The sequence below is a fragment of the Phocaeicola faecalis genome, assembly GCF_021730445.1.
Lineage (GTDB): Bacteria > Bacteroidota > Bacteroidia > Bacteroidales > Bacteroidaceae > Phocaeicola > Phocaeicola faecalis.
In genome coordinates, this window is the sequence record NZ_JADNRM010000001.1 from 1 (window position 1) to 115,343 (window position 115,343).

Below are 115,343 nucleotides of genomic sequence, written 5' to 3' on the forward strand. Positions count from 1 at the left end.
ATATGACGGAGCCTGACACAATGACATATATACGTGCAGGCTCATGCGTACGTACGTGTAGGCCGATGCGTACGTACGTGTGGGCTTATGCCACCGTATGTGTAGACCGATGCGTACGTACACACTTTACAAACAGGGGGCAAAATGTGGATAATGCTGTCGTTTCGTGTGTAGGGGCGAGGTTTGCTCGCCCGAAAATAGTTTGCTTTGTGTCTTCGGGCAGGCGAACCCTGCCCCTACAACTGACGATGGGATAGCCCGGTTTAGTTTTGACACACTACCATGCTGCAAAAAAGACTTTGAGGTTTTTTTAAAACATCAAGGTCTTTTTTAAAAAGCTCGGTATGTTTTCAGAAAACCTCGGCATCTTTTTAATAAAGCTCGGTATGTTTTTCGTGTAGGGGCAGATTGCATCATCCCCTCACTAAGCCGGTCATTCCTTCTTTTCCGGCCATCTTTTTTCCGTTCATCCTTACATTTTAATTAAAGCGCCCAGATAATCAATCGGTTAAGAATGACAGAACATCCCCTCATCCTCGTTTCAGCGGTGCTTACCAAGTTTTACCCAATCTACCTTCAGCATTTGCACTATCAAAAAAAAAGTCTTACAGATGAAAGGAGGCTGAAAAGACAATACGGGATGTCCATTCACTATCGGAATCCCCACCAACAAGATGTTTCAGCAGCTAATGAAAGGAAGAACGGAATTTTCGGACAGTCCCCTGATTGGGGGCTTATGGTCGGTGTTATAAAGAAAAAAAAGCGTCATATCTCAACGAATATGACGCTTTCCTTATTTTTTTGTACACCCTCAGGGATTCGAACCCTGGACCCACTGATTAAGAGTCAGTTGCTCTACCAACTGAGCTAAGAGTGCATTTGCAAACCATTTTTTATTTTGTACACCCTCAGGGATTCGAACCCTGGACCCACTGATTAAGAGTCAGTTGCTCTACCAACTGAGCTAAGAGTGCATTTGCAAACCATTTTTTATTTTGTACACCCTCAGGGATTCGAACCCTGGACCCACTGATTAAGAGTCAGTTGCTCTACCAACTGAGCTAAGAGTGCATTCATTTCTGATTTGCGGTTGCAAAGGTAGATGTTTTATTTTAAACTACCAAACATTTTGCTTCATTTTTTCACCTTTTCATCGAAAATTATTCAAACTCATAAAGCTCGGAAGGTGTATTTCGCTTTAAGGCAATGAGTTGCACATCTTTACCCACAAGCACTCCTTTGCTTCTCAACAGAAGTTCCACCGTTTTGTAAGCCAGTTCCGGATGATTGTTATCTTTACTCAGATGGCAAAGCCAGATATATTTTAGCCTTTCAGTGATATTCTCGGCCAAAAATTCTGCTGTCTCACGGTTGCTCATGTGACCGTTCGGACCGGCGATACGTTCCTTAAGATACTGAGGATATGGCCCCATCTTCAACATTTCTTCGTCGTAGTTAGCTTCCAAGATAAGATAATTGGCTCTGCAGATATATTCGGCTGCAGTAGATGTAATATGTCCTAAGTCGGTTAAAAAAGAAAAAGTTTTGCCGTCTGCTTCTATGCAATAGCCCACATTGTCTGTTCCGTCATGGGGTACTTCAAAAGCTGTTATGCTGAGATCTTCAATCTGAATTTGCGTTCCTTTATTCAGATAGCGGACAGAGGTCGAAAGTTTTTCTGTTACACAATAACTTTTGTTGATGCCTATATGAACTTCGGGAGTGGAATAAACAGGAATACCGAATTTTTCTCCCAGATGCCCTACCGCTTTAATGTGATCGGCATGGTCATGGGTAATAAGAACAGCCCGAATTGTATCGAGTCCGATACCTAAATCTTTTAAATGTTTCTTAATAGTGCGGATTCCAATGCCGGCATCCACTAATATGCCATATGCGTCTGTTCCGATGAAATAGCAGTTGCCACTGCTGCCACTGGCCAGACTTATAAATTTAATTTTCATTGTGTTTCGTTTTCTGGTTATAGTATTGTCGCAACCATTGCGCCAAAAGAGTCGCAAATATACATAAAAAAGGTGGAAGTGCATCCCACCTTTTTCAAAATAAGCCTGTCGGATTTTGAATTTTCTTTTATTTTTTATCCTTTTGAATGGGGACTAAAACGGTTTGGGCACCTTCCACTGCCGGAGTCAGAATATCAAATATCACCTGCTTATATTCAGACAGGGCAATACTCAGCAAGAGTTCCTCTTTTCTTATTTTATCGGCCATTGCATAATTGTCTTTCAGATAAGCCTTATCCTTCATATAAAGGCGGTAAGTTGCATAATTTTCGTAAAATGCAGATACAGAACGAAATAGCCTTGTGTAGTTCTCTTCAAGATTCTGGCGGTCTTCTTGACTCAGATAATCTCCGGGAGCGGCTACAAACATGGTATCGCGGGCAGAAACTACCGGTTGCGAAACAATAGGAAGCATATCTGTACCTTCTGTCTTATCGATATAACCCAATACGGCTTTTATCGAATCCTCATTAACCAAATTTTTCAGCACTTTCAGCGAGGTATCATAATACTTCATCACTTCGTTTGCACTTTCCACGCTCATGCTGTTGCCAGCCATTTCTCTATTCTTTGTATTGCCCGAACAGGAGGACAATGAAAGGGCACCCAAAAAAATACCATATAATAATAAATTCTTTTTCATACTGCCTGCATTAAAAACTTTTAATGCATTAAACAAATATGAAGAGTGTTTTGCTCACGCGTTTCCTTTGTTTTCCTCTAAATTTTTCTTAATATTTTCCAATAGCAGAAGGCAACCTTGCATCTTCGGGTTGTTATAACAGATATATGCCTGTTCAAACAGCATGGCTACTGTATCTTTCAAATCAGGTGAATAAGCGGATGAGTTTATTTGCATGGATTGCGGGAGTGTTTGAGCATCAAACCATTTCTTCAATTCATCCACGTCCTCTATTGTATATACCTTTTTCTCTGTTTTTTTCATAAGCTATAAAATTATATGTCTAATTAAAACGGATAACCTACTGCAAAGTGGAAAGCAAAATCTCGGCTGAATCGCGGACGGGTTATCGGATAGCGTCCTTTACCGGTTTCCATCGGGTTGACAGCCTTCATACCACCATCAAAACGCAGAATGAGATAGTCTAAATCAAAACGGATACCCAACCCATAGGCCACGGCAATCTGTTTATAGAATTTATTGAATTTGAACACACCGTCTTTCTGCTCTGAGTCTGAGCGTATCGTCCAAATATTACCGGCATCGATAAAAGCGGCTCCGTTTAACTTCCAAAACAGATGGGTGCGATATTCCACATTTAAGTCTAACTTGATATCTCCCGACTGTTTGATAAAGTCCATTTGTCCGTCCGAATTTCCTTTATATCCTCCGGGGCCCAGCGAACGTACCGACCAGCCGCGCACACTGTTGGCGCCGCCCGAAAAATAGCGCTTTTCAAAAGGAAGTGCCTGTGAGTTTCCATAAGGATAAGCCACTCCTACTCCCACATGGAATACGAAAGAGTTGCGTGGGTCAATCATGAAATTCTTGGCAAAGTCGAAATCTCCTTTTATATATTGGGCAAACGGAATATTGGCCAGTACGAATCCTTTGTCTCCTTTCGGGGTAGAGTGTGTCAGTTTGGATGCAGCATACATCAGATTACCGGCTTCCTCCACGTTTACCCGCAAGGAATATGAACTCTTTGTCGGCGTGCGCATCATGCTATTACCTGCACTGTTGTACGTGAAACTGTATCCCATGCGTACTATCAATACGTTTTCATAACTGGCGCGCAATAGTGAGTTGTTGGCTGTCATCTTATCCAGATACTCTTGAAAATCAGGTGATTTGCTCGGCATATATACATAGTTGATATCTGCCAGGTCAAGACGGTGCTGTATACGTTTTCTATCACTCCACCGATAACTCCATGAAGCCGATGCAAGCATACGGGAGAATTCCGGACGTACTTGCGAAGTAAATTTCAGCCCCACTTCAGAGGTAGCCCTAATTTTCCTTTTAAAATCCGAAGAAAGAAAGGGAAACATAAATTCCGGAAAGTTCAGGCTGCTTTCCACACCGTATTCCGTATAGTTATCATTGACATAATCTTGTCCCAATCCGGTGATTGCTTCATAAGCACCGCGCACTTTTATGGTGAATGCTTCCGATCCCTTGAACACGTTCTTATGCTGGAAAGAAATGGAAGCAGCCGCACCCAAGTCACCTGCAGAGTTCGTGCCTTCTATTTCAAAAGATACTGATTTATTCTGTCCTTTTGACATTACTATATATGCGTCCAACTTGGTGCTGTCATTTACATTCACTTCGTTAAAACGAATATTGGAGTATTTCAGCATGCGCAAACGCCCCAATGCACTATAAGTATTCTGTACATCACGCTCACTATAAAACTCTCCGGGACGGATACGGTTGAAATCTATCAACAGTTTCGGACGTAAGAACATTTTGTCCTTATAATACATATTGTATCCTTTATAGCTCAATGAATCGAAACCGACAAATGAGCCTTTACGGATGGGGGTCATTTCGCTGTCAGCTATAAAGTTGACACTGTTGACTAAATACTGCTTGTGCTTCTGTGGTGAATCTTCCTTTTTGCGTTGATAAGGAAGTAGTTTCAAGGTGAGGTCTACCAGATAAGTATTGCGGGTGGTATCTGCCTGATATACCAGAAAATCCTTATTGAATTTATAATATCCTTTATTCTGGAGCAGTCTGGTGATACGTTGGCGTTCGGAGTCAAGTACATTTACATCGAACGGCATTCCGGGAAAAAGCATACTTTGGGCAGAATCCTGCTGAAGATAATCACTAATGTTCAAATCGTCAATATTGTAAGCGATATGGCGTATCATATAGGGGCGCCCTGCTTCGATATGATAGAACAGTTTCAATTTGTTCTTCTTTACTTCGGTGTGCATGGCCACTTTAGCTCCCATATAGCCCATGTTGCGTACAGCCTTTTCTATCTCTTCCTGAGATTTTATGGCAATATCGGCATTGTAAATGACCGGGGCGTCTCCAATCTTTCTGAAGAAGCGGTTTACACGTTTAGTAGAATCCATACCTGATGCACCATAGATATACATGGGGATTTTAACCATGTTAAACCATTTGGCATTAGGGTTTTGGCGGAGATAAGAATTGAAAAGCGATGGCTTTACCTCTTTCGTGTCCGACACAATTTTTACCTCATCCAATAAATACTGGTTTTCAGGAATAAATTTATTGACCGAACACGAGGTGCATAGTGCTAAAATGAGTGTATATATATATGGGTGTGCGCTTTTCTTCATACAAATCCGTAACCTTCGCAAATTTACTCGCAAAGATAGATATTAATTGAAAATATCTTCTTAGCTTTGCCTCTAATATTTGTTATTTAATGGAAATAATCATGCTGAGCAAGAATAAAATTAAATATATCCGTTCGTTGGAGCTAAAAAAGAATCGTAAGGAAGAAAAAGTATTTGTTGCAGAAGGGCATAAATTAGTAGGTGATTTGATGGGGCATTTTCCCTGTCGACTGCTGGCGGGTACTGCCGGATGGTTTTCTTCTCACCCTGATTGTCATGCCGACGAGATGATAGAGGTCGAGCAAGAAGAACTCTCACGAGCCAGTTTGCAAAAGACGCCACAAGAAGTGCTGGCTATATTTGAGCAACCGGTGTATGAATCGGATAGCAAGGTTATTTCAGAATCATTGTGTCTGGCTTTGGACAATGTACAAGATCCGGGCAATTTGGGAACCATTGTCCGCTTGGCAGATTGGTTCGGCATAGAGGATATTTTTTGCTCTGCCGGAACGGTAGACATTTTTAATCCTAAAACGGTGCAGGCTACCATGGGGGCAATAGCACGGGTAAGGGTACATTATTGTGATTTGCCGGAATTGATTTCTTCACTTAAGGGAATTCCGGTGTATGGAACATTCCTGAATGGAAACGTAATCTATTCTGAAACTCTTTCAGCCAATGGATTGATTGTAATGGGAAATGAAGGAAATGGAGTAAGCACAGAGGTGGAAGCACTTATCAATAAGCGATTGTATATTCCCAATTATCCACACGAAAGAGAGACCTCAGAGTCTTTGAATGTAGCTATTGCCACAGCTGTGGTGTGTGCCGAGTTTAGAAGAAGACTGCTTTAAAGTCGGGTAATACGGCTTTGAGAGACAAATTCTTCTCGGACAATATCAAAATCGGTAATATGCCACGCATAGCATTCCTGAATTTTGGTGTTTGTCTGGGTAACTTGAGCAAGGAAAGTTTTGAAGCTTTCATTTGGCATAATCGGTTCGGGCTCTTCTTTTGCAGAAAGCACAATCACTCCGCCTATCCATTGGGTGGCGTATATTTCTTCTTCCAAAGGATAATAACGCTGCATCTTTCCGTCATCTCCTAATTCTACCACATAACGAACAAAACATGTATCGGGAGAAAGATACAGACGGTGACAGGCAAATCGTCTCATTTTCTTTGCGGGCGAATACGTTGTGGACGGACACTTTCCTTTTCCTTTTCTTTCATATCGCGCGGATTCAGGCGTACGGGAGTTGCAGCTTCTTTCATCTGAACAGAATCCGTTCTCAACGAATCCGTATCTTGGCCAATAACAGACATCGGCTTTTCGGGTACACTGTCTTTTGCCACAATAGATAGGGTGTCTGTCGGTTCATGGTAGCGAGTCAATGATATTTTATCTACTATGACACCCGGAGTTTTGACAGAATCTCCCGTGAGATAGATAAAACCGTTGATGCTTTTGATTTTATAAGCAGAATCCGGCTTGATATATAATGATTGTATGCCTGATGCTGTCACTTCGGTTACTTTACCCGACACAGAATCATTATCAAACAGAATATTGAAACCCATCGTCACCTGTTGCTGCCGGTTTGAGAGGAAAATATAATCTGCCGACCACAAGAAAGCATCCTTTACCTTGAAGTTGGAGTCGGTGGGAATTTCGAAAGTAATTTTATTGGAAAGCGGTGCATCCGTCAGCCAATATAGTGTTTTATTATACCACACGTCTACTGTATCTCCCGGTTGTGACATGGAAGGTTTGTTTTCGCGCATTGCCAACAAACGTTTTATATCCTTCTTTTCTTCACGGAAGCGTTTTCCCAAATTGGTATATATCTTGGCAAGATCTTCCGTGTGACGGGTGTACCATACCATAGATGAGTCAAACTCTGCTTTGGTAATGTGATGTTTTTCATACACATACTTGCGGAGGGCTTCTTTTTTGTAGTTCTCATTATAAGAGATATTGCCGGACATGGCCGTAGTCAAATGGTAGTCATACAGAATGTTCTCCATCTTATCCGGGCGGATGACATCTTTCGGAATTTGTTTTCCGCATCCTGCCAACAAAGCCGCACTAAGCAGCAACGTCCAACTAATCTTCTTATTACGCATCTTTTTCCTGAGCTTTTTCTTCCGGGTGAATACCTTTGTTCAGATATTTACCATAAAACAACAACAATGCAATGATACCGCAACTGATAGCAGCATCAGCAAAATTAAATATCGGACTGAAGAAAATAAAATGTTCTCCACCTATTCCCGGAATCCATTCCGGCCAGTTGGTTTCGATGATTGGAAAATAAAACATATCCACTACTTTGCCGTGAAACCATTCGGAATAACCTTCGCCTATGGGAACAAAATGTGCCACCTGACTATAAGTACTTTCATTAAAGATTACGCCATAAAGCACGCTGTCAATAATGTTACCTATAGCGCCTGCCAATATCAATGAAAGGCAGATTATAAATCCGGTTTGATAATTTCGTTTTATGAATTTCCTGAGATACCAGATTATCAGTCCCACAGCTGCGATGCGGAAAGTGGTAAGAAATAGCTTTCCGAACAATTCCATGCCGAAAGCCATACCATTATTTTCTGTAAAATAAATATAAAACCAATCTGTAATGCGGATACTTTCATGCCAGAACATATTGGTCTTTACCAATATCTTTATTATCTGGTCAATAATCAATACTCCAAAAACAATCAGAACAGAAAGTTGCCCTTTGGTGAGTAGTTTATTCATTATAATAGGTGATAATTAATAGTTGACAGGCAGCAGCCTTTTTGTCCTGCCTTCCTGTCAACTATAAAAATTCTATTTCTTTCCTTCGTTTTTAGCCTCGATGCTCAAAGTGGCATGAGGAACAGCGCGAAGTCTTTCTTTTGGAATCAGTTTACCTGTTTCACGACAAATGCCGTATGTTTTGTTTTCGATACGAATTAAGGCAGCTTGTAGCCCCTGAATGAATTTCAACTGACGTGCAGCCAGTCTTGTCGTTTCTTCCTTGGACAGTGTATTGGCTCCTTCTTCCAGCACTTTGTAGGTGGGAGAAGTATCATCCGTATCATTGCCGTCCTTGTTCATGATACTACTTTTCAAGCGGTCGTAATCACGCTCGGCCAATTCTAGTTTTTCCATGATAATGGCGCGGAACTCTTCGAGTTCGGCATCAGAGTATCTTGTCTTTTCAGCCATATTATTTAGTTTTAAAAGGTTAATGTTATTCTTTTATGACACTCACAAAGAGAGAGAAGTCATCAAAGCTTAATTCTATGCCATCCTTCACTTCGTCCACTAAATTGAGGGAGTTAGCGAGAACTTGGTTACAAATATAAGTATTATATTCTTTTACCGCACCATCGGTTTGCTCATTTTTAGATAAAGATACCTTTATTTTATCGGTTATTTCAAAACCGCTGCTCTTGCGAATATTCTGAATCTTACTCACAAGTTCGCGGGCAATACCTTCACGGCGCAATTCTTCGGTTACGACAGTGTCCAGAGCTACTGTCAGTACGCCTTCGTTGGCAACCACCCATCCGGGGATATCTTCGCTGAAGATTTCCACTTCAGAAGTTTCTATTTCGGCTGGAGTGCCATTTAAGTCGAGGACAATTTTTCCTTCGTTTTCGAGAATGCTGATTTGTTCCTGATTCATGGCAGTTACAGCAGCAGCCACTTGTTTCATCAATGGGCCGAACTTCTTTCCCAGAATCTTGAAGTTGCACTTCACCTTCTTTACAAGCAAATTGGATGTACCTTCTACGAAGTCTATTTCTTTGACGTTCACTTCGTTCATAATCAGTGATTTTACAGACTCCAAACGTTCTTTCATCAGTGTATCTACCGGAATCATCAACTTCTGTAACGGTTGCTTGACGATGATATTTATTTTCTTGCGCAGCGCCAATCCCATAGAAGATACTTTCTGAGCTAACTCCATGCGGGTTTCCAGTTCTTTGTCGATAATGGCCTCGTTGCAAACCGGGAAGTCGGCAAGGTGGACAGAAGCTACATGGTCGCGTCCGGTTGTCGCAATCAAGTCCATATACAACTTGTCTGCGTAGAAAGGAGCAATCGGTGCCATTAATTTAGCTACTGTTTCCAGGCACACATATAATGTTTGGTAAGCGGCCAACTTATCCTCTGTGTAGCCTGTACCCCAAAAACGTTTTCTGCACAGACGCACATACCAGTTGGACAGATTGTCATTTACGAAATCGTTAATCAGTCGTCCGGCTTTAGTCGGTTCATAGTCCGCATAGCACATATCCACATTCTTCACTAATGAGTTTAGTTCAGAAAGAATCCAACGGTCAATTTCCGGGCGTTTGCTTATAGGGACATCGGCTTCCTGATAGGTGAAACCGTCAAGGTTAGCGTATGGAGCAAAGAACTTATATGTGTTGTGCAACGTTCCGAAGAACTTGCGGGTTACTTCCATTACACCATCGGTATCAAATTTCAAGTTATCCCACGGAGAAGAATTGGTAATCATATACCAGCGCAAGGGGTCAGAGCCATATTGCTCAATGGCACCGAACGGGTCAACGGCATTACCCAAGCGCTTGGACATCTTATTTCCATTCTTGTCAAGCACCAGTCCGTTAGAGATAACATTTTTATAAGCCACGCTATCGAATACCATGGTTGCAATAGCGTGCAACGTAAAGAACCAGCCACGAGTTTGGTCTACTCCTTCTGCAATGAAGTCGGCCGGATAATAAGACCGGTTGTCTACAATATCCTTATTCTCAAACGGATAGTGCAACTGTGCGTATGGCATGGCGCCTGAGTCAAACCATACGTCAATCAGGTCGGCCTCACGTTTCATCGGTTTTCCGCTTTCAGATACGAGGATAATATCATCTACATAAGGACGGTGGAGGTCGATTTTATCATAATTGTCTCCGGTATATTCACCCGGAACAAACCCTTTTTCTTTATAAGGGTTGACAGTCATGAAACCGGCAGCAATAGATTTTTCTATCTCGTTATAGAGTTCTTCTACTGAACCGATACACAATTCCTCACCTTCTTCACTACGCCAGATAGGAAGTGGAGTACCCCAATAACGCGAACGGCTCAAGTTCCAGTCATTCAGATTTTCCAGCCATTTGCCGAAACGTCCGGTTCCGGTAGATTCCGGTTTCCAGTTAATGGTCTTGTTGAGTTCCATCATACGTTCTTTGGCAGCGGTGGATCGGATAAACCAACTGTCTAGCGGATAATAGAGTACCGGCTTGTCGGTACGCCAGCAATGTGGATAATTGTGTACGTGTTTTTCTATCTTGAATGCTTTGTTGGAAGCTTTCATTTTCATACAGATATAAATATCCAGAGTTTCGGCAGAGGCAGCAGCTTTCTCATCGTATTTACCATTGACAGTAAACTGAGGGTCGTATGCATTTTTCACCCAGCGTCCCTGATATTCTTGATATTGCTCTACGTTCACACATTCTTTTACGAATTCTTCATCCAGTTCGTCCAACAAGAAGAATTTACCTGTTAAGTCGACCATCGGGCGAGGTTCACCTTTTTTGTTAATCATAAACAATGAAGGTATGCCTGCCGCACGTGCTACAAAAGCATCGTCCGCACCGAATGTTGGAGCAATATGTACGATACCTGTACCGTCTTCCGTAGTCACATAGTCACCAAGGATTACGCGGAATGCTTGATTGGCAGCTTCTTTCCAGTTACCGTTTTCGTCTACGCTTACCGGTTTTACCCATGGGATAAGCTGTTCATATTCCATACCTACCAAATCCGGACCTTTGTACTCACCTACTACTTTAAAAGGAATCAGCTTGTCTCCCGGTTTGTAGTCTTCTAAAGGCAACCCTTCCGCTTTTTGGTTGAAATGGGTGTAAAGTAATGCTTTGGCCAGCACTACTGTCATTTTCTCACCGGTGTAACCGTTGTAGGTTTGCACAGCTACATACTCGATTTTGGGACCGACGCATAATGCAGTGTTTGAGGGCAGAGTCCATGGTGTGGTAGTCCATGCCAAGAAATAAGGAGTCCCCCATTCCGCCATTTCAGGTTTCGGGTTCTTCATCTTGAATTGTCCCACTACAGTAGTATCTTTTACATCTCGGTAACATCCCGGTTGGTTTAGTTCGTGAGAACTTAATCCTGTTCCGGCTGCCGGAGAATAAGGTTGAATGGTATATCCTTTGTATAGTAAATTCTTGCTGTAGAGTTGTTTCAGAAGCCACCATAAAGTTTCGATATAGCGGTTGTCGTAAGTGATGTATGGATTATCCAAGTCTACCCAATAACCCATTTTATGAGTAAGGTCTGTCCATTCTTTTGTAAATTTCATCACATCCTTACGACAAGCTGCGTTATATTCAGCCACAGAAATCGTTTTGCCGATGTCTTCCTTGGTAATTCCGAGTGCTTTTTCCACACCCAGTTCTACGGGCAGCCCGTGAGTATCCCATCCGGCCTTACGTTTAACAAGGAAACCTTTCATGGTTTTGTAGCGACAAAAAGTATCTTTTATAGTACGTGCCATTACGTGGTGAATACCCGGCATACCGTTGGCTGAGGGAGGTCCTTCATAAAAGACAAAAGAAGGACATCCTTCACGTTCTGTCATACTCTTGGCGAAAACATCGTTTTCATCCCACTTTTTCAGCACATCTTTATTGACCTGTGATAGGTTGAGTTGCGAGTGTTCAGCAAATTTCTTACTCATAATCTATATCGTTTTTCTTGTATTCTCTAAATCGCTAAGTTGGGTAAAGGCATAGCCTCCCGAAAATTAAGGTGCAAATTTACAAGAAAATTAATTAGATAGAAAGTTTTATAGTCTGTTTTTTTAAGAAAGTGATTCCATTCAGCTTCCTTAAATTGCAAAAACGTAATCTTCATGTAGCATTTGTTTGATTCGTTATGGCATATAGGCTGATTTGAAAGGGTTGAAAAAAAACGAAGAAAAAAGAAAATCGACCAATAACTATAACAATTAGAACTTGCATCCTCCGAAAGATTAAACCATCTTTGCACAGTTTTTGTTTTTCATATAAAAGAGCTTCTAAATGCAAAAAATAAACATCAAACGATTCAATCGTTTTTCACTGACTGCAATGGCAGTGTGTCTACTCCTTCTCCCTGCTCTTCTCAAAGCACAGTCTCGGCCTGTCCACCGTAAAAAAGTGGGTGTGGTGCTGAGTGGCGGTGGTGCTAAAGGCATGGCGCACATCGGTGCTCTGAAGGTAATAGAAAAAGCCGGTATCCCTATTGATTATGTAGTGGGTACCAGCATGGGGTCTATCATCGGTGGTCTTTACTCTATCGGTTATTCTCCTGAACAACTCGACAGCATGGTGCGCCGTCAGGATTGGACTTTCCTTTTGAGCGATAAGATACCGAGAAGTGAGCAAAACCTGTCTGAACGCGATGCCTCGCAAAAGTATGTATTTTCTATTCCGTTCGGTAAAGGGGTAAAAGCCGAGGTTTTCGGGGGACTGATAAAAGGGCAGAATCTTGCTAACTTGTTCAGTGAACTTACTATCGGTTATCACGATTCCATCAATTTTGATAAATTGCCTATTCCTTTTGCCTGTGTTTCCGAAAATATTGTCAATGGTAATGAGGTCAATTTCCATGGAGGTGTATTGGCTACTGCCATGCGTGCTAGTATGGCTATCCCCGGAGTATTCACTCCTGTCAGACTGGACAGCATGGTGTTGGTAGACGGGGGTGTGGTAAATAACTATCCCGTAAATGTGGCACGTGCTATGGGGGCAGACTTAATTATCGGCGTGGATGTTCAAAGTGAGCTTAAACCTGCCGGAGAATTAAATAGTGCCGGTGCCATATTGGGACAATTGGTGAATCTCATGGGACAGGATTTATATAAGAAGAATCTGAAAGAGACGACTGCTTATATTAAGGTAAACGTAGAAGGTTATTCTGCCGCCAGCTTCACTCCTTCTGCCATCGATACTCTGATAATGCGTGGAGAAGAAGCTGCCATGGCACAGGATAGCGCACTGATGGCTCTGAAAAGTCAACTGGGACTGGACAGTACTTATATGCCCCAACCGATTCCTTCTTATCCTTACTCGCCTGAACGAAAGGTATATGTGAAAGAAATCACTTTTGACGGCCTCGATGAGAAAGATAAAAAATGGTTGTTGAAACGATGCGACCTTAAAGAGGATTCCGAGATAAGTATCCGTCGGATAGAGGAAGCTACTGCTATCCTGTCGGCCAATCTGGGCTATTCGGGAGCGACTTATAATTTGCCTGAAGCTCCGGGAGGTGGTTATAACCTGAATTATACATTGAGCAAAAAGTATGAAAATAAGTTGAATGTCGGTATTCGTTTTGACTCGGAAGAAATAGCCAGTTTATTAATAAACGTAACTAGTAATTTCAAGGGAAAGCTGCCTAGTACTTTGTCACTCACGGGGCGTTTGGGTAAACGCTATGCAGCCGGAATCAATTATGCGTGGGAACCGGCTCCGCTGAAACGTGTCGGGCTCTCCTACCTGTTTCAATACAATGATGTCAATTTCTATCATTATGGCGACCGTACCCACAATTCTACTTTTCGTTATCATCAGGCAGAGTTTGCTTTCTCGGATGTGTGGTATAAGAACGTGCGTTTCGGGATTGGCCTTCGTTATGAATATTATGATTATGATAAATTTCTGTATCAGGAAGGAAGTACCACTCAGCAGTACTCGACGGATAATGAGCATTTCTTTGGTTATTTTGCCCAGATGGAATATGAAACATTTGACAAGGCTTATTTTCCTTCGCGGGGTATATCGGCACGCGCTTCCTATTCGCTCTATACGGACAATTTTACGCAATATAATGACCACGCTCCTTTCTCTGCCATCAAAGGTTATTGTGAAGGAGTGATGCGGCTGACCAACCGTTTCTCCATTCTTCCGTCTGTATATGGACGTTTTCTTATCGGTAGGGAAATTCCCTATTCTAAACTGAATGCCATGGGTGGAGATGTTCCGTCACGCTTCTTGCAACAGCAGTTGCCTTTCGTGGGAATAAACAATGTGGAACTGATGGATAATGCATTATTGATAGGTATGATGAAGTTCCGGCAACGAATGGGAAGTGTGCATTATGTTACCCTGACCGCCAATTATGCGCTGAGCAGTCATAAAGTGAGCGGGTTATTGAAAGAGAAAACCATGTTCGGCTGTGGAATCGGCTATGGTTTGGATAGTATGTTTGGCCCGTTGGAAGCGTCTATTAACTATGCAAACCATGCCGATAAAGTGAGCATGTATGTCAACTTAGGATTCAAGTTTTGATTCGTCGTTGACGACTGCCATCATCCCTTCTATCTGGGCCAATGCCATCATGCGGCCGTGGAATGAATATCCCGGGTTGTATCCCTTGTCGGCATCATCGAGCATCATGCGTCCATGGTCTACACGCATGGGAACGCCCGGACGTTCTTTCTCGAAGATACGAATAAGCTCGATGATATGGGCACGGCCTCCCAAATGGGATGCCTCGATGAAGTTTCCGTTGGGAAAGGCATTTGTACTGCGCAGGTGTACAAAGTGAGTGCGGCGGGCAAACATTCGTGCTAAAGCAGGTACATTGTTGTGTAGCCCTGCGCTGAGCGAACCGGCGCAAAAAGTGAGTCCGTTATGCGGATTGTCTACCACATGCAGTATCCAGGCAATATCCTCTTCACAAGTTACGATGCGTGGCAAACCGAGGACCGGGAAAGGAGGGTCGTCGGGATGGATGCACATATTGATGCCATATTCATCGCATACAGGCATAATGGCTTGAAGAAAGTAACGTAGGTTTTCACGAAGGGCGTTACGGTCCACTCCTTTATAGAGTGCCAGCAGACGACGGAATATGTCAATAGGATTCTTGTCTCCGTCCTTGATATTCCCATTTACAAAGCCTTGAGTCTTAACAATGATGGTATCTACAAGTTCGTCTTTTTCTGCTTCGGTGATGACTTTGTGCAGTTCGTACATTTGTTTTAACTCATTTGCAGTGTAGTCTTTTTCCGCTTCCGCGCGTTGTAAAATCAGGCAGTCGAAGTATGCGAAACGTATCTTGTCAAAATAGAGTGACGTCGTCCCGTCTTCCCAAAGATGTTCTAAGTCGGTACGAATCCAGTCGATGACGGGCATGAAGTTGTAACAAACCGTTTTTACTCCTGCTTTGCCCAAATTGGCAAGGCTTTTCTTGTAATTTTCTATCAGTTCGTCACGTTCATCACCACCATATTTTATGGCTTCACTCACCGGCAGACTTTCCACCACCGACCAGCGTAGGCCGTGAGCTTCAATATATGCCTTTTGGCTGAGGATGGCCTCCAAAGGCCAAACCTCACCGTTGGGGATTTCGTGAAGGGCAGTCACAATACCTTCTACTCCTATTTGTCTCAACATGGGAAGAGTAATTTTATCATTCTTTCCAAACCATCTCCATGTCTTTTCCATTTTTCTGTTGTCGCTTTGTTCTGATTCTGTCAATGAGTAAAGAATATGCTTTATTGATGAATAATCATTGCGGAGCGTGCCGGTACAATGATTTCATCACCTGAGACTTGTCCTATTCCCGACTGCTTGATTTTTCCATCTTTACAAACTATTGTGTAACGACCGGCCGGAATGGATAATTTGGCAGGTTCTTTACGGCTGTTGAACGCCACGATAATATTCTTCCACGAGTCGCCGTTGGCATTGTCTTTCAGGATAAAAGCCATCAAATTGCTGCCTTCTACAGGCAAGAACTCCATGTGTTGGCGTACTTTGTCAGCATCGCCCATTCGGAAGGCCGGATGGTCTTTTCGCAATGCTATCAATTCTTTCATATAATCAAAAACATCACGATATATGGTCTTGTTTTTCCAGTTAATTGTGTTGATGCTATCGGGACTATTGTAAGAATTATGTATTCCTTTCTTGTCTCGCATCATTTCGTCTCCGGCAAAGATAAAGGGTACACCTTGTGAAGTGAAGACAAAAGTCTCGGCCAGTTTGTGCAGGGAGGCACGTTCTTCGTCCGTTGCTTCTGGCATTGTAGCTTTTAATCTGTCGGCCAAACACATGTCGTCATGGCAACTTACATAACTTATCATTTGGGTAGGTTGTAGTGCCCACGGTTCTTTACTGTAATTCACCGAATCATTTATTACTTGTGGATGCTTGATTGCTCCTACCAAACCAAACTTGATGCTCATTTCGTGTCCCGGCAGGCCAATCAGGAAAGCACCTTTCCGGTCATCATCCCAGCCACCGCGCAGAGCGTCGCGCATTTCGTCGGAGAAGGCGGCAATGCGTGGCATCTTGTATATATTGGCTTTCATGGCAAGTTCTTCCTGATTAAGTTGGGGAGCACTGGCCGCCCATCCTTCACCATAAATAAAGATGGATGGATCTATCTTGTCTACGGCAGCACGGATTTCGTTCATCGTCTCGATGTCGTGGATGCCCATCAAGTCAAAGCGGAAGCCATCAATGTGATATTCGTTTATCCAGTAGAGTATGGACTCCACCATGTATTTACGCATCATGGCACGGTCGCTGGCTGTCTCGTTTCCGCAACCGGACCCGTTTGCCAGTTCGCCGTCCTTTGTCTGGCGGTAGAAGTAGCCGGGCACCGTACGCTCAAAGTTGCTTTCTTCGGTGTTGAAAGTATGATTATAAACCACATCGAGTACCACGCGGATACCTGCTTTGTGGAGAGCCTGTACCATCTGCTTGAATTCCTTGATTCTTACATCGGGCTTATAAGGATCGGTGGAATAAGAGCCGTCAGGCACATTGTAGTTCTGAGGATCATAGCCCCAGTTATATTGTGCCTTGTCGAGTTTGCTTTCGTCCACAGATGCATAATCGTATGAAGGCAGAATATGCACATGTGTGACACCCAGCTCTTTCAGGTGGTCGATACCGGTTTTTTCACCCAGCGAAGTAGTGGTTCCCAATTCGGTTAATGCAAGGAATTTTCCTTTATTATGAATACCCGAAACGGAGTCCAATGAGAAATCGCGGTGGTGCATTTCATATACTATGATGTCGGAATAGTCTTTTAAAGGCGGACGTGCATCATTCACCCAACCTTCAGGATCGGTAGAACGCAAGTCAATGACAGCGGCACGCTTTCCGTTTACTCCCACGGCTTTTGCCATAATGCCCGGTGTGTCTCCCAGCCATTTACCATTTACTTTTACATTAAAAGTATAGAACTTTCCTTTTAAATCTTCTTTGACGGAGATATTCCAAGTACCATCTTCTCCCATTTCGAGTGGCAGAGTGTGATAAGCAGAACCTTCGTTGCCCGAATCATATAATAATACGCGCACTTCTTCGGCTGTAGGTGCCCAAAGTGTGAACTTCGTTTCAATCGGCGAGTATTCCATTTCCGCTAATTTTCCTTCGGGAATGGGATATTCATCAAAAGATGTATACTCTTTCTTTACAGACTGACAACTGATGGTGGTTGACATTATCGATGCCCAAATAACATGTTTGACATTCATAAATTTATAGATTGTTACTTACAAATTCTTTTCTTGTTTATTTCCTTATTTTATCAGGATTCTTGCTGATAAAATCTTTCCATCCTGAATACTCTTTGGCAAGAGTAGGTCTTCCGGCTTGCAAATAATGACAATAGGCTGCGGCGAGCCCATCGGTAGCATCCATAAAAGGTAACATTTCGCTATCGGGAATATGGAGCATGCGTTTTAGCATATCTGCCACCTGTTCTTTACTGGCTTGTCCATTGCCGGTGATAGCCATTTTTATCTTTAATGGAGCATATTCAGTGATGGGAATGTCGCGGCTCAATGCGGCAGCCATTGCTACACCTTGTGCACGCCCTAATTTTAACATGGACTGTACATTTTTTCCGAAAAAGGGTGCTTCAATGGCCAGTTCATCGGGCAGGTATGCCTCAATAATGCCGATGACACGCTCAAAGATTCGACGAAGTTTAAGATAATGGTTGTCGTATTTGCGCAAATCTATCACTCCCATGGTAATGACTTGCGGTTTGGCGCCTGTTATTTTCAGCAATCCGTAGCCCATGATGGTAGTTCCGGGGTCAATACCCAGGATGATTTTTTCTTTAACCGGCTGAATCACTTGATAACCTCCATTAAGGTGGGAAATCCTATTACTTTGTCTTTGAATACTTTCATCATTTCTTCATTGAGTTTCATACCTTGCAGGGTATGCCAGTGGTGCAAAGCTGCACTGTCTTCTACTTCCCATTGCAGGGAAAAACATTCGCTGTCTTCTTCTTTATGACTGAGGATGTGAGTAAGACGTGGGGTTTGAAGCAATCCTTGCTTTTCTACTTCGGGAATATAGTATTCATTGAGCCAGATGACAAAATTGCGTGCGTCATCAATTGCTACTTGATAAGTGGTATTATATATCAGCATATTAATTTTCTATATTTACATTAATCTTTACCTCAAATAGATATGTTTTTGCAAATGTAATAAAAATACCCCGACTTCTCGCAAGCCAGGGCATCTATTATGAACAAAAAATTAAATTAATCAGATAAGTGCCACTTGTAAATAGCCCTATCTGATGAACTTCATAAACAGAATGGATGATTCTTTGTTCGTTTACGGAGAGAAAATAATATTATATGAAGGGAATCAGAAGAAAAAAAAGAGACTTTTATTTTGTATTTTGAATTTTCTATGTATCTTTGCACCACAAAACCGGGGCATTAGCTCATCTGGCTAGAGCGTTAGACTGGCAGTCTAAAGGTGGCGAGTTCGAGTCTCGCATGCTCCACAATACTCCCCCTCCCCTTGATTCATAGACTTCTTATAAGACAAGGGACTAAATCAGGAATTTGTGAAACTTTACCAAACGGCAATTAGGATGTATGTTGAGTGTGTCCTAATTTTCTTATATCCGTCAATACATATTCCACAAAATAATCCGGCATTTGTTATTCTTGGGGACTTAACATATCATATCACCAACAAAGGGAAGAGTAAGCCGTTTCATAGGGTCGGCTAAGGTCTTTTAAACGGAAGATTATTACAGACTCCGGCAGCGGACTGTACAGTCCACTGTAATAGACTATACAGTCTCCAGTAACGGACTATACAGTCCATTGCTGGAGTCTGTAGTAATCTGACTAATAGACAGGCATAATCGAAAGGACGAAAACACTTAGGCCGGCTAATGAAACGACTTGGGGAGTTCAAGACGTATGCAGAGGTTGAAAACCGGAGGAAACAACATCCGGTGACAGGTGTTAAATAATGAAGTTCAGCTTAAAGGGTGAAATTACGTGCTTTCCTTCCTATTTTATTAATGAGGGTGTGTCGAAACTCTCATAAACTAAAAATCACCCTCGCTACAACTACCTGTGGCGAGGGTGATTTCGATAAAAAGGGAGTTTTGACACCTCTCTATCTTATTTTTCAATTATTTGCTGTTCTCAACAGTTTTCCATACGCCTGCCGCCAAAGCAGCTCCTACAAATGGAGCTACGATAAATATCCATAGCTGAGATAGTGCTTCACCCCCTTGGAAGAGTGCCGGAGCAATACTGCGGGCAGGATTGACAGAGGTTCCTGTGATGGGGATACAAACAATATGGACTAAAATAAGTGATAATCCGATAGCTAGACCGGCAAAATTACCGGCCCCCTTCTTTGCATCTGTGGTTCCTAATACAACCAACACAAATACAAAAGAAAAGATGACTTCGGCAATCAAACCACCGGCGAGACTCACTCCCGGAGCACAAGCATTAGCTCCTGTGGTTGTAGCATAATTCATGTCAATGTTGGAAGTCAGTATCCAGATAATTGTAGAGCCTATTAATGCTCCTATCACCTGAAATACCATATACATGATGCCTTCTTTAGCTTTCATACGCCCGGACAACATACACCCCAACGTAATTGCGGGATTAATATGGCAACCCGAAATTCCACCGATAGTGTAAACCATCGCCACTACCGAAAGGCCAAATGCCATCGCTACCATTAATACTTGGGCGGGAGTTCCGCAACCGCCATTAAACACTGCACTTCCACATCCCATCAGTACAAGAATCATTGTACCAATTGTTTCTGCCATGTACTTCTTCATAATAAAAGATTTTAATTAGAAAATAAGGATTATGTTCTTATAAGCCTGAAAGCTACTTAATCATAAGTTAGCCCTACAAAGATAACTATTATTATTAAAAATTCCCATTATTTACTACTAATTTGTTACATATCCGACACATAATTTGGCAATCAGCTAATTTTGCTCTATCTTAGTCCGACAATTATGTTATAGGGCATGTTGCCCAAGATAAACCTTTAAACACATTTCACTTACATGAAAAAACTTTTTACTACGGTGTGTGTAGCCGCTACTCTCGGCTTACTTACATCATGCGGTACACAGACCGCACCGGAAAGAAGTTACAATGAAGGGATAAACATCATCCCAATGCCGGCTTCTTTGCAACAACAGGAAGGTCGCTTCCTGCTTTCTTCCAACACTTCTTTCTATGCTCCTACACCGGAGGCCAAAACTATTGCAGAGTTCTTCGCTGCCAAATTGAAAAATTCCACAGGATTTAATCTTGCAGTGGCTGATGCTGAAAAGGATGGCGGAATCTCTCTCCTCATCGATCCTGCTATGGAGAGAAATGAGGAAGGCTACCGACTGGATGTTACCCCAAAAGGTGTCAAAATCCAAGCTAAGACTCCAAAAGGTGTCTTTTATGGTATGCAAAGTCTTTTGCAATTGCTGCCTGCTGAGGTGGAAAGCCCTTCAGTTGTCAAGAACATCGAATGGAGTGCACCTTGTGTAAGTATCGATGATGCTCCACGTTTTGCTTATCGTGGTATGATGCTTGATCCGTGTCGTCATTTTATTCCGGTAGAAAATGTGAAAAAACAGCTTGATGTATTGTCTTTGTTCAAAATCAATACGTTCCATTGGCATCTTACTGATGACCAGGGATGGAGAATCGAAATCAAGAAATATCCAAAGTTGACCGAAATAGGCTCTAAGCGTATTGATGGAGAGGGCACTGAATATGGCGGTTTCTACACACAAGAGGAGATAAAGGATATAGTGGCTTACGCTGCCGAACGTTTTATTACAGTTATTCCTGAGTTGGAAACTCCGGGACATGAACTGGCTGCTATCTCGGCCTATCCCGAACTTTCTTGTAAAGGTCAGCCCACCACTCCACGTATTATTTGGGGTGTGGAAGATATTGTAATGTGTCCGGGAAAAGAAGACATGTTCAAATTCCTGGAAGATGTTGTTGAGGAAATGGTTCCATTGTTCCCCGGCACTTATTTCCATATTGGCGGTGATGAATGTCCTAAAAGCAGCTGGAAGCATTGTCCGGCTTGCCAGGCACGCATCAAGGCTGAAGGCTTGAAAGCTGATAAAAATCACACGGCCGAAGAGCGTTTGCAGAGCTACGTTATCCAGCGTATGGAGAAAATGCTTGCTAAACACGGCAAAAAGATTATCGGATGGGATGAGATTTTGGAAGGTGGTTTGAGTCCTGAGGCCACTGTAATGTCATGGCGCGGAGAGTCTGGAGGTATTGCTTCTGTTTTGCAGGATCATGATGCCATTATGACTCCGGGCGGAAACGGTATGTATCTTGATACATTCCAAGGAGATTCAAAGATTGAGCCGGTAAGTATCGGTGGTTATACCTTGTTGGAAAAGGTATACAGCTATAATCCGGTGCCCGATACATTGGTTACCTTGGGTAAGGAAAAATACATAAAAGGTGTACAAGCCAACCATTGGTCGGAATATATGTATAATACCGACATTATGGAATATCGTATGTATCCGCGTATGTTGGCAGTTTCTGAAATTGCATGGACTCCATTGGATAAAAAGGACTACAAGGACTTTGAACGTCGTATCAACAATGCTTACGTCCGTTTGGATGGTCATGATGTCAATTACCATATTCCACAGCCCGAACAACCGAACGGTTCTTGTAACTTTGTGGCCTTTGTTGATTCCACTTCATTGACATTCAAGACTACACGTCCCGAAACAATGGTTTATACGCTGGATGGTACTGACCCTACACCTTCGTCTACTCAATACACAGAACCGATTAAAGTGACAGAAACCACTACATTGAAGATTCGTACCGTTCTTCCTTCCGGAAAAATGAGTCCGGTTCGTAACATCACTGTAGAAAAACAGACATTGGCTCCTGCCAAAATGGTTGAAAAAACGACTCCGGGGCTGAAGATGAAGATGGCTGACGGCACATTCTTTAAAGCAAGTGAATTGGATAAGGCTACAGACTGGAAGGAAATGACTGTGAAGTCTCTTCGTGATATACGCAGTCAGGTGGAATCTACTGAAAGTATGCGTGGCGTAAAACAATACGGTGCTGTCGCGACCGGATATGTAGACATTCCCGAAGATGGTGTGTACTACTTCACCACAAACAATGACGAGGTATGGATTGACGGTAAACTTCTTATCAGCAATGAGGGTGAAGTGAAACGTTTCTCGCGCAATGACAAGTCAGTAGCATTAGCTAAAGGTTTACACGAATTGAAAGTAGTGTTCCTTGGACACATCATCGGTGGATGGCCTTCATTGTGGGATGATGCTTCCATCTCAATTCGCAAGGCGAATCAAGAGAGATTCACTCCTATCAAACCAGAACAATTATTCTATTAATATAGATAGCACAGTTTAGGCACGGATACCCACGGATTCTCTTTATTCTTTTCAATGAGATTCGTGTATTCCGTGCCTAAAATATATTCTCAATTCTTTGGAATCGGCTTAGACCACACTTCCTCTTTAGTCAATTTATCTATAACTGAAATAATTCCTCCCGGGAAGTCCTTCACATAGCCTTTTCTTTCTGCCAACATATCTTCCGCCATCCGAATGGCTTTCTCTTTGTTTTTCAAATTAAAGCCTTTATAGGCTGAGTCTTGTTCGTCTCTGAAATAAATATCGTATGTCTCCATTATTTGTTCATAGTTTTAAATTGGGGTGCAAAGATATAATTTCTAATGGATATAGAGCTGAATAAAATTATATTTTAGTTCCCCATAAACAAAAAAAGAATATCCGCTGTTCTATCCATTGTATTTGACAACTATCGTATTATGATAAAAATAAGATATTATATCCTGATAATCATTTGTTTGGCATCGCAAATAGGTGTTGCTGCGACACCTTCCGCCTTTTATTCAGCGTTAAAAAAGATATATCCTTTGGCTACTGATGTCGAGTGGTCACAACAGGGGAACTACCATACGGCTGAGTTTGTACAAAATGGGTTCGACACAAAAGTGTGGATGAATACCAATGCTCAATGGGTAATGACTAACACCGATTTGCAAACTGCCGATCAACTGCCCCCCGGTGCTTACAATGCTTTTACATTCAGTTCCTTTTCACAGTGGACGGTACAGAATGTCTTTTTTATCGAGTTTCCCAAACGCCCCGCTGTCTATGTCATACAGGTAAATATGGATAACTCTGATGCTACTTATCAGCTATTCCTAACGCCCGACGGACGAGTGTTGCAAACAAAGGACGCAAGCTATAACAATACTGCTATCACCCCTTCTGTTTTCGATTTTATATAGAGAAAGACGAAACATTGCACTTCGGTTGTTTGTTATTCTTTATATAAAGAATAACAAATATGACTGAACAGATAACTAATATCCCCGACCGGGGAAATAAAAAAAGGATTGTCATTGTAGGTGGTGGCTTCGGTGGACTTAAAATAGCTCGTAAACTAAAAAGACAACCGTTTCAAGTCGTGCTGTTGGACAAGAACAATTACCATCTATTCCAGCCTCTTCTCTACCAAGTGGCAACAGCCGGAATAGAACCCAGTGCTATCTCGTTTCCTTTTCGAAAAATATTCAAAGGATATCCTGATTTCCATATCCGCATCTGTGAAGTAAATGAAGTACTTCCTGAGGAAAAGAGAATACAAACATCTATTGGAACTTTGGACTATGACTATCTGATTATAGCTACCGGTTGCTATACTAACTACTTTGGCAATAACAATGTGGCACATAGTACCATGTCTCTCAAAACTACGGCTGAAGCACTTCACAATCGCAATCAGGTATTGGCAAGTTTTGAGAAAGCCCTTAATATCTCTGATCCCGAAAGGCGTAAGCAACTGATGACATTTTCGATTGTTGGTGGTGGTGCCACTGGTATTGAACTGGCAGGTGCTCTTGCCGAAATGCGTAAGTTTATACTGCCTCATGATTACCCTGATTTAGACCTCAGTCTGATGCGTATAATTCTTATCGACGGCGCATCCCGCTTGCTCTCTGCCTTTTCTCCCGAATCTTCCGAAGAAGTAAGGAAATACCTCGTTGATTTAGGAGTGGAAATATATTTGGGAGAACAAGTGAAAAGTTATGAGAACGGTGTTTTGGGACTGAGTAGCGGTACTTCATTAGCATCAGACAATGTATATTGGGTAGCCGGTGTAAAGGCTAATAGTCTTCCCGGCCTTCCGGCAGGCAGCTATGGACCGGGTAACCGCTTGAAAGTTAATGTTTATAATCAGGTGAATAGCTTTAAGGATATTTTTGCTATAGGTGATACGGCTCTGATGATTTCGGAAAAATACCCCAAAGGACACCCGCAGGTAGTGCAACCCGCCATCCAACAAGCAATGAACTTACTAAAGAATCTGAAGAATATGGAACAGTGTCGTCCACTGGTGCCTTTTGAATACAATGACAAAGGATCGATGGCAACTATCGGACGAAATAAAGCTGTAGTGGAATTGCCAAGAATTCGTTTTGGGGGATTTCCGGCATGGGCCGTGTGGCTCTTTATCCATTTGATGAGTATTGTAGGAGTGAAAAACAGACTTTTTATCTTTATAGATTGGATGTGGAGCTATTTCACTTATGATCCTTCATTGCGGCTTATTATTAAGCCCCACCCTTTGACAGAGGATGAAGAAAAGAGCGAAGTTGAGTGAATGACGTTAAATTAATGTAAAATGCTATTGTCTATTCCTATCTCATAGGCTCATTTTACTACTTTTGCGCACACTTGCCTCTAAATTGTGCAAAAGTTATCATGAAATTAGAACAAAGTTTTATCGCTCTTATAGAGCAAAGCATAAAGGCAAATTGGTATTTGAACGCTCTGACTGACTACAAAGGTGCTACGCTTCAATACCGGGATGTCGCCCGAAAGATAGAGAAGATTCACATTATGCTGGAGAATGCTGGCATCGTGCAAGGAGATAAAATAGCCATTTGCGGACGTAATAGTGCCCATTGGACTGTTACTTTTCTTGCTGTTATGACGTATGGTGGTGTGGTAGTACCCATTTTACATGAATTCAAGCCCGATCAAGTGCATAATATCGTCAACCATTCAGAAGCGCGGCTTCTTTTTGCTGGTGACCAAGTGTGGGAAAATCTGAATGAAATGGTAATGCCCCATTTAGAAGGTATCATTGAATTGAAGGATTTCGGTCTGGTAGTCTCTCGTTCGGAGAAGTTGACTTATGCCCGCGAACACCTTAACGAAATGTTCGGCCGCAAATTTCCATGCCGTTTCCGCCCCGAGAATGTGTCATACCGCAAAGAAACTTCGCCTGAAGAACTTTCAATAATCAATTATACATCTGGCACCACCGGATATTCCAAAGGAGTGATGCTCCCCTATCGCAGCATTCTTTCAAATGTATTGTATTGTACAGAAAAGATTGGAATCAAAGCAGGTGACAATGTCGTGTCCATGCTCCCATTGGGACACGTATTCGGCATGGTTTTTGATTTTCTTTACGGTTTCACTGTCGGTGCACATCTGTGGTTTCTTACTCGTATGCCGTCGCCCAAAATCATTGCAGAATCTTTTGCTGAAATTCGTCCAAGGGTCATTTCATGCGTACCGTTGATTGTAGAGAAGATATTCAAGAAAAACATTTTGCCCAAGGTGGATAATAAATTAGGCAAGCTCTTGCTTCATGTCCCCATTATCAGTGACAAAATAAAAGAGCTGATACGCCAAAAGGCAATGGAGGTATTCGGTGGAAACTTTATAGAGATAATCATTGGAGGAGCACCATTTAATGCAGAAGTCGAAGCATTTGTCCGCAGTATTAATTTTCCTTATACCATTGCATACGGCATGACAGAATGTGGCCCTATTATCTGTCATAATCATTGGACGGAATTAAAACAGGCTTCTTGTGGTACGGTGGCAGCACGTATGGAGGCTAAAGTTTTATCTCCCAACCCGACAGAGGTGCCGGGTGAACTGGTTTGCCGAGGGGCTAATGTGATGTTAGGTTATTATAAGAATGAAGAAGCCACCGGTCAGGTGATTGATAAAGACGGTTGGCTGCATACGGGAGACATGGCAGTGATTGATTCTGAAGGACACATTTATATCAAAGGTCGTTGTAAGAATCTGTTGCTCACAGCTTCCGGACAGAACATTTATCCTGAGGAGATAGAGTCAAGACTCAACAATATGCCATACGTATCGGAATCTTTGGTTATTTTACAGCAAGACAAATTAGTGGCATTGGTTTATCCTGATAATGATGATGCTTTTGCACATGGGCTTAAACATGCCGACATCGAAAGAGCCATGGAGGAGAACCGCATTGAATTAAACAAGCAACTGCCTGTTTACTCACAAATTGCGCGTTGTAAGCTCTATCCGGAGGAATTTGAAAAAACAGCGAAAAAAAGTATTAAAAGATTCTTGTATCAGGATATCAAAGAATAGTTTTTCTTTCATTTTCCTTATCCGATAGAATGGGGAATATTTTCATTAGGAAGTATACGGAATTAAATGGCGGAAGAAATTGCATACTTCACTGCTTTATATTTTCTTTGCAGCAACTAAAAAAAGCAATATGAAGAATTCCCCTGAATTATTGGTCTATAAAGCCTCTGCAGGTTCGGGTAAAACCTTTACACTGGCAGTGGAATATATAAAATTATTAATACTGAATCCTCGGGCTTACCGTAATATCTTGGCAGTAACCTTCACGAATAAAGCTACTACTGAGATGAAAGAACGCATTCTGAGTCAACTGTATGGAATCTGGATAAATGATAAAAACTCCAGAGCTTATTTGGAAAAGATAACGGAAGAACTCGGTATGCCTGAAGAGCAGATTTGCACAGCAGCTGCTAAAGCTCTTCATCTGATGATACACGATTATAGCCGCTTTAGGGTAGAGACCATCGATTCATTCTTTCAATCGGTAATGCGCAATCTGGCACGCGAATTGGAGCTGGGGGCCAACCTGACTATTGAATTGAACAATATGGAGATATTGAGTGATGCGGTGGACTCGATGATTGAAAAGCTCAACCGTCAATCTCCTGTCCTTTATTGGCTATTGGAGTATATCGAGGAGCGCATTGCTGACGATAAACGTTGGAATGTATCAGGAGAAATCAAGAACTTCGGACGGAATATCTTTGATGAAGGATATATAGAAAAAGGTGACGGACTGCGCCGGAAGTTGCAAGACAAGGACTGTATCAAAAACTATCGCCGTACGCTGCAGGCAATCGAAACGGAAGCACTGGAACAGATGAAAGGTTTTGCCGACCAGTTTTTTGGGATATTGGAAAGTAATGGTCTGACTATAGACAGTCTGGCCAATAAAAGTAAAGGAATATCCGGCTATTTTAGCAAATTGCAGATGGGAAAGTTGGACGATAGTCTTCGCAATGCGACGGTGGAGAAACATCTTGCCTCTCCTGAAAACTGGTCTTCAAAAAGCTCGCCTAGCCGTAATGCTATTACCGAGCTGGCAGCTGCGGAACTTATCCCCTTATTGCAGACGGCGGAAGAGTTCCGAAGTAAGAATAATATGTTGGTCAACTCCTGCCAGCTTTCTCTACGCTATGTGAACAATGTACGATTATTGACAAATATCGATGAGGAAGTGCGCCGTTTGAATTACGAGAACAATCGCTTTCTGCTTTCGGATACCAATGCGTTACTCCATAATCTGGTACACGACGGTGACTCTTCTTTTGTGTTCGAAAAGATAGGAACTACGATTCGTAATGTAATGATTGATGAGTTTCAGGATACATCCCGAATGCAATGGGATAATTTTCGTTTATTACTGTTGGAAGGACTTTCGCAAGGAGAAAACAGCTTGATTGTAGGAGATGTGAAGCAATCTATTTACCGTTGGCGTAATGGAGATTGGGGTATCTTGAAAGGACTAAAAGACCATATTGAGGCATTTCCCATCAATGTGAAGACATTGACTACCAATCACCGGAGTGCAGGAAACATTATTGAATTCAACAATAAGGTATTTACTGCTGCCTGCCACACTTTGAACGATATTTATAAATCTGAACAAGGAGAAGAGTGTGAAGATTTGAAAGAAGCATATATTGATGTGTGCCAGGAAAAAGATAAAGACCCGGAGGGGGGATATGTCAAAGTAACTTTCCTGACGGAAAAAGAAGATGTAACTTATGCTGAGGATACTTTACAGCAGTTAGCAAATGAGGCTCAACGATTGGTGGCAACAGGTGTACGACTGAAGGATATCGCCATTTTGGTGCGAAAGAATAAAACCATTCCGTTGGTGGCCGATTATTTTGATAAGAACACACCTTACAAGATTGTATCGGATGAAGCTTTCCAGTTGAATGCGTCATTAGCCATCTGCATGATAATAGATGGGTTACGTTATCTGTCCGACCCTGAAAACCGCATTGCAAAAGCACAACTTGCTGCAGCTTATCAAAATGAAATACTGAAGAACAACATAGATTTGAACACGCTGTTGCTAAATGATATAGATGAGTATTTACCGATTTCCTTCATCAAGCAGCAGGAGAAATTGAGATTAATGCCATTGTATGAACTGATGGAAAAGTTGTTCGGTCTGTTTGAAATGTCACGCATCAAGCAACAAGATGCCTATCTTTGTGCATTCTTTGATGCCGTTGTGGAATATTTACAGAATAATTCTTCGGAGATGTCCGCCTTTATCACTTTCTGGGAGGAGACACTCTTTCAAAAAACGATACCTTCAGGCGAAGTGGAAGGTATTCGGATTATTTCCATTCATAAGTCGAAGGGGTTGGAATATCACACAGTACTTCTCCCCTTCTGTGACTGGAACATGGAAAAGGAGCGCAGCTTGACGCACCTGATGTGGTGTGCACCCAAAGCGGTACCGTTTAACGAGCTCGATATCGTTCCTGTCAATTACTCCACAGCCATGCAGCAGTCTATTTACAGGGAAGAGTATTTGAATGAGCGATTGCAGTTGTGGGTGGATAATCTGAATTTGCTTTATGTAGCGTTTACCCGTGCCAAGAAGAATCTTATTGTTTGGGGTAGAGACGGATTGAAAGGTACTGTTTCGGAACTGCTGCAACAAGCTATGGAGCAGATGGATGTTCCGCAACAAGAACATGACAGTATCCATCAGGAAGAATCTGAAGGCGATGCCAACACTGATACTCCCGATAATGTTGTGTATGAAATGGGTGCGCTCTGTTTATCAGAAGCAAGGAGAGCGGATGACATCACCAAAAATAAGTTACTGGTAAACCCTGAGAAGATTTCCCTCCATTTGGAATCGTTGGAGAGTAACATTGAGTTTAAACAGTCCAATCGTTCTGCCGAGTTTATCCGCGGAGAAGAAGAAACCGGAGAGAAATATATTCGGCAGGGACAGTTACTGCATAATCTGTTTTCAGTGATTCGTACACAGGATGATATTCCCTCTGCCATCGAGCGGCTTCGTTTTGAAGGAATCATCGAGTCGGCTGAGCAAGAGAAGCAAATCAAGAAATTGACCGAATGGGCTTTGAATCATCCGCTAGTGAAAGAGTGGTATTCGGGCCATTGGGAACTTTATAATGAATGTGCTATTATATATAAGGAGAATGGCGAATTGCAGATGCGTCGTCCCGACCGTGTGATGATGAAAGACGGCAAGGTGGTAGTAGTGGATTTTAAGTTCGGAAAAAAGCGCACCGATTATCATAAGCAGGTACGCGACTATATGAGCTTGTTGTCTGATATGGGATATGAGAATATTCGTGGATATCTGTGGTATGTATTTGAAAATGAATTAGTGGAGGTAAAATAATCATGGAAAGCTTTTTAAAACTCGTAGCAACAGACTTATATAATCGTACTCAAGGTGACTTGGCGCATACTGCTGTGGTGTTCCCTAACAAACGTGCCGGCTTGTTTTTTAATGAACATTTGGCGGAACAGTCAGACGCACCAATTTGGTCACCGGCTTATGTGAGTATTAGTGAACTTTTCCGTAGCCTTTCTACATGGGAAGTGGGAGATCCGGTCAAGTTGGTGTGCGAACTCTATAAAGTATTCCTTCACGAAACTCAGAGCAAAGAAACTTTGGATGATTTCTATTTTTGGGGGGAGATGCTTATCAGTGATTTTGATGATGCTGATAAGAATATGGTGGACACTGATAATTTGTTCACTAACCTGCAAGACCTGAAAAACATCATGGATGATTATACCTTTCTCAACGATGAACAGGAAGAAGCTATCCAACAGTTTTTTCAGAATTTTTCTATTGAGCGCCGTACGGTATTGAAGGAACGGTTTATCTCCATGTGGGATGCTTTGGGGAATATTTACAAAGGATTTCGTGAAGTGCTTTCATCTCAGGGAGTTGCATACGAAGGGATGCTTTACCGCCATGTAATAGAGCATCTGGATGTAGAGGCATTGCCTTATGAAAGATATGTATTCATAGGCTTCAATGTACTGAATAAAGTAGAGCAGACCTTGTTTAAGAAGTTGCAGGAAGCGGGTAAAGCCATTTTTTATTGGGACTATGATGAGTTTTATATGAACTCCCATCCTCATGGGAATCCTGACGAACCACATCCTCATGAAGCCGGAGAATTCATTCGCCGCAATTTGCGTGATTTTCCTTCTCCCCTGCCCGCTGAGTTATTCAACACGCTGGTCCGGCCCAAAGAAATCCGTTATATTGCCGCACCTACCGAAAATGCACAAGCCCGTTATCTTCCGACATGGATACGTGAAAACCTGACAAGGCAAGAGAAAGAAACTGCTGTTGTCCTTTGTAACGAAGCGTTACTCCAACCTGTGTTACATTCGTTGCCTGATGAAGTGAAGCATGTCAATATCACGATGGGATTTCCTTTATCGCAAACCCCTGTATATAGCTTTCTTACATCATTGCTGGAGTTGCATACTCACGGATATAACCGGCATAGCGGGCGTTATACATACTTGGCGGTTGTTACTCTGCTGAAACACCCTTATACACGCCAATTGAGTTCCAATTCTGAACTGTTGGAAAAAGAACTGACCAAGCATAATCGTTTTTATCCGTTACCCAGTGAATTGCAGAAGGATGAATTTCTTACTCAATTATTTGCTCCGCTATCCGGCAGTAACCTAAGTTTGTGTCTCCGTATATCTGAAATATTGCAGCAAATAGCCAGCATTTATCAGAATAAAACAGGAGAAGATCTTTATCGTGAGTCACTTTTTAAAGCATATACCACAATCAGCAGATTCCGTACTCTGATAGAAGAAGGAGAACTGACGGTTCAGCCGGAGACATTACGGCGTTTGTTGGTTAAAGTATTGTCGGCTACCAATATACCTTTTCATGGAGAGCCGGCCATCGGAATGCAAGTAATGGGAGTACTCGAAACACGTAACTTGGATTTTCGCCATTTGGTCATGTTATCGGTTAACGAAGGTCAGCTACCCAAATCGGGAGGAGATTCTTCTTTTATCCCTTATAATTTACGTAAAGCTTTTGGCATGACTACCATTGAGCACAAGATAGCCGTTTATGCTTACTATTTCTATCGGCTTCTGCAACGTGCCGAAAAAGTTACTTTGTTATACAATACCAGTTCCGATGGACTCAATCGTGGAGAATGGAGCCGTTTTATGTTACAATTCCTGATTGAATGGCCTCACCCCATTATACGCCAATATTTGGAAACAGGACAATCACCGCAAGGTACACTTTCCATTACCATTCCCAAAACACCGGAAGTAATGAGAAAAATGCAAAGCGTGTTTGATGTCCGTGTTAACAAAAAGGCCAAATTCTCTCCTTCGGCACTTAATTATTATTTGGATTGTCCGCTGAAATTCTATTATATTTATGTAGCAGGCCTTTCAGCTCCCGAGCAAGTCAGTGCAGAAATAGACTCTGCCACTTTCGGAAGTATTTTCCATTTGGCAGCCGAGAATATTTATAAGGATTTGACGGCACATAACAATGTTATTAATAAAGAGACATTGGAGGCGCTTCTTCATAATGAGGTAAAACTGCAGGATTATGTAGATGCTGCTTTTAAAGAACTGTTCTTTAATGTACCCCAAAATGAAAAGCCTGAATACAATGGTGTACAGTTAATAAATTCTGCTGTTATCACAAGGTATTTGAAACAATTGCTGGAAAATGATTTGTGCTATACGCCCTTCACTTTCGTGGGTTCCGAGCAACCAGTGCAGGAGGATGTCGAAATTAGGACTCCGAAAGGTATTATAAAATCGCGTATTGGAGGTATTATCGACCGTTTGGACAGTAAAAACGGTACATTGCGAATTGTAGACTACAAAACCGGTGGTGATGCGGACACTCCTCCTAATGTGAAATCTCTCTTCACACCAGACAAAAAGCGCTCCAATTATGTGTTCCAAACATTTCTTTATGCTGCTATTATGTGTCGAAAACAGCCATTAAAGGTTGCTCCTTCCCTGCTTTATATTCATCGGGCGGCAACAGAAACTTATTCTCCGGTCATCCAAATGGGAGAACCTAGGAAACCAAAAGAACCTGTGGAGGATTTCAGCATATATGAAACAGAGTTCAGAGAGCGATTGCAGGTGCTGCTGGAGGATATATTTAATCCGGAAATACCTTTTACTCAAACGGAGGTCGTAGAAAAATGCACTTATTGTGATTTTAAGGCATTGTGCAAACGATAATATTAGTGATGATTGTTGGTTTGGGGTCAAAACATGGATAATGCTCTCGTTTAGTTTGTAGGGGCGAGGTTCGCTCGCCCGAAAACAGTTTGCTTTGTGTCTTCGGGCAGGCAAACCCTGCCCCTACAGCTGACGATTGGATAGGCCATTTTGTTTTGACACATTCCCAAACTTGAGATTAGTATATCCGACCTGATTAGGGGGCCACATAAAGTTTTAGTGATTCATCCCAGGAAATCATTCCTGGTTTGCCCCACCAATAGAAATCATCCAGATTACAGAAATCATTGTTCTTTTTCATTTCTTCTTTTAGTAATCGTTTATATGCATTCTTTAAGAATGCATAAGCCGGCATCTCAGCAAGATTTACCATTTCCCATGGGTCTTCATTTAAGTTGAAAAGCTGTTCTTTCTTCTCTCCCTTTATATTATAAATGATATATTTCCAACCGTCTTTCACAAGACCGCGCTGAATACTGTTGTAGGCAAGAAAGAGATGGTCACGATGTGTATTTTCTTCTTTTTTCATCACCGGTAGCAATGACTTTCCTGTTACGGAAGATGATGGGCGGATGCCTATCAAATCACACAGGGTGGGATATACATCCGATAGATAACAATATACATTCCGTTGGGTCCCTTTTTCTATTCCAGGTGCGGAAATAATCAAAGGAATACGGACACTGTGATCATATAAATTCTGCTTGCCTAACAAACCGTGTTGGCCTACCGCCAAACCATTGTCGGAAGCAAATACTAGAATTGTATTGTCAAGTTGTCCGCTTTCTTGTAGTGCCTGTAATACACGGCCTATCTGAGTATCTACTTCACTAATCATGCCGTAATAATCTGCTATCTCCTTTTTTATGGCTTCTTCAGTGCGCGGAACAGGTATTAATACTTCATCCCTCACATTCATGTCTCCCGTATCAAAAGGATGGCGCGGCAGAAAGTTGATAGGCAATGCAATAGTATCTGCTTCATAATGTTTACCGTAGACAGGATGTTTCAATCGGGGGTCGTGGGGAGAAGTAAAGGCCACGTAAGCAAAAAAAGGTTGTTTGCCGTTCTTCTGTTTCTTTAGGAAATCAACGGCTGCATCGGCAAACATCTCGGAGGAAAATTTATCACCGGTAAACTTTTCCCGATATTGTCCACTTGGGTCGTAATGATTCAGGCGGGGTTCTACATGGCCATTTGTTTCATAAGTGTGCATCCCTCCGAAGAATATATTTTCTCCGTCAGAAAAAGAGCGGTTGAAGGATGCGAAATCTGAGTGCCATTTTCCGGTTTCGAAAGTAGTATATCCATGTTGGCGCAGCAGTTCGGGTAATGTGATGTGTTGCTCAGGAATCACCTGACCATCCTTTACTATCTGAAAAACTCCCCTGCCAGTCATAATCATGGCACGACTGGGCATAGAGAGCGCACCTCCCAGCGAGCCGTTGGTATAAGCAGACTGGAACGAGATGCCATTTTGGTAAATGCGGTCTATATTGGGTGTACTTACTTGCTCACAACCATTGTGATGAATGCAAGTACGTTGCATATCATCCACTAAAAGAAATAAAATGTTGGGCAACTCCTTTTTCGATGCTCCCATGCAGGTAACGGTATATAATAATGCTCCTACGGAAAACAGTAACTTTCTCATAGATAATAGATTTTATTTTATGTTTTAAGATTATATCAGTTAAGCAAAGATTTCTTTCTGATGATTATACTAACGAATGGGAACGGCAGGATGATAGTCTTGAATAGCATTTAAAATGGCGTTGACATCAACAGTATGCCCTTTAATTTCAAAAAAGTTGTGATGCATTTTACCGTCGGAATATCTTACTATAATAGATCTTATCTCTGCATTCTTTGCCATTTTTCTCTCTATCTCTGTGATATTGGTCAAGGGGAATTTTCTTGTTTTTCCTAATCCGGGCCTGTAGATAAAACTGTTCGGTGTAATGGTGTAAGTGAAGTGCCCAGCCAAGAATGTAATGATAGCATAAATCAGCCACATAATTCCTAATTCATATTTCTTTGTCATGCCGACATATACTGTTGCAAATATGAGGATGAACGATATCGGTATCCATACCCATAAAGGTTGCTTGGTTCTGAATTCGTATTTTTCCATTTTATTTCGTATTTGATTTATACAAAAATAGGGAGATTAGGTTAAATAACCAAACCTCCCCATAGGAATTTATGAACGATTTCTAACAATTAATCAAATTAGAGAATGGCTTTTACAGTTTCCAGCATACCTTTTTCTTGGATTGAATCAAGATTGGCTTTGACAGCCTTTGTAAGTCCCGGAATCTTATTCAGGTTTTCACCCCAAATGGAAGTTGCTTCCAATACACCTTCGGCAACCTTTCCTGTGTCACCGGTAGCCCAGAGCTCTTTTAAGAGTTTCATAATTTCAGGAGCATCATTGGGAGTGATTTCTGCACCGTCCATACGAACACCACCCTTATAATAAGTGATGATGGCGGCTAATCCCAAAACTAAACCTTGCGGCAATTCACCTTTGCGGTCAAGGTATACTTTCAATCCAGGCAAATCGCGAGTTTGATATTTAGGGAATGAATTTAGCATAATAGAAGTTACCTGATGATCAACGAACGGATTATTAAAGCGCTCCAACACATCTTCGGCAAACTTTTTCAGTTCTTCTTTCGGTAAATTTAATGTTTCCATTAACTCATCAAACATAACCTTGTGAATATATTTGCCGATTATTTCATGCTGGCAAGCGTCACGCACAATGTTGATGCCTGACAAATATGCTACGGGAGATAACACTGTATGCGGGCCGTTGAGCAAAGTCACTTTCCTTTCATGGTAAGGAGCTTCGGAAGGAACGAACAACACATTTAATCCGGCCTTATCAGCTGGGAATTCTTTTGCGACTTCTTGAGGGGCTTCAATCACCCACAAATGGAAAATCTCTGCTTGAACAACCAGATTGTCATCATATTGCAGTTTTTCTTTGATGGCAGCGATGTCTTTACGAGGGAATCCCGGAACGATGCGGTCTACCAAAGTGGCATATACCCCACACGCTTCTTCAAACCATTTCTTAAAGTCTTCACCCAAATTCCACAATTCAATGTATTGGTAGATGGTCTCTTTCAGTTTATGACCATTCAGAAAAATCAGTTCACAGGGGAATATAATCAGCCCTTTACTCTTGTCACCGTTAAATGTCTTATAACGATGATATAATAATTGTGTCAGTTTGCCGGGATAAGAAGAAGCAGGAGCATCTTCCAATTTACAAGCCGGATCGAAAGCAATACCGGCTTCTGTCGTATTCGAGATAACGAAACGCATTTCCGGTTGCTCTGCCAATTTCATGAATTCATTATTCTGAGTATAAGGGTTTAATGCCCGGCTGATTACATCAATCTTTGTAAGGCTGTTCACAACTTGCCCTTTATCCAAACCTTGTAGGTTGACATGATAGAGACAGTCTTGTGCATTTAGCATATCAACCATGCCCTTGTCTATGGGTTGCACCACTACTACACTGCTATTAAAGTCTGCTTTTTCGTTCATATTGTAGATAATCCAATCTACGAATGCACGAAGAAAATTACCTTCACCAAATTGAATAATTCTTTCGGGGCGTTGTGCCTTGACGGATGTTTCCTTGTTTAATGCTTTCATACGATACTAATTATTAGATGTGTTTATTTATACCCTGTGGAGATTATAGAGATTTATGGTATACTCATAGTATTATAGAATAGCATCAAATGGTAATATTTATTTAATTTATCATTTGCCATTCGGAAAGTAAGCATTTAAAATCTTTAAATCTTCGCTGCAAATATACGAATTATTTTGTTATTCCAAATAAAATTTCTACTTTCGTGTTCGATAACGGTTAATAAATCTAAATGAACGTTTTTGGATACTCTTTCAAAAGCCGGGCTTAGATATAGGTTAAAATAGACAACAATTATATAGACATTAAAAAGACTGCTTATGAAAAACTTTATGGATGAAAACTTCTTGCTTCAGACAGAGACAGCACAGAAGTTATATCACGAACATGCGGCAAAAATGCCCATTATTGACTATCACTGTCATCTTATTCCTCAGATGGTAGCCGATGATTATCAGTTTAAGTCACTGACTGAAATTTGGCTGGGAGGCGACCATTATAAATGGCGTGCCATGCGCACCAACGGAGTGGACGAACGTTATTGTACCGGTAAGGATACCTCTGATTGGGAGAAGTTTGAGAAATGGGCCGAAACAGTTCCATATACTTTCCGTAATCCGCTGTATCATTGGACTCATTTGGAATTAAAAACAGCTTTCGGCATTGATAAGGTATTAAACCCGAAAACTGCACGCGAAATTTATGAGGAATGTAATGAGAAGCTGCAACAGCCGGAATATTCAGCGCGTGGCATGATGCGCCGTTATCACGTAGAGACGGTTTGTACAACTGATGACCCTATCGACTCTTTGGAATATCATATTAAGACACGTGAAAGCGGTTTTGAAATAAAAATGCTTCCTACATGGCGTCCCGACAAAGCTATGGCTGTAGAGCTTCCTGCCGATTTTCGTACATATATGGAAAAACTATCAGCTGTGAGTGGTATTAGCATTTCTTCTTATGATGATATGGTATCGGCTTTACACAAACGCCATGACTTTTTTGCAGAACAAGGTTGCAAATTATCAGACCATGGTATTGAAGAATTCTATGCAGAGGATTATACTGATGCTGAAATCAAAGCTATCTTTAATAAAGTTTATGGCGGAACTGCGTTGACGAAAGAAGAAATATTGAAATTCAAATCGGCTATGCTGGTTGTGTTTGGCGAAATGGATTGGGAGAAAGGTTGGACTCAGCAGTTTCACTATGGTGCTATCCGTAACAATAACACCAAGATGTTCAAACTTCTCGGCCCTGATACCGGTTTCGACTCTATCGGTGAATTTACTACAGCTAAAGCAATGGCAAAATTCCTTGACCGCTTGAATACGGAAGGAAAACTAACCAAGACCATTCTTTATAATTTGAATCCTTGCGCTAACGAAGTTATTGCCACTATGTTGGGGAATTTCCAAGATGGAACTATTCCGGGCAAGATTCAGTTTGGTTCTGGCTGGTGGTTTCTAGATCAAAAAGATGGTATGGAAAAGCAAATGAACGCATTATCATTATTAGGACTATTAAGTCGTTTTGTAGGTATGCTGACTGATTCACGTTCTTTCCTGTCCTACCCGCGTCATGAATATTTCCGTCGGACTTTATGCAACTTGTTAGGCAATGATGTAGAAAACGGTGAAATTCCTGTATGTGAAATGGAACGCGTTAATCAGATGGTAGAAGACATTGCGTATAATAACGCAAAGAAATTCTTCCAATTTTGATAAAGAAAGAAATCTTTGAGGAGTCACTGATGTTTTCTGTTGCCATCAGTGGCTCTTTTGTTTATGAGAGACTCACTCTACACTTGGTATGTGTGGAATTATTCTACAGTTTTGTAGAGTTGCAAACCATCTTTCTACACTTTCTTCAAATCTTCATTGTCCTATTAACTATTTTATTATCAGTATTTTCCTAATTATTCCGCGATTTTGGCACGTAACTTGCTTATACATCGGAAACAAATTAATTTAAAAACGAGAAATGATGAAAAAGGTATTAGTTTTATTAGCAGTGATATTAGGGTTAGGTACTTCAGTTGTATATGCAGAAGGTGTAAAAGATGCAAAGAAGGAACAAACAGTAAAGACAAAGAAATCTCCCGATTTTATTGAAATCTATATGAATGATGTTCCCGAAACGATAATGGATACTTTGGCATGCGAAGGATCCATGATAAAACAAGCATTTTTATCCTATGGTGTCAATGGAAGCAGAATCTATAAAGTGATTGTTTTAACCAGTAGTTTGGAAGAAACTACTAAATATTTCAGTGAAGATGGAAAAGTGATAAGATAATTTTTTAGTTAGTATGTAGAATGATGATGGTTTCGGCTTGTGATAAGCCGGAACCTTTTTTATGATATATACCAAATTAGTTATATAGTATGATATATCCATTCAGATACGTAGCAAGCAGTAGCCATAACGTATAAGGAATAAACAACAAAGAACTAATCTTCTTTACAGGATAACTTTCTATCATATAATATATTATAAATATATCAAGAAGTAGTATATCTATAAATCCCAGTAACGGACTTTGGAAATAGAAAAAACAAATACTCCAAGTAAAATTGAGTAATAGTTGGCAGCTAAAAAGCCACCTCAAGGTTTTTCTTTTTGTATGTTGAGTGTTCCATATTAGTCCTATCGATATCCCCATACAAAGATAAAGGAGACTCCATACAATAGGAAATATAAAATTGGGAGGAGTTAATGATGGTTTATTTAAGAACGGATACCACGTTTGAATGGCATCAGCCTGAAAGTATGCGGCGGTGAATCCCACACTAAAACAAATTATTACTGCCACACATATTGATATGATTTTATTCATTATTGATTATTTTGTTAATGTTCATCTTATGTAGTAACAAAAGATATTCTGTTTTGCTTAATAAAGATGGATGAAATTTTGATATGATGACTCATTCTCTCTATAAATAATATCATAAAATGAACAATGATGAAATGTAAAAGAAACGAATGTTAAATTACAACGTTATTTAAAGGAAGTTTATATATAAAATTAGCTTCTAATATGATAAAATGCTATTTTTACAGCAAATAACTAAGCATTCTATTATTAACCTCTTTAATAAAAGTTCAAATGGATAAGAATCAAATAGGCTTAAATGCCGGAAAAGTTTGGAAGCTTCTGAATAATAATCAACGATGGAGTTATTGTGAGCTAAAGGAAGCAGTCGGGCTGTCTGATAGAGATTTAAATGCTGCTATTGGTTGGTTGGCTCGTGAAGATAAAATTGATTTTGAAACCGAAGATGGAAATGACCGATTGTTTTTATGTGTGAACGTGTATATCGGATGATAAAGTAAAGAGGATGGATACTGCAATGATGGTACCATCCTCTTTTAATTTCAATTTAATTTCTTAATGACTTTGGCCGGATTACCTACAGCTGTAGAATCATCCGGAATATCTTTTGTAACAACACTACCGGCTCCGATGATGCATCGGTTTCCAATAGTTACTCCCGGACAGATAATAGCTCCTCCTCCTATCCAACAGTCTTCACCGATTGTTATAGGATAGGCATATTCCTTAGTTCCTCTTCTTGCAATATAATCAATAGGATGGTGGGGAGTATATAGTTGTACATTGGGGCCGATAAGTGTATGGGCACCGACAGTTATATATCCTCCATCCAGAAAAGTACAATTGGCATTGACAAATACATGCTCCCCTAATTTGATACCGGTACCATGATCACAATAAAAAGGTGGACAAATGATAGAAGTGGCAGGGATATTCGGCACCAAATCTTCTAATGTCTGGCGAAAATCTTCATCATAAGTACTCATTGTTCTCATCTTGGCCAATAATTTCTTGGCGTGGGCGAAACTAGCCTGTATTTCCGGTTTTTCCATATCAGCCAATTCGCAATTACGCATTTTATCTATTTCATTCATATACTTTGGTTTTTGTGCTAAATGTAAAAGATATTTTTCTTTCTGCCAAATATACGCCACATAATATAAGAAAACAGCCGGATAATGCTATTACAGTAATCTTTTCGTCTATAATTATGGCTGAGGTAAGTAATGTTACCAATGGAACTATATAGATGTAGTTGGTACTTTGCACGGCACCCAGTTCTTTGACGCAAGCATTCCAAGAGATGAAACAAAGCATGGAAGCAATGATACCCAAGAATAATAGATTCCCCCAAACGACAGGTTGTAGCATCAAGGAAGTATCCCAGTGTAACGGACGAAATAGAAAGACAGGTAATGTGGTCATTATTCCATAAAAGAAGACTTTCCGAGTAATAAAGACTGTAGAATACCGGCTGTCTAACTGTTTGAGAATAAGACAGTAAAAAGCCCACATTAGAGCTGCTGTTAAAGAAAGAAAGTCTCCCAATGGATTTATCTTGAGGATAAAACTGCCATTAAATACCACTAGTCCTACTCCTATTAATGCCATAAATGATCCATAAAGCAAATGTCGTGTAAAGGGTTCCTTTCTTTTAAAAAGGTATGACAAGAAAGTTGTCAGAATGGGTGACGTGCAAACAATTAATGATACATTGGAGGCAAGCGTGATACCCAATGCTGTATTTTCAGTTAGAAAATAAATTGTTCCTCCACACAGCCCGGCAAGAAATAATAGAAGTTCATCCTTAATTCTATTGGCAAAAAGCTTCTTGCGGGAAATGCTCCACATACAGATATAAGCCAAAACAAAACGGTAAAAGAATATCTCTGAAGGAGTCAAACCGTGTTGGATGAGAATCTTGGTGGAAACAAAAGTCGTTCCCCAAATAGCTACGGTTGCAATAGCTATAAGATGAAAAATCAGTTTCGATTTAGTTGCATTCATGTTTTATATCATATTTTAAATTCTGAACGGTTTCGTCTAACCGTTTGATGAATAAACATTTAACGGAGTATCTGAAAAGTAATGGTAACGACTAGGAAACCGTGCGATTTTCAGCGTTTTGCGGTGTTTTACTATCAAATAACTCTTTCAGGTGCAAAGATACGACAAATCTTTGANTATTTTAAATTCTGAACGGTTTCGTCTAACCGTTTGATGAATAAACATTTAACGGAGTATCTGAAAAGTAATGGTAACGACTAGGAAACCGTGCGATTTTCAGCGTTTTGCGGTGTTTTACTATCAAATAACTCTTTCAGGTGCAAAGATACGACAAATCTTTGATATAGTATCCAATACAAACAGTATTCGCCATTTTTTGCCTTTCGATATATACCTATTTGCTTATGCCGTTATTTTTTGCAGATTTGGATAAAAAAGGAAAGGCAAAATTCAGGAAGCATTGAAATTCTTTACTTTAGTTAGTGCAAAAATCGAATAATTTATTGTAACTTTGCAGCGGATTCGGTGTGCATATAATACCATCCCAATTAAGATAAGTCGCAACATATATAGTGGTTTTCAATATGATTATGAACAATTGTACAATATTAACAGGTAAAAACACCGTTAATATTGCATATCATAAACCTTGGTAATTTTTCCACATTCAAATCTAATTAATTCGATTTGAATGTCATTGTCTTTGTAATCCGGCATGCTATTTCAGGCTTGTCGAGAGATTTTTTGTGCTATAAAATCAAGAAACATTCAAAAGATAAAAGGAAAAATTCAAATGGAAAAAATCAGAAATTGGAAACAAGATTTCTATACAATATGGGCGGGGCAAGCTGTGTCCCTGATAACAAGTGGGGTTCTTCAAATGGCCATCATCTGGCATCTGACAAATACAACAGGGTCTGCGATGGTGTTGTCAATGGCGACCTTGGTTGGGTTTCTACCTCAAGCGGTTTTAGGTTCTGCAATCGGAGTACTTGTTGACCGCTGGAACCGGAAAATGGTCATGATTGGTGCAGATGTCATCATAGCTTGTGCTGGACTGGTACTTACCGTAATTTCCCTGTCAGCGGAACTACCTGTATGGATAGTAATGCTCATCCTCTTCATTAGAAGCGTTGGCACTGCATTCCATTCCCCTGCGTTAAGTGCGGTAACACCTCTTTTAGTGCCTGAAGAACAGTTAGTCAAATGTGCCGGCTACACCCAGTCCATCCAATCGGCAAGTTTCATCCTAAGTCCGGCAATTGCCGCTTTTCTCTATGCAAAATGGGGGTTGAATTCTGCGGTTGCCCTTGACGTATTCGGAGCAATAATTGCCTGTATCACTGTTGCAATGGTTCACATCCCAAAACAACCGATTGAAGCGCTGCAGCAAGAAAACTTTTTCACCGAACTGCGCATTGGCTATAACGCAATACGACAAAATAAAGCTCTTTTCACATTGCTTTGGATAGGAGCAATCAATATGTTCATTTATATGCCAATCAATGCGCTATTTCCGCTGATGAGTATGAATTATTTCGAGGGAAGTACCTTGCATGCTTCCGTGGTGGAAATTGTTTTTGCAGTTGGTATGTTGTTGGGCGGACTTCTATTGGGCGCATGGGGAGGTTTCAAAAAGCGCATGGCAAATATCATCGGCTCTATCTTTCTTATGGGAGTGTCATTGACTGTTTCCGGCTTGCTACCAACCAATGGTTTTATGATATTTGCGATATGTTGTACGTTGATGGGCTTTTCTGCCCCATTCTATAATGGAGTACAGACCGCGCTATTTCAAGAACAGATACAACCCGAGTATTTAGGGCGTGTTTTCGGACTTCTTGGCAGCATCATGTCGTTTGCCATGCCGCTTGGGTTGGTAGTGTCGGGTGCATTTGCAGACCAAATCGGGGTAAACCGTTGGTTTTTGTTCTCAGGTATGGCTATTCTGCTTCTCGCTATAATAGCCTTATGTCTTCCACAACTTAGAAAGGTCGACAATCAAAAACAAAAATCATGATTTATGAAACGTAACTAAATCTAAACAGCAATAAGCCTCTGATAGGGAAATACGATTATCGGAGGCTTATTGCAATCTGTTTTAACTACTTATGTAATTCCTCTACTTTTCCTTTGTGGTTGAATTGGCTGTCGTATGCTCTGCCGTAGCCTGTCGAACTGTTCCCTGAACCATTCGCCTATGGGCTGGCGGTTGATTACGAGTGTCAGTTTAGACTTGTCCGCAGGGTCTTTCACCACTTGAAAGCCTGCTCTTTCTGTCGTAAAACTCCGATTATGTTCCTCCGAATAAAGTTTGCCCTCGTATATCAAAGGCTTACCATAAGTCAATGTCGTGGTCTGCCTTTCATTGAACCCGACAAGGCGGCACAGGCTCTCTATTCTCATAATTTCCTTTGCCATAGGAAACCATGCACACAGCTTTTCGATAATGCGTTTCAAACCTGATACTTCATCTTTGTGTCTGACACTTTTTTCCGCCATCTCCTTACGGTGATTCTGCTGTATTTCCAACAACTGGCGGTTGTGCTCGGTTTGCATCGTGTGTATGCGGTTTTGCAGTATCTCAATGGTTTCCTCATGGGTGGCAACTTCCCGATACAGGGCGGTGTTCTCCCTTTCCAAAGTCTTGACCTTGTTGCTCCCGAAAAGAGAACCGACACTTTCAGCTATGTTGGTCGCTGCGGTGGTGGCTGCACCTTTCAGTTTCTCGGTCTGTACCTCTTTCTTGGCTTGTCTGAGTTCCTGTTCGGTTTCGGTTTTCTGCTCCTGTAACCGCTTGTTTTCTGCATCAAGGGCAGCGTTCTTTTTCTGTATGTCCCGATAATACTGTGTCGTGGTGGTGTGCCGTGCTTCGGAACCTCGCACACCTCGCTGTAATCCGTATTTAGCCATAACCCTTGCATAATTGTCGTGGTACGCAATCAAGGTCTGACGGTTGAACAGGTCATCGGCACACAAACGGACGGTATTTGCTTTCTTGTGATACTTCCGTTTGCCGTCTTCCTGCTCTTTCTTGGCTTTGCGCCTTTCACCTGTCACGATGGGAACAATGGCTGCATGGATATGCGGTGTCTTCTCGTCCATGTGAAGATGGGCGGCAACCACGTTCTCCCTGCCGAATGTGGCTTGCAGCCATTGGATGCTGTCGCTGCACCATTCGTCAAGTCTTCCGTTTTCCTGTATGTCCATCATGTCCTCATGTGTTNGGAACAATGGCTGCATGGATATGCGGTGTCTTCTCGTCCATGTGAAGATGGGCGGCAACCACGTTCTCCCTGCCGAATGTGGCTTGCAGCCATTGGATGCTGTCGCTGCACCATTCGTCAAGTCTTCCGTTTTCCTGTATGTCCATCATGTCCTCATGTGTTCCCGACAGAACCACTCGGACTACACGGACTTGGTCATGTGTAATCTTCCGCTTGATGCCTGCCGTGTTCAGCCTGTGGGCAATCGCTTCATCCCTGCCATGAACGCCATCGGGGTATTCTATAAGTACCCTGTTCAGATGCGTTCTTGTCGGGTCTGCGTTTTTAGGTATGATTCTTCTCTCTATATGGTCGGATTGTACGGTGTCCGATGAACCTTTTGCTTTCTTTATGTCCAATGAAAAATATCCCATGTAGTTTGATTTTTACGGTTATTGTTATGAGTGTATTCTCTGCCTGTGGCATTGGCTCTCAGGGTTTCCAAAGGGATTTCCCTTTGGCTCGATAGGGAGTTTTTAGCATTACCGTGTAATGCGTGAAGAAAACGCCCTATTGAGCTATGGTATTTCTGTCTAAATACCCTTGGGAAAGCGAACCTGTTCCCCTCTATATTTTCAGCCCTTTCTTTTTCGGTGGCTGCATCATCCGCCTTGCGGATTGTACTTGCTTCTCCTCCTTTATCGGCTCTGTCGATTGGGACAAGAGTTTTTTGCACAGGTACTCGTTCAAGTCATTATACCCTGCATAGTGAACCGACATATCCTGCAAGCGGTCACCCAACATCCGTTGCAGGTTGGCGTATGCGTTCCGTCCTGCTGTGTCATTGTCAAGGAAACAGCCGATTCGGGTATAGGTTGCCAATATGCTTTCCGCTTTCGAGAGGTTGGAAACGGAGTTGAGAATGACGTAATCCTGTGCATTCAATCGTGGGTGTTGCGGATTGTTCTTTACTCGGATGGTCAGGAACGAGAGATAATCCATGAAGCCCTCGAAAAGATAACAGACGGTTCGTGGCTCTTTTTGCTGTCGGATATGGGTGATGTCCTTCGGGGCGACACATCCCTTGAAGTATCTATTACGCACTTCATACCCTCTTGCCATATTCGGGAAGCCGATGGCGAAATAGGGTTTGTCGGCATTCTCAAACCGCAGTTCCTTACACTCCCTTTTGGCGAGTTCAATGTCTATCCCCCTTTCTTGCAGATAGGCAATGAGCGCAGGTGATGACAGCTCGCCAACTCTTAATACCCGATAAGTGCGGTTGTCGGATTGCTGCTTGCCAAAAGAAAACGATGCAGGGCGGATGTATGGTGTCCGTTCCTCTATGCGCTTCAACAGGCAGGTTACATCTTCCGTATGGTAGAGTTCCGCTGCCAATGCGATGATGTTACCGCCCTTGCCAAGTCCAAAATCGTACCATTTGTTGAGTTCTGTGTTTACCTTGAAAGATGCGTCCGTTTCCTCTCTCAGCGGTGATTTGTACCAAAAGCTGCTGCCCTGTTGCTTGACGGGCGTGTAACCCAAACTTTGCAGATAGTCTGCGATTCTGATTTGTTTAACTTCTTGTATGTTCATGATATTCTATAGATTTGATGATGATTGTAAAAACGTTGATTTGTTGAATGGCTTATATAACACATTTATTTACAGAAAGATATTTGCTCAACATCTTCTCAACAAACCACTCGCCAAAAGAGAAATCAACAATCGGGTGCTGTTCCTCTCTCAACTTCTCTTTTCGATTGTTGAGATTTTGTTGAGAGTGTATATTGTTTATTGTCAGCATAGTTATATCCTTATTCATCAATTCAACAAAAAAAGAATGATATTACAGGGATTCAAGTTGTTCCCTCGTGACAGAATAGAAACGACCGACCCGTTTTACAGGCTCATACCGACACTCCCGATTGTAGTTGAATTGGTAGGTGGTATAGGTCAGTCCGTTGGGTGCAGGCGTAAGTTTCCAACACTCCTGCAACACCTTTCGGACTTGGTGCTTCTCCACTTTTACCTGCGAGTGTACCAGCAACAGAAGAATGTCGTTGTAGCAGAACGAGAATGTGTCCGTGCCGACACTATCCATGATGTCAAGTATCAGCTCGTGCATCTCTATCTCCAGTCGGTTACGGTTGCTGCGGATTATCTTCTGCAAGGCTTCGGTATGCAACAGCGATGGAGCAAACCACATACGGCTTTCCTTTTCGGTGGATAGTGTTCTGTGTTGCAGGAAATGAAGAAAGGCGGGTATCTCCGCTTTCAGCTTTTGCAGGAAGTCGGTATCATCAGACTGCAAGCGGTCTATCTTGCGTACCCAATAGCGTGTTTCCCCTGCATCAATGATTACAGGCAAGTACTCGTTGTTGGAGCATAGCACGAACTTGGCGAAAAACGCTATCTCGTCACGGTCTTTGCCTTTGGCTTCCACCTTGTAGGAAAGTGTGGTGCTTAGGTTCTTCAACCGCTCGCTGTCCTCCCTACGGTTGAGCAGCACCTCGTCCACCACGATAAGCAGTTTGCCGGCCCAGTCGGAATTGAATTGGCTACGGAAATCCTCGTTGGTGTTAAAGGTTACATTGTTCTGAAATAGGAGTTTTAGAAAATTCAGAAATGTGCTTTTGCCTGTGTTGCGTTCCTCTGATACCAACAGCAGGATAGGCAGCTTTTGAATGGGGTACAAGTAGAGCAGTTGTAGGTAGTCCATGCCCAACTCGTATTGCTCCCCGAAGATGTGACCTACCAAAGATTGGATATGCGAGAAATCGCCCTCTTTAGGTTGGTGGTCTATCGGTTCATAGAGGTTAAGGAACTTGCCGACCACGGGATGGTAGCCGATGTGTTCGGGTACGGTGCAGAAGCCGTCATACTTGGGAACGCTGCCGATGTAGTCCTTGCCGTAGTCTTGGCGCAGGGTTTCGTTGTTCCATGCTATGCGTTTCCTTACATACCCTCCGTTCAGTTTGGGCTGCTCCACAATCTTGTAAAGCGTAGTCCCCACTCGGATGAATTCCTCCTTTGCCATGCCACCATCCGATGGCGGTCTGTGGCTGTCTTGTTGTTTGTTAGCTGACATAATCAAATGGTTTTAAGTTTGAAAAATACCAGCTACAAAAGTATAAGCATTTATCGGATAAGTTGTTACGCAAAACGCGGCAGAACGGTGACAAATAGCCCCCGAAGAAAAAACTTTCAATGGTTTGGAACGGAAGTCGGGCAGGACAGACGAAAAAACTCCCAAAAAACGAATGTGGGGATTACGCTTTTCGGGAGAAAAAATTGGAGTTCCTGTTGATATGTCGGTCAGATTATATGCTGACACGCTGGCTTGATTACTCTATTCGTGACTGAATGAATGGATTCCGTCAGTCGTGCAACCAATTCAGCTACGAGAAGTATTCGGCTTTGGCTATGCCGTTGGTGTTCAGCGAAAAGAAGATGCTTGTTTTCTCTTTTCGCAAGTACAGTCTTTCAAGAACGGCATTGCGCACCTGCTTCGCACTGTATGTGCCGATACGGAACGCAAGGGCGATTATCGTTTCAAGGCTGTAAACCTCCATGCTGCACTTGTCGGACAGTCGGATGGTATGCCTTATCTCACACTCATTCAGAATGCCGTTCTTGCAGAGTGTCTTTATCCCTGCCCTGATAGTCGGGGCGGTTACATTGAACAACTCGCAAAGCTCCCACTCACTCATGGCGGTTGCCTGTATATCTTTCGGCATAACTACATTGCCGAACTCGTTCATTGTTATGATGTTTCTTTCCTCTTTCATTATCGTTTGATTTAAGGGTTACTGAATGGCATTGCAAATGTTCTTTTCCATATCCTCCAGTTTGTGCGACAATGTTTCCATATCCTGACTAATCTTTTGGGCTGTGATTTTTGCGTAAATTTGGGTCGTTTTTATGTTGGTATGTCCCAAAAGTCGGCTGACGGTTTCAATGGGTACTCCGTTGGATAACAGCACAGTGGTCGCTGCCGAATGTCTTGCTACATGATAGGTCNATGTTTCCATATCCTGACTAATCTTTTGGGCTGTGATTTTTGCGTAAATTTGGGTCGTTTTTATGTTGGTATGTCCCAAAAGTCGGCTGACGGTTTCAATGGGTACTCCGTTGGATAACAGCACAGTGGTCGCTGCCGAATGTCTTGCTACATGATAGGTCAAGTGGACTTTTATACCGCACAACTTGGCAATGGCTTTCAGCTTCTTGTTGCAAGTCGTGTTACTCGGCATGGGGAATACTTTATTATCTCTTGTCATACCCCTGTACTTCTCTATTATCTTTCGGGGAACATCCAACAATCGGATATTGGATTCCGTGTTAGTTTTCTTTCTTCGGGTGATAATCCACAGATTTCCGTCAAAGAATGTTTGCAGGTTGTCTTCCGTAAGGTTCTTGACATCGGAATATGCCAAACCTGTAAAGGTGGAGAACAGAAATAAATCCCTGACAAGCTCGTGTGTCTTGTCGGGCATATCGGTGTTCATCATTGTGTGTATCTCCTCTCTCGTAATATACCCTCTGTCCACGCTTTCGGGAGAGTTGATGTACCCTGCAAAGGGATTGAACGGCAGACGACCGTCATTCCTCGCTATGGAAATAATGTGTTTCAGCACAATCATGTAGCCCCAAATGGTATTGGTGCGGCATTTTTTCTCAGTACGCAGGAAATACTCGAAGTCGTTGATGAACGAGAGGTTCAACTCTTTTAACGGAATATCTTCACGCTTGTAGGTATGGGGTAGGAACTCACGGATGTGCTTGCAGACGGTAACATAACGTCGGAATGTTCCTTTTGCCCTGCTGTGTCCCACTTTCTTGGCAAATTCGCTGTTGTGTTGTTCAAACAGTTTTAGCAAGGTTTCCTGTTTGATACCGATGCCGAGATAGGCATCTTTCAACTTGGCAGCAGTGACATAACCGTCCGTCTGCATCAACTCTTGATAACGGCGGTTTATCTCCACTCTGATTTTGTCAACGGCACGGTTGATTCTTTGCGCTTCGGCACTCTTACCCGAAGCACGGTTGTTCTTCACGTCCCACAGGCGCAAGGGAACATCCATCTTGCAACTGAACTGCTTAATCTCTCCGTCCACCGTAATGCGACACATCAAAGGCAGGTTGCCGTTGGGTTTCTCACTGCCTTTCTTCACGTAGAACAATACCTTAAATGTACTTCTCATAACTCACTTTTTTTGGTTACAAAATTAATTCATAGTGAGTTACCGACAGATACGACACATAACGCCAAACGATGCAAAATTTAGGTTTCGCAAGAAATTTGCATCATCGCACGGGTAATGATAAAGTAACTGAACTTTTGCTGCGTTTGTCCATATTCTGTCTCTTCTTGGCTTTTGAACAAGAGAAAAATATAGCGTAACGAACGCTTTTTCAGTCTGTTCGCTACGCTTTACTCAAATTTGCTATTCCGTTAGGTGTTTATTNTCGCAAGAAATTTGCATCATCGCACGGGTAATGATAAAGTAACTGAACTTTTGCTGCGTTTGTCCATATTCTGTCTCTTCTTGGCTTTTGAACAAGAGAAAAATATAGCGTAACGAACGCTTTTTCAGTCTGTTCGCTACGCTTTACTCAAATTTGCTATTCCGTTAGGTGTTTATTTTAATCACGCAAAGATACAGATAAAAAGAATTCGTTTTAATGTATATTGCATTAAAAAAATATTCTTATTACTTATCTGTTCAGAAAGAGCCATGTTAATAAAAGAATTAATGTTTTGGTATCCAGGAGTCTACCAAACTTTGATGTTCTTTTACCCACTTTTCTGCCCCTTCTTTCTCATTGTATTCATTCTGCGAGACATCATTCAGCAAACTGCTGATTTCATCTGTGGTCATGTGCATATTGCCTATTAACTCTGCCACAAACGGATGTTGTTCTCCAAAACCTTTCCGGGCAATGGCAGTAATTATCTCCGCCTTTCCGAAAATGCCTTTCGGATCTTCCAGAAATTTGAGTTTAAAGCGGGTAAACATCCAGTGGGGAGTCCATCCGGTCACTACGATCCATTGGTGCTCGTCGATGGCACGCTTCAGGACAGCAGTCATGGCAGGGCCGCTTGATTCTAACAATTTATAGTCGAGCTTATACTTCTCTATCGCCAAATCGGTGGCATGCATAATGCCTGCCCCTGCATCAATGCCGATAATCTCCCCTTTGAATTTCTCACGGTTGGCATTCAATTGTTCAATGGAATTTACAGGTACATAATCCGGTACTACCAATCCGATGCGGGCATCAGGATAAATCCGGCCGAGGATTTCCAGATTCTTGCCATACTGTTTCATATAATCCGCTTGCGTGGCAGGCAGCCATGCATCCATCAGCAAATCCACTTTGCCACGCGCCATGGTAGCATAGATAGGTGCAGGATCGGCGTTTTTCAGTATCACCCGGTAACCCTGTTGCTCCAAAATCACTTCTACCAGGTGGGTTAAAGCGATGCCGTCATCCCAGTTTATATATCCTATGCTGATTGTTTTATTGTCTTTCTTTCCGCTACACGATGTGAGCAGCAAGAGGAAAGATAAAAAATAAAGTATTCTTTTCATGCTTATTTCCCTTTCTTTTGTTTTCCAAGTCCTTGCGTGATGCGATCCAAAATAATTGCAAGGATAACTACTGCGATACCTCCTTCAAACCCTAAACCGATTTTCATTTGCGTGATACCTTTTAATACGATTTCCCCTAAACCACCGGCTGCAATCATCGCTGCAATTACTACCATTGAAAGCGACATCAGGATGGTTTGGTTAATGCCTGTCATGATGGTGGGTAATGCCAAAGGCAATTGTACTTTGAATAATAGCTGTGTGGGGGTTGCTCCGAAAGAGCGCGATGCTTCTACCACATTTTTAGGAACCTGCTTAATGCCCAGACTGGTTAAACGTACCACCGGAGGCATGGCGAAGATGATGGTTGCAAATGCTCCGGGCACAGTTCCCAACCCGAAAAAGAGAACGGCCGGTATCAGATAAACAAAAGCAGGCATCGTCTGCATCAGGTCGAGGATGGGATGCAGGATTTTATCACACCGCTTGCTGTTGGCGCTCCATATTCCAAGGGGAAGTCCGATCATCAGGGCAATTATGGTAGACGACAGCACCAGAGCCAATGTCTGCATCGTCTCATTCCAAAATCCCATTCCCCAAATGAGTAATAAACCCAAGGCGGTGAATACCCCTACCCCTTTTCCTGATTTATACCAGGCGAGAAGGGTCAGCAGGGCAATAGTCACATAAAAAGGAATCCACATCAATACATTTTGGAATCCGTCTATGAAGCCCCCTATTCCGACATTAACCGCATCAAAAAAAGGTGCGAAGTTTTCTGTCAGCCAATTGATGGCTATTTCTATATATTTTCCGATATTTATCATAATTCGATTGCGTTTTGAATAAGTTCGTTAATTTCGTTTTTATCTTTTCCGGTCATCTCCACTACAATGGATGAAAGGGGAATCAATCCTTTTAATTCACGTTCCTCATCAACCACATAGATGGGTGAATTGGTCTTGGTAATCAATGGAAGCAAATCTTCTATTTTAGTATCCTCCGTAACAGAATGCACTTCACTCAGTATGGCGGTCTTGATAGACTTAATCCCTTTGTGGCGGAGAATGGCAGCATCTTCCAGTGTGATTTCTCCAATCAATTTATCATTTTCGTCTATCACGGGAAGTACGGTAATATCTCTTTCTTTCATTTTTCTAATCAGCACCTCAGGGCCTTCTTTACGCAGACGGGCGACTGCCGGACGGGTAATCATAATGCTACCAGCCGTGACAATCTTGCTTCGGTCTACATTCTCGACAAAACGTGCCACGTAATCATTGGCAGGTTCGGTCAGGATTTCTTCGGAAGTTCCCACTTGTACGATTTCCCCATCCCTCATGATGGCGATGCGGTCACCCAATTTGATGGCTTCATTCAAATCGTGGGTAATGAAAATAATCGTTTTCTTCATTTTGGACTGTATAGCCAGCATTTCATCCTGCATCTGGACACGTATTAACGGGTCGAGTGCAGAAAAGGCTTCATCCATTAATAACACCTCGGGATTGTTTGCCAAGGCGCGGGCCAGTCCCACCCGTTGTTGCATACCTCCGGACAATTGGCCCACCATTTGATTCTGATAACCTTTCAGTCCGACGATTTCCATGCTTTTCATGGCCTTCTTTTCGCGTTCCTGTTTGGGAACGCCTTGCAACTCCAATCCGAAGGCAATGTTGCTCAACACACTACGGTGAGGAAGCAAACCAAAATTTTGAAACACCATCGAAATCTCGTGGCGGCGCATATCCAGCAATTCCTTATCGGATGCGGTAGTGATATCCTTGCCATTGATTAAGATTTGTCCTTTTGTGGGTTTTATCAACCGGTTGATGCAGCGGAGCAAGGTTGATTTTCCACTGCCCGATAATCCCATGATGACGAAAAACTCACCTTCGTGGATGTCCAGATTCGCATCTTTCACGGCGACGGTGCAACCGGTGGCTTTTAATATTTCATTTTTGCTTTTTCCTTCTTTCAGCATTCGGAGAGCCTTTTGTTTCTCCGAACCGAAAATAAGATATAGGTCTTTAATTTCTATTTTATTCATCGTTTATATAGGGTTTAAATTAATAAGAATAGGGGAAGTGAAGGGGCATGAAGAAGCAGCTTCCGTTTTATTTAACGAAAGAAAATATAAAATGGTTCATCGGACAAATCTTTTAATTATCCGAAAAAATATTGATTTAACAGTATTCTGCCATTTACTCCCGTAGGGAGTGGAGAGAAAGATATGGGCGGTGATTATTTCTCATAAAATTCGATGGGCAAATCATCCGGGTCTTTAAAGAATATGAATTTCTTTCCGGTATATTCATCTATTCTGACCATTTCGTGAGGAATGTTTTTTGCATCCAGTTCTTGAAGGGCAGTTTCTATATTGTCTACTTCAAAAGCGATATGCCGTAATCCGGTAGCTTCGGGATAGGATAACCGACGGGGAGGATTGGGAAAAGAGAATAACTCGATGGTATAAGTCCCGTTTAAAGACAGATCCGTTTTATAGGAATTTCTTTCACTTCTGAAATATTCATTCTTTACTTCAAATCCTAAATTCTGATAAAAAGCTTTAGACTTTTCATAGTCGGAGCAAATAATGGCAATATGATGTACGGCATTCAGTTTCATAAACTTATCTGATTAAAAGAAGTCTTGTTTTGTAATGGCAAAGATAATAAGAATTCGTTTTGTAGAAAATAGAAGGCGGCTAATCTTTTGTGGAATGCTATTTTGTTCTATCTTTGTGAAACAAATAAGATGAATATGGATAGCATTTTGATAATTGATGACGAACCGCAGATACGCAAACTTCTTTCGCGTATGATGGAATTGGAAGGCTACGAGGTTTTCCAAGCGACTGATTGCCAATCTACTTTAAAACAATTAAAACAGCACACTCCCCAGGTGGCATTGTGCGATGTCTTTCTGCCCGATGGCAATGGAGTCGATTTGGTTGTCACCATGAAAAAGCTCTATCCCGAACTCGAAATTATTTTATTGACGGCTCACGGCAACATCCCCGACGGGGTGCAGGCTATTAAGAACGGGGCTTTCGACTATATCACCAAAGGAGACGATAACAACAAGATTATCCCTGTCATTAGCCGCGCCATGGAGCAAGCTAAAAAGAATATAGGAGAAAAAGCAAAACCGGAAGAAGCACATGCCTATTCTTTTGAAACCATCAAAGGCAAGTCGGCCTGCATGCAACAAACGGTCGCTTTGGCCCGGAAAGTGGCAGCAACCGATGTCACAGTGTTGCTTACCGGCGAAACCGGAACAGGAAAAGAAGTCTTCGCACAAGCCATCCATCGTAACAGTCTTCGCAAAGAGAACGCTTTTGTAGCGGTAAACTGTTCCGCCTTTAGTAAAGATTTGCTTGAAAGCGAGATATTCGGCCATAAAGCCGGTTCGTTTACCGGAGCGATGAAAGACAAGAAAGGCTTGTTCGAGGTGGCCGACAACGGAACGATTTTTCTGGATGAAATCGGTGAGATGGCATTCGAACTGCAAGCCAAATTGCTCCGTGTGCTCGAATCCGGAGAATATATAAAGATAGGCGACACGAAACCGACGAAAGTGAATGTCCGCATCATCTCGGCCACCAACCGTGATTTGAAAAAAGAAATAGAACAGGGTCATTTCCGCGAAGACCTTTATTATCGCCTATCCGTTTTCCAGATACACCTCCCTCCTCTTCGCGAGCGTAAAGAAGACATCGAGCTTTTGGCGGAAACCTTTATCCGGCTCTTTTCAAAGAAATTAGGGAAACAAGTGGAAGGAATGACACCGGAGTTTTTGACGGCTTTGAAAGCAGCCGATTGGAGAGGAAATATCCGTGAATTGCGTAATGTGATAGAACGCAGCATGATTGTCTGTGACAGACAGCTCACCTTGCAGGACCTTCCTATCGAAATACAGAACGCCCAGCTGGAAGACAACGCCGGCAGTAATTATTCGGAATTTGAACTGGCCGCTATGGAGAAACGTCATATTGCTAAAGTGCTGCAATACACCAAAGGAAATAAGACCGAAGCCTCACGTTTATTGAAAATAGGTTTGACTACACTTTATCGTAAAATAGAAGAATATGGGATAACCCTTTAATGAAAAACACTTAAAATTATTATGATATGAAGTTATTCAGTTACACTTTAGGCCTGATGGCAAGCGCATCTTTGCCAACAGTTGCAATGGCTGCCAACTTGCAACCCCAACAAGAACAGAAAGATAAACAGCCCAATGTTATTTTGATCGTTGCCGACGATTTGGGATATGGTGATTTAAGCTGCTATGGAGCTCACCGCATTCAGACTCCCGGAATGGATCGCATTGCCAATGAAGGCATTCGCTTCACACAAGGATTTTGTACAGCGGCAACTTCTACTCCCAGCCGTTATTCGGTTATGACCGGTAAATATCCCTGGAGTAATGTCGATGCCAAAATCCTTCCCGGAAATGCCGCTTTAATTATTGACACCCAAAAAATAACGCTTCCCAAACTGATGAAGCAAGCTGGTTATGCTACGGGGTCGGTAGGTAAATGGCATATCGGATTGGGAGATGGAAATGTAGATTGGAATAAAGAGGTCAATCCTGGTGCAGCAGAGATAGGATATGACTATTCCTTTATTCAAGCAGCGACTAATGACCGCGTACCCTGTGTTTTCCTTGAAAATGGGAAAGTCGTGGGATTAGACCCTAACGATCCTCTTTATGTCGATTATCGGAAGAATTTTCCCGGTGAACCTACCGGAAAGAATAATCCTGAGTTGCTCCGTATGCATCCCAGTGTAGGTCATGCGGGCTCTATCGTCAATGGAGTGCCTCGCATCGGCTTTCAAAAAGGGGGAAAAGCTGCTCAGTGGAAAGATGAAGAGATGGCGGAACTGTTCTTGAACAAAGCCAAGCAATTTGTGGATGACAATAAAGATAAACCTTTCTTTTTATATTATGGTCTTCACCAACCGCACGTGCCTCGTGTTCCCAACGAACGTTTTGCAGGGAAATCGGGCATGGGTCCTCGCGGAGATGTTATTCTGGAGGCTGACTGGTGTGTAAGTGAGTTTTTGAAAGAATTGGATAAGCTGGGATTGACGGAAAATACGATTGTGATTTTTACCAGCGATAATGGTCCGGTACTTGATGACGGATACAAAGATCAGGCAGAAGAATTGGTAGGCGATCACAAGATTGCAGGCCCATTACGTGGCGGTAAAACCAGTATGTTTGACGGTGGAACACGAATACCGTTTATGTTGCGTTGGCCGGCTCAGGTAAAACCGCAAGTTTCCGATGCTTTTGTTTGCCAAATGGACCTGTTGGCTTCGTTTGCAGCGTTGCTGGGACAGACTTATCCCGACCAGGTGGATAGTGAGAACACATTAGATGCTTTCTTGGGCAAAAGCAAGGAAGGACGCAAGGAACTGGTTATTGAAGGGATGTTTAATTATGCATACCGCCAAGGCGATTGGGCATTGATTCCTCCTTATTATAATCCGTACAGCAAGGAAGATGGTGAATTTATCGGTTTGGGATACGGATATAAATTGTATAATCTGAAAGAGGATATCGGTCAGCAAAATAATTTGGCCGAGAAATATCCGGAATTATTGGGCAAGTTAATCAATCGTTTTGAGTATTTGAAAGGACATACGGATAAAGTAACACGTTATTAAATCCCTTCCCTTTGCATTAAAATATAGTTTTTGCCCTGATGTGTTTATCATCCCATTACTGTGAGGGGATAAATATCATTGGGGCAAAAACTTTTCTTCATTCTTTTATTCCTTCACTTCATCCCCTGAATTTGTTATTCCGTCAGAGTCAAATTGTAAGACACGTGTATTTTTAGAAAAAATACAGGGCCAGTTATTATTCTTGGGGATTTAATATATCAAGCATACACTTGTCACCGGATGTTATCTCCTCCGTTTTTTTTACTCTGCATACGTCTTGAACTCCCTAGGTCGTTTCATTAGCCAGCCTAAGCGTTTTCGTCCTTTCGATTATGCCTGTCTATTAGTCGAATTACTACAGTCTCCCACAATGGACTGTATAGTCCGTTGCCGTAGACTGTATAGTCTATTACAGTGGACTGTACAGTCCACTGCCGGAGTCTGTAATAATCTTCCGTTTAAAAGGCCTTGGTTGACCCTAAGAAACGGCTTACTCTTCCCTTCGTTACCTGAAATCAGGAGCACCTATCTTTCGATACACTTCGGCATCCTTTTCCGAGAAACAACACACTGTCACCTCACCCTCATAGCCGCGTGCCATCTCTTCCCCGATAACGTTCAATGCGATACGTGCCGCCTCTTCCTTGGGGTAACGGTACACCCCGGTACTGATACAGGGAAAGGCAATGCTCTGGATGCCGTTCTCCTTGGCCAACGCAAAACTGGTGCGATAGCATGAGGCTAGCTTCTCGGCTTCTCCGTGAGTTCCCCCATACCATACGGGCCCTACGGTGTGAATTACTTTCTTACAAGGCAGGTTGTATGCATCGGTTATCTTGCTCTCACCGGTGGGACAACCGCCCAATGTCCTGCATTCCGCCAGCAATGCAGGTCCGGCAGCCCGGTGGATAGCTCCGTCCACACCGCCGCCACCCAGTAGCGAACTGTTGGCCGCATTCACAATGGCATCCACTTTTAACGTAGTGATGTCGGCTACGATAACATTTATTTTCTTCATGTCTTCTTCCTGTTTTTTCTGTATTAAATCCTTCGTACAAAGCTATACAATTAATTAAAAAACGAAGCCATTCCGCTGCAAATAAATCCTTCATTCTCCTGTTTTGATATTCTTCCCTTTTCATTTTGAAAAGGTCTTCCTCTCCCCTATTTTCCCCCTTATCGCTATATATTCATATAAATCAACCACTTACATTCTTGTTCCCGATAATGGCATACTATTGGCATCTTAACAGGGCAAGTAAACAATAGTATTAATTAAAAAATGAAATTATGGATTTATTTTCAATCGGATTTGCAGTTTGCACCCTGAGCGGCATAGCTTGCTTCGGGTTATTCTTTAAATGTATAGACTGGTTCGAGAAAATCTAAAAACAGAAAGGAGAAACAAGTTATGTACACGGCATTATTTGTAGTAAGTGTGATTATGTTTGGCTATATGATGTATGTTCTCATCAAGCCGGAGAAATTTTAAAAAAGCAAGAAGGTTATGAATACTGAAATTTTAGGTGTTATAGCGCAAATCGTTCTGATGGTGACTTTAAGTTACCCAATCGGAAAATATATCGCCAAGGTTTATAAAGGTGAAAAGACTTGGTCGGATTTTATGAAACCCGTTGAACGGATGATGTTCAAGCTGAGTGGCATTAACCCTCATGAGGAAATGAACTGGAAACAGTTTCTGAGGGCATTGTTGGTGGTGAACCTCTTCTGGTTCCTTTGGGGGATGGTGTTGCTGGTTACTCAAGGTGTGCTGCCGCTTAATCCGGATGGAAACATCGGGCAGACCGCACACCAGGCCTTTAATACTTGCATCAGTTTTATGGTAAACTGCAACTTGCAGCATTATAGCGGTGAAAGCGGGCTGACTTATTTCACACAATTGTTCGTTATCATGTTGTTCCAGTTTATTACGGCTGCAACGGGTATGGCTGCCATGGCAGGTGTAATGAAAGCGTTGGCGGCAAAGACCACACAGACCATCGGCAATTTTTGGAACTTCATGGTATTGAGCTGCACGCGTATTCTGCTGCCGCTTTCGTTGATTGTCGGTTTTATTCTGATTATCCAAGGGACCCCGATGGGATTTGACGGCAAAATGGAAGTGACCACTTTGGAAGGAGCGAAACAATATGTATCACAAGGTCCGACAGCGGCCATTGTCCCTATCAAGCAACTGGGAACCAATGGCGGTGGTTATTTCGGTGTGAATTCTTCCCATCCGCTGGAAAATCCCACTTACCTTACTAATATGGTAGAGTGCTGGGCTATTCTTGTCCTTCCCATGGCGATGGCATTCGCTTTCGGGTTCTATCTGAAACGTAAGAAGTTGGGGTACAGCATCTATGGTGTGATGCTTGCCGCTTTCCTTATCGGCGTGTTTGTTAATGTTTATCAGGAGACGGGCGGAAACCCAAGGATTGACGCCCTGGGTATCGCTCAGGATAACGGCGCCGTGGAAGGCAAGGAAGTGCGCATAGGTGCTGCCGGCACAGCTCTGTGGAGTGTGGTTACTACGGTCACTTCCAATGGTTCGGTAAATGGTATGCACGATTCTACCATGCCGCTATCGGGTATGGTTGAAATGCTGAATATGCAGATTAATACGTGGTTTGGCGGCGTGGGTGTAGGTTGGATGAATTACTTCACCTTTATTATAATCGCTGTATTTATCAGTGGGCTGATGGTAGGACGTACACCCGAATTTCTGGGAAAGAAGGTGGAGGCGCGGGAAATGAAAATAGCTTCTATCGTGGCCTTGCTTCATCCGTTTATTATCCTGGTCGGTACGGCCCTTGCCGCTTACTTATTCGTTCACGCCCCCCAGTTTGTAGAAAGTGAAGGCGGCTGGTTGAATAATCCCGGTTATCACGGACTGAGTGAAATGTTTTATGAATATACATCCTGTGCGGCCAATAACGGTTCGGGCTTTGAAGGCTTGGGAGATAATACCTGGTTCTGGAACTATTCTTGCGGTTTGGTTTTGATTCTCGGCCGCTTTCTTCCCATCATCGGGCAAGTGGCTATCGCAGGCTTGCTGGCCAAGAAGAAATATATCCCCGAAAGTGCCGGAACGCTGAAGACAGATACCGTGACATTCGGAATCATGACTTTTGTTGTCATCTTTATCGTTGCCGCCTTGTCGTTCTTCCCTGCACATGCGTTAAGCACTATTGCCGAACACTTAAGTTTATAATAAAACAAGTTTATACAAGATGAAAAATAATAAATCAGCTTCTTTATTTCAAAAGGAGCAAGTTATGAACAGTATCAAGCAATCATTCGTGAAACTGAATCCGCGAGTGATGATAAAGAATCCTATCATGTTTACGGTAGAAGTCTGTACGGCCATCATGTTTTTGGTCATGCTCTACTCCATCGTGAACGATTCACAAGGTTCCTTTATTTATAATTTGTGGGTCTTCGTTATCCTGTTTATCACCTTGCTGTTCGCCAACTTTGCCGAAGCCATTGCCGAAGCGCGTGGCAAAGCACAAGCCGACACTCTGCGCAAGACCCGTGAAGAAACTCCGGCCAAGAAAATTCTGAACGGGAAATTAATAACCGTCAGCAGTTCCCAACTAAAGAAAGGAGATATTTTTGTGTGTGAGGCCGGAGATGTAATTCCAGCCGATGGCGAAATCATCGAAGGGCTCGCCTCTATCGACGAAAGTGCCATTACAGGCGAATCCGCTCCGGTCATTCGTGAGGCAGGCGGTGATAAAAGCTCTGTAACAGGCGGAACAAAAGTATTGTCCGACCAGATAAGAGTAATGGTAAGCACCCAGCCGGGTGAAAGTTTCCTGGATAAGATGATTGCATTGGTGGAAGGCGCATCTCGCCAGAAGACACCGAATGAAATCGCATTGACTATCCTGTTGGCAGCCTTTACGTTGGTCTTTGTCATTGTGTGTATCACCCTGAAGCCGTTTGCCGACTATACGGGGACCGTGATTACCATTGCTTCTTTTCTGTCCCTGTTTGTCTGCCTCATTCCGACTACCATCGGCGGTTTGCTGTCGGCCATCGGCATTGCAGGCATGGACCGCGCTTTGCGTGCCAATGTCATCACCAAATCGGGCAAGGCGGTGGAAACAGCGGGTGATATTGATACGTTGCTGCTTGATAAAACCGGTACCATTACCATCGGAAACCGCAAAGCGACCCGTTTCTATCCGGCGCAAGGAGTCGATGAACAGGCTTTCATCGAAGCATGCCTGCTCTCTTCCGTATCCGATGACACCCCGGAAGGAAAATCCATCATCGAACTGGGACGGGAATCAGGTTTGCGTATGCGCAACTTGAATACCGAGGGAGCCCACATGATAAAGTTTACTGCCGAAACCAAATGTTCGGGCATTAATTTGAAGGATGGAACGGAAATCCGTAAAGGTGCGTTTGATGCCATCCGCAGGATAGCCCTGTCTGCCGGAAACACCTTCCCGAAAGAAACGGAAGACGTTATTCAGGAGATTACCGGTAATGGGGGAACGCCCTTGGTAGTCAGCATCAACAAGAAAGTGGCCGGTGTGATAGAATTACAGGATATTATTAAGCCGGGCATTCAGGAACGCTTCGAACGCTTGCGCAAGATGGGAGTAAAAACAGTCATGGTGACGGGAGACAATCCGTTGACAGCCAAATACATTGCCGAGAAAGCAGGAGTCGATGACTTTATAGCCGAGGCGAAGCCTGAAGACAAGATGGAATACATCAAAAAAGAGCAGGCTGCCGGAAAACTGGTTGCCATGATGGGCGACGGTACAAACGATGCCCCTGCCCTGGCCCAAGCCAATGTGGGCGTGGCCATGAACAGCGGCACGCAGGCGGCCAAGGAAGCCGGAAATATGGTGGACCTTGACAACGACCCCACCAAACTGATAGAAATTGTTGAAATAGGCAAGCAGTTGCTCATGACGCGCGGCACACTGACCACGTTCTCCATTGCCAATGATGTGGCCAAGTATTTTGCAATCGTTCCTGCGCTGTTCATGCTCTCTATCCCCGAACTTGCCGCACTGAACATCATGGGGCTGCATAGTCCTGAAAGCGCTATCCTGTCTGCGGTTATTTTCAATGCCGTTATCATCCCCATCTTGATTCCATTGGCATTGAAAGGTGTCCGGTACAAACCGATAGGAGCATCCGCCCTGCTCCGCCGTAATCTTTTGATTTATGGATTAGGCGGTGTCATTGCCCCCTTTGTGGGAATTAAGTTAATTGATTTAGTAGTAGGTTTATTCTTTTAATCAGTAAGTAACAATGAAAAATTTTATAAAGTCATTCAGACTAACTTTAGTGTTCTGTGTATTCTTTTCAGTGTTTTATATATTGGTATTGTGGCTGTTCGCCCAGTTTGCCGGACCTAATTCCGGCAATGCCGAAGTCGCAACGCTGGACGGCAAAGTGGTGGGTGCGGCCAATGTGGGGCAATCTTTCACAGAAGACATTTATTTCTGGGGACGTCCTTCCTGTGCCGGAGAAGGTTATGATGCAACGAGTTCTTCGGGTAGTAACAAAGGGCCTACAAACGAAGAGTATCTGGCTGAGGTAGAAGCGCGTATTGATACTTTCCTGCTTCATCACCCCTATCTGAGCCGCAAGGATGTGCCTGCCGAAATGGTGACAGCCAGTGCCTCCGGTCTGGACCCTCATATTACTCCGGCATGTGCCTACGTACAGGTGCAACGGGTGGCAAAGGCTCGTGGAATGAGCGAAGAAACAGTGAAGGCAATGGTAGACAACTCCATCGAGCACCCGTTTCTAGGGCTGTTTGGAACAGAAAAAGTAAATGTTCTGAAACTGAACATTGCACTGGAAGAATCAAAATAATTCATCAGAAGAAAGCATTTATAAAATAGATACGCGACATGAAAAAGAAACACTCTATAGAAACCGAAAGCCTTTCGGCCCTTAAAGCATTAATCGGTATCCTCGTTTTCCTAAGCTTGATGAATTGGCTTGTCGGATGATTTGTGTCATTCTATTCAGGTGAATGCTTTCTTTATGTGAAAGTACCCTCTTGGGAAAAGAAAAAAAAGAGAACACAACTTATTATTAGTTTATTTTTAAGATGAAAAAAACATTCAAAACTATGGCATTCGTATGGGTAGGAACCGCACTGTTAATGCCCTATGCAGTAAAAGCACAAGATTTCAAGGTAACCGGCAAAGCCGATTTTGTAAGTGATTATATTTGGCGGGGCGCCTATCAAAATTCAGGATTCTCTGTCCAGCCCACTTTGGGATTGGCATACGGCAACCTGTCTTTGTCGGCTTGGGGAAGTCAAAGTCTTACAAAATCGGACGGAGCACAAGAGTTTGATATCAATCTGAGTTACACCCTTGGAAATGGGGGAATCACCCTTACCGATTATTGGTGGAACGGAATCAATATGCCTTATGGCGATTATAAACACGACCATCATTTTGAAGCTTCCCTCTCCTATTTCTTCGGCGATAGATTTCCGTTGACACTGGGCTGGGCGACTATGTTTGCCGGTGGCGATGAGAATGCGGATGGCAACCGTGCCTATTCCACTTATATCAGTGCCGCCTACCCGATTTCTTGTCCGGCAGAGATTACGCTCACCCCGTCTGTCGGGTTTACTCCCTGGAAAGGAATGTACCATGCCGATGGAGCTGCTTTTACCGACATTTCTTTGAAAGCCACTAAAGAGATTCCGATTACAGAACGTTTTTCATTGCCTTTGTTTGTGCAAGCCATTACTTCCCCTTCGTCTGATAAAACTTACCTGATAGCCGGTTTGAGCATCGGGTTCTGATTGTGTGAATTTATTTTTTTGTAGGAAAGCCGGGACTTTTGAAATGAGTTCCGGCCTTTTTATTAAAATTGCAATTCATGGAAACGACAGCAACTACCTTGTCATTTTTTATACTAATAGTATTTCCCAATTCCGCCATATCCTGTTATTGTTTTATTCTCCTTTGTTTTTTTAATGAAATGGTTTAACCGCTTCTCAAATTCTTCAGGGCGTGTCCTCGCGGCTTCAATGTATGCAATACGGATTCGCTGATAGGAATCGGAAAACTGTTGATAGTTTTTCCACACTATTTTATCTTCTTTCAATTTGTCGATTATGTCACTGGGGAAAATGAAAGGTTCAGATAACACAGTCTGTATTTTAGCCTTAAACCGGGGATGTATCCTGTCATTTTCCAATAGCCATTTAAGCCTTTCTTTGTTGGCTTGCGAATAAGTGCTTTTAGGATTTCTGGGAGTGAAACGCTGAATTTTATGATCCTTGTCAAGAGGTCTTATCGTACTGTCAATCCATTCGAAACATAGAGCTTCCTCAACCGCATCATTGTATAGGATAGATTTTTCACCTGATGACTTGCCGGGAAATACAAACCATATTTCATTAGCAGTGTCAAAATTATCCATTAACCACTTTCTCCAATCTTCCCGGTTCTCAAAATACTTTATTTTATTTTCTGTTGTCATAACAAGTCGGTTGCACTAAAAAGGTTTTGATGAATAAATAAAACTTTGAAAATCAGTTAATTTATTCGGCATTCAAGACTTTAATAAATTCCTCTATATTGATTACATCAATTGCAGGAAAAGAGATTTCTTTTAATACATTGAAATGGTGGTCCTCTGTTACAATATAAGTAGCATTAGCCGCTATTGCACAATCGACAAACTTATTATCATCTTCGTCTGACTTTATCAGTCGAAAATGATAATGTGGGTCTACTTTCCGTATATTCTCCCTTGTCAATATGGCGTAAACAATACTTTCTGCCAAATGCCGATTTATATTTCTCGCCATGACTTCCAAATATTCTTCAATTATTTCATTGGTAATACATAAAATGTATTCATAATTTAAGAATCCCTGCCATACCCTATTATAAATACCCTTAGCCGAAATAGACATTATCAGGCTATTAGTATCAAGTACAATATTTTGCATCGCTCTATTTATAAGGAGTACGTTCATGTAAGTTACGAAAACTCTCCACTTTGTTTTCATCCAATTGGCCGCTTTCCCATAAACGGTCAATTTCTTCTTGAGCCTGTTTTGCAAAATAGTCAGAAATAACTTTCTTTAATTGGCTAAGTGCTTCCGGACTATCCACAAAAGACATCATTTCAAGAAGTTCCATTTGAGCAGGATTGAATACTGTTCTTTCCATAATTCGTTTCTTTTATTGTTTTGATAAGTACAAAAATACTCATAATCCTCATTATCACATTACCCTTTCTGTTTTTTTATAAATATTATCCTCATAATTCTATAAGAAAGGCACATTACAATCTTTCAGCTTCCCCCTCCCCCCAAAAAATATTTCCCAATCATAGTTTTATGAAATAAAGCCAAGTCCTACTTTACTTTCAATTAAATTCCATATATTCACACCCGAATAAGAATCCGGTGTATCACACCCCAATTTGATAGAAACGAATTTTGCATAAGAACCTATTCCAAAAGGTAAAGAATAACTCAAGAAAACAACCATTAAAAAAACGAAATAATGAAACAATTAATCGCCTGTTGCGGACTGGATTGCGAAAACTGCGACGCCCGCATAGCCACTGTCACGAATGACGATGCGCTGAGAGAAAAAACCGCCAAAGAGTGGAGCGTGATGAACAATGCACCGCAAATTACAGCAGAAACCATCCATTGCATGGGCTGCCGCACCGATGGAGCCAAATTTGCATTTTGCAGTGAATATTGCGAAATCCGTAAGTGTGTCCATGCGAAAGGATTTAACACCTGTGGAGACTGTAAAGAGTTGGATAACTGCCCGATAGTGGGTGCTGTCTTTCAACATGCTCCCGGGGCAAAAGAAAACCTTATAAGTACTTCGGCAACTATATGAGACCTGTCACAAAAATAATGAAACGAATAAGTATGATAGATTTAAAAAAAATTGGTCTATTATTTTTTTGTATAATCATAGCTTTTGATGGATTTTCCCAAACATTTAAGAAGAAAGAAATGGACATTCAAACAAATAAATTGAAGGAAGTAATAAAGAATTGGATTGTCAATATTGATAAAACAGAAGACTTGCCTTTAGATATTGTAGCATTGAGCTTTAATCTTTATGAACCGTACAGCATAGAGCTCGTTGGTTCTGCTCGGTTTGATGAAGAAGACGAAGATTGGGCATGTGACGAAGATTTTGAACCTGTTCAAAGAAGGTGTCCCGGTTTCGAGCTTTCAGATAATTTGGAATGGCAGGAAGTATTAGAGATTGTTGTAGCTACCCTTAAAAACTTAATCAAAGAGCTTCCTGATTTAAGGCTGTTTAAAGTCGAACACATAGCAGTGGGATTTGTGGATGGCAGTTTGACAATTATAAAATGACAGGAGTTAAAAAGTTGTTTTGATAGTTTTCCCACACAAAGAAAAACAGAGCGTGATGCAAACCCCGGTTGTTCGGATAGCTCGTTGCGCTCTGTTCAAATCTGTTTTCTATTTATGCATTTTTACATTCGTCGCTTTTCCTTAAAAAAGCGCCTTCCAGCTCCCTTACCGCCTGCTCCCTGTCCTTTTCCCGAACCACTACCGACACATTGTGATTACTGCTTCCATAAGAAATCTGATAAAGCGGAATGTGACATAACACATTGATAATGTGCGCCTCCATGCCCGTATGCTCCCACGACAAATTGCCGATGACACTCACCACAGCCATGTCCGTTTCAATGCCCACCTCGGCATATTTGCCCAATTCCCGATAAATAAACCGCAACGTATCACTGCTGCAACTCACCGCCACGGATATGTTGACATTCGAGGTGGACGCCGAATGAATCAGCACTTTATATCTTTCGAAAGTGTCAAATACTTTTCCGATAAAAAGAGAGGCGTTCAGTATTTCCAGCGATTTCAGTTTGATAAACGCCACTTGGCGGCGCGAAACAAGGGCTTTCACCCCCTGCCCCATCCTTTCGGCAGAAATCAGTAATTCGTTTTCATCGGAAAACGGAAGCCTTTGCAGGGCGATGGCCATTCCTGCCGAACGTGCCAATGCAATGCACTCGGCGGAGATAAATCTAGCTCCGCAGTCAATCAGGTTTTCCGCTTCGCCAAACGTTATGGAATGCGTTTGTCGCATTTTTATATTGCCGTTCAGCACGCCGCCGGAGGTGTAAAGCACCACCTCTGTCGCGTGGAAAACCGCTCCGGTCAATGCGGCATAATAATCCGTGCCGCCGTGGGGCAGAAGGCAGGTTTCATTATATACATTCATGCACAGGGCGTTTTGAGTGATATATAGGGGGACGTCGGGAAGCCCTTTCATCAGCTCTTCCACGTTTTTGCGGGAGTTTTCCATATCCGGTTTCCTGTCGATGCCAAGACGCAGGAATTTGCACGAATGGAGTACGCAATTTTCTTTCCCCCGCATCCGCAAAAGGTGGGAAAGAAACAAGCTGGATATAATAGCCCCCTGAGCCATTATATCGCGGTCGTCTACCAGACGCGGAGCCTCGTTGCATAAATCCGCCATCTGCCGGATGTGTATTTTTATATCTTTCTCCGCTTCTTCTCGCCGGCCTTCCGAAACAATCATCCGGTTCAGCCAGTCCATACAGTCATCTGACAAGGACTGCACTTCTCTCAGGGCGTCTTCTATCTCGATATGGAACAAGCTGATGGATATTTTTTGAATTTTATCGGCAATATCTGTGAATGTGTCAAGAACAATGACGCAGGAAATGTCGGTCTTGATATTTTCTGTCATGCACACCAGGTCGAGCGGTGTTTTAATATTTTCCAAACTATAAATTTTCATCGTTTTTATTTTTTTTATGGGTTCCATGAATCTTTTTTCTTTTCCATTTTAGAAAGCTTTTTTCCAAAATGGAAGGCAGCGGACTGCAACACTCGTTTTTAATCTTTTATATTTCAATGTTTTAGCATTTTGGTTCTGTTTTTCGGTTCTCATTCTACAGTAGAATGTTCCAAAAGGATGCCAAAGCGGTGAGGGAGGTTAAAAAGAGGTGTGGAAAGAGTAAATCTTTCAAAAGGGACAGCGAAGCCAATAACAATGCTGATGAAAATTTAAACAGCTCTAACAGGCATGAGTAAAAATAAAATCTTATATTAGCAGCCGGAAACATTAAAAGCCTGTTTAAATTTCCATTGAAGCCCGGTCTTTATGCCATCCTGCGCATCGCGAGGAATCCGTAAACCGTTTTCGGATTTCTCATCCCCTACTCCGCTGCTTCATTCGCAGGGAAAGGACAATGTTCGGAATGGCCACGACAAAGCCGGTGAAAATTGGAACAGGCCCTAAAAAAAACAGAAAAAAATATGATAACGAACAGGGATGAAGTGCTGGATAACGCATTCAGGGTATTTGTAAGGATGAATTACGAAAAAGCCAGTTTTACGGAGATAGCCAAGGCATGCGGCTTGTCGAGGGCAGGCATCATTTATTACTTTCCCTACAAGCAGGATTTGTTTATGGCCGTCGCGGATAAATTTGTATTCAGGGCGCAACAACCCGAAAATAAGTTCGACCTGACGGCAGGCACCCTTGCCGAATTTATCGAACAATATATACAAGGTGTGACAACCACCATGAAGCGCATCAAGCTGTTGGTGGACGAAGACCACACCCCCAACGATTGCAGCCTGAACTTTTATTATTATAATTTCTTTGCCCAAGTGAGAATGTATTATCCCAATGCGCAGCAAAAAATAGCCCGGCTCTACGAGCAGGAATTCCGCCTATGGGCCGACGTCATACAGCGTGCCAAGGACAGCGGCGAACTCCGTCCCGACACCGATGTCAGGAAATCCGCCGTGCTGTTCCGGCAGACATTTATGGGGATGGGCTACGAACACTCTTTCCTGAACGGACTGGACATTGCCCAACTTACCGAGACTTTCCACTATATCTACTCCCTGCTGAAAGCCTGATTTTCAGTATCTAGCCTTTTAACGCACAAAAACCAAACGATTGTTTTGTTTTTCTTCTTTCTTTCCCATATATTTGCAGCGGAGGCATTTAAAATACCTCTCCATTCATTACTTAAAACTATACAAAATGAAAATGCTGAAATTCTTATTTGTGGCAGTCGGCATCCTGTTACTATCCTGCCCGGCTGCATCCGCCCGGGGTGCGAGAATCCCCTTCGGCGACCGCGAAGTGTTAACCAAAGTGGCGGATTTGCCCGATACCGAGGACTACCGGACCGACGACGGAAACTACATCGACCTGGCCACCCTTCACCGGGAGTTCAACATTGCCTACCTGCTGCCCCTGTACATTGAGGAAGAACCCCGTCTGGTGGGCTATTGCGGCAAAGAAGACACCTATTATGAGCTGACGGAAGAGCAGCTTGCCGCCATCTTGGAAGAGAACCGCCTGGACGGGAAAGAACTGAACAAACTGGGCTTCTACACCCGTTATGGCGGCAAAGTGGTGGGGCTTGTGCTCCTTGTCCTCATCGGCCGGGGAATCGCTCCGCGAAAGAAGAAAAATGTGGAAGCGACCGAAGTTTGAAATCACAGATTTAATAACATAAATAAAAACAAAAACCATGACATTCTATTACATTATCTTCATCGTCTTCGTAGTCCTGTACGTGGGCTATTATCAATTCTACCTGAAACGTAAAAACGCAAGACAGGCAGAGGAAGTGAGCAAAGCGGACTTCAAAGCTGAATTTGCCAACGCTTCCCTCTATCGGCAAAACCTTCTCGCCACCGACCTCTCTTTCCTGAAAAAAGCGATGGGAGAAGAAACCATCGACGCCTTCAACTATGCCAATGCCGAAACCAGCGTAGCGAGCGCCCTGAAGGAAGGAGTAAAAGACCGCCTGAAAGGAATGGCAACCCTCGGCACAGTCCGTTTCACCACCGTAAACACGCCCAAATATCTGGTTTTAAGCGGTGACAACCTGCACCTGCTGGACACTGATACGGACGGTGAAATCGACCGTCACCTCATCTTCAACCGCTCCCGGCTGGAAAACTCCCGACTGGCCGAAATCCCCCTCGAAGGGCAGTTGAAAGCACAGGCCATGGCACGCGGAGAGAACGTGCGCGTCTACAAACTTTCATTGCAGACGGACGGCAAGCCGGTGGAACTTATCCTCTACTCCTGCCTGATATTCACGGAGATACCGGAAATTCCGACCGACCCCGCAGAAACGGTGCAGGCCATCGTCATAGCCAACGATTTCCTGAAACAACTGGGCGACAAATACCCCAATCTGAAAGTCACTCTACCGATATTCGGTTGACAAGGCCGGAAACCTTGTCGCGGTCTTCAAAAAGTTCTCTGTGATGCAGGAAACGTGGTTTTCGGGATAAAATCGGCTTTTTCGCCCCCGGAAACCGCGTTTTTTGCATCCCCATGAATCTTTTGTACACAGAAACAACGTTTGTAGCATAAAAATGCTTACTTTTGAACAGGAAACCGCAAGGACGAGGCCGCGACCAGCGTCGTGCTCCCCGAAACCGCGTTTCCGAGTCCGCAACGAATGTTTTGCCCCGGGAAACTCTCTTTCTAGCTCCAAAAAATCCGCAGTGAACCCCGGAACGCCCGATTTCCTTGTCAAAAAGAACAACAAACCGCCGGAAACCCGGTTTTCGGCAAAACATTAATTTAAATCGCATAGAAATGAAACAGATTGAAAACATCAGCCTCGAACGTATGAATAACGGCGCGCACTACATGTACCTCACCAACGTAATGGCTCATGCCGATGCCGACGAAAAAGTGAAAACCGCCACCACCGCCCTGCTCGCCACCCTGCGCAGCGCATGGCAGGCAGAGGACGAAGCGTTGAAGACTTCGCAGAAAAGCCTGTTGACCGACGACATTGTGGAAGCCGACCACCTGCGCGACTCCCTTTACAGCGGTTACCGCAAGGCCGTTGCCGGATTCAAGGATTTCCCCGTGGAGCCGATGGCGCAGGCCTACCGCACGCTGTGGCAGCATTTGAAAGATTATAACATCAATCCTTCCGCTCAACTGGATAAGGAAACAGGTCTGCTCATCAATTTTGTTGACGACTTGGAAATCAAGTACAAGTCTCAGGTGGAAGCGTTGGGCCTTACCGCCTTTGTCGCCCAACTGAAGGTGGCAAACGAACGTGTGCGCACGCTCACCGCCAGCCGTACAGACGAGCGCACCACGCAGACGGTGGGTGCCATGAAGTCGGCCCGCGCCGCCTCGGATGCCGCTTACCGCGAGTTTGTCCGCATGGTGAACGCATTGGCTCTGGTGCAGGGTGAAGCCGATTTTGCCAATTTCATTGACTACATGAACACTGAAATCGTGCACTATAAGCGCGAGGTTATCGGGCAGAAGGCTGCCAAGCCTGCCGCTTCTGCCAACGGCGGAAACAAGGGGGAGAATGAGAAGGGCGAGGCATCCGAACCTACGGTTTAATGTGAACCGTATGAGGATGGTCAGAAAGTAATGACTGCACCTGACTGGTGTCGGTTGCTAAGGTAACCGATGCCGGTGGGGGTGGTTATTAGAGATTAGGAACCACACCTGTTGGGTGTCGGTTATTTCGATAACCGATACCCAACAGTGTTCTTATAAATACATTACCGATAAATGATATGATACAAGAACATTGGAATAAACAAGAGATAGTCGGATTAGATGGTTTTTTCCATAACACAGGAAAAGTACATAACCTATACATAGAGTCAAAACGAAATACTCAAGCTATAACTACCTATGGGAAAGTGTATGACTTATTGTTTCAATCCGAAACAACCATTGATAAATTGATAGAACAGCATTCCGACAATATATGGGTATCATTCGATGTTTTCGGAGAATTGCTGTTAGACAATGGAAATCATTATTTATATGGTGAAGGTGGAATGGGTAATGAGGGATTCATAATAAAACTCGATTCATCGGGGCAAGTGTTATGGACATTCTTTTCTACAACATCTAATCCGTTTGTTAATAACAAGGTGTTAGATAAAAATCTTTTCGGATTTGTATCAACACATGGATTTATTTTGGTCGTAGATGATAGCAATGAGAACTATCCAAGGTTCTATATTATAAATCCAGATTTTGAGGATGATAAAATATATCGGTAACAACGAAAGATAGCATCTAACGAAGCTCCTTTCTAACCATTAGCTGTAATTATACCATATGAAAATCTATGAGAATAAAATATTGAGAATACTTGGATTTGTTTTTATCTGGATTTATGTATTCGGTGTGGGCATTTGCTTTGCTGCAAAATGGTATGCTGTCGGAATATCAGGAGCTATTTTATTGGTTGTTTGGTTGAATTCCGGGCTTATTGGCGATGCCATTTATAGATATAGAATTAGACAAGCAACAAAACAAATAAAGAAATGTGGAATACGATTATTCGTTGATTTAAGCCAATGCAAGGTCACTGCACAGAAATCGCATACCAAGAAATCGAGGATGCAAGAACCCATATTCGGGGTACTCAATTCATCGGAAATCCAATTTTGGAATAGTGTCAGCGGTCATCTATTCCCCGACATTTATCATAGGGAACAAATAGTGTCCACTGCAATATGCACCGTAACATACACGACCAAGTACAACGGAAAGACGAAAACATTTCGCAGCGATGCAATCTTGAAGGAAAAGGTTTCATTGGAAATGCTATTGCAACACTATGGAACGGCAACGATTTACATAAATCCGAAGAATGACACTCAATATTATTTTGATTTGGATTTTCTAAAATAGATACAGCTAACAACGCAGGATAACGGACAAGCCGTTCCCTGCTAAACATTAGTAGCAATAGTGCAATTACAAAAGGGCAATATATGGAAGAAGAAGTAAAACAATATTTGCAACATCGGTATCAATGGAAAGGAGAGCCGATAATTGATACAGATTATCTATTGGATTTATATTTCCGGGCAAATTATTACCCAACAGATAAACTAATGGATTTCTTATGCAATTTCTATGGGTACAAGATAGCTTTCCCACAATCAGATATTGATTTCCAAGTGGAGAAAGTGTTAAAGGACTATCCATATAAATATCTGCATCCTGTATTAACGAGAAAACTATCGGTTACATCCATTGTTCCATTTGCTGAAATATATGCAGGTCACATGGTGCTGGTTTCAGATGAGAGCGAGAATATATACGGAGTGTATGATGATGAAATATTGTTATACGGGAAAAATTATAATAAGCTGATGAGCCTTTTATATCGCAATGAAGATAAAGGTAAATTAAGCTACTAACGACGAAAGATAGCATCTGACGATGCTCCTTTCTAACCATTATCCATAAATAGTTCAATATATGAATAAAATAAAGAACAAAGAATATGTAATTCCTACACGAGAAGTATTTATTATATATTATTATTGCAATCGAACTTGTGTAATCAGCGTTGATGATTTCTTGAACCTTGTGGAAACTCANCATTATCCATAAATAGTTCAATATATGAATAAAATAAAGAACAAAGAATATGTAATTCCTACACGAGAAGTATTTATTATATATTATTATTGCAATCGAACTTGTGTAATCAGCGTTGATGATTTCTTGAACCTTGTGGAAACTCAAATAAGACTTGATTTCAATAGTTTCAAAAAATCACAGATAATATTGTTAGAAGATGATTTTAATAATTTTATATCTGATTGCAATATCACAGACAACATTGTCAATACATATAAATATGAGGAAGATTGGAGTTTAACCTATGACTTTATAGAAACAAATAATCACTTTATTCTACGTGAATGGGAAACAACGGCATAAACATATGGATAACAAAGCGTGATAACGCTTGAACAGCGTTCCCCGCTTGACATTATCNTATAAATATGAGGAAGATTGGAGTTTAACCTATGACTTTATAGAAACAAATAATCACTTTATTCTACGTGAATGGGAAACAACGGCATAAACATATGGATAACAAAGCGTGATAACGCTTGAACAGCGTTCCCCGCTTGACATTATCAATAAAAAAGTTGAGTATGCGAATACATGATTCTGAAACAAATAAATGCAAGAAAAAGCTAATGCTCGAACCCAAAGAGTTTGAGCAAGGTATAGAATATGCCCTTGCAAATGATTGTGACGGTTTACAGATTGACACATGGAATATTGATGATGATGCGGTAATGGATTTCAAACTTTTTGAGAAAGTCGCTAATCAAATTGTATTCCTATCTTTTATGAATATTAATACTACGAATGTAGCCAACTTTGAATATATGTACTCCCTTGAAAGATTAGAAACATTCTATTGTCAGCAAGTGGATTTACATATAGATTTCACTCGTTTTTCATCACTCCGAAATATTGGGATTTTTTATAATAAGAACTTCCTGAACTTGGATAAGTTGGAACAATTAGAAAGTGCGGTTATTAGTAAATTGACTGAAAAAGATATGTCATTGTTTTCCAACTGGAAATCTATAAAAACATTACATATCTATCAATCACAAATAGAATGTTTGAAAGGCATAGAAGATTTAATTCAAATTGATACATTAGTTTTTGCACATAACAGAAAGCTAATCGACATTAGTAGTATCAACCGTTTAGATTATATCGGAGAGGTTTCATTTGAGAAGAATAGTAAGCTACGTGATTATTCCGTGTTGGCAGACAATCAGAATATTCACAATCTTTTTATTTCAGATTTGGACGATTTGAAATTTATCCAAAGCATGAAATCCTTGTTATCATTCAGATTTTGGAATTGTAAAAACGGCGACTTATCTCCTTTGTTGGGAAATCCCATATTAAAGGATGTGTACTTCACACCTAACAAGAAACATTATTCGCATACATTAGAACAGATTAAAATATTGATAACGAGGCGTGATAACGCTTACAGCGTTCCCCACTAAGCCATTACCGATAAAAAAATATAATGGATAAGTTGAATATAAAAGATTTGGAAGTAAAAAAACAATTAGGCTACAAAGATATTGTAGTTAAATTGTATAATATTCCGGTCAAACATAGATGTAATAGAAACATCGTTGGGGTAAATCTGCAAGGAGAAATAGTATGGCAAGTTGCAGATGTGAACCCCAATTTAGATGCTCCTTTTATTGATATAATGCCGTTCGACAATAAAAAAGTAAAGGCATATAATTGGCTCGGAGCTTATTATTACATTAATGTATTAGACGGAAAAATAGAAATACTTCCAAAACAAAGGTTGTGGTAATAAAATATCGGTAACAACGAAAGGTAGTATCTAACGATACTCCTTTCTAACCATTACCAACAGTAGCATTATGGATAAAGAAACAGAAAAACTTACAGCAGCAATAACAGAAGCCGCAAGAATGGCTTTCCAAAAGTTGTTTAATAATGGAGAACATTTCTATTATTGTGTGCTTTTGACAACAGGAGAAGGTCTTGCTCCCATTATTTCCGCATGGTCTTGGGAAGCATTAGACAGAGTATCACAAAAATATTCCAAAACATACGCACAAGATGTAAAGTGGTCTTATGCAGACTCTCCCTATTTTGCTTTTGGAGATAACGAATATTTTGGTGATGTTAAACAACTTTTTGAACATAGAGCAAACATTGATAATCTGAATGATGAAGCATGGAAAAAAGAATTGGATTTCAGGCTAATGGTAATGGTAAAAGCAATGTCAATTCTTGATAAAGAGGAATTGTTTGCGCAAAATCAATCACGCAAGAATATTTTGATAAATGTAGAATTGATGCCGCCTGATGCTTCAAATACGCAAAGGGCTTTAGAGTTAAACAATCCAGAAGATATTGAAGATTATCTTCAAGAAGCTGCTGAAAGTGAATAATTAAGTTGGTAACAAGGAAAGATAACCCCTAAACGGCGTTCCTTTCCAAACCATTATCGTTAATTCATGTAGAATATGCAAATAGAATATGAACAATTATCTGACTGGGAAAAAATAGAATTTCTAAAACAGATAGAATTTAATGAACAACCGAATAAATGGAAACTTATATCAACCATTATAACTAATTCGGAAGAATTTGATTTGGTGAGAATAGAGGCTCTAAAAATATTGGAGATAGCTTCTTTTGCCCAATCAGATAAAGAAATCGTATCGCAATCCCTTTTATGGGTTCTTAGGCATGAGAAAGATTATGATGTGAGAAACTATGCTGCTTGTGCTGCTATAAACTTCACTGAATATATGGATATTCAAAAAGAAATCATAAATGGAGTATTAGATATACATGAAGATATAGATATTAGATATGCTTTCTTTTCAGCTTTAGAAGTCATGCCTAATAGTATCAAATCCGATGTACTACAAAGATTGCAAACTGATAAAGTGTTAGGCAAGTCAGCGATACGAAACATAAAAGATAACGATAACAAACCGGGATAACGCTTACAGCGTTCCCCGCTTAGCCATTAGCTACAAACGAATAAAAGTCATGAAACAGGAAATTATAAACCGAATAAAGCAATTAGGTGGTAATATTGCCAATGTAAAAGGAATGTCTTTACAGGAAGATTTATGCGCCATAACTTTCAATACAGCATTGTATAAAAAGCCAATAGATACGCCTTGGTTGTCTGCCGAAGACACAGAGCCAATTATGGGTGTAGGTGATTGGGTGGATGAAAATATAGAATTGTTCAATTATGATAGAGAGGCATTTTATAAGAAAATGGTAGATGCCTACTATACATTAAGTGAAGAACCTCGTGGACAATTATTTTGGGTAGCTAAACCTTTCACTCCACTTCAAAAAGGCACGAAAGATTTTGAAGATTGGAATGATTGGTTTTCCGATGATGATGTAGATTTGGACGAAATCATCCAACATTCAAACTGTGCCACTCCTAACTTTGTGGGATTGCTTTGTACAGAGAGTTATCCCAATTATCATTACATCTGTTTATCAGACCTTAATCCCGACAATCCAATAGTGTGGGGCACAGACCATGAGGTGTTTTTTACAGAGGTTACTAATGAAGGAACATTGGAAGATTTCCTAAATAAGTTCATGACTAAAGAGAAGTTTATAGATATTGTAAAACGAAAAATGGAGCAATAAGGAACGTAGCTAACAAGGTCGAGCCAACAGCTAAACGCTGTTTCTCACCACCCCATTATGCGCTAAAGATATAATATTCTAAAAAACAACAAGAACATGAAAGAGGAAAATTATCCAACCGGAGCTTTTGTAGCCTCTGTGCTATTATCAGAGAATGAATGGGATATAAAAAAACTTATCAACGACTGCAAGGCCGAATGGAACATAGAAATTCCATATGAAGGCAATGACGAAGCGTTGGTAGCTGTTATGGGCGATGTTACACTTGCGGTAGCCATTATGCCGGCACCTGTTCCTAATCAAGAAGCAGAACTTTATGCAGGAGCGAATTATATGTGGGAAGATGCAGTAGAAGTGACTAAAAGCCACAAAGCACATCTCTTGGTTTCTGTATCAGGAAAAGATGCAAATCTATTGGAACGAGGGAAACTATTTACAAAAGTCGTTTCTTCATGCCTCAAACAAGAAAGAGCCATTGCGGTCTATACCGATGGCTCTGTGTTCCAACCCCAGTTTTATTGCGATGTTGCATCTGTTATGCAGCAAGATGATGAAGCATTGCCAATATTGGATTGGGTGTGGTTTGGGGTATATCGCACCGAAGAATGTGCAGGTATATATACCTACGGAATGAGAAAATTTGGCAAAGAAGAAATGGAGGTCTATGCTACCAATGCCGACTTGAATGATGTCCGCGATTTCCTGTTTGATATAGTTACATATGTTTTAGACTGCGATGTAACTTTGAATGACGGCGAAACCATCGGATTCTCAGAAGAACAAAAGCTCGGTATCACCCTTAGTGATGCGGTTGCATTGGACGGCAAGAGCTTGAAACTTGAATATCCACAATAAGAAGGCGCATAACAAGCGGATAAATCTCCCTTAACGGTCGATTATCCGCCGAACATGTTTGCCCTGCATGTGTAGTAACTATAGGGTGCAAGTCCCGAACGAGCCCTGATAGTGGGAATCGTTAGCCAAGAGCAAGGGTGTCCACCGTGAAGGGGAATCCGAAGGAAGCCGGAGGCAAATTCTCGGTCTGACGCACAGAAACCGGATATAAGACAGTCGCAAGTGGACCAGTCTGCATGTCAAGGCAAAGTCCGATAGCTATCCGAAACTTGCGGTTGTGAATCCGGCAGATGGATGAGATGAAAGTTACTGCTCTTAACGGGGGAGGTCTCNCCCTGACTGCGTGGGCGAAGGGATGAACATTAAACGGTCTGACTACTATATATTAAGGTTGACGTGTTGAGAGCAGCCCACCCCTGAAAATGGGGGCTTCCGCTGAAAGAGTACGTTGGAAACGGAAAGTAGCAGCGAGTAAGCGCGGAATGTCACCTTGCATACAGACCATGCAGACCGACCACAGCCGATAAATGGCGGAAGCACCGCAGGGAGATAGCGGACAAGGAAGCGAGGCGCAAGGAGGAAATATCGTTTCTGAAAACGGTAATCGCAAGGGCGGCGGCATGGTTTCCCTATTTCCGTGAAATGCTCCGTATCGAAAACCTCAGCCGCCTTGTCGGGTTCAGCGACGGGCAGACGGCAACGCTCGTCAAGGGAAAGCTGTTGGAGTATGCAGAGGAACGCTATTCGGAGGAACACGGACGGAAATTCAAGACCGAAAAGGCTGGGGTTCAAGTGATGAAAGACCCGACGGACGGGATAAAATTAGTTCTTGCCATCGACCGAAAGCTCATTGCCGAGTGGTTCAAAGAGCAATTTGAGAAACTTCGGCAGAACATACACCGACCCATGCAGCCGCAAAGGAAAGGCAGGGAGATGAAGTTATAATCGTTTTATCTCGCTGGAAAACAATAAAAAAAGTGCTGTTCACCATTTCACATGAACGGCACTTTATGTATCTTTGCCTGTCGTTTTACATTTTTACAATCACAAATGTCTTATCAAATAATCATGTAATAAAATCGTTTTTAATATGATTGAAACAGAACGTCTGATTTTAAGAGAAATACTGCCTTCGGATGCAGATGCCATGTTTGAACTCGACTCCGACCCTGAGGTACACAGATATCTCGGCAACGCCCCCGTGAAAAACAAGAAGAGGATTCTTGAAATAATAGATTTCATAAGAGGACAATATAATGCGTTCGGTATTGGGCGATGGGCTGTTGTTTTGAAGGAGAACAATAAATTTATTGGATGGGCAGGACTTAAATATGTAAATGAACCGATGAATGCTCTTCCTTGCTATTATGATTTGGGTTATAGGTTTGCACGGAAATATTGGGGCAAAGGATATGCTACAGAAGCTTCTATTGCTTTGATGGATTATGCTTTCAATAAACTGAAGATTCCGTGTGTCTATGCCCTCATTGAAACCGACAACTTGAAATCAAGGCGTGTTTTAGAGAAAGTAGGATTCCACGAAGATAAGTCTATGACGATTGATGGTGTGCCTCATGTACAATTTAAAGCAATAAAACCAATATAAGGACGTGAACCATATTTATATGGAACATCATAATAAGAAATACGTTTATTGGTTGTGTGTCATCGTGATAGCAATGTTCGTTTTACCTTGTGCGGTAGCTCGCCTCGCATCAGAATGTAACGGCATGACATTGTGCATAATATTGTTCTTAGTCCTCAATCCGGTGTTATCGTATTGGGGACTTTTATATTTGCAAACAAGAGAGTTATTTGCTAGCATAGCAACACTGAAATTCGCACGCTTGCTAAATCGTTACCTCTATTTCTCAAATAATTAGCTAAAAGTTTATTCTTCAATCAGTTAAGTCAAACCGATAAAAATCAAAAATAGATTGTTCCCTACCAGCCATTATAAACCATGAGAATAAAAGAATATTCCACAAACGAACTGTTGATGATTGCCAATAATGTAACTGGAGAATATCCGGACAAGAAAGTCAGGCAAGCAAAACTAGAGCTGTACAACCGTGGCGTAACCGACAAGGTGATAGCCGACATCATGGAAGAAAAAGAAGAAGCCTTTATGAAAAGGCTGGATGCTGCCGCACGTGCGGAACAAGCGAGAATTGACAGGAATAATGAAAAGAACAGAAATGTCAGTTATCAATTATGGGAAATGCTGATAATGTTTATATTTGCACCATTCTATTTATTTAAGCGGCATTATTCACCCAGTGAATTCTTTCCTAAACTGAGACAATTGAAAGAAGAAAAGTATAACCTGAAATTCAAACAGCGCATCGCATGTTTGCTTGCAGGAGATATAGTTTGGGTGGTTACCTATTGGTTTTATTACACCTTTATAGTAGATTAGAAAAATAAGTTTGTGATAATGAATTGGTATATATATTGGTTTATAGCGAGCAGTTATTTCGTCAAGCACCTATTTGGCTTCCTTACCAAAAGGGCACAAGGCGTCTCCCTCTACTTCGCGATACTTCTCACCCCTGCGTTCGCCCTCTACTCCATCCTGTTTATCGGGATAGACAAACTCTTGGGCACACGTATATATAATGAATATTATTGGGTGCTGGGGTTGGTGGTCGCCGCATCGCATATTGTCCTGTTCTGCTTGAACACCAAACTGTCCTACCGCTGGGAAGATACATACCGGAAGTGCTGCACGGACCGGAAGAATATGATTTCGGTAGCTGTCTCGGTGGTAGCGGTGGTGGTGTGGATTGTTTTGTTGGCTAAATGGGTACATAAATGAAGAAAGGAATAAAAAAAACGGATAATTATTTTGAGCGTAACCGGAGAATTCGGCTAGCACAAAATTACAGGTACAACTTTATCGACTACCTCTATTATCAGGGAGAGCGATACAGTAAGAAATATCTCAGCAGTTCAGGCAATTGGTTAATAACACAGTATTGGATGGGGTTTGTTTTCTGGCCGCTTCTGCCTTTTTGGATGCCTCACTATACCGATATTCTGGGGAATATATTGGAAAAAATGAATTTAGCGGATAATCTTCATCCGATAATGGGGATGTTGGTTCTCTTTCTTCCAATGCTCGCCGCAATATCACTTCCGTCCGGTCTATGGTGCTTGTTGAGATACAATAAAGACAGGGTGGCGGCTATAAAGCACCACTATCGTCAAAGTATATGGAAGGATGCAATCCCTATGTGGCTGTTGTGGATGATTCCTCTTTTATTTGACATATTACTATTAGTGATATATCTAACGATGATAAAATAAGCCGGAGGAAACAATAACAGTGCAAAGCCTTAAGGAGATAATTTATAAATAATTAATAACAACAATAGGATGAAATAGCCATGAAAGCAAAATTAAAATACCCGATATTCAGCTTTACCCCCAAAGGCAATATGATTTATGTGTTTTGGGAAGAGGAACTGCATCAAACGACCAATATCGACCTGCTGAAAAAAAAGAAGAACTATATCGTAGTCGATTCCACCGGGACTAAATACGTGGAAACAGGGGCGCACATGGTGAAATGGAAAGGCATAGCCGGATATTTCACCGGGATGCGGGGACGTGTGATTTCCATTGAATACGAGTACGAGGATTGCCCCGAACCTTTCTCCTTACGCCAACTGCAAGAAAGAATAGCGGAAAGATACCCTAAAACACGCTGGTTCAAAGAAGAATGTTGGGACAGCGTAAACGACTTCCGGCAAACGATTTTCGCCTGCAAGACCTTTGAAGAACTTGCCGAAGTGATGATGCCCCGTCCCCTGACGTTACGTACCCGCATCGCCAGATGGCTGCATCCCACCCCACAGGAAAAGAAAATACGGATAAAAATGCTTATATTTTTGATTATTTACCTGACGGTATGCTACCTGATATTCGGGTGGCAAAACTAAGCAGGGAGAAAGAGCATGGGTAACAGAAAGAATATTAACAAGGTCAATCAAATAGTAAAATGCAGTTCCTCATTAAACCCAAACAGTTAAATGAAAAATAGTATTTTTTTATATGCCTTCCAAACATTCAGAAGTTTCCAAATTTACTTTGTATAACCTTTTTCGTGAATATGCTTGTATATTGTATGCAAACCGCGTAGTTTTGTGTAGCATTCTAATATAAAACAGTTTAGATATGATGAAATGGATAAAGAAAATCTTCGGTCTTGCCCGTCCCGAACCAATAACGATGGAACAAATAGAGCAGCTTCCGCCTGCCAAGCTATGCCGAAAATTCATAGACGGAGAATTGGAAAGTGATACTGAGTGTGAAATGTTTGATAGCATAATGTGTGCTGTGGAATTGCATGCCGAAGTCTTTAATGGCGGTTTCAACCAGTATTATTACAATTCGGGCGGTGACCGTTCCGAACGTGCCCGAAGTACCTTTGCCCTATTGGGCGCCGACCGGATAGCCGATGTGGTGAAGCGTGCCAACGAGTGCTACGCCGCCCATGAGGACAATCTGCAAACTCAATGGGAAGACAGAACGAAGGAAAGTCTTTGCAACAGTTATAAGGAGAAGCTTTTCGATACGCTTGATGAGGAATATTATGCCTTGATGAAAAATGACAAACAGCTATACGGAATGATAGGCACTTACATCAAGCAACATCCGCAGGAGTTCCTGACAAGGCGGAAAAAATGTGACAATATTTGTGACGGACAGAGCAATTCCCTTGAAGAGCCTGACGGAATATTGGAGTATAAACGTGAATTTACCCTTTGGGAACGTATTCAGGATTGGTTCTATCGTATATTCCTGTCGGTGCTTGCACTCATGTTTCTCTTTGTTATAATCAAAAAAGTGTGGCTATGGATTGCAGGATAATTACTATACCCGACTGATACGAAAGATGCGGCGGGAAGGTGTGCCGCACATGCCGAGAGGTGCATTGCTTCTGTTGTTCATCATCTATGGCGGTTTGCTGATGGAGATACTGACCGGACTGTTTTGGGTTGCGTCCGGAATGTCAAGTCTGGGACTTCTATTCTTGATATTTGCCGCACCTGTCCTTTGTGGCGCGATAGTCCGGCAGCAACGGAATAATACCGGGATATCCAAATACCACCGCACCATACGCCGCATGGCCTTGTGGTATTTGTGGGCCGAAGCAGCTTTGGCAGGTATCATGCTGATATTTATTATTGTATCTATGGTTCGGGCAGCCGTCAATGCCGGATAGAAGGAATAAAATGTGCTGGATTGGATATGCCAAATGACCTTGCCAAAGAAATATCTCGCCTATTTGGAAAAAGCTGTTTTCTTAACCGATTCATTCTTTATTTCTAAATTCCACAGGCGATAGTCCGGTATATTTACGAAAGAAACGAGCGAAAAAAGAAGAGTTCGGGAAATTGAGTTTATCTGCAATTTCGGTGACTGTTCCGTCTGTTGATTTCAGCATTAATTTTGCTTCACGCAGTATGAAGTCCGTCATCCAAAAATGAAACGTTTGTCCGGTTTGCCTTTTTATGCTTCGCATCAGGTGCTTGTCGGATATGCACAGCTTATCTGCATAAAAAGCTGCTGTCCGCTCCCGGGTACAGAATTTGTGCAACAAGCTGAAGAAACCATCCACCAATTCATCCTGCCGGGAAACTTCTACCGAAACATTTCTGCCCGAATACATTCTGCTTACCTCAAGCACAAAAGAAAACAGTATTCCTTTTAATGCATCCGCAGGGCATTCGGTATCCGAATAACGGTCATGGATGAAATCATAATATCTTTTCATCAAACAGAAACCCTTTTCATCCATCTGCAAATAAGGCATATTGGTTGCCTGATTGGATATATCCGTTTTCAACAGCAGAGGGAAATCTGTCAGAAAATCAAAATGAAACGACAGGTATTGAAACAGAAAATCTTCCGTATGCGAGAGTTGCAGCAGTAAATGTCCCGGCAAAAGAAATAAAAAAGCCTGTTCGTGCAGCAGATAGCTTTTGCCGTCTATCTCTACCAACGCTTTTCCTTTGAGTATGATCATAAAATAGACTTTCCCCAAAGGAGTGCGGGTAGCCTGTCCGATGGGAAAGAGGGTTGACAGCTCACCATTGGGATGGGTTATCTCAAATTGATTCGGTTCGTCATGTTGATTATACATGGATTATATAAGTTTATGCAAAAGTAGCNTAAAATAGACTTTCCCCAAAGGAGTGCGGGTAGCCTGTCCGATGGGAAAGAGGGTTGACAGCTCACCATTGGGATGGGTTATCTCAAATTGATTCGGTTCGTCATGTTGATTATACATGGATTATATAAGTTTATGCAAAAGTAGCGATTCTATCGGAATACCTGTCTGCCTTTGGTCACTATTTGGACGAAACATGGCTGATTTAGGGCGAAACGATATGCAAAAATAGCCGGAACTTTGCCCCCAAGAACATAGAATAACTTAATTAAGATGAAAACAGAAAGAAATTCCAAACTTTATATCCTGATATTTACCGGGATTGTTTCAGCGTTCGGTCCGTTCGTGACCGATTTTTATCTGCCTGCACTTCCTGCACTGAGCGAATATTTTGATACTACGGCATCGCTTGTCCAGTTAAGCCTTACTTTTAGTATGATAGGCTTGGCAGTGGGGCAGTTGATTATAGGGCCGTTGAGTGACAAGTATGGACGGAAATCCCCTCTCATGGTTTCGTTGGTGGTCTTTTGTATTTCCACTTTGGGATGTCTTTATTCGCCGGGCATTTACGCGTTTCTGTTTTTCCGTTTGTTGCAAGGATTTTCCGGCGCAGGCGGAGTGGTAATTTCTCGTTCCATAGCCTTGGACCTTTATGGGGGAAAAGAACTCACCCGATTTTTCTCGATGCTGAGTTGCGTACAGGGATTAGCTCCTGTTTGTGCTCCTGTATTGGGCGAGATATTGCTAGAGGTGATGGACTGGAAAGGAATCTTTTGGGTATTGCTGGTAATAGGGATGGCTTTGATAGCCTCGTTACATTTTTTCAAAGAATCATTGGATGCTGAGATTCGACAGAAAGGGAGCATTTTCTCCACATTCAAGCATTACTTGCCGGTATTGCGCAACAGGCAATTCATGCGCTACGTTTTGGTGCAGGCTTTTGCTATGGGGGTGATGTTTACTTATATCGCAGCTTCGCCTTTCATCTTTCAGAATCATTTCAGCACCTCTCCCCTTTTCTACAGTTTTTGCTTCGGGGTTAATGCGTTGGGAATCATGCTGGGAAGTTTGGCGGTATCGCATTTTCGGAATGCAAAGACTGCGTTGCGAGCCGGGGTTATAGGATTTGGATGGGTGAGTTTGCCGGTCGCGGCGGCTCTTGTTTTCAGTCCTTCCGTTTGGGTGGTCGAAGTATTGCTATTCTTCTTCCTCATTTTCTTGGGGCTGATACTTCCCAGTTCCACTACGCTCGCCCTCGATTTGGAACGTAAAAATTCAGGAAATGCTTCGGCGCTGTTGGGATTCCTGATGTTTTTGTTCGGCGGTGTGCTTTCTCCGCTGACGGGAATGGGCAATATGCTTTATACCACAGGGATGATATTTATCGTTTGTTGTGCCGGGGCATGGATATGTACTAAGAAGGCGATACGATGATTAAAAAAAAAANGATTCCTGATGTTTTTGTTCGGCGGTGTGCTTTCTCCGCTGACGGGAATGGGCAATATGCTTTATACCACAGGGATGATATTTATCGTTTGTTGTGCCGGGGCATGGATATGTACTAAGAAGGCGATACGATGATTAAAAAAAAAAATGCAGAACGAAGTTTCTTCTGCATTTTCATATCTTTGCCGTGATAACTGGAAAATATCAATAAGACAGAGAATAAAGTGCGAAACAAAATGAATATCAATTCAACTTTATGATAAGAAAATTAGCAAAAACAGAGTATCCCCAAGCTATCGAATTATCTCTTGCTGTATTTACTGAATGTGGCAAAGCAGATTATGACGAGGAAGGGCTTGAAACGTTTAAAAGTTTCATCGGAAATGAACAATTAATGGATGAACTTACCATTTATGGCGCGTTCTGTAATAATGAACTCGTTGGCATTATGGGTAGCAAAAATGAAGGAAAACACATTTCGCTTTTCTTTATCAAACCGATATACCACCGCAGGGGTATCGGGCGAAAACTTTTTGATTATGCTTATACTCTGAACGAACTCAGCACTACAGAAATTACAGTCAACGCTTCCACTTATGCCGTTCCTTTTTATGAAAGTCTGGGATTTCAACCAATCGGTGATGCTCAATGTTATCACGGTTTGACAAGCATCCCAATGAAGAAACGGAAACAACTCTAACAACCATGAATATAGAAGATTACAGAGCATATTGCCTCTCCATGAAAGGTGCGACCGAGTGTATGCCTTTTGATAAATTCACCTTAGTATATAAGGTGATGAACAAGATGATATCCTACGCTCCTCTCAACCCGAAAGAAGGCCGTTTTTGGGCAAACGTGAAATGCGACCCGGATAAATCCGCCGAACTGATGGAGCGCTATGAGGGTATCTGTTTCGGCCCTCATTCTGATAAAAAATATTGGATTACTATTCTGCTGGAAAGTGATGTTCCGGATGAACTAATCAAGGAATTAATCAATCATTCGGTAGATGAAGTCATCAAGAAATTGCCCAAAAAGAAACAGGAAGAATATCGGAATATGCATTAATTATTCCATTCTAAAAGATTATAACTTAAAATTAGGAGAAGAGCTGATTATCTTGTATTTTCGCGCCACCAAAAACGAAAAAATAAAAAGAGAATGGATGTAATCAAGACATGGTTCGAAGGATTTGAGAAAGGTGTGACCCGACTTTCTCCGGCAGAAAGAGAAAACTTCTTTTGCGAATGTGGAAAAAATTGTGTGCAGAATGGAGTTTTGCCCATTTACGAGCAACTGTATGAGGATGTCAAAGGTGACTTGGATGCTTTTTTCACTAAAGCCAACGAGTTTGACCAAGTACGAGGCGAAATTGTGGAACATGGAAAAAGTTACAACTTGTGTTTTACCGCCTGCGTCTGCCCGTTGCATCAATCGGGTTATGTCAATACTCCGTTGCTATGTGAATGTTCTCGCCAAAGTGTGCTTTACACCATGCATAAATTGTGGAAAGATAAGAAATTTGAGGTGACGCTTTGCGGAACGGTATTGGGGGGAGATAATGAATGCAAACTCAATATCAAGGTGCTCGATACACCTGCCGCGACTTAATTATCAACCTATTCTGTCATTTACGATAATTGAAAAATGAAAACAATTCATATTCTTTACCTCGCTGTCTTCGGTCTGTTCATAGGCGGATGTTCTTCACAAAAATCCCGGAAGGAATCCTTTTCCGTGTCAACCAATCAGGAAACCCCGGCTAATCTGGATGTTTTAAAGAACCATATAGAAACCATCATTAAGGATAAAAAAGCGACTGTAGGTGTGGCTGTCATACTGAATGGAAAAGACACGCTGACCATTAACAATACCGAAAAATATCCGATGATGAGTGTCTATAAATTTCATCAGTCGTTGGCTGTCTGCGATTATTTGGAGAAGAAAAATATTCCACTCACTACCCTGCTCCATTTGGACAAGAAGTCTTTTAAGCCCGATACTTACAGCCCTTTGCGCGATAAATATCCGCAGGGGGACTTGGACCTCTCGCTTGGTGAGCTGCTGACTTACACCCTGCAACTGAGCGATAATATAGCTTGTGACATTTTGTTCGATTACATTGGCGGAGTAAATGTGGTGGACGAATATATTCATTCTTTAGGCATAAAAGAGGTATCTATCACCACCACCGAAGATGAAATGCATCAAGACATGGAAGATTGTTACGAGAATTGGAGTACTCCCCTGGCCGCAGCTTCTCTTTTGGAAATATTTACAACTAATGATTCTTTGCGAAATGAATATACTGATTTTGTGAAGCGCACCATGATAGAATGTCAAACCGGAAAAGACCGGTTGGTTGCCCCATTGTCCGAAAACGGTATTATCATCGGCCACAAAACGGGAACTTCCGACAAAAACTCTCGCGATGAATATATCGGTACAAATGATATAGGCTTCGTTACTTTACCCGATGGTACGCGGTACACTATTGCCGTATTCGTCAAAAATTCTCAGGAAGAGATGGACGCGAATGCCAAAATAATTGCTGATATATCGGCAGCCGTCTATCAGTTTGTTTGCCAAAAACTTCCTGCTCCTTCTTCTGAAAAAAAACTATCACTAACTAATAAAACAGGTAACAATGAAAACTAAAAATTATCTTTTGACACTATTCGCGCTATCTTTAGCATCATGCACTGTCTATCAAGTGCCTGTTAACGAATTTGCCCAACAAATTGAGAACAGCCACATCGAAAAACGAAAAATAGAAGTTGGTAGTGGCGGTCTTGTTTCGTGGTGGGCTGCCGACAGTTTATATACAAACGGTTTGCACACACTGAAATGTTATGATAAAAAGGGTAATGCGAAAGAGATAGAAGTGACTCCGGGAACGGTTGTCAGGTTCACCACCAATGACGGCAAACATGCCACTTATTACTTCGATTCTGTCATTTGGGGCGATACGGCAGTTACCGGAACGACTTCGCGCATCCTGAATATGCAGAAAATTATCGCAAAGAATGAGATTAAGAAAATAGAAATTGATAACAACAGAAAATCAGGACGATATAAATAAGTAAGAAATACGTTTCTAAAGATAATTAAGAAAGATGGGGGCTTCAATTACAAAAATAACAGACAACAAGAAACGTTATTTGGATTTACTGCTACTTGGAGATGAACAGGAAAGCATGATAGACCGCTATTTGGAGCGTGGCGAAATGTTTGTCCTCGAAGATGATGGAGTCAAGGCCGTCTGTGTGGTTACAGGCGAGAGCCGGGAAATCTGTGAACTGAAAAACATAGCTGTCACTCCCATTGCACAACGGCAGGGATATGGCAGAAGATTGATAAATTATTTGATAAATCATTATTCCGGCCAGTACACCCAAATGATAGTGGGAACCGGAGAGGTACCGAGTGCCATTGCGTTTTATGAGAATTGCGGATTTGAATATTCGCATCGCATAGTGGGCTTTTTCACTCAAAATTACGACCATCCTATCATTGACAATGGAGTTTTACTAAAGGATATGATTTACTTAAAACGCAAGATATAAAGCTACCCCATCGGCTTTTTTACCTATTCTCCCGATACTGTTTGGGAGACAGTCCTACCTCTCTTTTAAAGTAAATCCTATCTGCATGGCTTTCACACAAGCTATCATACAGGGATAAATGAAAGAAATCCTTTACAATCATATTTTCTCTGTGAAAAATATGATGACCGAGTTCATCCTGCTTGAACACAGGCACGGATGGAATAGTTTGTGAATGCAAAGTAAAGGATGTTAGGGAGTAACAAAGAAGGAAAGACGAGAGGAATTCTCCCTTTATGGGTTTTTCGGATTTTTATTATGGGTATGGAATATACATTCGGTCGACAACAAACAGATAACATTAACAATGATAAGTTGTACATCATTGTGCTCTCATGCTCTCACACTATATATAACAAGCTAATTATAAATGACTTATGCGATGATAGTAAAAAATGTTAGCTCTCACTTGTACTCTCATGCTCTCACTACATTTTGAAGCATATTCCTGCATAATACGCTTTCCATCAGCTATATAGCCTTTTTTACAGGCTGTTCCGGCTTGATATAGAGTAGGGTGTTTTCAGACTTTTTCATTATAAAAAGTGCGCATAAAGCATGGAATATAACAGCTGACGAAATCTTGGCGGCAGTAAAGAACAAGACGTTTTCAAAAAAGCTCGTTATCTTTTTAAAAAAGCTCCTTATCTTTTTAAAAAAGCTCTTGCTCTTTTTTTAAATGTCCTTGTCTTTTGGGTGGATGATTGGTCACACATACGTATGCATGAGCCGATACGTACGTCCGCGTAGGCCTACACGTATATACGTATAAGCCCACACGTACGTCCGCATAAGCCTACACATATATGTGTCAAATCCCTAATATTCTTGGTGAAGAAGAACTGAAGATATTTTCTTATTCAAAAAAATAATGTACCTTTGCAGCATGTTAAAAACTCAACTATCGGATTTGGTGTTGTAAACAATCTGTTCTGACACAACAGATTGTCCTTTAGTTTGCTCTCGGATAAATCTTTTCGAGAGTGATTCCTTTATTACTATAATTTAAAATTTTAATCCGCATATAAGTGATGAGGATATTGCTATACCCACACGTATATGCTAAATACATTACGATAATGAATAACGATAACAATACAATTTTAGGATTCGACGTTAATTTAATTTGTGAATATTTTCTAAGTACAGAACGACAAGGCCCCGGAAGTCCCGAAGTAACCCTTAAAGCGCTGAGTTTTATAGATAACCTTACGGATAAATCCCTTATTGCCGACCTCGGTTGCGGAACGGGTGGCCAAACAATGGTATTGGCACAACATGCGCCGGGAAGCATTACAGGCATCGACTTTTTTCCAGGATTCATTGACCGCTTCAACAGCAATGCCGAAAAACTGCATCTTCAAGATAGAGTAAAAGGGATTGTCGGTTCTATGGACGACCTTTCTTTTAAGGAGGAATCTTTGGACTTAATTTGGTCTGAAGGAGCTATTTATAATATCGGTTTTGAACGGGGAGTGAACGAGTGGCGTAAATATTTGAAAACAGGCGGATATATTGCTGTTACCGAAAGTGTTTGGTTTACCGAAGAGCGTCCGGCGGAGATTCATGATTTCTGGATGAGCGTTTATACGGAAATAGATACGATTCCCAACAAAGTAGCCCAGATACAAAAAGCAGGCTATGTTCCCGTTACTACGTTTATTCTTCCGGAAAATTGCTGGACAAAACATTATTTTGCCCCACAAGCTAAAGCAGAAGAAATTTTCCTTAAAAAGCATGTGGGAAACAAAACTGCCGAAGAACTGGTGGCATCCAATCATCATGAAGCCGAACTGTACAGCAAGTATAAAGAGTATTACGGTTATGCTTTTTTCATCGCAAAAAAGATAAAGTAATGATTGGTTCAAGCGGAAAACATGACTTTTTCAGCTTTGGAATACGAAAAACGTAAAAGTTAATAAACGAAGCGTAAAGCGTTTAGGTAGAGGTTGTATCAAAAATACGATACCACTATTCTATAGTTTGTCATTCTGAGTAATATAAAGAATCCGTAAATGGAAAAAACAGATTCTTCGTTAACAGAATGACAATATAATGGAATAGTTTAGTAATGATACAACCTCTCTTTTTTCTCATTTATGTAAAATTAGCAATATTGAACAATGCTTTATCACCACGAATTGCGTACTTTTGCTTCCACAAATAGACAGTAAATACTTTTTTGTGGTATGGAATGGCTATTTGAAATACACCCTAAAACAAGAATCATGGCAGAAAAATATATAATATTGGATAAAAGCAACATTGATAATGAACATATCTGTTGCGCATTTTCTGATAAGAAATGCCAAGAGGGTTATGCCCTGAAAAAAGAATGGTTGAAAAGAGAGTTTGACAATGGATATGTTTTCAGACGACTGGATGCGAGGGCTAAAGTTTTTCTGGAATATGTTCCGGCAGAGAAGGCTTGGATTCCTGTAGATGCTCCCAATTACTTAATGTTGAACTGTTTTTGGGTATCAGGACAATATAAGGAAAAAGGGCACGGAAGGGCTTTGTTGCAATCAGCCATTGATGATGCCAAATCTCAAAGTAAATACGGTCTGGCAACGGTAGCGGGTATAAAAAAGCTCCACTTCATGAGTGATACAAAATGGTTGCTGAAACAAGGCTTTGAAATTGTGGAAAAATTATCAAATGGTTTTGCACTGCTTGTGCTGAAATTTGATGATGCCTGTCCCACTCCTTCATTTAAAGAATGTGTGAAGAGTGGAGAATGCCCGGAGAAAAACGGACTGGTAGCTTATTATACCCATCGTTGTCCGTATACGGATTATTATGTAAACGGCTCTCTATGTACATTGGCGCAGGAACATAAGATTCCGTTGAAAATTATAAAAATTGGAACAATGGAAGAAGCGCAGTCATCGCCTACACCTGCTACAATATTTTCTTTATTTTACAATGGGAAATTTATCACGACAGATCTTAGTGTATGCACGGATAAACAATTTGAAAAGATGCTGAGTAACGTATTAGTAAACATTGACAAATAAATTTAAGAATAAAATGAAGGAAAAAATAATTATTCGTTTAATAACTTCAAATGAAAATACAGTTGGATGATACATGAAAAACCTAATGAAACGTGCCATACCGCTTTATACATTCTATAAGCATAAATACGGAAGCGAACTATTGATAGATATCGTGGAGTTGAAAGATATAAAGAAATTTATAGCCGGAAAGCAGGCTCATACCTTGTCTTATTATGACATTACTTTCATAACCGAAGGGGAAGGGGCCTTCAGCATTGGCAACCAAACGCATCATGCCGTTCCCAAGGACGTTTTTTTCTCCAAACCGGGAGAAATCCGGAACTGGGATATTCATCATATAGACAATGGCTTTGCCTTGATTTTTGAAGAGGAATTTCTCTCTTCTTTTTTCAAAGATTCGCTGTTCGTGCAGCATCTCGCCTTTTTCCAGCCCGGTACCACCTCTGCCAAACTTCACTTGCCCGAAGCGCTTTATGTCCGTTTTCTTTCACTTCTCCAAAATATCAAAAAAGAAATAGACGCGTATCAACCCCATGACGTGCATGTGCTCAGGGCGTTGCTCTACGAGGCACTCATGTTGCTCAACCGCGCTTATCAATCTCTTCCGGCAGATGACAAACAAAAAGAAACCGGGAATCCCTACATAGGGCGTTTCATCCGGCTGGTAGATGAATATGCAGAATGCGAACATTCCGTACAGTTTTATGCGGAACAGCTTTGCATCACTCCTAATTATCTGAATGAGCTGGTCAGTACGACATTGAATATCAGCGTCAAACAATATATAAGAAATAAAATAATGGAACGAGCCAAGAATCTGCTCGTTTATACCCGGCAACCGATATCCGAGATAGCAGAAACGCTCCACTTCTCTACGGTTTCTTATTTTGTACGCAGTTTTCGTCAGCATACGGGCACGACTCCCCTGCTCTATCGCATGGAACATCAACCATGAAAAGTGACATTTCATCCTTGGTTTTTATGCCTGTGCATCTCGCCTGTTTCTCTATCTTTGCAGGCAGTTATTAACCCATAAATAAAACAAAAAAGATGAGAGATGCAGAAAAAACAGTAGGCAATATTGTTGACAAGCAGAGTGTTTCCTTCGTTGGTTCCATAGACGCAAACGGTTTTCCCAATATGAAGGCCATGTTGCAGCCCCGAAGACGGGAAGGTATCAGGACGTTCTATTTCACTACAAATACGTCTTCCATGCGTGTGGCCCAGTATCGGAACAACCATCATGCTTGCATCTATTTTTATGACAAACGTTTCTTTCGCGGGGTGATGCTTATCGGCACGATGGAAGTGTTGACAGATAGCGCTTCGCGTGAGTTGATTTGGCAAGAAGGTGACACGATGTACTATCCCGGCGGAGTGACAGACCCCGATTATTGTGTTTTACGTTTCACGGCTGTTTCGGGCAGGTATTACAGTAATTTTAAATCGGAAGATTTTAAGGTGGAAGAATAAAATGATCCATTGCGGGTGGGGTGTGTCATTTTTTAGGGGATGCTTCAAAACTCCGATAGTGCTATCAATTATTCTGTCATTCTGAGCAAAAGCGAAGAATCTGTACACACAAAGTGATTGAAAACAGATCCTTCACTAGCGTTCAGGATGACAAAATAATAGAACATTTTAGTTTTGACCCTGCTTATTGATATGCATCAGAAATCTCTTTCAATAACCGGTTCAGGCTTCTGATATCAATTCCCAAATAGGAAGCCATATCTGCTTTTGACAGATTCAATCCTTGCCTTTTTTCTATCGTAAGCAGTTTCGTCAACGCATATTTTATGGGATATAACTGTTGATACACAGCCCGGCTGCTTGTATTAATCATTCTTTCTGCCATTTCGGACAACAATATCCGGCAAAATTGAAAGTTTGTATCGCAAAGGTGATTAAAGAAAGAAGCCGGGAAACTGTAAACCTGTACGTCGGACATAGCTTCTACTGTATTGAAACAAGGCGATTTTCGGAGCGCCTCTGCTTCCCCGACTATTTCGCCCTCGCCAAAAAACTCAAAGGTGTAGCTTTTTCCATTTTCTTCATCATGGTAGCATTTGGCGATTCCAGCTTTTATAATAAAAACTTTATAATACGTTTCACCTTGTTTATATAGAAGTTCGCCTTTTGCGAATTTTCTACATACGATATTACTTTCCGTCTGTTTTTCATACAGGCTTTCGATGAAAGATAAAAGTAGCGTATTGGTGCGTAGCATAATTTTTTTATACGGTTAGGACATTTGTCCTTTTATAGAGTTGATTTTCGAGATATCTTTGCCGCCAAAGATAATAAAAGTAACCGAAAATGGACCTTGATATAAACGATAAAATAAATGTAATAGCATTCGATGCGGATGACACATTGTGGAGAGAACTTGATAATTATGAGCTTTTTGAACATACCTATTGCTGCATTTTGAAGCAATATTATTCCGAGGAACAGGCCATGCGGATGTTGCAGGAAACAGAGAAGAGAAATATCCCTTTTTATGGTTATGGGCTGAAGAGTGTCATGCTGAGTATGGTTGAAACGTTGTGCAACGCGAACAATAATGTTGTCAATCCCCACTGCATAAAAAAGATAATCGAGTTTGGGCAAACCTTGATGAAACAACCGGTTGAACTGCTGGCAGGGGTTGAGGAAGTCTTGCAACAGTTAAGTGGAAATTACAAGTTGGCATTGGCTACGAAAGGAGATTTGCTGGACCAACAGAGGAAAGTTGAAAAATCAGGTTTGCAGCATCTCTTCTCACATATAGAAATCATGAGCCATAAAAATAAAGATGAGTATAAACAATTGTGTAAAAAATTAGATTGCTCTCCGGAAAACTTCCTGATGGTAGGCAATTCTCTTAAATCAGATATTTTGCCTGTTATAGAACTTGGGGGGTATGCCGTTCATATTCCTTATCACATAACATGGGTAGAGGAACGTTATGACGAAAAGTTTACGCATCCCCGTTTGTTTCAACTATCCGATATAAAAGAGGTGTTAACTATTTTGTAGTATCAAGCAAAGCTTTCATGGGAATCTGTTAAAACTCGGATAATGTTTTCGTATAGCCTGTCATGACAATAGCATACCGCCCTCATTATTTTCGGTCGGATACAGATTAAATAACAGTATATGAACCTTTGGGCCAATGTGTGTTTACATACTCCAGTTTACTGTCTTCCGTCACAAGATAGTCTATCTCATCCAAGGAAGCAATTGTATAAGGTTCGGCCCTATTCAGTTTATTGCCATCAGCCAGTACCACCCTTTTTCGTGAGCGCTCCAACATAAGCCGTTTAAGCATTATTTCCTCTCTGTCACTGGCAGGAATTGTCAGTCCCAGTTGCGGATGGACGCTATAAACCCCTAACAGTAACCAATCCGGACGTACCATTTGCAACGCTTGCCAGACCGGATTTCCTATGGCGACTTGGGCAGACGGAAAAACTTTCCCACCTAAAAAGTTTAATTCCAACTTAGGATGCTCTAATAAAGCATCGACTATTGGAAAACTGTTAGTATATACGATCAGTTCCATATCTTTGGGTAATTGACGTGCAACTTCCAAATTGGACGTACCGCCATCTATTAAGATGATATCTCCCGGACGAAATAGCGGAATAACCTTTGCTGCCATTTCCCGTTTACCGGCAATAGCCGTATTCATTCTACCGGTAAATTCGAATGGAATCCCCGACTTTGCAATTGCCCCACCATGAACCTTGGTTAATATTCCACGTTCATCCAGTTCTGTTATATCACGGCGTAAAGTATCATCGGATACTCCTAATTCTGTACTCAAAGCCGAAATATAGACTCTATAATTTTGGCTTATCTGGTTGATGATATACTGATGTCTTTCTTCTTTTAGCATGATTTATAGGAGATAATATGTTGCATATATCCGCAAAGTTAACTATATTTCGATAGAAATACTAAGATTTTCGAGCTTTTTTATCTGTATTTGCGATTTTATGCAATTTATTATTGATAGGTATCATAAAAACCGAATCATAGAAATAAAATCCGCATTCCTGTAAAGTGAGGAAACGAATATTTCTGACTTATAAAACAAACTTTAATCATTAATAAATCTAAAAAGTATGAAGCAAAAAGTATTAGTTGACATGGATGGTGTTCTTGCTGATGTGTATGCTCAGTTTATTGAAATGGAGTATAGAGAAACAGGAAGAAAGTTAGAGTTGGAAAGTCTGATGGGCAAAACAGAAACTGAGGCTTTTCCCTCTTTGTACAGACACGTGAATTATCCGGGATTTTTTAGAACGGCTCCCCTTATGCCCGACAGTGTGGAAGGACTAAAATATCTGAATGACAAGTATCATGTATTAATCGTTTCTTCTGCTACCGAATTTCCTTTAAGTTTGACAGAGAAACAAGCTTGGCTGAATGAGAACTTTCCATTTATTACGTGGAAACAAATGATTTTTTGCGGACTCAAAGAGAGTATTCAGGGAGATATTATGATTGATGACCACCCTAAAAACCTCAATTTCTTTCATGGAAGAAAATTAATCTTCACCCAACCTCATAATGTGAAAATAATGGAGCCTGATTACCAAAGAGTGTCAGGATGGCTGGAGATAATGAATGTATTGTAGAGAAATTTATCAATAGGATATGGAAGATCTTATTATGCTCAATCAATTACCTTTAATACGACCTCATCCGGCTCAGTCTCTTTATCGGTAAGTACCGGCAAGGGATGCCCCGTGTCATGCTTCGTATTGCCGCCAGCGGCTTTCCAAAAGAGAGACGTAGGGAGTGGATGCTGCTTTGACATGAAAATAACAAAGCAGTATTCAATTGAAAGACTAAAGCTTGAAAAACAATAAAAAGAGACTGTCCAAAAAGATATATTGTGCTATCCTTTTGCTCTGTCATTAGCTTCGCTGACCCCTTGAAAGATTTTTTCATTAAGGTACGTTCTGAGTGTAACGAAGAATCTGTTAACACAAAGTAGTGTATTCAGATTCTTCACGAAGTTCAGAATGACAAAATGATAGAGTTATCGACCTTTTTCGGACACCCTCTTTTAGTGATTTTGTATATTAAATTAAATCTACCACAACCCGGTTTCCGTTGTTTTAGAACATTCCAACTCCAATAATCCTTTTTTTGCATCGAGACCACCTCCGTACCCCGTGAGTTTATGATTGCTGCCGATTACCCGGTGGCAGGGAACAAAGATAGAGATAGGATTGGTGGCATTGGCCGATGCGACTGCACGCACAGCCTTCGGGTTATGGATGCGGCGGGCAAGCTCGCCATAAGAGATGGTCGTTCCATAAGGTATTTTCATCAGCTCTTCCCATACGGTGCGTTGAAATTCCGAGCCGGTAAAGACAACGGGAATGTCGAATATCTTACGATGTCCGGCAAAATATTCTTCGAGTTCCCCGATTGCCCGTTCGATGATGTCGGAAGTTCCTTCTTCGTACCTCGCACCCAGATGCCGCTGTATGCGGCGGTCTATCATACCTCGCCGTTTCTCCACCATCCAATCGCAAATACACAGCTTGTCGCCGTAAGAACCGACCAGCATCTCGCCCACGGGCGATTGATACCGTGTAATCTTTATAGTTTCCATATTGTTCTGTTTATTGTTATAATATTCTTTCATACATATTTTGCATGGCCTGTATCCGGCTTGTAAGGCTTCCTCAAGCGTATCATAAAACACAATGTTCTTTTCCAGAGGTTTTGCCTAATGCAAGCCACTTTTTTGAATGTAATGCCGAATTGCTGAAATTCGCACGGTTGCTAAATCGTGACCCTGTTTCTCGAATGCTCCGCTAAAAGTTTATTTCTCAGACGGTTGTATCAATCCGATGAAAATCTAAAATAATAGCATCCTTCAGTTTTTGATATACCTTCAGCCGAAATGGTTAGAATTAAATGTATTATTATCCATAGGGGAATTGAAGAAAATTTTAGTATGCTTAATCTTCCATACCTAAAATCTTTTTCATCATTGGTCGAAAATTATCTCCCCAACTTTCAAGCTGTCCGATGATGGGAATCAACGTTTTTCCCATTTCCGTAATGGAATATTCTGTATGAGGCGGAAGCTCGGAAAATATCTTCTTTTCTATCATCCCATGCATTTCCAGTTCTTTCAATTGCTGATTGATGACGCGAGGACTGGCATCATCAAAGTGGCGATGTAATTCGCTTGGACGTTTGGGACCGTTGTTCAATTCCTGTATAATGCAACTTTTCCATTTTCCGCCAATCACTTCCATAGCAATTTTCACTCCACAATCAATATCGAAAGGTATTTTCTTTTCGTACATAGAACATCGTTTTTTTGCAAATGTAGCAATATTGGCATAAAATAGAAATATCAGCAGAATACTATTTCATTTATAGGGATAAATTTATCAGTATATGAATAATTTCTCCCTACTTGTGCAATTGCTTACGACCGGCTAACTTTGCTGGAAACAAAACGAAATAATATGAAGAAATACCTATTATTAGCAGTATTATGTTTGGCATGTGTTTCTAATTATGCGCAAAAAAACAAATCAACAACTAAAAATAAAACGATGGAAAATAAAGTATCAACTATTCGCTTAATCTACCCTCAATGGCAAGGTGGAATGGTAGACCATTGGATGCCGGACATTCCGGCGGAAGATGCATCAAGAGGATATTATCTGGGTGCTCAATTGCTCAATTTCCTTGCTCCGGAAAGTTCTCAGGAAACAATAGAAATACCGGTTTCGCTAGACATAAACGACCGGCAAACAGACAAAGGGGTCAGTGCGCGAAGGGTTATCCTGAAACAAACTAAAGCAGCATTGGAAAAGCTCCGTGAAACCAATCCTGAGAAGATTGTAACTTTAGGTGGAGAATGCTCGGTAAGTGTAGTTCCATTTACTTTTCTGGCTGGAAAATATCCTGATGATGTTGCTATTGTCTGGATTGACGCTCACCCTGATGTGAATTTGCCATACGATAATTATAAAGGTTATCATGCGATGGCATTAACAGCATGTCTGGGAATGGGTGATGAAGAAATCATTCGTACTTTACCCGGACGCTATGATGCCTCGAGAGCATTGATTGTCGGTGTCCGTTCATGGGACGACGGGATGAAAGAGCGTCAGAAAGAATTAGGTATAAAAGGGTTGTCACCAGAAGAGGTTGCCGAAGATAGTTCTGCTATCTTGGAATGGTTGAAAAGTACGGGAGTCTCAAAAGTGGTTATACATTTTGACCTGGATGTGTTGGATCCGGCTGAAATCATTGCAGGAGTAGGCGTTGAACCCGATGGAATGAAAATAAATGAAGTAGTCCGGGTGATTAATGATATTGCCTCAGAATATGATTTAGTAGGACTCACCGTAGCTGAACCTATGCCTCGTGTTGCTATTAAAATCAGAAATATGCTCAATCAATTACCTCTAATAAAATAGACATAAATTCTCCGAAAACTTCTGTTAAATAGAATCAACTATCAGTCGTTCGAAACGAAAGTTTTCGGAGAAATATAGAACCTGTTTAAATTTCCATCAGTATTGTCATACTAAGGAAACAAAATGAAAAATCTGAAAGCTGTTTACCGTTTCTTTGCGGTGCTCAGAAAGACACAGGCAAATGGTTTCCCCAATCAAATTTTTAACAGACTCTAAATAGGATTCTGATATATCGCAAACAAAGTAAAATTGAATTATCTTATAAGTCCATTTTTATGAAAATCATAAAACTCCTCAATCTTCTCCGGTGTATCGACTTTTAAAAGCAATAATAACTCACGGGTGAATTCCAAATATCCTGTCCCATTGGCTGTGACAATATTCTTATCACTTACGGCTTGTTTTTCTATGTATCCGGCATCATTTGTATAACTCTCTCCTGCCCACTGTTTAAGATATGGAAGAGTATTACTGGTATGTTTCACCTCATTAAGAAAACCATGTGCACCCATAAAACAAGATGCATTACAGATAGCACCTACTATTTTTCCCTGCTTCAAAGCATCTTGTACTAAGGGAGCCACTTGTTCCGCTTCCGGTGAATTCCACTGCAAACCGCCTATCAAGATTAATGCAGCATAATCAATAGGCATTGTTTTAAAACTATAATCAGGGGTAACACGAAAACCACCCAGTGAATGCACTTCTTCTAAAGTAGGGGCTACAGTTTTTGTGACATATTTTATTTCACTACCCGGCATTAAACCGGCGTTTAGCGCACTGGAAAGGAAAGCAGCTTCCCAATCAGCGTAATCATTCAATAAGATAAATAAGACTTCTTGTTTCATGTAACTTATTATTTTTGTTAGTGTTTTAAAAAATCGTACAGATAGTCCAGCATTATTTTATGCTGAACAAGCGTACCTTTATTACCCATATCACTATGATTGATTTCATTTAGTTGGACAACTTTTATATGAAAATCCTTTTGTTCATCAGTACTCGGTATGACTCCATTATCTGCATCGTAATCACTTCCGCGGAGAGTATAGATACGAGGATTCTCCGTTCTAGGCATTATCATCCGCCGATGGTCAAGAGAAATAGCTTTTACTATCATATCAGGATATTTTGTAGCAAAAAGCATAGTCATATCTCCACCATTGGAATGTCCTATCATACTTAGATTGCTCCAGTCAAGTTCAGGTTTTAACTTCTTAAACTCACTTATGGTAAAAAGTATATTCTTCACACCTTGTTCCCAATTTGGCATTCTGGTTTTCATAAATTCTCCTTCCATAGCAAGTAAAGGATCGTCGGGTAGTTCATGTTGAATACTAATAACATAATATCCTTTTTCGGATAACGGACGTGTCAGACAAGAATATGATTTGTTTGATTGACTATTTTTATTACCATCATACCCATGATTGAAAATAATTATTTTAGTATGCTTATTAATATGTTTAGGCTGGTAAACAACTATTGGTATCGGACGGTTTCTACCTGAATCGTACAGACAAGTCGTAAACTCTGTTTGTGAAAAGAGTATTGAGCTTGCACCCCAAAGCATCGTTATACAGGCAATTATCTTTTTAAACTTCATCTCCTATCTATTTATTGCAGATTAGATTTATTTATTCTCCATCATACAATGCAAAATATTTCCAAAGCGGAGCAGCCATCAATGCCTGTTTCACTTCATCATTCACTAATAATGTTTTTACTTCTTCCCGGCTGAGTAAATGCATACTTAAATCTTCCGTATCTTCCAAATGCTGAGTCGATATGGGTTCCACATCTGTAGCCAGATAACAATGAGTCATATTAGTCATGGTGCTGGCATTACCGGAAATTGTCATTAGTTTGCTCCAGCTTCCATTGCCATAACCGGTTTCTTCATATAGTTCACGTTGGGCGGAAACAAGCGGCTCCTCTCCTGCCTCACATACTCCGGCACATATTTCATATCGGGTTTCCCGAATCCCATGACGATATTGGCGAACCATCACAAATTGCCCTTCGCAAGTAATGGCAATGACATTTACCCAATCAGGGTATTCCAAAATATAATACTCAGGGATTTCTACTCCCGTAGGAAGTTTCACCCGGTCCCGGCGGGCTGTTAGCCAAGGGCGCTTAATGAGGTATTCACTTTCTATAACCTCCCACTTTCTATCATCTTTTTCCATAAGGATTGTTTTTTGTTTGGACGAGGAACAAAGATACTATCTTTGAAAGTTAGAACAACTATAAAATAGGAGTTTTTATTCACCTATTTCCAACTTATAAATCTTACCTTTGCTTTCGATAATAATACTGTCATCATAACACATAAATTATGGAAAACCATATCAACAAAAATTCCTTCCGGCAATTTGGTCTGTACTTGTTTTACTACCCTTCCATTTTGGCAATATCCTTTTCAAAATGAAAAGGGAACAATAGCAGAAATTAAATAAACAATTGATTCATAGGTAGTTCCTATTCTGGTACACAATTTGTCTTTCTCTCAGATAAGAGATAATATGCTATAAAGATAAAATGGAAAAAGAAGAAAACGTAAAACACTTTTTGGATTTAATCAAGCGTTCAAGACGTGGAAAGTTCAAAATCTACATTGGGATGATAGCCGGTGTAGGAAAGAGTTACCGAATGCTGCAAGAAGCACATGAAATGCAGGAAAATGGTGTTGACGTCCAAATCGGTTATATAGAAACACATGGAAGAGCCGGAACGGAAGCTTTATTGGAAGAGTTGGCAATTATTCCTCGCAAAAAAGTATTTTATAAAGGAAAAGAGATTGAAGAAATGGATTTGGACTCTATCCTCCAGTTACATCCCGAATTGGTCATTGTAGATGAATTAGCACATACCAATATAGAAGGCAGTCGCAATGAAAAACGTTGGCAGGATGTTATGGAACTGTTGGACGCAGGAATCAATATCATTTCTGCTGTCAATATCCAACACATCGAAAGCCTGAATGAAGAAGTGAAAGGAATTGCCGGTATAGAAGTTAAAGAGCGTATTCCTGACAAAGTATTGCAAGAAGCTGATGAAGTGGTAAATATTGACCTTACTGCCGAAGAATTAATCAACCGTCTGAAAGCCGGAAAAATATACCGTCCTGAAAAAATAGAACTGGCATTGAATAACTTTTTCAAGACTGAGAATATCCTTCAGTTACGCGAATTAGCCCTTAAGGAAGTCGCTTTCAGAGTTGAGAAAAAAGTGGAGAATGAAATCGTTTCTATTGACAAAGGAGTGCGTCATGAAAAGTTTCTTGCCTGTATCAGTAGCAATGAGAAAACACCACGACATATCATCCGTAAAGCAGCACGGCTGGCTTCTCGCTATAGTACTGTATTCTTTGCCCTTTATGTGCAAACGCCGGTGGAAAGCACAGAACGCATTAACCTTGCCAGTCAGCGACATTTATTAAATCATTTTAAATTGGTTACAGAACTGGGAGGTGAAGTACTACAAGTGGCGTCTGCGAATATTTTAGATGAAATTATAAAAGCTTGCCAAGAGAAGCAGATTACAACAATATGCATGGGGCAACCGGCATTTAAAATGCCTTCTACCCTATTCTGTATTTCGAAATACAAAAAATTTCTAGCATCTTTGGCACAGATGGATATAGATTTGATTATACTTGCATAAAAAATAAAGTCTATGAATATAAAAACAAAACTTACCCTTATTATCGGCATACTGGTAGCTATGATTGTATTATTGGTTGTCCTGTCAGTAGTGAATCTACAAATATTGACAGCAACAGACCCTGATAGTCCTGCTGCCGGCCCGGGATTGCAAAGAGCATTATTATGGATTTCCATTGTAGGGGCAGCATGTATTTGCGTAGGTATCGGTATATGGTTGCGCCTTCCCGCATCCATCAATAAACCTATTAAAGAAATAACAAACGGTATTCAGGAAATAGCAAATCATAATTACGGAAAGCGCCTTGACTTAAATGACAACCAGGAATTTGCTGAAGTATCAAAGAACTTCAACCGAATGGCTAAACGGCTGGAGGAATATCATGCCAGTACTCTTTCTGAGATGATGGCCGCTAAAAAATACATGGAAACTATTATTAACAGTATCAATGAACCCATCATTGGCTTGAATAACGAAATGGAAATTCTTTTTATCAATGATGAAGCCTTAAATGTACTCAACTTGAAAAGAGAGGATGTGATAAGACGTTCAGCTCAAGAAATCTCGATGCGTAATGACTTACTCCGCAGATTGGTTCGCGAACTAATAGATATCCCGTCACAGCAAACAGTAGATGACAAAAGTAAAAAAGAACCATTGAAAATATATGCTGACGATAAAGAAAGTTTCTTTCAAGTAAAATATATAAGTATCACTCAACCCAGTAAAGACGATATGATACCAGAAAAAAGAGGATACGTCATTATGCTAAAAAATATAACGGAATTCAAAGAACTCGATTCCGCAAAGACTACTTTTATCTCTACCATTTCGCATGAACTCAAAACGCCTATATCAGCCATCATGATGAGTCTCCAGCTATTGGAAGATAAACGCGTAGGTACACTGAACAACGAACAGGAAGATTTGGCAAGTAGCATAAAAGAAAATAGTGAACGTCTGCTGAGTATCACCGGAGAGCTACTGAATATGACCCAGGTAGAATCAGGGAAATTACAACTTAAACCGAAAATAACCAAACCTATTGAATTAATAGAATATGCCATTAAAGCCAATCGCGTACAAGCAGAGAAATTCAATATCCAGATAGAAGTAGAATATCCGGAAGATAAAGTAGGCAAATTATTTATCGACAGTGAAAAGATTGCATGGGTTCTGACTAATTTGCTTTCCAATGCTATCCGCTACTCACCGGAAAATGGACATGTAGTAATCGGCGCCCATCAAACCGATGACAATTACATTGAAATGTATGTGCAGGATTTCGGGAAAGGAATAGATCCGCGTTATCATAAAAGTATCTTTGATCATTATTTCCGCGTCCCCGGAACAAAAGTACAAGGAAGCGGTTTGGGACTTTCCATTTCCCGTGACTTTGTGGAAGCACATAATGGAACATTGACCGTACAGAGTGAATTAGGTAAAGGCAGTAAATTTATCATGCGGCTAAAAGCTTGATATGATATCTTCTAATATAATATGGAGGATTGTTCTCTAAAAAAGACATCCTCCATACTAGAATATTTACCAACTACCTTTTATCATATTACATTATCTATGTTTCGTCTTTTTATGTATCTTTTTATAATCCGATGGAGATATACCATAGTGTTTCTTAAAAACTGAACTAAAATATTTTGCATCAGAAAATCCTAACTGATAATTCATTTCGTTAATTTGAATGTCTTCTCCAGACAATAACATATCAACAGCTTTTCTCATTTTATAACGAAGAATATAATCTTTGGGAGCCATTTGAGTTATAGCTCTCATTTTATTATAAAAGGCACTTCGGCTCATAGGTATACTCTGAGCTATTAAATCTATATTAACTTTCGATATACTAATATTTTCCTCTAAAAAACTGTCAACCTTTTCTATAAATTCGATATCTTCAGGATTTGTAGCAGAATTATCTAATTCTTCTTTATCATCCAATATTTCTATTGAGGCCTGCACTGATGCCGGATTAATTTTCTTTAATAGGCTCCACCCCAAAAAACATGATACAAGACTACACATTATGTATATACCACTTGTCCTCCAGAAAGGTGGGTGAACAATCACTTTAATATTACGCTGCGCTACCAAAGTTCCAGTTTCTGCCGACAGTGTCCTGATATGAATATGATGTATCCCCGGATGAAGGTTATGGCAAGTAATAGTTCCATCAATCGACGGAACGCTCCAATCTCCATTCTCTAATTTCCAAGTATACAATAATTGTGGTGAATAATCATACATAGGTGAAATTGCTTTAATTGTAAAAGTATTCTCTCTATATGATAACTTTAAGATCTTTGTGTATTGCAAAGACTGTTTCAAGGGAGAATTATCCATGCCTACATGTACCGGATGCCCATGAATAAACAACTCGTCTAAATATATAGGGGTGTATTTTCTATTACACATCTTGCACTCATTCCATACAAACGGTTCATCATTAATAATAGCTGTATATACCTTATTTTCGGGATGATATCCGGTTTCATCTATACAATGGGAACTATGTATAACTGAAATAGGCGATGAAGGTGATGCTTGGTTTAAATCTCTATATTTCTTATATTCTATCAAAATCTCATCAATCATTATCACTCCTGTTTTATAATCGGCCATCCATATACGCTTTTGTTCATCTACCCAAACATCTCTTATTTGATGCGTATTTCCATTATTATAAATATCCATATTAGTATATAAGAAATATGTATAATCAGAAATATTCATGAGATAAATAGCTGCCTTATTGGTAACAATCATGATATATTGTTTATCAAAAGAATGAATACATGTAATTTCTGAAGAAAGAATATTCGTTTTTATACAGAGAAGCTCTTTTGTATTCCAATCATAAACATTTATTCCGGTAGCTCTATCTTGAATGAAAAGCCTCCGCTTTATTTTGTCATAATATAAACATTCTATATTCCGGCATTTTCCATCAGACAGATCCATTTTAACAAGTTTCAGTTTGCCATTTTTATAATAGAAATGAAATAGGCCTACTGAAGTTCCAATAAAATATTCATCATTAGAAATAGCTGATAGAGCATAAACATGCCCAATTGAGAGCATAAAACTATACGTTTTCTTTGTATCCAGATTATAGAGGTATAGTTTGTCCTGATATCCAAACCAAAGATGATTATTATTAACGCCATAGATATGGTCTATCTTTCCTAAATTCCGTTCCATTTTATAACGATCCAAGTATGCATCATAATAGAATAGGTTGCCATTTAATGAAATCCCTTTCATTATATTATGACTATCCAAAAATAAGAATGCATCTTGAGTGTCTAATATATACTGCTTTAAATTTTTTCCATCAAAACGGTTTATGCCATCATCATGCAAAAACCACATAAATCCATTCGCATCTTTCTGTATATCATACGTTTTTGCATTATTTACTGTATTATGGATATACGAAGATTGAAGTGTATGAGCATAAGATATCGTTCCGAACATCGTTATGAGGAGGTATAAAATATATTTCATTTTAGATTATTTTTAATTGAACCAATAATTGTTTTATAAAGTCCTGTTTTTTATAATGGCCAGAGCCTACAGAGCCCTAACCAACTCATATTTGATGGGGTGGGGAACGAATCTTTAGTGCACACGCACGGTATACGTTTAAAACTAATATAATGTGTGATAACGTCAACAGAATCGAACTACAACAAGGATTCCTTGTGAGGAATCGTAAATCACGACATTAATAATTGTAAAAAAGGTATTTCAAATTGATAAATAGAAAATGCAGATGTTACAAATTTAAATCAGCAGAAAAAAATAAATATACAAAGAGTAGCTAATAGTATAAAAAAGCATTGTTCATACACATTTTTTCAAGAAATGACAGTCTGGCAGTGTCTAATTTTAATTCACTAATGACTTAAATTATTATGCTAAAACAAGGCATACATTCCCCCAACATGGAACTAAATCAATTTCATGCATTTTATTTAAAATCAAGCGGATTTATGCTTAATCTTAAACCTCTTTTTTATGAATGCTTATTATATGTTATGTGTCATTATACATAATAAATCATTTTAAATTAGAGCATAAGCACGTTTTTTATAGAAGAAAAGGATTGATATATCCGATAAAAATAAAAGTAGATAGGATGGATTTTAGATAAAGGTTTGATATCCCATATAAAAACGTATGTATAACATTAACTCTTGTTCTCATAATATAAATGTGCAATATTTAAAATGTATCTTCTATAGAAGATGTAAAAGTACTTATAAAAGTATATATGATGATCTTCTAAATAGAATTTGTTTTAATATTTTAACAGTAAACGATGTTGTCTACAAAATATCCGTGATTATGTATACTAATACGTCATGAATAAAAGTCGTTTTCATTAAATAATATGATATAAATTATTTTTTCTATCTATTCACAAATTATTACTGATAAGAAAACAAAAGAAAAATATATTAGGTAAGTCTTTATATAAAAAATCTGTCCTTAGAAACATGAAATTTCCAAGGACAGATTGATAGAGAAAGTCTTTATTGGTATTTATTCAATTCTATGTACTGTTATGTCATGAAAATCCTGCAATAAAGTCAGTAACATACCTTCATCATTGTATTTTTTAGACTTTATTACCATCGTGACATAGTAAGTGGTCAGTTCGCCCACAGTTTTTTCTTCCAGCTGATAAGACACTATATTATAATCTTTTGAATTGAACTTTTTTGCCATTTTATTCAATGTTTCCTTGTTGTCTGTTGAAAACTCAACCATGGAACTCTTCATACCGATACTCTTAAAAAGATAGCTCAATGCCTCCAAACCTATTAGAGTAAGAATAGTGGCCGAGATTCCCAGCCAATACATTCCGGCTCCTACTGCCAATCCGATACCTGACGTAGCCCATATACCGGCAGCCGTTGTCAATCCACGCACAATCTGTTTCTGAAAAATGATAGTTCCGGCACCAATAAAACCGATACCGCTCACCACTTGTGCAGCCACACGGCTTGGATCTAAATCTATCCCCTCTATCTTTATAACTTCCATAAATCCATATTGCGAAACAATCATTATTAGTGCACTTCCCAGTGACACAAGAAAATGAGTGCGATAACCAGCTTCTTTGGCACGATATTCCCTATCCAATCCGATAACAGCACCAAGTGCTCCTGCTACAAACAGCCTTAAAATAAAATCCCATGTCATACTCATATTTTTATCCTCCGCTTTTTATATATCAATCATCTTCATCTTCCATTAGTTCGGGCAAATGCAGCATCTTCTGGCTATCCTCTGCCGGAAGTGCTTCCACTTGTCTTAGCTTGCGTTCAATAGCTCGGGTACGTTTGCCCATCACCTCTTCCAGTTGGTCGCCGGCACTCTGCAAATTTTTCTGAACCTTCTCCAACAGGCCACCAAACTTGCCGAACTCCGTTTTAACGGCTCCAAGCACATTCCATACTTCACTTGTACGTTTTTGAATAGCCAATGTACGGAATCCCATTTGCAGACTGTTAAGAATAGCTCCTAATGTAGTTGGTCCCGTTACTACAATCTTAAACTCCTTTTGCAATGTCTCTACCAATGATGTCCGGCGAATCACTTCCGCATAAATGTTTTCAAATGGCAAAAACATGATGGCAAAATCTGTTGTAAATGGCGGATCTACATATTTGTCATGAATATCTTTTGCCATTTTCTTTATCGTTATTTCCAATTGTCGTGAAGAAGTATCTATTAATGCAGTATCACCGGCTTCGTAAGCATCTTGGTACTGTTCATAGATATCCTTTGGAAATTTGGCATCAACCGGTAAATAGACAACTTCATTACTATCCTCTTTCCCGGGTAATTTAATGGCGAATTCAACAAATTCCGTAGCGTTCTTTTTAGTTTTTACATTGGCTTCATACTGTTCAGGACTCAGCATTTGGTCAAGTAAAGCCCCTAATTGCACCTCTCCGAAGGTGCCACGTGTTTTTACATTGCTTAATACTTTCTTTAATCCGCCCACATCTTGCGCCAGACTTTTCATCTCTCCTAACCCTTTCTGTACATTTTCCAGCTGAGTACGAACAATTTCGAATGATTGGCCGATTCGTTCATTCAATGTCTTCTGCAGTTTTTCTTCCACCATTATACGCATATCATCCAATCGTTTTTCCGTACTCTTTATGAGCGCATCTTGCTGTTTTCCCATTGCTTCAAACTTTTCCCGTTGCATTTCATTGCCTGTGAGCAAATTTTTATGCAAGGTATCTTGCATTTGTCCAACAGAAAAATTTAAAGCCTGGTTCAGTTCTGAACGAAGTTCACGGATGCTACGCCCCAGCTCTTCTCTATTTGCTTTCATTTCTTCGTGAAGCAATGATTCTAAACGTTCCGTTTGCAAACGGTTATTTTTAGTAAGTGTAACTACCAAATTGGCAATCAGCAATATGAGGACAATTATTATTAAAATCAGTTCCATAATTCTTGTTATTTATAGCAAATGTAGCAAATAATAAACGATATTTCTTATATTTGTCTCAAAATTCACCTTAAGCACTTTTATGAAGTATAAATTACTGGCATTAGATTTAGACGGAACACTGACTAATACCAAAAAAGAGATTACTCCTTACACACGACAAGCCATTATTGAAGCCCAACAAAAAGGAGTGAAAATAATATTGGCAACAGGGCGTCCTACCTATGGGGTTGCTCCCATTGCCGAGCATCTTTGTCTGAGAGAATACGGTGGATACATTCTTTCTTATAACGGAGGAAGAATCATCAATTGGCAAACAGGAGAAGTGATGTACGAAAACCTGCTTGACCACTCCGTTATTCCATTTTTATACAACTATGCAAAGAAATACGGTTTTACCATCATCACTTATCATAATGAGTTTGTCATTACCGAAAATCCTGATGATGAATACGTACAAAAGCTTGCATTGCTAAATGTTATGACAATCAAAAAAGTCGACAACTTCCTATTGGCCATCAAGTTTCCTGTTGGAAAATGCATGATTGTAGGTGAACCGGTTAAACTTGCTGCCATGGAAAATGAAATGTATAATGACTTAAAAGAGCTATTGGGGATTTATCGTTCAGAAGCTTATTTCTTGGAATTGGTCCCCAAAGGAATTGATAAGGCACAAGCTCTTTCTGTCCTATTAAAAGAATTAGGCAAGAAGCAAGAAGAACTCATAGCGATAGGTGACGGATTTAATGATATCTCAATGATAAAATATGCCGGATTGGGAGTAGCAATGGCAAATGCCCAAGATATAGTAAGGCAAAATGCCGACTTCATCACCGCCTCCAATGAAGAAGACGGTGTGGCGGCTGTTGTAAAAAAATTCATTCTCTAGATTTATTAAGGCTTCCAGAGACTTATTTGTAGGTTATTTTTTTAGCATTAAAGTCTTAAAATTAGTCGGATATGGAGTTTCAAACTGCATCACTTCACCTGTTACAGGATGATAAAAACAGAGCTTGAAAGCATGTAGTGCCAATCGACCTAACGGATTGCACTCACTGCCATACCGTTCATCTCCGATTACCGGATGGCCTAGCTCTGACATGTGAACGCGAATCTGATTTTTACGTCCTGTTTCCAGTTCCAACTCCACCAGAGAATAACCATTCGCACGCTTTATGGTTCTATAATGTGTAACGGCATATTTTCCCTCTCCATCGTCATAAGGACTAGAGCTGACGTATAGTTTATGATCGGTCAGCCACGATTCAACAGTCCCTCCATCTTTCTCCATCTCTCCCGAAACAATAGCCACATAACGACGGTCAGTGACAATATCCTGCCAATTATCGCGCAATGTGTTCTGTGTCTTTTCATCCTTGGCATACATCATCAGCCCCGATGTTTCACGATCTAACCGATGAACAACAAATACGCGGTTATTACGATGCGAGCGTTTTACGTATTCATTCAGGATATGTTGCGCAGTACGCTCCTTTTGATGCTCAGTGCTGACCGAAAGCAGTCCTTCTTTTTTTTCCACTACAATAATATAAGCATCCTCATATACCAGTTTTAACATCGGATTTTTGAACTCTCGGTTGTTTTTAGCTTTGCTCACCTGAACCTTCATACCGGGTGTCAGTGCAAAATTATATTGTGTGGTAATCGTATTGTCTACCAATATTACCCGGTTGGTTAGCATTGTTTTTACTTTGCTACGGCTAATTCCTGCCATTTTCTGCATCAAGAAATCCATCAGCTCAGCGGGTTCACTTACATTATATATTGTATACTTGGCAGCTGCCCGTGCAACAGGTCTGCCTGACTTATTATTTCTACCTCTTGACATAATTATTTTTTTTCAAGTAAAACCACATTCTCTACATGGTGTGTATGAGGGAACATATCTACCGGTTGAACGGCTGCCACTCTGTATTTAGTATCCAGTAAAGACAAATCGCGTGCCTGCGTTGCCGGATTGCAACTGACATAAACAATACGTTCGGGCTCGGCAAACAGAATCGTATCAATTACATCATTGTGCATACCTGCACGTGGCGGGTCGGTAATGATGACATCGGGACGACCATGCTCATTGATAAAATCCTGAGTAAGAATATCTTTCATATCCCCCGCATAGAACAATGTATTGGTAATATGGTTTATTTCCGAATTTACTTTAGCATCTTCAATCGCTTCCGGCACATACTCTATACCAATCACCTTCTTTGCCTGTCGGGACACAAAATTTGCAATAGTTCCGGTTCCGGTATAAAGGTCATAAACAAGTTCGTTCCCGGTCAGCCCCGCAAAATTGCGTGCTACCTTATATAGATTATATGCTTGTTCAGAATTGGTTTGGTAAAAAGACTTCGGGCCGACCTTGAAACGCAAACCTTCCATCTCTTCAAATATATGGTCATTTCCTTTAAATACCACCACATCTAAATCATTAATCGTATCGTTACATTTATTGTTGACCACATATAATAAGGAAGTAATCTGTGGAAACTTATCGGCCACAAAAGCCAATAATTGCTTCATCAGTTCCATTTCGCTTTCTTCCACTATTTTGCATTGAAACAATACCATCAACTCTCCGGTGCTCGATGTACGAACCATCAGATTGCGGAGCATTCCCTCTTGCGAACGAAGATTAAAGAAAGAATAATTGTGTTCATAAGCATAGTCACGGATAGCATTACGAATCTGGTTGGTTATATCATCCTGCAACCAACATTTCTCAATGGCAAGCACTTTGTCGAATGCGCCCGGAATATGGAAACCCACCGCATTCATCTGATCATACTTCACATCTGCTTTAACCTCCTCTTCGGTCAGCCAACGCTTGTCTGAAAATGTAAATTCCAATTTATTACGGTAGAACTCCGTTTTAGCAGAGCCCAGAATAGGAGAAATCTCCGGTAATTCCACCTTTCCGATGCGAACCAAATTATCCGTTACCTGCTTTTGTTTATACTTTATTTGTTCATCATAAGGCAAGCACTGCCATTTACAACCACCGCATACACCATAATGCTGACAAAACGGTACTGCTCTTTTAGGAGAATATTCATGGAAGTTCACTGCCACCGCTTCCGCATAATGGTTTTTCTTGCGTTTCACCTGCAAGTCCACCACATCACCGGGCACAACATACGGCACAAATACTACTAAATCATTTACTTTCGCCAAAGCTTTACCTTCGGCAGCTACATCTGTTATGGTTACCTTCTCTAATAGAGGGAGCTCTTTCTTCTTTCTTGCCACTTTCTAAATAAGTTAATTTGGGGCAAATTTAAGCATTTTCCTCGAATTTCTCCCTATAAAACAGAATATATTGAAATTGCAAAGTAGAAATTGCAATTTCCACTAAATTTTTTCATTAATTCGTTTGGAGATAAATAAAATATGTATAGTTTTGCGATTACAATTTTTGAATGAGTTAACTTTAAATACATTATTTATGGAGAAAAAAAGAGTTTATACCTTCGGAAACGGAAAAGCTGAAGGTAAAGCAGACATGAGAGAGCTGCTTGGTGGAAAAGGTGCTAACCTGGCTGAAATGAATCTGATTGGTGTACCCGTTCCTCCGGGTTTCACAATCACTACCGAAGTGTGTACAGAATATTACGATTTAGGAAAAGATAAAGTTGTAGAACTGCTCAAAGAAGATGTTGAAAAAGCAATCGCCAACATCGAAAGCCTGATGAATTCTAAATTTGGTGATGTAGAGAATCCCCTATTGGTTTCTGTACGTTCCGGTGCTCGTGCTTCTATGCCGGGTATGATGGATACCATCCTTAACTTAGGTTTGAATGATGAAGTAGTAGAAGGCTTGACTCGCAAGACCGGTCGTCCTCGCTTTGCATGGGATTCTTACCGTCGTTTTGTTCAGATGTATGGTGACGTTGTTTTAGGTATGAAACCTGTAAACAAAGACGACATCGATCCATTTGAAGCTATTATCGAAGAGGTAAAAGAAGCCAAAGGTGTGAAACTGGATAACGAATTGGAAGTAGAAGACCTTAAAGAATTGGTAAAACGCTTTAAAGCTGCCGTTAAAGAACAAACCGGTCAAGACTTCCCGACCAACGCTTACGAACAACTTTGGGGTGCTGTTTGTGCCGTATTCCGCAGTTGGATGAACGAACGCGCTATTCTTTACCGCAAAATGGAAGGCATTCCTGCAGAATGGGGTACTGCTGTAACCGTTCAGGCAATGGTATTCGGTAATATGGGAGATACTTCTGCAACAGGGGTTTGCTTCTCTCGCGATGCCGGTAACGGTGAAGACCTGTTCAATGGCGAATATTTGATTAACGCTCAAGGTGAAGACGTTGTTGCCGGTATCCGTACTCCGCAACAGATTACCAAGATTGGTTCTCAGCGCTGGGCCGAACGTGCGGGTATCTCTGAAAAAGAACGCGTTGCCAAATATCCTTCTATGGAAGAAGCTATGCCGGAAATCTACAAAGAACTGGATGCACTTCAGACTAAATTGGAAGACCATTACCGCGATATGCAAGATATGGAATTTACCGTACAAGAAGGAAAACTGTGGTTCTTGCAGACTCGTAACGGTAAACGTACCGGTGCTGCTATGGTAAAAATAGCCATGGACTTGTTGCGCCAGGGAATGATTGATGAAAAGACAGCGTTGAAACGTTGTGAGCCCAATAAACTGGACGAACTGCTCCATCCTGTATTCGACAAACAGGCATTGAAAGAAGCCAAAGTATTGACTCGCGGTTTGCCCGCTTCTCCGGGTGCAGCTACCGGTCAGGTTGTATTCTTTGCCGAAGATGCTGCTAAATGGGCTGCAGATGGTAAAAAAGTGGTAATGGTGCGTATTGAAACATCTCCTGAGGACTTGGCAGGTATGGCCGTGGCACAAGGCATTTTAACCGCACGCGGCGGTATGACATCTCACGCAGCCGTTGTAGCTCGCGGTATGGGAAAATGCTGTGTATCCGGTGCAGGTGCTATCAATGTAGACTACAAGAACCGTACTGTAGAAATAGAAGGTGTCACTCTGAAAGAAGGTGATTTCATCTCTTTGAACGGTACTACCGGTGAGGTATATAAAGGTAAGGTAGAAACCAAAGCAGCGGAAGTATCCGGTGACTTTGCCGCACTGATGGATCTTTGCAACAAATATACTCAATTGGTTGTCCGCACCAATGCCGACACTCCGCACGATGCAGAAGTAGCCCGCAGTTTCGGTGCATGCGGTATCGGTCTTTGTCGTACAGA

General features: G+C 41.1%; 108 protein-coding genes, 4 tRNA genes and 4 pseudogenes (1 of these 116 running past the window's edge). 63 read left to right on the forward strand and 53 right to left on the reverse strand.

Translation table 11 applies throughout. From position 1 onward, the window contains the following. Nucleotides 1-257 (forward strand): hypothetical protein (locus IR173_RS00005; RefSeq protein WP_237037663.1); only part of this gene is annotated, 257 nt, incomplete at its 5' end. A 547-nt stretch (nt 258-804) separates the two neighbouring features. Here the strand turns inward: IR173_RS00005 and IR173_RS00010 are convergent. From IR173_RS00010 to tamL, 7 genes are all read right to left on the reverse strand, one after another. After that, nucleotides 805-877, reverse strand: a tRNA-Lys gene (locus IR173_RS00010). A gap of 24 nt (nt 878-901) precedes the next feature. Further along, nucleotides 902-974: transfer RNA gene (locus IR173_RS00015), tRNA-Lys, on the reverse strand. Between the two features lie 24 nt (nt 975-998). Beyond that, nucleotides 999-1,071, reverse strand: a tRNA-Lys gene (locus IR173_RS00020). An 89-nt stretch (nt 1,072-1,160) separates the two neighbouring features. Further along, nucleotides 1,161-1,964, reverse strand: a complete 804-nt coding sequence (locus IR173_RS00025; RefSeq protein WP_237037664.1) for an MBL fold metallo-hydrolase — start codon at nt 1,962-1,964, stop codon at nt 1,161-1,163. Nucleotides 1,965-2,091: 127 nt separating this feature from the next. Then, nucleotides 2,092-2,667: a DUF6845 domain-containing protein gene (locus IR173_RS00030; protein WP_237037665.1), complete on the reverse strand. Its 576-nt coding sequence runs from the start codon at nt 2,665-2,667 to the stop codon at nt 2,092-2,094. Between the two features lie 54 nt (nt 2,668-2,721). Then, nucleotides 2,722-2,970, reverse strand: a complete 249-nt coding sequence (locus tag IR173_RS00035; protein WP_237037666.1) for a DUF6965 family protein — start codon at nt 2,968-2,970, stop codon at nt 2,722-2,724. A 23-nt stretch (nt 2,971-2,993) separates the two neighbouring features. Beyond that, nucleotides 2,994-5,309 (reverse strand): translocation and assembly module lipoprotein TamL, encoded by a 2,316-nt coding sequence (gene tamL / locus IR173_RS00040; protein ID WP_237037667.1) that lies wholly within the window; start codon nt 5,307-5,309, stop codon nt 2,994-2,996. Between the two features lie 101 nt (nt 5,310-5,410). Here tamL and IR173_RS00045 point away from each other — a divergent pair, with 101 nt between their 5' ends. Further along, nucleotides 5,411-6,163, forward strand: a complete 753-nt coding sequence (locus IR173_RS00045) for an RNA methyltransferase (protein ID WP_237038397.1) — start codon at nt 5,411-5,413, stop codon at nt 6,161-6,163. On the opposite strand, the gene IR173_RS00050 is transcribed toward IR173_RS00045, so the two are convergent. From IR173_RS00050 to ileS, 5 genes are all read right to left on the reverse strand, one after another. After that, entirely contained in the window at nt 6,160-6,486 is a 327-nt protein-coding gene (locus IR173_RS00050; RefSeq protein WP_237037668.1) for a hypothetical protein, read from the reverse strand. The genes IR173_RS00045 and IR173_RS00050 overlap by 4 nt on opposite strands. Further along, nucleotides 6,483-7,436 (reverse strand): DUF4296 domain-containing protein, encoded by a 954-nt coding sequence (locus IR173_RS00055; protein WP_237037669.1) that lies wholly within the window; start codon nt 7,434-7,436, stop codon nt 6,483-6,485. Before IR173_RS00055 ends, IR173_RS00050 begins: the two co-directional genes overlap by 4 nt. Beyond that, nucleotides 7,429-8,073, reverse strand: coding sequence for a lipoprotein signal peptidase (locus IR173_RS00060; protein WP_237037670.1), 645 nt, complete (start codon nt 8,071-8,073; stop codon nt 7,429-7,431). Before IR173_RS00060 ends, IR173_RS00055 begins: the two co-directional genes overlap by 8 nt. A 72-nt stretch (nt 8,074-8,145) precedes the next feature. After that, nucleotides 8,146-8,526 (reverse strand): TraR/DksA family transcriptional regulator, encoded by a 381-nt coding sequence (locus IR173_RS00065; RefSeq protein ID WP_237037671.1) that lies wholly within the window; start codon nt 8,524-8,526, stop codon nt 8,146-8,148. A 25-nt stretch (nt 8,527-8,551) separates the two neighbouring features. Continuing rightward, nucleotides 8,552-12,037: an isoleucine--tRNA ligase gene (ileS, locus tag IR173_RS00070; RefSeq protein ID WP_237037672.1), complete on the reverse strand. Its 3,486-nt coding sequence runs from the start codon at nt 12,035-12,037 to the stop codon at nt 8,552-8,554. A 391-nt stretch (nt 12,038-12,428) separates the two neighbouring features. On the opposite strand from ileS, the gene IR173_RS00075 reads away from it, so the two are divergent. Further along, on the forward strand, nt 12,429-14,630 hold the full coding sequence (locus IR173_RS00075; protein ID WP_237038398.1) for a patatin-like phospholipase family protein: 2,202 nt from the start codon (nt 12,429-12,431) through the stop codon (nt 14,628-14,630). On the opposite strand, the gene uxuA is transcribed toward IR173_RS00075, so the two are convergent. The 4 genes from uxuA to IR173_RS00095 are packed head-to-tail and all read right to left on the reverse strand — an operon-like array spanning nt 14,613 to nt 18,745. Beyond that, a complete protein-coding gene (gene uxuA / locus IR173_RS00080; RefSeq protein WP_237037673.1) occupies nt 14,613-15,791 on the reverse strand; it encodes a mannonate dehydratase in 1,179 nt (392 codons plus the stop codon). The genes IR173_RS00075 and uxuA overlap by 18 nt on opposite strands. Before the next feature lie 50 nt (nt 15,792-15,841). Then, complete coding sequence (gene pulA, locus IR173_RS00085) at nt 15,842-17,836, reverse strand: type I pullulanase (RefSeq protein ID WP_237037674.1); 1,995 nt, start codon at nt 17,834-17,836, stop codon at nt 15,842-15,844. Nucleotides 17,837-17,873: 37 nt separating this feature from the next. Beyond that, nucleotides 17,874-18,443 carry a crossover junction endodeoxyribonuclease RuvC gene (gene ruvC, locus IR173_RS00090; RefSeq protein WP_237037675.1) on the reverse strand — a complete coding sequence of 190 codons (570 nt, stop codon included), beginning with the start codon at nt 18,441-18,443 and terminating at the stop codon, nt 17,874-17,876. After that, nucleotides 18,440-18,745, reverse strand: a complete 306-nt coding sequence (locus IR173_RS00095) for a DUF4286 family protein (RefSeq protein ID WP_237037676.1) — start codon at nt 18,743-18,745, stop codon at nt 18,440-18,442. Before IR173_RS00095 ends, ruvC begins: the two co-directional genes overlap by 4 nt. 293 nt (nt 18,746-19,038) lie before the next feature. Here IR173_RS00095 and IR173_RS00100 point away from each other — a divergent pair. Continuing rightward, a tRNA-Ala gene (locus IR173_RS00100) sits at nt 19,039-19,112 on the forward strand. A 645-nt stretch (nt 19,113-19,757) separates the two neighbouring features. On the opposite strand, the gene IR173_RS00105 is transcribed toward IR173_RS00100, so the two are convergent. Continuing rightward, nucleotides 19,758-20,429 carry an MIP/aquaporin family protein gene (locus tag IR173_RS00105; RefSeq protein WP_237037677.1) on the reverse strand — a complete coding sequence of 224 codons (672 nt, stop codon included), beginning with the start codon at nt 20,427-20,429 and terminating at the stop codon, nt 19,758-19,760. A 237-nt stretch (nt 20,430-20,666) separates the two neighbouring features. On the opposite strand from IR173_RS00105, the gene IR173_RS00110 reads away from it, so the two are divergent. Then, on the forward strand, nt 20,667-23,015 hold the full coding sequence (locus tag IR173_RS00110; protein ID WP_237037678.1) for a family 20 glycosylhydrolase: 2,349 nt from the start codon (nt 20,667-20,669) through the stop codon (nt 23,013-23,015). Nucleotides 23,016-23,104: 89 nt separating this feature from the next. Here the strand turns inward: IR173_RS00110 and IR173_RS00115 are convergent, their stop codons facing one another. Continuing rightward, nucleotides 23,105-23,314, reverse strand: coding sequence for a hypothetical protein (locus tag IR173_RS00115; protein WP_237037679.1), 210 nt, complete (start codon nt 23,312-23,314; stop codon nt 23,105-23,107). Between the two features lie 141 nt (nt 23,315-23,455). Between IR173_RS00115 and IR173_RS00120 the strand changes: the two genes are divergently transcribed. The 5 genes from IR173_RS00120 to IR173_RS00140 all read left to right on the forward strand — a co-directional run bounded on the left by IR173_RS00120 (nt 23,456) and on the right by IR173_RS00140 (nt 33,320). Then, nucleotides 23,456-23,941, forward strand: a complete 486-nt coding sequence (locus IR173_RS00120; RefSeq protein WP_237037680.1) for a PepSY-like domain-containing protein — start codon at nt 23,456-23,458, stop codon at nt 23,939-23,941. 59 nt (nt 23,942-24,000) lie between these two features. Beyond that, nucleotides 24,001-25,317 (forward strand): NAD(P)/FAD-dependent oxidoreductase, encoded by a 1,317-nt coding sequence (locus tag IR173_RS00125; protein WP_237037681.1) that lies wholly within the window; start codon nt 24,001-24,003, stop codon nt 25,315-25,317. 101 nt (nt 25,318-25,418) lie between these two features. Beyond that, on the forward strand, nt 25,419-27,086 hold the full coding sequence (locus IR173_RS00130) for an AMP-binding protein (RefSeq protein ID WP_237037682.1): 1,668 nt from the start codon (nt 25,419-25,421) through the stop codon (nt 27,084-27,086). Between the two features lie 130 nt (nt 27,087-27,216). Beyond that, nucleotides 27,217-30,447, forward strand: a complete 3,231-nt coding sequence (locus tag IR173_RS00135) for a UvrD-helicase domain-containing protein (RefSeq protein WP_237037683.1) — start codon at nt 27,217-27,219, stop codon at nt 30,445-30,447. Between the two features lie 2 nt (nt 30,448-30,449). Continuing rightward, nucleotides 30,450-33,320, forward strand: a complete 2,871-nt coding sequence (locus tag IR173_RS00140) for a PD-(D/E)XK nuclease family protein (protein ID WP_237037684.1) — start codon at nt 30,450-30,452, stop codon at nt 33,318-33,320. Between the two features lie 196 nt (nt 33,321-33,516). Here the strand turns inward: IR173_RS00140 and IR173_RS00145 are convergent, their stop codons facing one another. The 3 genes from IR173_RS00145 to IR173_RS00155 all read right to left on the reverse strand — a co-directional run bounded on the left by IR173_RS00145 (nt 33,517) and on the right by IR173_RS00155 (nt 36,992). Further along, a complete protein-coding gene (locus IR173_RS00145) occupies nt 33,517-34,974 on the reverse strand; it encodes a sulfatase-like hydrolase/transferase (protein WP_237037685.1) in 1,458 nt (485 codons plus the stop codon). Between the two features lie 69 nt (nt 34,975-35,043). After that, the gene (locus tag IR173_RS00150) at nt 35,044-35,454 is read right to left on the reverse strand and encodes a hypothetical protein (RefSeq protein WP_237037686.1); all 411 of its coding nucleotides are present in this window, start codon (nt 35,452-35,454) and stop codon (nt 35,044-35,046) included. 98 nt (nt 35,455-35,552) lie between these two features. Continuing rightward, a complete protein-coding gene (locus IR173_RS00155) occupies nt 35,553-36,992 on the reverse strand; it encodes a tagaturonate reductase (protein WP_237037687.1) in 1,440 nt (479 codons plus the stop codon). A gap of 321 nt (nt 36,993-37,313) precedes the next feature. On the opposite strand from IR173_RS00155, the gene uxaC reads away from it, so the two are divergent. Both uxaC and IR173_RS00165 read left to right on the forward strand, forming a co-directional pair. Continuing rightward, complete coding sequence (gene uxaC, locus IR173_RS00160) at nt 37,314-38,720, forward strand: glucuronate isomerase (RefSeq protein ID WP_237037688.1); 1,407 nt, start codon at nt 37,314-37,316, stop codon at nt 38,718-38,720. A gap of 262 nt (nt 38,721-38,982) precedes the next feature. Continuing rightward, complete coding sequence (locus IR173_RS00165) at nt 38,983-39,294, forward strand: hypothetical protein (protein ID WP_237037689.1); 312 nt, start codon at nt 38,983-38,985, stop codon at nt 39,292-39,294. Between the two features lie 76 nt (nt 39,295-39,370). Here the strand turns inward: IR173_RS00165 and IR173_RS00170 are convergent, their stop codons facing one another. Then, nucleotides 39,371-39,835 (reverse strand): TspO/MBR family protein, encoded by a 465-nt coding sequence (locus IR173_RS00170; RefSeq protein ID WP_237037690.1) that lies wholly within the window; start codon nt 39,833-39,835, stop codon nt 39,371-39,373. A gap of 273 nt (nt 39,836-40,108) precedes the next feature. Between IR173_RS00170 and IR173_RS00175 the strand changes: the two genes are divergently transcribed. Beyond that, nucleotides 40,109-40,327 carry a winged helix-turn-helix domain-containing protein gene (locus tag IR173_RS00175; protein ID WP_237037691.1) on the forward strand — a complete coding sequence of 73 codons (219 nt, stop codon included), beginning with the start codon at nt 40,109-40,111 and terminating at the stop codon, nt 40,325-40,327. A 50-nt stretch (nt 40,328-40,377) separates the two neighbouring features. On the opposite strand, the gene IR173_RS00180 is transcribed toward IR173_RS00175, so the two are convergent. Both IR173_RS00180 and IR173_RS00185 read right to left on the reverse strand, forming a co-directional pair. Continuing rightward, complete coding sequence (locus IR173_RS00180) at nt 40,378-40,929, reverse strand: sugar O-acetyltransferase (protein WP_237037692.1); 552 nt, start codon at nt 40,927-40,929, stop codon at nt 40,378-40,380. Beyond that, complete coding sequence (locus IR173_RS00185) at nt 40,922-41,842, reverse strand: DMT family transporter (protein ID WP_237037693.1); 921 nt, start codon at nt 41,840-41,842, stop codon at nt 40,922-40,924. Before IR173_RS00185 ends, IR173_RS00180 begins: the two co-directional genes overlap by 8 nt. Before the next feature lie 793 nt (nt 41,843-42,635). Between IR173_RS00185 and IR173_RS00190 the strand changes: the two genes are divergently transcribed. Continuing rightward, a complete protein-coding gene (locus IR173_RS00190) occupies nt 42,636-43,862 on the forward strand; it encodes an MFS transporter (protein ID WP_016564142.1) in 1,227 nt (408 codons plus the stop codon). Nucleotides 43,863-43,951: 89 nt separating this feature from the next. Here the strand turns inward: IR173_RS00190 and mobV (IR173_RS00195) are convergent. From mobV (IR173_RS00195) to gloA2, 10 genes and pseudogenes are all read right to left on the reverse strand, one after another. Continuing rightward, nucleotides 43,952-45,067, reverse strand: a pseudogene (mobV, locus tag IR173_RS00195) (MobV family relaxase); the annotation flags it as partial. A gap of 19 nt (nt 45,068-45,086) precedes the next feature. Next, nucleotides 45,087-45,482 (reverse strand): annotated as a pseudogene (gene mobV, locus IR173_RS00200) (MobV family relaxase); the annotation flags it as partial. 193 nt (nt 45,483-45,675) lie between these two features. Further along, nucleotides 45,676-46,644 carry a toprim domain-containing protein gene (locus IR173_RS00205; RefSeq protein WP_016564201.1) on the reverse strand — a complete coding sequence of 323 codons (969 nt, stop codon included), beginning with the start codon at nt 46,642-46,644 and terminating at the stop codon, nt 45,676-45,678. 253 nt (nt 46,645-46,897) lie between these two features. Next, nucleotides 46,898-48,139, reverse strand: coding sequence for a primase-helicase family protein (locus tag IR173_RS00210; protein ID WP_016564203.1), 1,242 nt, complete (start codon nt 48,137-48,139; stop codon nt 46,898-46,900). 310 nt (nt 48,140-48,449) lie between these two features. After that, on the reverse strand, nt 48,450-48,839 hold the full coding sequence (locus IR173_RS00215; RefSeq protein ID WP_016564204.1) for a hypothetical protein: 390 nt from the start codon (nt 48,837-48,839) through the stop codon (nt 48,450-48,452). Nucleotides 48,840-48,857: 18 nt separating this feature from the next. Continuing rightward, the gene (locus IR173_RS00220; RefSeq protein WP_237037695.1) at nt 48,858-50,255 is read right to left on the reverse strand and encodes a tyrosine-type recombinase/integrase; all 1,398 of its coding nucleotides are present in this window, start codon (nt 50,253-50,255) and stop codon (nt 48,858-48,860) included. Between the two features lie 549 nt (nt 50,256-50,804). Continuing rightward, a complete protein-coding gene (locus IR173_RS00225; protein WP_237037696.1) occupies nt 50,805-51,647 on the reverse strand; it encodes a glycine betaine ABC transporter substrate-binding protein in 843 nt (280 codons plus the stop codon). A gap of 2 nt (nt 51,648-51,649) precedes the next feature. Beyond that, nucleotides 51,650-52,474, reverse strand: coding sequence for an ABC transporter permease (locus tag IR173_RS00230; protein ID WP_237037697.1), 825 nt, complete (start codon nt 52,472-52,474; stop codon nt 51,650-51,652). Continuing rightward, the gene (locus tag IR173_RS00235; protein ID WP_237037698.1) at nt 52,471-53,697 is read right to left on the reverse strand and encodes a quaternary amine ABC transporter ATP-binding protein; all 1,227 of its coding nucleotides are present in this window, start codon (nt 53,695-53,697) and stop codon (nt 52,471-52,473) included. Before IR173_RS00235 ends, IR173_RS00230 begins: the two co-directional genes overlap by 4 nt. A 194-nt stretch (nt 53,698-53,891) precedes the next feature. Beyond that, nucleotides 53,892-54,275 carry an SMU1112c/YaeR family gloxylase I-like metalloprotein gene (gene gloA2, locus IR173_RS00240; RefSeq protein ID WP_237037699.1) on the reverse strand — a complete coding sequence of 128 codons (384 nt, stop codon included), beginning with the start codon at nt 54,273-54,275 and terminating at the stop codon, nt 53,892-53,894. Between the two features lie 135 nt (nt 54,276-54,410). On the opposite strand from gloA2, the gene IR173_RS00245 reads away from it, so the two are divergent. Together IR173_RS00245 and IR173_RS00250 are read left to right on the forward strand one after the other, a co-directional pair. Then, the gene (locus IR173_RS00245; RefSeq protein ID WP_237037700.1) at nt 54,411-55,754 is read left to right on the forward strand and encodes a sigma-54-dependent transcriptional regulator; all 1,344 of its coding nucleotides are present in this window, start codon (nt 54,411-54,413) and stop codon (nt 55,752-55,754) included. 26 nt (nt 55,755-55,780) lie between these two features. Then, the gene (locus IR173_RS00250) at nt 55,781-57,325 is read left to right on the forward strand and encodes a sulfatase family protein (protein ID WP_237037701.1); all 1,545 of its coding nucleotides are present in this window, start codon (nt 55,781-55,783) and stop codon (nt 57,323-57,325) included. Nucleotides 57,326-57,830: 505 nt separating this feature from the next. On the opposite strand, the gene IR173_RS00255 is transcribed toward IR173_RS00250, so the two are convergent. Further along, nucleotides 57,831-58,343: an O-acetyl-ADP-ribose deacetylase gene (locus IR173_RS00255; protein ID WP_237037702.1), complete on the reverse strand. Its 513-nt coding sequence runs from the start codon at nt 58,341-58,343 to the stop codon at nt 57,831-57,833. A gap of 393 nt (nt 58,344-58,736) precedes the next feature. Here IR173_RS00255 and IR173_RS18190 point away from each other — a divergent pair, with 393 nt between their 5' ends. The 5 genes from IR173_RS18190 (at nt 58,737) to IR173_RS00275 (ending at nt 64,127) form a co-directional block, all read left to right on the forward strand. Beyond that, nucleotides 58,737-58,817 carry a potassium-transporting ATPase subunit F gene (locus tag IR173_RS18190; protein WP_178796663.1) on the forward strand — a complete coding sequence of 27 codons (81 nt, stop codon included), beginning with the start codon at nt 58,737-58,739 and terminating at the stop codon, nt 58,815-58,817. 15 nt (nt 58,818-58,832) lie between these two features. Then, entirely contained in the window at nt 58,833-60,539 is a 1,707-nt protein-coding gene (kdpA, locus tag IR173_RS00260; RefSeq protein WP_237037703.1) for a potassium-transporting ATPase subunit KdpA, read from the forward strand. Nucleotides 60,540-60,558: 19 nt separating this feature from the next. Next, on the forward strand, nt 60,559-62,592 hold the full coding sequence (gene kdpB, locus IR173_RS00265) for a potassium-transporting ATPase subunit KdpB (protein WP_237037704.1): 2,034 nt from the start codon (nt 60,559-60,561) through the stop codon (nt 62,590-62,592). A 13-nt stretch (nt 62,593-62,605) separates the two neighbouring features. Continuing rightward, on the forward strand, nt 62,606-63,175 hold the full coding sequence (locus IR173_RS00270; RefSeq protein WP_237037705.1) for a K(+)-transporting ATPase subunit C: 570 nt from the start codon (nt 62,606-62,608) through the stop codon (nt 63,173-63,175). 241 nt (nt 63,176-63,416) lie between these two features. After that, entirely contained in the window at nt 63,417-64,127 is a 711-nt protein-coding gene (locus IR173_RS00275; RefSeq protein WP_394800621.1) for a porin family protein, read from the forward strand. A 113-nt stretch (nt 64,128-64,240) separates the two neighbouring features. Here the strand turns inward: IR173_RS00275 and IR173_RS00280 are convergent, their stop codons facing one another. The 3 genes from IR173_RS00280 to IR173_RS00290 all read right to left on the reverse strand — a co-directional run bounded on the left by IR173_RS00280 (nt 64,241) and on the right by IR173_RS00290 (nt 65,508). Then, nucleotides 64,241-64,810 carry a YdeI/OmpD-associated family protein gene (locus tag IR173_RS00280; protein ID WP_237037707.1) on the reverse strand — a complete coding sequence of 190 codons (570 nt, stop codon included), beginning with the start codon at nt 64,808-64,810 and terminating at the stop codon, nt 64,241-64,243. Between the two features lie 61 nt (nt 64,811-64,871). After that, nucleotides 64,872-65,285 (reverse strand): putative toxin-antitoxin system toxin component, PIN family, encoded by a 414-nt coding sequence (locus tag IR173_RS00285; RefSeq protein WP_237037708.1) that lies wholly within the window; start codon nt 65,283-65,285, stop codon nt 64,872-64,874. A gap of 4 nt (nt 65,286-65,289) precedes the next feature. Next, a complete protein-coding gene (locus IR173_RS00290; protein WP_237037709.1) occupies nt 65,290-65,508 on the reverse strand; it encodes a dephospho-CoA kinase in 219 nt (72 codons plus the stop codon). 339 nt (nt 65,509-65,847) lie between these two features. On the opposite strand from IR173_RS00290, the gene IR173_RS00295 reads away from it, so the two are divergent. Both IR173_RS00295 and IR173_RS00300 read left to right on the forward strand, forming a co-directional pair. After that, nucleotides 65,848-66,198 (forward strand): DUF3795 domain-containing protein, encoded by a 351-nt coding sequence (locus tag IR173_RS00295; RefSeq protein WP_237037710.1) that lies wholly within the window; start codon nt 65,848-65,850, stop codon nt 66,196-66,198. Between the two features lie 32 nt (nt 66,199-66,230). Continuing rightward, nucleotides 66,231-66,689: a hypothetical protein gene (locus IR173_RS00300; RefSeq protein ID WP_237037711.1), complete on the forward strand. Its 459-nt coding sequence runs from the start codon at nt 66,231-66,233 to the stop codon at nt 66,687-66,689. 112 nt (nt 66,690-66,801) lie between these two features. Here the strand turns inward: IR173_RS00300 and IR173_RS00305 are convergent, their stop codons facing one another. Then, nucleotides 66,802-68,121: an ACT domain-containing protein gene (locus IR173_RS00305; protein WP_237037712.1), complete on the reverse strand. Its 1,320-nt coding sequence runs from the start codon at nt 68,119-68,121 to the stop codon at nt 66,802-66,804. Between the two features lie 521 nt (nt 68,122-68,642). On the opposite strand from IR173_RS00305, the gene IR173_RS00310 reads away from it, so the two are divergent. The 22 genes and pseudogenes from IR173_RS00310 (at nt 68,643) to IR173_RS00415 (ending at nt 83,452) form a co-directional block, all read left to right on the forward strand. Continuing rightward, the gene (locus IR173_RS00310; RefSeq protein WP_237037713.1) at nt 68,643-69,254 is read left to right on the forward strand and encodes a TetR/AcrR family transcriptional regulator; all 612 of its coding nucleotides are present in this window, start codon (nt 68,643-68,645) and stop codon (nt 69,252-69,254) included. Nucleotides 69,255-69,381: 127 nt separating this feature from the next. Next, the gene (locus IR173_RS00315) at nt 69,382-69,840 is read left to right on the forward strand and encodes a hypothetical protein (RefSeq protein WP_317207915.1); all 459 of its coding nucleotides are present in this window, start codon (nt 69,382-69,384) and stop codon (nt 69,838-69,840) included. A gap of 37 nt (nt 69,841-69,877) precedes the next feature. Next, complete coding sequence (locus tag IR173_RS00320; protein WP_237037715.1) at nt 69,878-70,582, forward strand: hypothetical protein; 705 nt, start codon at nt 69,878-69,880, stop codon at nt 70,580-70,582. 380 nt (nt 70,583-70,962) lie between these two features. Beyond that, complete coding sequence (locus IR173_RS00325) at nt 70,963-71,736, forward strand: DUF6261 family protein (protein ID WP_237037716.1); 774 nt, start codon at nt 70,963-70,965, stop codon at nt 71,734-71,736. Nucleotides 71,737-71,915: 179 nt separating this feature from the next. Further along, the gene (locus IR173_RS00330) at nt 71,916-72,413 is read left to right on the forward strand and encodes a hypothetical protein (protein ID WP_237037717.1); all 498 of its coding nucleotides are present in this window, start codon (nt 71,916-71,918) and stop codon (nt 72,411-72,413) included. A 58-nt stretch (nt 72,414-72,471) separates the two neighbouring features. Further along, nucleotides 72,472-73,050 (forward strand): hypothetical protein, encoded by a 579-nt coding sequence (locus IR173_RS00335; RefSeq protein ID WP_237037718.1) that lies wholly within the window; start codon nt 72,472-72,474, stop codon nt 73,048-73,050. An 83-nt stretch (nt 73,051-73,133) separates the two neighbouring features. Next, on the forward strand, nt 73,134-73,565 hold the full coding sequence (locus IR173_RS00340; RefSeq protein WP_237037719.1) for a hypothetical protein: 432 nt from the start codon (nt 73,134-73,136) through the stop codon (nt 73,563-73,565). 208 nt (nt 73,566-73,773) lie between these two features. Then, on the forward strand, nt 73,774-74,094 hold the full coding sequence (locus tag IR173_RS00345) for a hypothetical protein (RefSeq protein ID WP_237037720.1): 321 nt from the start codon (nt 73,774-73,776) through the stop codon (nt 74,092-74,094). A 221-nt stretch (nt 74,095-74,315) separates the two neighbouring features. Next, the gene (locus IR173_RS00350; protein WP_237037721.1) at nt 74,316-75,197 is read left to right on the forward strand and encodes a hypothetical protein; all 882 of its coding nucleotides are present in this window, start codon (nt 74,316-74,318) and stop codon (nt 75,195-75,197) included. Between the two features lie 23 nt (nt 75,198-75,220). Continuing rightward, the gene (locus tag IR173_RS00355) at nt 75,221-75,523 is read left to right on the forward strand and encodes a hypothetical protein (protein WP_237037722.1); all 303 of its coding nucleotides are present in this window, start codon (nt 75,221-75,223) and stop codon (nt 75,521-75,523) included. Between the two features lie 70 nt (nt 75,524-75,593). After that, a complete protein-coding gene (locus tag IR173_RS00360; protein WP_237037723.1) occupies nt 75,594-76,130 on the forward strand; it encodes a DUF4303 domain-containing protein in 537 nt (178 codons plus the stop codon). Nucleotides 76,131-76,205: 75 nt separating this feature from the next. Further along, complete coding sequence (locus IR173_RS00365) at nt 76,206-76,691, forward strand: hypothetical protein (protein WP_237037724.1); 486 nt, start codon at nt 76,206-76,208, stop codon at nt 76,689-76,691. A 49-nt stretch (nt 76,692-76,740) separates the two neighbouring features. Next, nucleotides 76,741-77,367: a hypothetical protein gene (locus IR173_RS00370; RefSeq protein WP_237037725.1), complete on the forward strand. Its 627-nt coding sequence runs from the start codon at nt 76,741-76,743 to the stop codon at nt 77,365-77,367. A 96-nt stretch (nt 77,368-77,463) separates the two neighbouring features. After that, a complete protein-coding gene (locus tag IR173_RS00375; RefSeq protein ID WP_237037726.1) occupies nt 77,464-78,222 on the forward strand; it encodes a DUF4261 domain-containing protein in 759 nt (252 codons plus the stop codon). A gap of 494 nt (nt 78,223-78,716) precedes the next feature. Beyond that, a pseudogene (locus IR173_RS00380) lies at nt 78,717-79,167 on the forward strand (MobV family relaxase); the annotation flags it as partial. 145 nt (nt 79,168-79,312) lie between these two features. After that, complete coding sequence (locus IR173_RS00385; protein WP_237037727.1) at nt 79,313-79,828, forward strand: GNAT family N-acetyltransferase; 516 nt, start codon at nt 79,313-79,315, stop codon at nt 79,826-79,828. 357 nt (nt 79,829-80,185) lie between these two features. Further along, complete coding sequence (locus IR173_RS00390; protein WP_237037728.1) at nt 80,186-80,641, forward strand: transcription initiation factor IID; 456 nt, start codon at nt 80,186-80,188, stop codon at nt 80,639-80,641. 18 nt (nt 80,642-80,659) lie between these two features. Then, a complete protein-coding gene (locus IR173_RS00395; protein ID WP_237037729.1) occupies nt 80,660-81,040 on the forward strand; it encodes a hypothetical protein in 381 nt (126 codons plus the stop codon). Next, entirely contained in the window at nt 81,037-81,531 is a 495-nt protein-coding gene (locus IR173_RS00400; RefSeq protein ID WP_237037730.1) for a hypothetical protein, read from the forward strand. The genes IR173_RS00395 and IR173_RS00400 overlap by 4 nt, the downstream gene beginning before the upstream one ends. An 80-nt stretch (nt 81,532-81,611) precedes the next feature. Next, nucleotides 81,612-82,166 carry a hypothetical protein gene (locus IR173_RS00405; RefSeq protein ID WP_237037731.1) on the forward strand — a complete coding sequence of 185 codons (555 nt, stop codon included), beginning with the start codon at nt 81,612-81,614 and terminating at the stop codon, nt 82,164-82,166. Nucleotides 82,167-82,401: 235 nt separating this feature from the next. Continuing rightward, entirely contained in the window at nt 82,402-83,097 is a 696-nt protein-coding gene (locus IR173_RS00410; RefSeq protein ID WP_237037732.1) for a DMP19 family protein, read from the forward strand. Then, nucleotides 83,087-83,452, forward strand: coding sequence for a hypothetical protein (locus tag IR173_RS00415; protein WP_237037733.1), 366 nt, complete (start codon nt 83,087-83,089; stop codon nt 83,450-83,452). The genes IR173_RS00410 and IR173_RS00415 overlap by 11 nt, the downstream gene beginning before the upstream one ends. 90 nt (nt 83,453-83,542) lie before the next feature. Here the strand turns inward: IR173_RS00415 and IR173_RS00420 are convergent, their stop codons facing one another. Continuing rightward, nucleotides 83,543-84,373 carry a helix-turn-helix domain-containing protein gene (locus IR173_RS00420; RefSeq protein WP_237037734.1) on the reverse strand — a complete coding sequence of 277 codons (831 nt, stop codon included), beginning with the start codon at nt 84,371-84,373 and terminating at the stop codon, nt 83,543-83,545. Nucleotides 84,374-84,673: 300 nt separating this feature from the next. On the opposite strand from IR173_RS00420, the gene IR173_RS00425 reads away from it, so the two are divergent. From IR173_RS00425 to IR173_RS00475, 11 genes are all read left to right on the forward strand, one after another. Next, the gene (locus tag IR173_RS00425; RefSeq protein WP_237037735.1) at nt 84,674-85,834 is read left to right on the forward strand and encodes a multidrug effflux MFS transporter; all 1,161 of its coding nucleotides are present in this window, start codon (nt 84,674-84,676) and stop codon (nt 85,832-85,834) included. A 268-nt stretch (nt 85,835-86,102) separates the two neighbouring features. Next, nucleotides 86,103-86,546, forward strand: coding sequence for a GNAT family N-acetyltransferase (locus tag IR173_RS00430; protein ID WP_237037736.1), 444 nt, complete (start codon nt 86,103-86,105; stop codon nt 86,544-86,546). A gap of 5 nt (nt 86,547-86,551) precedes the next feature. Beyond that, nucleotides 86,552-86,917 (forward strand): MmcQ/YjbR family DNA-binding protein, encoded by a 366-nt coding sequence (locus IR173_RS00435; protein ID WP_237037737.1) that lies wholly within the window; start codon nt 86,552-86,554, stop codon nt 86,915-86,917. A 93-nt stretch (nt 86,918-87,010) separates the two neighbouring features. Next, nucleotides 87,011-87,460 carry a hypothetical protein gene (locus IR173_RS00440; RefSeq protein ID WP_237037738.1) on the forward strand — a complete coding sequence of 150 codons (450 nt, stop codon included), beginning with the start codon at nt 87,011-87,013 and terminating at the stop codon, nt 87,458-87,460. Between the two features lie 36 nt (nt 87,461-87,496). Beyond that, a complete protein-coding gene (gene bla / locus IR173_RS00445; RefSeq protein ID WP_237037739.1) occupies nt 87,497-88,507 on the forward strand; it encodes a class A beta-lactamase, subclass A2 in 1,011 nt (336 codons plus the stop codon). Next, nucleotides 88,497-88,931 carry a hypothetical protein gene (locus tag IR173_RS00450; RefSeq protein WP_237037740.1) on the forward strand — a complete coding sequence of 145 codons (435 nt, stop codon included), beginning with the start codon at nt 88,497-88,499 and terminating at the stop codon, nt 88,929-88,931. Before bla ends, IR173_RS00450 begins: the two co-directional genes overlap by 11 nt. Nucleotides 88,932-88,965: 34 nt before the next feature. Continuing rightward, on the forward strand, nt 88,966-89,415 hold the full coding sequence (locus tag IR173_RS00455) for a GNAT family N-acetyltransferase (protein WP_237037741.1): 450 nt from the start codon (nt 88,966-88,968) through the stop codon (nt 89,413-89,415). Between the two features lie 1,118 nt (nt 89,416-90,533). Further along, nucleotides 90,534-91,310: a class I SAM-dependent methyltransferase gene (locus IR173_RS00460; protein WP_237037742.1), complete on the forward strand. Its 777-nt coding sequence runs from the start codon at nt 90,534-90,536 to the stop codon at nt 91,308-91,310. Nucleotides 91,311-91,682: 372 nt separating this feature from the next. Then, nucleotides 91,683-92,471, forward strand: a complete 789-nt coding sequence (locus IR173_RS00465; protein ID WP_237037743.1) for an N-acetyltransferase — start codon at nt 91,683-91,685, stop codon at nt 92,469-92,471. A gap of 85 nt (nt 92,472-92,556) precedes the next feature. Further along, nucleotides 92,557-93,429 (forward strand): helix-turn-helix domain-containing protein, encoded by an 873-nt coding sequence (locus IR173_RS00470; RefSeq protein WP_237038399.1) that lies wholly within the window; start codon nt 92,557-92,559, stop codon nt 93,427-93,429. Nucleotides 93,430-93,524: 95 nt separating this feature from the next. Further along, nucleotides 93,525-93,947: a pyridoxamine 5'-phosphate oxidase family protein gene (locus IR173_RS00475; RefSeq protein ID WP_237037744.1), complete on the forward strand. Its 423-nt coding sequence runs from the start codon at nt 93,525-93,527 to the stop codon at nt 93,945-93,947. Nucleotides 93,948-94,131: 184 nt separating this feature from the next. Here the strand turns inward: IR173_RS00475 and IR173_RS00480 are convergent, their stop codons facing one another. Beyond that, nucleotides 94,132-94,704, reverse strand: coding sequence for a Crp/Fnr family transcriptional regulator (locus IR173_RS00480; RefSeq protein WP_237037745.1), 573 nt, complete (start codon nt 94,702-94,704; stop codon nt 94,132-94,134). An 89-nt stretch (nt 94,705-94,793) separates the two neighbouring features. Here IR173_RS00480 and IR173_RS00485 point away from each other — a divergent pair, with 89 nt between their 5' ends. Further along, complete coding sequence (locus IR173_RS00485; RefSeq protein WP_262914257.1) at nt 94,794-95,495, forward strand: HAD hydrolase-like protein; 702 nt, start codon at nt 94,794-94,796, stop codon at nt 95,493-95,495. Between the two features lie 106 nt (nt 95,496-95,601). On the opposite strand, the gene IR173_RS00490 is transcribed toward IR173_RS00485, so the two are convergent. Further along, nucleotides 95,602-96,357, reverse strand: coding sequence for a DeoR/GlpR family DNA-binding transcription regulator (locus IR173_RS00490; protein WP_237037746.1), 756 nt, complete (start codon nt 96,355-96,357; stop codon nt 95,602-95,604). 229 nt (nt 96,358-96,586) lie between these two features. Between IR173_RS00490 and IR173_RS00495 the strand changes: the two genes are divergently transcribed. Next, a complete protein-coding gene (locus tag IR173_RS00495) occupies nt 96,587-97,102 on the forward strand; it encodes a 5' nucleotidase, NT5C type (protein ID WP_237037747.1) in 516 nt (171 codons plus the stop codon). Nucleotides 97,103-97,563: 461 nt separating this feature from the next. Here the strand turns inward: IR173_RS00495 and IR173_RS00500 are convergent, their stop codons facing one another. From IR173_RS00500 to IR173_RS00510, 3 genes and pseudogenes are all read right to left on the reverse strand, one after another. Continuing rightward, nucleotides 97,564-98,091, reverse strand: a complete 528-nt coding sequence (locus IR173_RS00500; protein WP_237038401.1) for a methylated-DNA--[protein]-cysteine S-methyltransferase — start codon at nt 98,089-98,091, stop codon at nt 97,564-97,566. A gap of 42 nt (nt 98,092-98,133) precedes the next feature. Continuing rightward, nucleotides 98,134-98,199, reverse strand: a pseudogene (locus IR173_RS18040) (Ada metal-binding domain-containing protein); the annotation flags it as partial. Nucleotides 98,200-98,443: 244 nt separating this feature from the next. Further along, nucleotides 98,444-98,797: a winged helix-turn-helix transcriptional regulator gene (locus tag IR173_RS00510; protein WP_237037748.1), complete on the reverse strand. Its 354-nt coding sequence runs from the start codon at nt 98,795-98,797 to the stop codon at nt 98,444-98,446. Nucleotides 98,798-99,052: 255 nt separating this feature from the next. Here IR173_RS00510 and IR173_RS00515 point away from each other — a divergent pair, with 255 nt between their 5' ends. After that, the gene (locus IR173_RS00515) at nt 99,053-99,925 is read left to right on the forward strand and encodes an arginase family protein (protein WP_237037749.1); all 873 of its coding nucleotides are present in this window, start codon (nt 99,053-99,055) and stop codon (nt 99,923-99,925) included. Between the two features lie 254 nt (nt 99,926-100,179). Here the strand turns inward: IR173_RS00515 and IR173_RS00520 are convergent, their stop codons facing one another. Genes IR173_RS00520 through IR173_RS00530 form a run of 3 tightly spaced genes read right to left on the reverse strand, consistent with a single transcriptional unit; the run spans nt 100,180 to nt 102,117 of the window. Beyond that, the gene (locus IR173_RS00520; protein ID WP_237037750.1) at nt 100,180-100,773 is read right to left on the reverse strand and encodes a type 1 glutamine amidotransferase family protein; all 594 of its coding nucleotides are present in this window, start codon (nt 100,771-100,773) and stop codon (nt 100,180-100,182) included. Nucleotides 100,774-100,790: 17 nt separating this feature from the next. After that, a complete protein-coding gene (locus IR173_RS00525) occupies nt 100,791-101,531 on the reverse strand; it encodes an alpha/beta hydrolase (protein WP_237037751.1) in 741 nt (246 codons plus the stop codon). Nucleotides 101,532-101,562: 31 nt separating this feature from the next. Continuing rightward, the gene (locus IR173_RS00530) at nt 101,563-102,117 is read right to left on the reverse strand and encodes an NUDIX hydrolase (protein WP_237037752.1); all 555 of its coding nucleotides are present in this window, start codon (nt 102,115-102,117) and stop codon (nt 101,563-101,565) included. A gap of 352 nt (nt 102,118-102,469) precedes the next feature. On the opposite strand from IR173_RS00530, the gene IR173_RS00535 reads away from it, so the two are divergent. Both IR173_RS00535 and IR173_RS00540 read left to right on the forward strand, forming a co-directional pair. Then, on the forward strand, nt 102,470-103,594 hold the full coding sequence (locus IR173_RS00535; protein ID WP_237037753.1) for a sensor protein KdpD: 1,125 nt from the start codon (nt 102,470-102,472) through the stop codon (nt 103,592-103,594). Nucleotides 103,595-103,606: 12 nt separating this feature from the next. Further along, nucleotides 103,607-105,073 (forward strand): HAMP domain-containing sensor histidine kinase, encoded by a 1,467-nt coding sequence (locus IR173_RS00540; protein ID WP_237037754.1) that lies wholly within the window; start codon nt 103,607-103,609, stop codon nt 105,071-105,073. A gap of 93 nt (nt 105,074-105,166) precedes the next feature. Here IR173_RS00540 and IR173_RS00545 read toward each other — a convergent pair whose 3' ends face one another. The 3 genes from IR173_RS00545 to IR173_RS00555 form a co-directional block, all read right to left on the reverse strand. Continuing rightward, on the reverse strand, nt 105,167-107,119 hold the full coding sequence (locus tag IR173_RS00545; RefSeq protein WP_237037755.1) for a helix-turn-helix transcriptional regulator: 1,953 nt from the start codon (nt 107,117-107,119) through the stop codon (nt 105,167-105,169). 1,041 nt (nt 107,120-108,160) lie between these two features. Continuing rightward, nucleotides 108,161-108,829 (reverse strand): MgtC/SapB family protein, encoded by a 669-nt coding sequence (locus tag IR173_RS00550; protein ID WP_237037756.1) that lies wholly within the window; start codon nt 108,827-108,829, stop codon nt 108,161-108,163. 25 nt (nt 108,830-108,854) lie between these two features. Next, nucleotides 108,855-110,087, reverse strand: a complete 1,233-nt coding sequence (locus IR173_RS00555; RefSeq protein ID WP_237037757.1) for a DNA recombination protein RmuC — start codon at nt 110,085-110,087, stop codon at nt 108,855-108,857. 82 nt (nt 110,088-110,169) lie between these two features. On the opposite strand from IR173_RS00555, the gene IR173_RS00560 reads away from it, so the two are divergent. Beyond that, on the forward strand, nt 110,170-110,976 hold the full coding sequence (locus IR173_RS00560; RefSeq protein ID WP_237037758.1) for a Cof-type HAD-IIB family hydrolase: 807 nt from the start codon (nt 110,170-110,172) through the stop codon (nt 110,974-110,976). A gap of 33 nt (nt 110,977-111,009) precedes the next feature. Here the strand turns inward: IR173_RS00560 and IR173_RS00565 are convergent, their stop codons facing one another. Continuing rightward, a complete protein-coding gene (locus tag IR173_RS00565) occupies nt 111,010-111,936 on the reverse strand; it encodes an RluA family pseudouridine synthase (RefSeq protein ID WP_237037759.1) in 927 nt (308 codons plus the stop codon). A 2-nt stretch (nt 111,937-111,938) separates the two neighbouring features. Beyond that, entirely contained in the window at nt 111,939-113,357 is a 1,419-nt protein-coding gene (gene rlmD, locus IR173_RS00570; protein WP_237037760.1) for a 23S rRNA (uracil(1939)-C(5))-methyltransferase RlmD, read from the reverse strand. Nucleotides 113,358-113,553: 196 nt separating this feature from the next. On the opposite strand from rlmD, the gene ppdK reads away from it, so the two are divergent. Next, on the forward strand, nt 113,554-115,343 hold the 5' portion of the coding sequence (gene ppdK, locus IR173_RS00575) for a pyruvate, phosphate dikinase (protein WP_237037761.1). It continues 934 nt past the right edge of the window; only the first 1,790 of its 2,724 coding nucleotides appear in the window; it begins with the start codon at nt 113,554-113,556; its stop codon lies off the right edge, out of view.

Coding starts and splice junctions, on each gene's coding strand:
- IR173_RS00300 (WP_237037711.1), top strand. CDS start 66,231: ATGATAGATTTAAAAAAAATTGGTCTATTATTTTTTTGTATAATCATA.
- IR173_RS00280 (WP_237037707.1), bottom strand. CDS start 64,810: ATGACAACAGAAAATAAAATAAAGTATTTTGAGAACCGGGAAGATTGG.
- IR173_RS00395 (WP_237037729.1), top strand. CDS start 80,660: ATGAATTGGTATATATATTGGTTTATAGCGAGCAGTTATTTCGTCAAG.
- IR173_RS00520 (WP_237037750.1), bottom strand. CDS start 100,773: ATGAAACAAGAAGTCTTATTTATCTTATTGAATGATTACGCTGATTGG.
- IR173_RS00075 (WP_237038398.1), top strand. CDS start 12,429: ATGGCAGTGTGTCTACTCCTTCTCCCTGCTCTTCTCAAAGCACAGTCT.
- IR173_RS00485 (WP_262914257.1), top strand. CDS start 94,794: ATGGACCTTGATATAAACGATAAAATAAATGTAATAGCATTCGATGCG.
- IR173_RS00565 (WP_237037759.1), bottom strand. CDS start 111,936: ATGTCAAGAGGTAGAAATAATAAGTCAGGCAGACCTGTTGCACGGGCA.
- IR173_RS00350 (WP_237037721.1), top strand. CDS start 74,316: ATGCGAATACATGATTCTGAAACAAATAAATGCAAGAAAAAGCTAATG.
- IR173_RS00330 (WP_237037717.1), top strand. CDS start 71,916: ATGATACAAGAACATTGGAATAAACAAGAGATAGTCGGATTAGATGGT.
- IR173_RS00420 (WP_237037734.1), bottom strand. CDS start 84,373: ATGTATAATCAACATGACGAACCGAATCAATTTGAGATAACCCATCCC.
- IR173_RS00110 (WP_237037678.1), top strand. CDS start 20,667: ATGAAAAAACTTTTTACTACGGTGTGTGTAGCCGCTACTCTCGGCTTA.
- IR173_RS00325 (WP_237037716.1), top strand. CDS start 70,963: ATGAAACAGATTGAAAACATCAGCCTCGAACGTATGAATAACGGCGCG.
- IR173_RS00215 (WP_016564204.1), bottom strand. CDS start 48,839: ATGAAAGAGGAAAGAAACATCATAACAATGAACGAGTTCGGCAATGTA.
- IR173_RS00355 (WP_237037722.1), top strand. CDS start 75,221: ATGGATAAGTTGAATATAAAAGATTTGGAAGTAAAAAAACAATTAGGC.
- IR173_RS00365 (WP_237037724.1), top strand. CDS start 76,206: ATGCAAATAGAATATGAACAATTATCTGACTGGGAAAAAATAGAATTT.
- IR173_RS00245 (WP_237037700.1), top strand. CDS start 54,411: ATGGATAGCATTTTGATAATTGATGACGAACCGCAGATACGCAAACTT.
- IR173_RS00390 (WP_237037728.1), top strand. CDS start 80,186: ATGAGAATAAAAGAATATTCCACAAACGAACTGTTGATGATTGCCAAT.
- IR173_RS00185 (WP_237037693.1), bottom strand. CDS start 41,842: ATGAATGCAACTAAATCGAAACTGATTTTTCATCTTATAGCTATTGCA.
- IR173_RS00345 (WP_237037720.1), top strand. CDS start 73,774: ATGAATAAAATAAAGAACAAAGAATATGTAATTCCTACACGAGAAGTA.
- IR173_RS00490 (WP_237037746.1), bottom strand. CDS start 96,357: ATGCTAAAAGAAGAAAGACATCAGTATATCATCAACCAGATAAGCCAA.
- IR173_RS00550 (WP_237037756.1), bottom strand. CDS start 108,829: ATGAGTATGACATGGGATTTTATTTTAAGGCTGTTTGTAGCAGGAGCA.
- IR173_RS00425 (WP_237037735.1), top strand. CDS start 84,674: ATGAAAACAGAAAGAAATTCCAAACTTTATATCCTGATATTTACCGGG.
- IR173_RS18190 (WP_178796663.1), top strand. CDS start 58,737: ATGTACACGGCATTATTTGTAGTAAGTGTGATTATGTTTGGCTATATG.
- IR173_RS00440 (WP_237037738.1), top strand. CDS start 87,011: ATGGATGTAATCAAGACATGGTTCGAAGGATTTGAGAAAGGTGTGACC.
- IR173_RS00455 (WP_237037741.1), top strand. CDS start 88,966: ATGGGGGCTTCAATTACAAAAATAACAGACAACAAGAAACGTTATTTG.
- bla (WP_237037739.1), top strand. CDS start 87,497: ATGAAAACAATTCATATTCTTTACCTCGCTGTCTTCGGTCTGTTCATA.
- IR173_RS00340 (WP_237037719.1), top strand. CDS start 73,134: ATGGAAGAAGAAGTAAAACAATATTTGCAACATCGGTATCAATGGAAA.
- IR173_RS00175 (WP_237037691.1), top strand. CDS start 40,109: ATGGATAAGAATCAAATAGGCTTAAATGCCGGAAAAGTTTGGAAGCTT.
- IR173_RS00255 (WP_237037702.1), bottom strand. CDS start 58,343: ATGAAGAAAATAAATGTTATCGTAGCCGACATCACTACGTTAAAAGTG.
- uxuA (WP_237037673.1), bottom strand. CDS start 15,791: ATGGAAAAGACATGGAGATGGTTTGGAAAGAATGATAAAATTACTCTT.
- IR173_RS00560 (WP_237037758.1), top strand. CDS start 110,170: ATGAAGTATAAATTACTGGCATTAGATTTAGACGGAACACTGACTAAT.
- IR173_RS00460 (WP_237037742.1), top strand. CDS start 90,534: ATGAATAACGATAACAATACAATTTTAGGATTCGACGTTAATTTAATT.
- IR173_RS00190 (WP_016564142.1), top strand. CDS start 42,636: ATGGAAAAAATCAGAAATTGGAAACAAGATTTCTATACAATATGGGCG.
- IR173_RS00060 (WP_237037670.1), bottom strand. CDS start 8,073: ATGAATAAACTACTCACCAAAGGGCAACTTTCTGTTCTGATTGTTTTT.
- IR173_RS00145 (WP_237037685.1), bottom strand. CDS start 34,974: ATGAGAAAGTTACTGTTTTCCGTAGGAGCATTATTATATACCGTTACC.
- IR173_RS00095 (WP_237037676.1), bottom strand. CDS start 18,745: ATGCTGATATATAATACCACTTATCAAGTAGCAATTGATGACGCACGC.
- IR173_RS00050 (WP_237037668.1), bottom strand. CDS start 6,486: ATGAGACGATTTGCCTGTCACCGTCTGTATCTTTCTCCCGATACATGT.
- IR173_RS00465 (WP_237037743.1), top strand. CDS start 91,683: ATGGCAGAAAAATATATAATATTGGATAAAAGCAACATTGATAATGAA.
- IR173_RS00310 (WP_237037713.1), top strand. CDS start 68,643: ATGATAACGAACAGGGATGAAGTGCTGGATAACGCATTCAGGGTATTT.
- IR173_RS00435 (WP_237037737.1), top strand. CDS start 86,552: ATGAATATAGAAGATTACAGAGCATATTGCCTCTCCATGAAAGGTGCG.
- IR173_RS00525 (WP_237037751.1), bottom strand. CDS start 101,531: ATGAAGTTTAAAAAGATAATTGCCTGTATAACGATGCTTTGGGGTGCA.
- IR173_RS00165 (WP_237037689.1), top strand. CDS start 38,983: ATGAAAAAGGTATTAGTTTTATTAGCAGTGATATTAGGGTTAGGTACT.
- IR173_RS00305 (WP_237037712.1), bottom strand. CDS start 68,121: ATGAAAATTTATAGTTTGGAAAATATTAAAACACCGCTCGACCTGGTG.
- IR173_RS00250 (WP_237037701.1), top strand. CDS start 55,781: ATGAAGTTATTCAGTTACACTTTAGGCCTGATGGCAAGCGCATCTTTG.
- pulA (WP_237037674.1), bottom strand. CDS start 17,836: ATGAATGTCAAACATGTTATTTGGGCATCGATAATGTCAACCACCATC.
- IR173_RS00130 (WP_237037682.1), top strand. CDS start 25,419: ATGAAATTAGAACAAAGTTTTATCGCTCTTATAGAGCAAAGCATAAAG.
- IR173_RS00295 (WP_237037710.1), top strand. CDS start 65,848: ATGAAACAATTAATCGCCTGTTGCGGACTGGATTGCGAAAACTGCGAC.
- IR173_RS00400 (WP_237037730.1), top strand. CDS start 81,037: ATGAAGAAAGGAATAAAAAAAACGGATAATTATTTTGAGCGTAACCGG.
- IR173_RS00055 (WP_237037669.1), bottom strand. CDS start 7,436: ATGCGTAATAAGAAGATTAGTTGGACGTTGCTGCTTAGTGCGGCTTTG.
- IR173_RS00230 (WP_237037697.1), bottom strand. CDS start 52,474: ATGATAAATATCGGAAAATATATAGAAATAGCCATCAATTGGCTGACA.
- IR173_RS00470 (WP_237038399.1), top strand. CDS start 92,557: ATGAAACGTGCCATACCGCTTTATACATTCTATAAGCATAAATACGGA.
- IR173_RS00170 (WP_237037690.1), bottom strand. CDS start 39,835: ATGAATAAAATCATATCAATATGTGTGGCAGTAATAATTTGTTTTAGT.
- IR173_RS00105 (WP_237037677.1), bottom strand. CDS start 20,429: ATGAAGAAGTACATGGCAGAAACAATTGGTACAATGATTCTTGTACTG.
- IR173_RS00360 (WP_237037723.1), top strand. CDS start 75,594: ATGGATAAAGAAACAGAAAAACTTACAGCAGCAATAACAGAAGCCGCA.
- IR173_RS00135 (WP_237037683.1), top strand. CDS start 27,217: ATGAAGAATTCCCCTGAATTATTGGTCTATAAAGCCTCTGCAGGTTCG.
- IR173_RS00480 (WP_237037745.1), bottom strand. CDS start 94,704: ATGCTACGCACCAATACGCTACTTTTATCTTTCATCGAAAGCCTGTAT.
- IR173_RS00495 (WP_237037747.1), top strand. CDS start 96,587: ATGAAGCAAAAAGTATTAGTTGACATGGATGGTGTTCTTGCTGATGTG.
- IR173_RS00210 (WP_016564203.1), bottom strand. CDS start 48,139: ATGTCAGCTAACAAACAACAAGACAGCCACAGACCGCCATCGGATGGT.
- IR173_RS00315 (WP_317207915.1), top strand. CDS start 69,382: ATGAAAATGCTGAAATTCTTATTTGTGGCAGTCGGCATCCTGTTACTA.
- kdpB (WP_237037704.1), top strand. CDS start 60,559: ATGAAAAATAATAAATCAGCTTCTTTATTTCAAAAGGAGCAAGTTATG.
- uxaC (WP_237037688.1), top strand. CDS start 37,314: ATGAAAAACTTTATGGATGAAAACTTCTTGCTTCAGACAGAGACAGCA.
- IR173_RS00530 (WP_237037752.1), bottom strand. CDS start 102,117: ATGGAAAAAGATGATAGAAAGTGGGAGGTTATAGAAAGTGAATACCTC.
- IR173_RS00335 (WP_237037718.1), top strand. CDS start 72,472: ATGAAAATCTATGAGAATAAAATATTGAGAATACTTGGATTTGTTTTT.
- IR173_RS00180 (WP_237037692.1), bottom strand. CDS start 40,929: ATGAATGAAATAGATAAAATGCGTAATTGCGAATTGGCTGATATGGAA.
- IR173_RS00205 (WP_016564201.1), bottom strand. CDS start 46,644: ATGAACATACAAGAAGTTAAACAAATCAGAATCGCAGACTATCTGCAA.
- IR173_RS00030 (WP_237037665.1), bottom strand. CDS start 2,667: ATGAAAAAGAATTTATTATTATATGGTATTTTTTTGGGTGCCCTTTCA.
- IR173_RS00140 (WP_237037684.1), top strand. CDS start 30,450: ATGGAAAGCTTTTTAAAACTCGTAGCAACAGACTTATATAATCGTACT.
- IR173_RS00025 (WP_237037664.1), bottom strand. CDS start 1,964: ATGAAAATTAAATTTATAAGTCTGGCCAGTGGCAGCAGTGGCAACTGC.
- IR173_RS00285 (WP_237037708.1), bottom strand. CDS start 65,285: ATGCAAAATATTGTACTTGATACTAATAGCCTGATAATGTCTATTTCG.
- IR173_RS00385 (WP_237037727.1), top strand. CDS start 79,313: ATGATTGAAACAGAACGTCTGATTTTAAGAGAAATACTGCCTTCGGAT.
- IR173_RS00555 (WP_237037757.1), bottom strand. CDS start 110,087: ATGGAACTGATTTTAATAATAATTGTCCTCATATTGCTGATTGCCAAT.
- gloA2 (WP_237037699.1), bottom strand. CDS start 54,275: ATGAAACTGAATGCCGTACATCATATTGCCATTATTTGCTCCGACTAT.
- IR173_RS00535 (WP_237037753.1), top strand. CDS start 102,470: ATGGAAAAAGAAGAAAACGTAAAACACTTTTTGGATTTAATCAAGCGT.
- IR173_RS00370 (WP_237037725.1), top strand. CDS start 76,741: ATGAAACAGGAAATTATAAACCGAATAAAGCAATTAGGTGGTAATATT.
- IR173_RS00275 (WP_394800621.1), top strand. CDS start 63,417: ATGAAAAAAACATTCAAAACTATGGCATTCGTATGGGTAGGAACCGCA.
- IR173_RS00125 (WP_237037681.1), top strand. CDS start 24,001: ATGACTGAACAGATAACTAATATCCCCGACCGGGGAAATAAAAAAAGG.
- IR173_RS00515 (WP_237037749.1), top strand. CDS start 99,053: ATGGAAAATAAAGTATCAACTATTCGCTTAATCTACCCTCAATGGCAA.
- IR173_RS00290 (WP_237037709.1), bottom strand. CDS start 65,508: ATGGAAAGAACAGTATTCAATCCTGCTCAAATGGAACTTCTTGAAATG.
- IR173_RS00065 (WP_237037671.1), bottom strand. CDS start 8,526: ATGGCTGAAAAGACAAGATACTCTGATGCCGAACTCGAAGAGTTCCGC.
- IR173_RS00150 (WP_237037686.1), bottom strand. CDS start 35,454: ATGGAAAAATACGAATTCAGAACCAAGCAACCTTTATGGGTATGGATA.
- IR173_RS00500 (WP_237038401.1), bottom strand. CDS start 98,091: ATGGAAACTATAAAGATTACACGGTATCAATCGCCCGTGGGCGAGATG.
- IR173_RS00115 (WP_237037679.1), bottom strand. CDS start 23,314: ATGGAGACATACGATATTTATTTCAGAGACGAACAAGACTCAGCCTAT.
- kdpA (WP_237037703.1), top strand. CDS start 58,833: ATGAATACTGAAATTTTAGGTGTTATAGCGCAAATCGTTCTGATGGTG.
- IR173_RS00225 (WP_237037696.1), bottom strand. CDS start 51,647: ATGAAAAGAATACTTTATTTTTTATCTTTCCTCTTGCTGCTCACATCG.
- IR173_RS00510 (WP_237037748.1), bottom strand. CDS start 98,797: ATGTACGAAAAGAAAATACCTTTCGATATTGATTGTGGAGTGAAAATT.
- IR173_RS00375 (WP_237037726.1), top strand. CDS start 77,464: ATGAAAGAGGAAAATTATCCAACCGGAGCTTTTGTAGCCTCTGTGCTA.
- IR173_RS00475 (WP_237037744.1), top strand. CDS start 93,525: ATGAGAGATGCAGAAAAAACAGTAGGCAATATTGTTGACAAGCAGAGT.
- IR173_RS00405 (WP_237037731.1), top strand. CDS start 81,612: ATGAAAGCAAAATTAAAATACCCGATATTCAGCTTTACCCCCAAAGGC.
- IR173_RS00410 (WP_237037732.1), top strand. CDS start 82,402: ATGATGAAATGGATAAAGAAAATCTTCGGTCTTGCCCGTCCCGAACCA.
- ileS (WP_237037672.1), bottom strand. CDS start 12,037: ATGAGTAAGAAATTTGCTGAACACTCGCAACTCAACCTATCACAGGTC.
- tamL (WP_237037667.1), bottom strand. CDS start 5,309: ATGAAGAAAAGCGCACACCCATATATATATACACTCATTTTAGCACTA.
- IR173_RS00270 (WP_237037705.1), top strand. CDS start 62,606: ATGAAAAATTTTATAAAGTCATTCAGACTAACTTTAGTGTTCTGTGTA.
- IR173_RS00155 (WP_237037687.1), bottom strand. CDS start 36,992: ATGAAAGCATTAAACAAGGAAACATCCGTCAAGGCACAACGCCCCGAA.
- IR173_RS00235 (WP_237037698.1), bottom strand. CDS start 53,697: ATGAATAAAATAGAAATTAAAGACCTATATCTTATTTTCGGTTCGGAG.
- IR173_RS00545 (WP_237037755.1), bottom strand. CDS start 107,119: ATGAAATATATTTTATACCTCCTCATAACGATGTTCGGAACGATATCT.
- IR173_RS00320 (WP_237037715.1), top strand. CDS start 69,878: ATGACATTCTATTACATTATCTTCATCGTCTTCGTAGTCCTGTACGTG.
- IR173_RS00120 (WP_237037680.1), top strand. CDS start 23,456: ATGATAAAAATAAGATATTATATCCTGATAATCATTTGTTTGGCATCG.
- IR173_RS00450 (WP_237037740.1), top strand. CDS start 88,497: ATGAAAACTAAAAATTATCTTTTGACACTATTCGCGCTATCTTTAGCA.
- IR173_RS00045 (WP_237038397.1), top strand. CDS start 5,411: ATGCTGAGCAAGAATAAAATTAAATATATCCGTTCGTTGGAGCTAAAA.
- IR173_RS00540 (WP_237037754.1), top strand. CDS start 103,607: ATGAATATAAAAACAAAACTTACCCTTATTATCGGCATACTGGTAGCT.
- IR173_RS00430 (WP_237037736.1), top strand. CDS start 86,103: ATGATAAGAAAATTAGCAAAAACAGAGTATCCCCAAGCTATCGAATTA.
- IR173_RS00035 (WP_237037666.1), bottom strand. CDS start 2,970: ATGAAAAAAACAGAGAAAAAGGTATATACAATAGAGGACGTGGATGAA.